This is a genomic window from Streptomyces sp. NPDC079141 (assembly GCF_040686775.1).
In the GTDB taxonomy this organism is placed as follows: domain Bacteria; phylum Actinomycetota; class Actinomycetes; order Streptomycetales; family Streptomycetaceae; genus Streptomyces.
The window spans coordinates 57,123-150,229 of the sequence record NZ_JBFBLP010000023.1 but is presented as its reverse complement, the minus strand read 5'-3'; the positions used below and the strand labels follow the sequence as shown (position 1 = coordinate 150,229).

Below are 93,107 nucleotides of genomic sequence, written 5' to 3'. Positions count from 1 at the left end.
GTCTCCTTCGTTCCCTGCGCCCGCCCCGCCCCGCCCGCCGCGGCGGCCCCGCCCGGGCGGGGGCCGCCGCCGGCTGCCGTAGGGGCTCAGGCGGTCTGCCGCCTCAGGGTGGCCGCGCCGAGCACCAGGGACAGCAGCAGGGCGGCGCTGATGACGGAGACCTGGGCGACCAGGTCGGCGCCGATGCCGGTGTGCCGGCTGAGCTCGGTCATCGCGTCCACGGCGTACGACAGCGGCAGCACGTCGGAGAGGTAATCCAGGAAGCTCGCCATCTGATCGCGGGGGGTGAACAGACCGCACAGCAGCACCTGGGGCAGCACCACCGCCGGCATGAACTGCACCGCCTGGAACTCCGTCCGGGCGAACGCGCTGACCAGGAGCCCCAGGGCGGTGCCCAGGAGCGCGTCCAGGGCCGCGACGAGGAAGAGCATCCACAGCGGACCGGTGATGTCCAGGCCCAGCCAGGACAGGGACACCGCCACCGCGAGGGCCACCTGGACCAGGCAGACCAGGCTGAAGGCGAGGGCGTAGCCGAGGAGCAGGTCGAGCTTGGCGGTGGGCAGGGTCAGCAGCCGCTCCAGCGTGCCGCTGGTGCGCTCCCGGAGCGTACTGACCGAGGTGATCAGGAACATCACCAGGAAGGGCAGCAGCCCGAGCAGGGCGGGGGCCACCGCGTCGAAGGCCGCCTCCTCGTCGAAGACGAAGCGCAGGAGGACCATCAGCAGGGTGGGGACCACGAGTGCCATGGCCAGGGTCCTGCGGTCGTGGCGCAACTGGGCGAGGACGCGGCGGGCGGTGGCGAGGGCGATGACGGGATTCATGACGCGATCTGCTCCGTGGTGTGTCCGGCGGGGGGATTCCGCGCCTCGTGCTCGCGGATGACACTGAGGAAGGCCTGTTCGAGGTCCTGGGTGCCGGTTCGCGCCCGCAGGGAGTCCGGGCTCTCCTGGGCCAGCAGGACACCGTCGCGCATGAGCAGCAGTTCGTGGCAGCGGGCGGCCTCGTCCATGACATGGCTGGAGACCAGGAGCGCGGTCCCCCGGGCGGCGATCTCCGCGAAGGCGTCCCACAACTCCAGGCGGAGCACCGGGTCCAGGCCCACGGTCGGCTCGTCCAGGACGAGCAGCTTCGGCTCGCCCAGGAGGGCCACGGCCAGACTGGCGCGGGAGCGCTGCCCGCCGGAGAGGGAGGCGACGATCTGGTGCCGGTGGTCGCTCAGGCGCAGGGTGTCCAGGACACGGTCGGCGTCGGCGGGCGAGGCCCCGATCACCGAGGCGAAGTAGCGGATGTTCTCCAGGACCGTCAGGTCCAGGTAGACGGAGGGAGTCTGCGGGCAGTAGCCGATGGACCGGCGCAGGCTCCGGTGCCCGGCGGGGCGGCCGAGCACCGTCACGGTTCCGTCGGTCAGGCGCTGCAGGCCCATCACGGAGCGGAGCAGGGTGGTCTTCCCGCAGCCGCTGGGGCCGAGCAGTCCGGTGACGCTTCCTTCGGGGACGGCACAGTCGATCCCACGGAGGATTTCCCTTCCTCCGCGTCGGACGACGAGGCCGGATACGCGTACTGCCATGGGCGTCAAGTCCTCGGTGAGTGGTGGCAGGCAGACGGGTCTGAGCGGTGAGGGGTGGGGCGAGACGGGACGCTCACAATCCGATCTGCCAGGGTCGCCCCGCCCGCTCGAAGCCCACTCGATGGGGCAGGGGTGGTCGGACCCGTCCGGCGGCGGGTCCAGCGGACTGCAACCTTCGGGTGAGCCGGTCTCGACCGGGCTCTCCCGGCCCGGCCGGCAGCCCGGACGACGGAGGAGAGACGGACGCTATGCCCCCGCCGTGCGGCCGGGCCGCAGTGAGGCGGCCCTGAGCGGTGGCCGAGTCGGCCTCAAGGCGGTGTTCCTACGGTGTGCCGAAACGGATGCCGAGGCCACATGCCGGGACCACTGAGGAGAGATCTGATGCCCCCTGCCACCACGCCGAAACCGATGACGGCGCCGCAGTACGACGTGGCCATTCTCGGGTCCGGCCTTGCTGGTACGACACTGGCCGCCTGTCTCGCCAACAACGGTGCGAAAGTCCTCGTCCTCGACGCGGGCACGCACCCCCGCTTCGCCATCGGCGAGTCGACCATTCCGTACACCTCGATGATGATGCGGCTGGTCAGCGAGCGGTACCGGGTTCCCGAGATCAAGTGGCTGACGACCTTCGAGGCGGTTCAGTCGAAGATCTCGACCAACTGCGGTGTGAAGCGCAACTTCGGCTTCCTCTACCACCGCGAGGGCGCCAAGCAGAACCCCGTCGAGACCAGCATGTTCCCCATCCCGAAGATCACGCACACCGAGAACCACTTCTTCCGCCAGGACACCGACTCCTGGATGCTGAACGTCGCCATCAAGTACGGCGCGGAGGTCCGTCAGCAGACGAAGATCGTCGATGTCGACATCGACGACAACGGCGTCACGGTGATCCCGGACAAGGGCGACCCGGTGCGCGTGAAGTTCATCGTGGACGCGAGCGGCCACCGTTCGCCGCTGGCCCAGAAGTTCGGCCTGCGCGAGGAGCCCAGCCGGCTGCGCCACCACTCGCGCTCGCTGTTCACGCACATGATCAACGTGAAGCCGTACGAGGACACGGTCCCGAAGGGCACGCACCAGAACCCGAGCCCCTGGAGCGAGGGAACCCTCCACCACCTCTTCGAGGGCGGCTGGATGTGGGTCATCCCCTTCGACAACCACCCCCTGCACACCAGCCCGCTGTGCAGCGTCGGCCTCAACCTCGACCCGCGCATCCACCCCCAGCCGGACTGCTCCCCCGAGGAGGAGTTCCGCCGCTTCATCGCCAAGTACCCGGACATCGCCCCGCAGTTCGAGGGCGCGGTCTCCACCCGGGACTGGGTGCGCACCGGTCGCCTCCAGTACTCCTCCAAGCAGACGGTCGGCTACCGCTGGTGCCTGACCTCGCACGCCGCCGGCTTCGTGGACGCGCTCTTCTCGCGCGGTCTGTCCAACACCATGGAGATCATCCACGCCCTCGGCTGGCGCCTGCTGGACGCCATCAAGGAGGACGACTTCTCCGAGGAGCGGTTCTCCTACGTCCAGGAGCTGGAGCAGGGTCTGCTCGACTTCAACGACGACCTGGTGGCCAACGCCTACACGTCGTTCGGCAGCTGGTTCCTGTGGAACGCGTGGTTCCGGGTGTGGTCGCTCGGCCAGATCCTCGCCACGTTCGAGATCAACCGCGCCTACGCCACCTTCCTGGACGACCGGGACCCGGCCGGCCTCGAACGCCTGGAGCGCCAGGCCCCCGACGGCGCGATCCCCGACTACGCCCCCGTCCGCCAGCTGCTGAAGAACGTCAGCACCCTGGTGCAGGAGGTCCAGAAGGGGGAGACCGACCCGCGCAAGGCCTCGGACGAGATCCTCGCGCAGCTGCGCGCGGCCGACTTCGTGCCCCCCGCCTTCGGTCTCGCCGAGCCCGACAACCACTGGACCGACGCCACGACCGTCAAGGTCCTTCAGACGCTCCAGTGGGCGAAGAAGGACGCTCCGGACGAGATCGGCGATCTCGTCTACGAAGGTCTCACCCTCTTCCTGCGCAAGCGGTTCGACAAGGAGGAGTTCAAGGTCACCGAGGAGCTCAAGCACATGGCCGCCTACTGGCCTGTGATCGGCAAGGTGATCAAGCACCGCAACGCAAGCGCGAGCTGATGTCCACCGACACGGGGAGTGAGATGAAGCAGCAGTCGAGCGAAAAGTACGACGTCGTCATACTCGGCACGGGCTTAGCCGGGTCCGTCCTCGGCGCGATACTGGCCAAGGCCGGAAACAAGGTTCTGCTCCTGGACGCCGGGTCCCATCCGCGCTTCGCGATCGGTGAGTCGACGGTCGGTTACACGCTGGTCCACCTGAGGATGCTCGCCCACCGTTACGGCGTACCGGAGATCGGGCACCTCGGCAGCCTGGAGGAGTGCAACCAGTACATCAGCACCTCCTCGGGCCTGAAGCGGCACTTCGGTTTCATGATCCACCGTGACGGCGAGGAGCCGGACCCGCGGGAGATCAACCAGTTCCGGCTGCCGAAGGTCCTGCACCTGGCGAGTCACTACTTCCGCCAGGACATCGACCAGTACCTGTTCCATGTGGCGCTGAAGTACGGCTGCACCGCGCTGCAGAACTACCGCGTCGAGAAGGTCGACTTCGACGACGACGGCGTCACGGTCATCGGTGAGGACGGCACCACCCACCGCGCCCGCTTCGTCGTCGACGGAAGTGGCTTCCGTTCTCCGCTCGCGGACCAGCTGGGCCTGCGGGACGAGCCGTGCCGGCTCAAGCACCACGCCCGCTCGATCTTCACCCACATGATCAACGTCGACCGGGTCGACGACCATGTCCGCATGGGCCCCGACGACGTGCCCCCGCGGCCGTGGCACGAGGGCACCATGCACCACATGTTCGACCGCGGATGGTTCTGGATCATCCCGTTCGACAACCACCCGAAGAGCACCAACCCGCTGTGCAGCGTCGGCCTCCAGCTCGACCCGCGTCGCTACCCGAAGCCCGGCGACATGACGCCGGAGCAGGAGTTCTGGCACCACGTCGACCGCTTCCCGCTGGTCAAGCGGCAGCTGGCCCGGGCGAAGAGTGTGCGTCCGTGGGTGGGCACCGACCGGCTGCAGTACTCGTCGAAGCAGGTCGTCGGTGAGCGCTGGGTCCTGCTGCCGCACGCGGCCGGCTTCGTCGACCCGCTGTTCTCGCGCGGCCTGTCCAACACCGCCGAGATCCTCAACGTCCTGGCCTGGCGCCTGATCCGGGCGCTGAAGCAGGACAACTTCGACCCGGCGCAGTTCGAGTACGTCGAGAAGCTGGAGCAGAACCTGCTCTACTTCAACGACCGCCTGGTCAACTCCGCGTTCATCAGCTTCTCCGACTACGACCTCTGGAACGCGGTCTTCCGGATCTGGAGCTACGGCTCCCTGCCCGGCGCCTTCCGGGTCATCCACGAGGACCTCAAGGCGCGGAGGCAGAACGACCCGAGTATCTGGCGGGCACTGGAGGACGTGCCGAGCCCCGGCCTGTGGTGGCCGGACAAGCCGGAGTACCGGCAGATCTTCGACGAGATGGCCGACTACTGCGAGGCCGTCGACGCAGGGGAAATGGACTCCCAGGACGCGGCAGACCGGCTGTTCGACAAGATGCGCAAGGCCGACTGGATCCCGCCGTCCCTGGAGATTGCACAGCGCGACGTCAGGTTCATCAACCCGAACCCGCAGCGGCTGCGCAAGATGCTGCTCTGGTCCCGCACCAAGTCGCCCGCGGACATGCGGCCGTACATGGTCGGGACCTCGGTCGAGGCGATCAAGCACTTCGTGAAGGGCAAGCGAATCTTCTGAGCGCCTCCTGCGGGCCCGTCCGCGGTCGGCGGGACATCACGTCCCGCCGGCCGTTCGCTCGTTGAGCGGGCCGCGCGATCTAGGAAGAACATGCCGGAGATCCGTCGAGGAGACCGGTAATCCGTAAGGAGAATGGGATGACGTCCCAATCGTCCACGTCGCTGGCTGGGGAATCCCGGACTTCCGGTCCGGGAGAAATACACGACGTGGCCATATTGGGGTCCGGCATAGCCGGCTCCATGCTCGCCGCCATCCTGGCCCGTAACGGCGTCAAGGTTCTGCTCCTGGACGCCTCGGCCCACCCTCGCTTCGCCATCGGTGAGTCGACCATCCCGTACACGCTCGTCTGCCTGCGCACGCTCTCCGAGCGCTATGACGTGCCCGAGATCAAGACGCTGGCCACCTTCACCAACACGACCAAGCTGCTCGGCCCCAAGTTCGGGGTCAAGAAGCACTTCGGGTTCCTGCTGCACCACGAGGGGGAGCCCCAGGATCCGCGCGAGACCAACCAGTTCGGCACCCCGGGTCTGCTGCACGAGGCAAGCCACCTGTACCGGCAGGACACCGACCAGTACATGTTCCATGTCGCCCTGAAGTACGGCGCCGTGGCCCGGCAGAACTTCAAGGTCGCCGACGTCGACTTCGACGACGCGGGCGTCACCCTGAGCACCGCCGCGGGCGAGCAGTACCGCGCCCGGTACGTCGTCGACGCGAGCGGCTACCGCTCCCCGCTCGCGGAGAAGTTCAACCTGCGGGAGGACCCCTGCAGGTTCAAGCACCACTCCCGGTCCATCTGGAACCACATGGCCGGAGTGCGGCCCACCGACGACCTGTGGAACCGCGGCCCCGAGGACACCCCGCCCGCCCCCTGGTACCAGGGCACCGTGCACCACCTCTTCGAGCGCGGCTGGTTCTGGGTGATCGGCTTCGACAACCACGAGTGGTCGCGCAACCCGCTGTGCAGCGTGGGTCTCACCCTCGACCCGCGCAAGTACCCCAAGTCCGCGGACCTGACCCCGGAGGAGGAGTTCCACCACTACGCCGCGCGCTTCCCCGACATCGCCCGCCAGTACGAGGGCGCGCGCGCCGTCCGTCCCTGGGTCTCCACCGACCGCCTCCAGTACTCCTCCCGGCAGACCGCCGGCGACCGCTGGTTCCTGCTCTCGCACGCCGCCGGCTTCATCGACCCGCTCTACTCCCGCGGCCTGTCGAACACCGCCGAGGCCATCAACAGCCTGTCGTGGCGGCTGCTGGACGCGGTCAAGGACGGCGACTTCTCCGGCGAGCGCTTCGAGTACGTCGACCGCATGCAGCAGGGGCTCTTCGACTACAACGACTCGCTCGTCAACGCCTCCTTCATCTCCTTCAGCGATTACGACCTGTGGACGGCCGTCTACCGGATCTGGTCCTGGGGCGCCAACGCCGGCACCTACCGGCTGTCCGAAGGCCTGTTCAAGTACTTCAAGGACGGCCGCGACCAGCACTTCAAGGACCTGGAGAAGGCCCCCTACCTCGGCCTGTACTGGCCGGACCACGAGGGGTTCAAGGGCCTGTACGACTCCATGGTCGAGGAGTGCCTCAACTACGAGGCCGGCAAGGTCACCGCGCGCGAGGCGGCCGACACCGTCTACGCCCAGTTGGAGAGCGCGAACTTCGTGCCCAAGCACTTCGGGTTCGCCGAGCGCGACCTGCGCTTCATGATCCCCAACGCCAAGGTGATGGCGAAGACCGCGCGCTGGCTGCACACCGAGGCCGACCCCGTCGTCAAGCGGATGATGCGGGGCAATGCCAAGGAGGCCGTCAAGGCCAAGCTCAAGGGCCGGCGCATCTTCTGACGCCCACCCGGCCGGCGCTCACCCTTGGCACCCCGAGCGTGAGCGCCGCCCGGTGGCCCGGGCCTGTCGTGCCGCTCACCCGGCGCACGACGCAGGCGGCGACCAGCCGCCCCCGAGGCCACCGGGCTCCGATCGACAGCACGTTTCCCCTCGTGAACAACCCCGGAGCCGACCGGCTCCGGGCCGGCCGGCTGTCGGGTCCCGCACCGCGTCGGGGCTCCGCCGGGACATGAGGGACCGGAAGGAACCGTGAACCGAGGGGAGTCGACTCCATGAAGACCAAGCGTCCCAGCACGACCGCCGACCGCGCCGCCCCGCCCGCCGACCACCGGGAGAAGTACGACGTCGCCGTCCTCGGCGGCACCCTGGCGGGCGGCCTGCTCGCCGCCGTCCTGGCCCGTCAGGGCGTACGGGTGCTGGTCGTCCCGGGCGCCGAGGACCGCACCGAGCCGTCCGGCGAGACCACCGTCCCGTACACGGCCGAGGTCTTCCTGCTGCTCGCCAAACGCTTCGACATCCCGGAGATCGCCGCCTTCGGCCTCTTCCCGGACCTGCCCGCGGACATCCGCCGGGACAGCGGCATCAAGAAGAGCCTCGGCTTCCTCTACCACCGGCCCGGGATGCCGCAGAGCCCCGCCGAGAGCATCCAGTTCAACGTCCCCGGCGAGCACGCCGAATGGCACCTGGAGCGGCGCACCGTCGACGACTACACCCTGCGCCTGGCGCACCGCTACGGCGCCGCGGTCCTGCCGCACGGGGTGCACGCGACCGACGCCTGGACCGAGGACGACGGCGCTCGGGTGGAGACCACCGACGGTCATGTCTGGCGGGCCCGCTACCTCGTGGACGTCAGCGGACCGGGCTCCTTCCTGGTGGCGAAGAACGGCGGCGACGACCCCGAGCCCCGGCTCGGGCTGCGCTCCCGCGTGCTGTCCACCCACATGACGGGCGTGGCGCGGTTCGAGGAGGTCCGTGACACCGCGGACTACCCGCGCGCCACCGACTGGTCCCTGGGCACCGTGCACCACCTGTTCGACGGCGGCTGGATCCAGCTGGTCCGGTTCGACAACCACGCCGACGGCGCCAACCCCGCCACCGGCGTCACCCTCAGCCTCGACCCGGGCCGCTGGGAGGACCTCCCGGACGATCCCGACAAGGCCTTCCGGGCCGTGGTCGAGCAGTACCCCGACCTGGAGCGGCAGTTCGCCTCGGCCACCGCGGTCCGCCCGTGGACGAGCACCGCGCTGTGGCAGCGGACCGCCTCCAACACCTACGGGGAGCGCTGGTTCGCGCTGGAGCGCACCGCGGCCCGCAACGACCTGTTCCTCTCCCGTGACGTCACCATGGCCACGGAACTGGTGCACGCCCTCGCCACCGCGCTGATCCCGGCCGTGCGCCGCGACGACTTCGCCACCGCGCCGTTCGCCCGCATCGCCGCCTTCCAGGACGAACTCGGCGCCTTCAACGACCGCTGGCTGCGCTGCGCGCGCATCGCCGGCCGGGACTTCCAGCTCTACAACTCCTTCTCCCGCGTCTGGCTCCTCTGGCAGATCCTCGCCGACCTCTCGCTCAAGCGGGCCCGGCTGGACTGCGAGTCGAGCGCGGGGGGCCGGGACTGGACGCCCGTCGAACGGTTCGAACTCGGCGGCATCTGGTTCCACGCTCCCGAAGGGCTTCGGGGGCTCATCGACCGCGCTCTGACCACCGTCGAGCGGGTCGACACCGGCGAGGTCTCCGCGTCATCGGCCGCGGACGCCATCTTCGCCGACCTGCGCAGGGAGAAGTTCGTACCGCCGCTGTACGCGTTCGGCGATCCCGACGCCAGGGTCTACCACTTCACCCTTCCCAAGCGACTGAAGATGTTGTGGTGGGTCAAGACCGCCGCCCCGGCGGACTTCCGCCGGCTGCTCACACGCGACAACGTCACCTCGGTCACCTCGGCCGCCTCGCGTTGAGGCTGCACCCTCCACCGGAACAACCCGATAGAAGAGGTCCATTGTCGTGGACACCAACACTGAAGCCTTTGACGTCATCATCGCCGGGGCGGGACCCACGGGGCTGATGCTCGCAGGTGAACTTGCCCTCGCCGGCGTGCGCTGCCGGGTGGTCGAGCGTCGCGAGCACCGCACCCGGGAGTCCAGGGCGCTCGGACTGCACGGACGCACCATGGAGGTCCTGCACATGCGCGGGGTCGCCCAGGAGGTGCTGCAGCGCGCCAACCCCGTGCCCCGGGTGCGGGTCTCGCTCGGCAACTCGCTGTTCGACATGGGCAAGCTGGCCTCGGAGTACGGGCAGCTCACCATCATCCCGCAGGGGCAGACCGAGGAGATCCTGGAGAAGCGCGCCCTGAACCTCGGGGCGGCCGTGGAACGGGGCGTCACCCTCGTCGGCTGCCGGCAGGAGGGCGCCATCGTCCACTGCACGATGGAGAAGGACGGGCGCACCTGGGAGGAGAGTGCCCCCTGGCTGGTCGGCTGCGACGGCTCGCGCAGCCAGGTGCGGGAGTCCATGGGCGCGGACTTCACCGGCGCCACCTACCCGTACACGATCATCGTCGCCGATGTGAAGCTCGGCATCCCGCTCGACGACCAGCTGCTCATCCGGGTCGGCCGCGCCGGGCTCGTCGTGGCGACCGACTTCGGCAACGGCTGGTACCGCATGGGCGTCATCGACCGGGACAAGCCCTGGTCGGACGCGCCGGTCACGCTCGTCGAGGTCGAGCAGACCCTCAAGAAGCTGTTCGGCCGGGACATGCGGCCCAGCGAACCGCTGTGGACCTCCCGCTTCCGCATCCAGGAACGGCAGGCGGAGTTCTACCGCAAGGGGCGCATGATCATCGCCGGTGACGCGGCGCACGTGCACTCGCCGCTCGGCGGGCAGGGCCTCAACCTCGGCATCCAGGACGCCATGAACCTCGGCTGGAAGCTGGCGGCCGTGGTCACCGGGCGGGCCCCCGACGACATGCTCGACACCTACGCGGCGGAGCGGCGCCCCGTCTCCCAGGGCGTCATCAAGGTGACGGACATCGCCACCCGCATGATGACCTCCGACCGGCTGCCGGCGCGGGCCGCCCGCAAGGCCGTGATCTCCGTGGCCAGCCGGATCCCCAGGACCCACCAGACGGCCGTCGGGCACCTGTCGGGCATCGCCACGCGCTACAAGGCGATGGCCGCGGCCGTCGGCGCGACGTCCCTGGTCGGCACCCGCGTCCCCGACCTCACGATCGCCACCCCCGGACAGCCCGCGCAGAGCCTCTTCGAAGCGCTGCGCCTCGGCAACTTCATCCTCATCGACTCCGGCAAGGGCGCGCCGCTGCTGCCGGGCATCCCGGAGACGGACGGCAGGCTGGTCCGCCTCACCGGCCGCATCCTGGCCGACGCCGGCCCCTGGCAGACCCCCGAGACGATCCTGGTCCGCCCGGACGGCTACTGCGCCTGGGCGGGGCCGCGTGACCGGGCCCGCGTGGAGCTTCCGGCGGCGCTGCTGCGGTGGGTGCGCATCTGACCCAGGCCCGCTCCACCAAGTGCCGCCGCCCTTCGGGGAGGCGGCACTTGCATGTCCCGCGGGCCGTCGTGCCGCTGGGGCGGCACCCGCTGCCAAAGAAGGACGGCACCCCCGCAGCGCCGGGCTGCGCAACTCCGTACGGCGCGCGGACAGACGGCGCAACTCGGCGCACGCAAAGCCCGTCGCCGCCCCGGCAGAAGAACCGGGGCGGCGACGGGCTGGGAAGGGAAGGTCAGGCTGCCTACGGCAGCAGCCGTGCGTAAGACCCCCGCCAGTACGTCAGCGGGAAGCGGTCGTCGGCCGAACCGCCCCCGACCACCCGCCCGATGAGCAGCGTGTGGTCGCCGGCCTCGACCGCGTCGTGCAGCTCGCACTCCGCGTGGCCGACCGTGACCTGGAGCAGCGGCGTACCGGTGGCCGGGCCCGGCGTCCAGCGGACCCGCTCGAACTTGTCCGTCGAGCCGGAGGCGAACAGCTGGGAAGCCGTCTGCCCCTGGGAGCCGAGGATGTTGACCGAGAACGCGGCCCGGTCGAGCACGGCCTGCAGCGTGCCGCTGCGGTTGCTGACGCTCGCCAGCAGCAGCGGCGGGTCCACGGAGACACTGCACACCGCGGAGCAGGTCAGCCCGCGGGGCTCGTCCTCCTTGTCGAGCGTGGTCACGATGGAGACCCCGCTCGCCAGGGAGGCCATGACGGTACGGAACAGCTGGATGTCGACGGACTGGGCCATCGTGGGCATGGCAGTGGTCATCACAGCTCACCTTCCTCGACGGCCGTGACGAGCGCGGCACGGTGGAGCTTGCCGTTCGGCGTCCTCGGCAGATCCTCGGCGATGTGCAACCGGTCGATGTTCATATACGTGGGCAACCTTTCCGCACAACGGCGTTTGATGGCGAGCAGGGACGGCCGCTGCCCCGGCGACGGGACGACGACTGCGTGCAGTTGGGACGTGAGGCCGGTGCCGATCACCAGAACCGTCACCTCGGCGACGGATTCGAGGGTGCCGATGGCCGCCTCGATCTCGCCCAGCTCGATTCGGTTGCCGCGCACCTTCACCATGTGGTCGCGGCGTCCGACGTACTCCAGGTTCCCGTCGTCGCCCAGGCGGGCGATGTCGCCCGTGCGGTACGGGCCCTCCTGCGGCCCGCGCCCCCAGTAGCCGAGCATCACCGTCGGACCGCTGACGACCACTTCGCCCTCGCCGCCCTCGGGCCCGTCGAGCGTGATGGTGTCCCCGGAGCAGGCCGTGCCGATCGGCAGCGGGGTCTCCCGCTCCAGGTCGGCCTCGGTGACCTCGTAGGAGGTGCAGACGTTGGTCTCGGTCGGGCCGTACCAGTTCAGCAGCCGCACCCCGGGCCAGCTCTTGCGCAGCTCCTGGACGTGGTGGATGGCGAACGGCTCGCCGGCGAAGAGACAGACCCGCAGCGCGGACGGGGGAGGCCCGTCCAGCAGGCCGCCCTCGCGCATCATCAGGCTGATCGCCGACGGCACCGAGTACCAGACCGTGATCAGCCGCTGCCGCATGAACTCGGCCAACTGCAGCGGGGCGTAGGCGAGTTCCTCGGGCACCAGGTGCACCGAGGCGCCGGAGGCGAAGGCGCCGTACAGGTCGAAGACGGACAGGTCGAAGTTGAACGGCGCGTGGTTCGACAGCCGGTCGGAGACGGTGAGCTGGAGCTCCTCGACCGCCCAGTCCACGAAAGCCAGCGCGTTGCGGTGGCTGATCATCACGCCCTTGGGCTCACCGGTGGAGCCCGAGGTGTAGAGGATGTACGCCGGGTCGTCCGGACCGTTCACGAAGTGCTGCGGACGCGCGCCCTCCTCGGCCCGCCCGATCAGCTCGTCGAAGCCGGCCAGCGGCGCCGCGTCCCACTCCGCCGCCCGGGCCCGCTCCACGCCGCCCGCGTCCGCGACGACCAGCGCCGGCGCGCAGCCGGCGACGATCCGCGCCACCCGGGCGGGCGGGTTGGAGCCGGTGACCGGCACGTAGATGGCGCCGATGCGCAGGGCGGCCTGCATCACGGCGATGGCGTCGACGCTCTTGTGGCTCCAGATGATCACGCGGTCGCCGGGGCGCACCCCGCTCGCCAGCAGGGCCGCGGCGGCCCGGTCCGCGCGCCGGTCCAGCGTGCGGTAGTCGACGGGGCCCTTCTCGCCGTGCACGGCCACCGCGTACGGGTGCCGCCGGGCGGAGTCGTACAGCAGGCGGTGCAGGCTGACGTTGGTGCTCATAGTCCCAGCTCCCTGGAGATGATGTCGCGCTGGATGTCCGATGTGCCGGAGAAGATGACGGAGGGCACCGCGTCCCTGAGGGCCGCCTCGATGCCCACGTCGCGCTGGTAGCCCCGGCCGCCGAAGAGCCGTACCGCGTCCATCGCCGTGGAGATCACGCCCTCGGAGACGGCGAGCTTGGACAGGGCGATCCACAGGGTGGCCGGGCCGCCCCGGTCCATCTCCCAGCAGGCGCGGTAGAGCAGCAGCCGGGCGCTCTCGGTGCGCAGCTTCATGTCCGCGATCCGGTGCGAGACGGCCTGGAAGCGGGAGATCCGGCGCCCGGACTGCTTGCGGGTGCGGGCCTGTTCGACGGCCCGGTCCAGGAGATGGTCGGCCAGCCCCAGGAAACCGGCGAACAGACAGGCCCGCTCCCAGCCCATCGAGTGCTGGAAGATGAACCCGCCCTGGCCCTCCTCGCCGAGGACCTGCTCGTCGGGGACGAAGCAGTTCTCGAAGGTGATCCGGCCGGCCGGGACGTGCGACATGCCCATCTTCTCGAAGGGCTCACCGATCGTCAGACCGGGGGCGGAACGTTCCACCACGAAGCCGGTGACGCCCAGATAGCCCGCCTTCGGGTCCGTGGTCGCGTACGTGGTGAACACGTCGGCGGCCGGACCGTTGGTGACGAAGCTCTTCTCGCCGTTCAGGATCCAGCCGCCCTCGGTGCGCTCCGCGACCGTGGTCAGCCGCGAGACGTCCGAGCCGGCCTCGTCCTCCGTCATGGCGTTGCCGGCGATCAGCTCGCCCGTGCACATCCCCGGCAGAATCCGGGACTTCAGGCTCGGGCTCGCGAAGTCCACGATCGGCATCGCGCAGGCGAACAGGTGCGCGGAGGCGCCGAAGACCAGCCCGGTGCGGTCGCAGCCCCGGCCGAGGGCCTCCACCTGGCGTGCGGTGTCCAGGGCGCCGAGCCCGCCGCCGCCGTACTCGGCGGGCACGGACAGACCCAGCAGGCCGAGCTTGCCCAGCTGCGTCCAGTCACTCCGGTCGTAGTAGCCGGCCGCGACACCGGAGGGGAAGACCTCGCGTACGGCGGCCAGGGTCCGGTCGTATGCCTGCCGCTGTTCCTCGGTCCAGGCGAAGTCCATGGTGCGTGCCTGCCTTTCGGTCATTTTGGGTGGGTGAGCGCGGAGTCGGGCAGGACCACGGGACGGGTCTTCCTCAGCTCCTGCTGGGCGCGCTCGTTCGACTGGGCCAGCAGGGCGGACAGCAGCGGCGCCGCCATCGCGGTGGTCACCAGGGCCATGACGACCATGGCGCTGAACAACTCGATACTGAGCAGCCCCAGTTGCAGGCCGACGTTGAGGATCACCAGCTCGGTCAGACCGCGGGTGTTCATCAGCAGACCGAGGGTGGTGGCGTCCCGCCAGCTCATGCCGGTCAGCTTGGCCGGGATCGCCACGCCGCCCAGCTTGCCGAGGCAGGCGACCGCGATGACGGCCAGCATCACCAGGAGGCCGTTGGCGGTGATCGCGGTGAGGTCGACGGACAGGCCGGTCACCACGAAGAACAACGGCAGCAGCAGCCGGCCGGCCTGCTCGATGGGGCCGAACGCCGCCTGCATCACCTTGCGGTCACGCGGCATGACCAGGCCGAAGAAGAACGCGCCGAAGATGGCGTGGATGCCGATCTCGGAGGTCAGCCAGGCCGAGCCGAAGGCGCCGCACGCGGCCACCACCATGACGTACGGGATGCCCGACTCCGGCATCCGGTCGCTGAGTTTGCGCAGCAGCGGCTTGACGATCCACAGCATCCCGGCGACGTAGACCAGCGACCACAGGAGCATCGTGAGGAACGCGCCGGTCCCGGTGGCCGTCACCAGCGCCACGACCAGGGCGAGCATGCACCAGGCCAGGACGTCGTCGGCCGCGGCCAGCGCCAGCGAGAGCGCCCCGGGCCGGCTGAACTGGAGTCCCTGGTCGGCGACGATGCGGGCCAGCACCGGGAAGGCCGTGATCGACATGGCCACGCCGAGGTAGAGGGTGAACTCGAACATCCCCGTCTCTTTGCCGTCCACCGTGCCGTAGGTGCCGTAGATCAGCGCGGCGAGGCCCATGCCCAGGGCCAGGGGGCAGGCGATGGAGCTCAGCCAGATGAGGCCCGTGGAACGGCGGCGCCCGCTGAAGCTCGTACTGTCGAACTCCCAGCCGACGACGAACATGAAGAGGATGAGCCCGATCTGGGCCGCCGTCCCCAGATGAGCCCGTGCCTCGGCCGGAAAGAAGCGATCTGGCAGATCGCCCGGCAGTAGACCGAGCAGACTCGGGCCCAGACAGATACCCGCGGTGATCTCACCGACGACTGCGGGCTGGCGGATTCGGCGGGCACCGATCGCGAAAGCGACACCCGTCAGCAGCGTCAGGGCGACGCCGCCGATCACTGCTGTGGTCAGCCACTCGGAGTGTGCGGCAGGGGAGCTCACTCGATCTCCTTACGAACAGGTGGGACGGGAGCGATTCAGCGGCTCCACGTGTCGCTGCCGGCGAGGACGGCCGCGAGGTCGCCCTTGCCGTTCTGCTCGATGGCGGCGTCCAGCTGGTCCGCCATCGTCGTGTCGTAGACCGGCCGTTCGACGTCCCGGAAGACACCGATCGGTGTGTGGTGCAGCGTCTGCGGATCGGCCAGGCGGGAGAGCGCGAAGGCGTTCAGGGGGGAGGCGGAGCGTGCGTCGTGGACGAGGATCCGGCCCTCGTTCCGGTCGGTCACGTCCACGACCTCCAACTCGCCGGTGTCCGCGTTGCGTACGACGCCCTTGGCACCGTCGGCCCCGAAGCGGATCGGCTGCCCGTGCTCCAGGCGGATCACCGACTCCTGGGCCTGCTGCTTGTCCTTGAGGACCTCGAAGGCGCCGTCGTTGAAGATGTTGCAGTTCTGGTAGATCTCCACCAGCGCGGTACCGGGGTGGGCGGAGGCCTGGCGGAGCACCTCGGTGAGGTGCTTGCGGTCGGAGTCGACGGTGCGGGCCACGAACGAGGCCTCCGCGCCGATCGCCAGCGACACCGGGTTGAAGGGCGCGTCCAGCGAGCCCATCGGCGTCGACTTGGTGATCTTGCCGGTCTCCGAGGTCGGGCTGTACTGGCCCTTGGTCAGACCGTAGATCCGGTTGTTGAACAGCAGGATCTTGAGGTTGACGTTGCGGCGCAGGGCGTGGATCAGATGGTTGCCGCCGATGGAGAGCGCGTCGCCGTCACCGGTCACCACCCACACGCTCAGGTCCCGCCGGGTGACCGCGAGACCGGTGGCGATCGCCGGCGCCCGGCCGTGAATGGAGTGCATCCCGTACGTGTTCATGTAGTACGGGAACCGGGAGGAGCAGCCGATCCCGGAGATGAACACGATGTTCTCCCGGGCGATACCGAGTTCGGGCATGAAGCCCTGCACGGCGGCGAGGATCGCGTAGTCACCACAGCCCGGGCACCAGCGCACCTCCTGGTCGGACTTGAAGTCACGGGCGAGCAGGTCAGCCGGCATGGATCTCCTCCTGCAGAGCGGTGGCGAGTTGCTCGGCCTTGAACGGCATTCCGCTCACCTGGGTGTGGCTGTGTACGTCGACGAGATAGCGGGCGCGCAGCAGGGTCGCGAGCTGACCGAGGTTCATCTCGGGCACCACGACCCGCTCGTAGCGGCCGAGGACCTCGCCGAGGTTGCGCGGGAACGGGCTGACATGACGCAGATGCGCCTGCGCGATCCGCTCCCCGGCGGTGCGCAGCCGGCGCACGGCCGCCGTGATCGGCCCGTACGTCGAACCCCAGCCCAGCACCAGCGTGTTCGCGCCGTGCGGGTCGTCGACCTCCAGATCCGGCACCCAGACCCCGTCGATCTTCCGCTGCCGGGTGCGGACCATGAAGTCGTGGTTGGCCGGGTCGTAGGAGATGTTGCCCGTGCCGTCCTGCTTCTCGATGCCGCCGATCCGGTGCTCCAGGCCCGGCGTGCCCGGGATCGCCCACGGGCGGGCCAGGGTCAGCGGATCCCGCTTGTACGGCCAGAAGACCTCGGTGCCGTCCTCCAGGGTGTGGTTCGGGCCGTCGGCGAAGTGCACGCGCAGATCGGGGAGTTCGTGCAGCTCCGGGATCCGCCACGGCTCGGCGCCGTTGGCCAGGTAGCCGTCGCTGAGCAGATACACCGGGGTGCGGTAGGTCAGCGCGATCCGCACCGCCTCCAGCGCCGCGTCGAAGCAGTCGGCGGGCGTGGCCGGGGCCACGATCGGCACCGGGGCCTCGCCGTTGCGGCCGTACATCGTCTGCAGCAGGTCCGCCTGCTCCGTCTTCGTCGGCAGGCCGGTCGACGGTCCGCCGCGCTGGATGTCGATGATGACCATCGGCAGTTCGAGCGCCACGGCCAGGCCGATCGTCTCGCCCTTCAGGGCCATGCCGGGCCCCGAGTTCGAGGTCACCGCCAGCGACCCGCCGAACGCCGCGCCGAGCGCCGCACCGGCCGCGGCGATCTCGTCCTCCGCCTGGAAGGTCCGCACACCGAAGTTCTTGTGCCGGGACAGCTCGTGCAGGATGTCCGAGGCCGGAGTGATCGGGTACGAGCCCAGGAACAGCGGCAGGTCCGCCTGTTGCGCGGCGGCGAGCAGGCCGTAGGACAGGGCGAGGTTCCCGGAGATGTTGCGGTAGGTGCCGGAGGCGAAGGCATCGGCCGCCGGAGCGATCTCGTAGGTGACGGCGAAGTCCTCCGTCGTCTCCCCGAAGTTCCAACCCGCCCGGAACGCGGCGATGTTGGCCGCCGCGATCTCCGGCTTCTTCGCGAACTTCGACCTCAGGAACCTCTCCGTGCCCTCGGTGGGCCGGTGGTACATCCACGACAGCAGACCGAGCGCGAACATGTTCTTCGCCCGTTCGGCCTCCTTGCGGGACAGCCCGAACTCCTTGAGCGCCTCGACGGTCAGGCTGGTCAGCGGCACCGGATGGACGCGGTAGCCCTGAAGCGAGTCGTCGTCCAGCGGTGAGCTGTCGTAACCGGCCTTCGTCAGTGCACGGGCGACGAACTCGTCGCTGTTGACCAGGAGTTCGCCACCGGAACGCAGATCCGGCAGGTTCGTCCTCAACGCCGCCGGATTCATCGCCACCAGCACGTCCACGGCGTCGCCGGGCGTGAGGATGTCGTGGTCCGCGAAATGGAGCTGGAAGGAGGAGACGCCGCCCAGCGTGCCGGCGGGTGCGCGGATCTCGGCGGGGAAGTTCGGCAGCGTCGACAAGTCATTGCCGAACGACGCCGTCTCCGACGTGAACCGGTCACCCGTCAACTGCATGCCGTCTCCGGAATCGCCCGCGAAACGGATGACCACCCGGGACAGGCGCTCGGTCCGCGAAGGGGCGTCCGAGACCGCCGGTGGACGGGTGCTGGGGTGAGGAGCTGCAGTCACCGAGCCTCGACCTCTCTCTCGTGGGTGCCCACGGCGGTTGCAGTTTGGGTACGTCTCCTTGAGAGGTGGTCAAGAAGCGGTGGCCCCGGCACCAGTTGTGTCCAACTGGTCTCGGCCAACACCCGTCCGCCCCGGTCAGGGCCCCGCTCGCTCCACCGCCCCTTGAGCGAGCGCGCCGACCATCCCCCCCATGACCCGACGCGCAGTGATCACAGGTCTGGGCGTGGTGGCCCCCGGCGGTATCGGCACCAAGGACTACTGGGCGCTGCTCACCGGCGGCCGGGCCGCGACCCGCCCCATCACCTTCTTCGACGCCTCCTCCTACCGCTCCCGCGTGGCCGCGGAGGCCGACTTCGACCCGGCCGCATCCGGCCTCGGCGTACGCGAGATCCACCGCATGGACCGCTCGGCGCAGTTCGCCGTGGTCAGCGCCTGGGAGGCCATCGCCGACAGCGGGCTGGCGCTCGGCGGCCTCGATCCGCTGCGCACCGGCGTGAGCATCGGCAGCGCGGTCGGCGCCGCCACCAGCCTGGACGCCGCCTACCCGCTGCTCAGCGACGAGGGACGGGACTGGCAGACCGACACGACCTACGCCGTCCCGCAGCTGTACGACTACATGGTGCCCAGCGCCCTGGCCCGCGAGGTCGCCTGGACCGTCGCCGCGCAGGGACCGGTAGCCCTCGTCTCCACCGGCTGCACCTCGGGCCTGGACGCCCTCGGCCACGCGGCCGGGATCATCGCCGAAGGCGCCGCCGACGTGATGCTCGCGGGCGCCGCCGAGGCGCCCGTCTGCGCCATCACCGCGGCCTCCTTCGACGCCATCAAGGCCACCACCCCGCACGAGGGCGACCCTGAGCAGGCCTGCCGCCCCTTCGACAGGACCCGCGACGGGTTCGTGCTCGGCGAGGGCGGCGCGATCCTCGTGGTCGAGGAGAAGGAACACGCCCGCCGCCGCGGCGCCCACGTCTACGCCGAGATCGCCGGCTTCGCCACCCGCGGCAACGCCTACCACATGACCGGACTGCGCCCCGACGGCACCGAACTCGCCCAGGCCGTCACCGCCGCCCTGGACGAGGCCCGGCTGCCCGCCGACGCCGTCGACTACGTCAACGCCCACGGCTCCGGGACCCGGCAGAACGACGTCCACGAGACCAGCGCCCTGAAGAAGAGCCTCGGCAGCCATGCCTACGACGTGCCGGTCAGCTCCATCAAGTCGATGATCGGCCACTCCCTCGGGGCCATCGGCTCCCTGGAGGCCGCCGCCTGCGCCCTCGCCCTGGAGCACGGGGCGATCCCGCCGACCGCCAACCTCCACCACCCGGACCCGGAATGCGACCTGGACTACGTACCGCTGACCGCACGGGCACAGCCCTTGAACACGGTGCTCAGCGTGGGCAGCGGCTTCGGCGGCCTGCAGAGCGCCCTCGTCCTGAGGAAGCCGCAGTGAGCACCCGGACCCAGAAGGCGCACGTGAGCCCCGAGACCGCCGCCGCTCCCCGGGCCGGGCTGCGCGCGGCCGTCACCGGCCTCGGCGTCGTCGCCCCCAACGGCGTAGGCACCCGCGCCTGGTGGCAGGCCACCCTGCGCGGGGTCAGCGCCCTGCGCCCGGCCCGCGACGCGCCCCTGAACCGCACGCCGGTCGCCGGCGAGATCACCGGCTTCGTCGCCGAACAGCACGTACCCGGCCAACTGCTGCCGCAGACCGCCCGGTTCACCCGGCTGGCGCTCGCCGCCGCGGCCGAGGCACTCCAGGACGCGGCCGTCGACCCGGCCGCGCTGCCGCACTACGGAGCCGGCGTCTTCACCGCCAGCTCGGCCGGCGGCTACGAGTTCGGGCAGCACGAGATGAGCAACCTCTGGCGCACCGGCAGCGACAGCGTCAGCGCCTACCAGTCCTTCGCCTGGTTCTACGCCGCCTGCACCGGCCAGGTCTCCATCCGGCACGGACTGCGCGGCGCGGGCGGCACCCTGGTCACCGAGCAGTGCGGGGGACTCGACGCGGTGGGCCAGGCCCGGCGCCAACTCGGCGACGGCGCCGGGGTGTTCCTCGCCGGCGGCGCCGACGCCGGACTGTGCCCGCTCGGCTGGGCCGGACACCTCGCCACCGGACGGGTCAGCCCGCACAGCCACCCGGCCCGCGCCTACCTCCCCTTCCACCGCGAGGCCTCCGGCTATGTGCCCGGCGAGGGCGCCGCCTACCTGGTCGTGGAGGAACGCGCGGCGGCCGAGGAGCGCGGCGCAGAGATCCTCGGCGAGATCGCCGGATACGCGGCGGCCTTCGACCCGCCCACCGGCCCGGGCAACCTCGGCCACACGGCCCGCCTCGCCCTCGCCGACGCCGGACTCGGCCCCGACGACGTCGACGCAGTCTTCGCCGACGCCTACGGCGTGCCCGAACTGGACGAGGCCGAGGCGCACGTGATCGGCGAGCTCTTCGGCCCCTACGGCGTCCCCGTCGCCGTGCCCAAGACGATGACCGGGCGGATCGGCGCCGGTGGCTCCGCCCTCGATGTGGCGGCGGCGCTGCTGGCCCTGCGTGACGGCGTCCTGCCGCCCGCGGTGCATGTGGACCGCCCCCGGGACGGCTGGCACCTGGACCTCGTCACGGGCGCCCCGCGACCGGTGTCGCTGCGTGCGGTGCTGGTGCTGGCGCGGGGGCATGGTGGGTTCAATTCGGCTGCGGTGGTGGTGAAATGACGGTCTTCGGCGACGGCGGGCGCCGGGATGGGGTCGTGGGCGCCCCGCGTGCCGTGCTGATGCCGGTGCGTGGACATGGTGGATTCAACTCGGCTGCGGTGGTGGTGACATGACGATTCCCAAGGCTGTGCCCGGCGCCTGGGCGGGCGCACTGGGCGGCGGCGGACCCGAGGTCGTCGACCGGGCGGCTCTCGTCACCGGCGCGACCAGCGGCATCGGACGTGCGGTGGCCGAGCAACTCGGCCGCGAGGGTTACCGGTTGTTCGTCTGCGCCCGCAGTGCGGACGCCGTGGCCGAGACCGTCGACGCGCTGCGCGCGCAGGGCGTGAAGGCGGACGGCATGGCCGCCGACGTACGCGACCCCGAGGCGGCGCGCGAACTCGTCGCGGCCGCCGTCGCCTGCCACGGCCGGCTCGACGTCCTCGTCAACAACGCCGGCCGCAGCGGCGGTGGTGTCACCGCCGACATCGCCGACGAACTCTGGCTCGACATCATCGAGACCAACCTCAACAGCGTCTTCCGGATCAGCCGCGAGATGCTGCGCCAGGGCGGCGCACTCGACCGGGGCTGGGGGCGGATCGTCAACATCGCCTCCACCGCCGGGAAACAGGGCGTCGTCCTCGGTGCCCCCTACTCCGCCTCCAAACACGGCGTGGTCGGCTTCACCAAGGCGCTGGGCCTGGAACTCGCCGCGACCGGTGTCACCGTCAACGCGGTCTGCCCCGGATACGTCGAGACGCCGATGGCCGAACGGGTCCGGCAGGGCTATGCCGCGGCCTGGGACACCACCACCGACGACGTGCTCGAACGCTTCAACGCCAAGATTCCGCTGGGCCGTTACACCACCCCGGAGGAGGTGGCCGGGCTCGTCGGGCACCTCGTCGGGGACAGCGCCGCCGCCATCACCGCGCAGGCCATCAACGTCTGCGGCGGACTGGGCAGTTACTGACCACGTCACGCACAGGAGACAGGACCGGCATGCCACTCACCGTCCACACCACCCGGATCGCAGCGTCCGCCGACGCCGTCCATGCGCTCGTCGCGGACGTCACCGTCTGGCCGCTGATGTTCGAGCCGAACATCCACACCGAGTACGTCGAGGGCGCGACCCGCAGCGAGGGCCGCGAGCGCATCCGGATCTGGGCGTTCGCCGGGCAGGAGATCCGCACCTGGACCTCCGAGCGGGTCCTCGACCCGCACGCCCGCACCATCAGCTTCCGGCAGGACGAGCCCGCGCCGCCGCTGACCTCGATGAGCGGGCGCTGGCTGGCCAAGGACATGGGCGACGGGCAGACCCTCCTCGAACTCCACCACGACTTCGAGACCGAGTCCGACGAACACTTCGTGCTGCACGCCCTCCACCAGAACAGCCCCGCCGAGCTGGCCGGCGTCCGCATCGCGGCCGAACGCCCGAGGACGCCCTACACCTTCGAGGACAGCCTGCGCATCGTCGCGCCCCCGGCCGCGGTCTACGACTTCCTCTACGAGGCCGACCGCTGGCCGGAGCGACTGCCGCACGTGGCCGCGCTGGACCTCACCGAGTCCGTCCCGGGCGTTCAGCGGATGGTGATGGACACGCAGGGGCCCGACGGGACTCTGCACCGCAGCGAGTCGGTCCGCATCTGCCGCCCCGACGCCGGCAGCATCGTCTACAAACAGATCCGCACCCCCACGGTCCTGGTCGCCCACACCGGCGCCTGGACCCTCCGCCAACTCGAAGACGGCACCACCCTCGCCACCTCCCGCCACAACGTCCTCCTGGCCGACCAAACAGCCCGAGAGGCCGTACGAGAGGCCCTGGGCCGCAACAGCAGGGCGACACTACGCCGGGCTAAGGAGCATGCGGAGGGGGCGCAGTAGGGGGCTCCGACCCCGACGCGGCCTGCGGGCACGCGCGCCGCCTGGGGCGGCACGGGTGGGCGCAGGCGGCACCCCGTAAGCGCCGGGCTGCGCGACCCACCCCCGGCCCGCAACAACCGACGGCACCCCGCAAACGCAGGGCACCGCAACCCCCGTCACCGCAGATGCGTCCCCCCATCCACCAACAGCACTTCCCCCGTCACCCACCGAGCCCGCACCAGCCCGACCACCGCCTCGGCCACATCCTCCGGCGCCCCCACCCTCCGCAGCGGCGACTGCTCCCGCATCCACTGCCGAGCACCCTCGAACCCACCCGCGGCCGTCCACTCGGTCTCCGTCAGCCCGGGCGCCACCGCGTTCACCCGCACCTTGGGCCCGGACACCGCCGCCAGCAACCGCGTCATGTGATTGATGGCCGCCTTGCTCACGGCGTAGGGAATGGAACTCCCCGCCGGCCGCACGCCCGCCACGGACGAGACGTTCACCACGCACCCGCCCCCGCGCCCGCCCCCACCCGCAGCCCGCAGATGCGGCATCGCGGCCACACACATCTGCCACGTCCCGACGACGTTCACATCGAGGATCTCCCGCCACACCTCGGCACTCGCCCCCGCGAGATCCTGGTGCGGCACGACCCGCGTCACACCGGCGGAGTTGACGAGCACATCCAGCCGCCCGTAGCGCTCGACGACGGCCGCGACCAGCCCCTCCGCCTCCTCGGCCACGGAGATGTCGCCCGCGACGTACACCGCGTCCGGCAGCGACGCCGCCAGCTCCTCGCCCGCCTCCTTGCTGCGTACGGAGTTGACCGCGACCCGCATCCCCTCGGCCGCGAGCCGACGCGCCACCGCCGCCCCGATCCCGGACGTGGACCCGGTGACCAGGGCGACCGGCGCGTCGTCCCCGAGCGCCGCGCGCTCAGTCATTGCGCACCGACCGGTGCCGCACCAGCCAGGCGTCCCCGTGGGCCTCCAGCACGTCCTCGGCGACGGTGCTCGAATGGAACGACGGCACCCCGTCCCCACCGGTCGACAGCGCCAGGGCGTAGTAGCGCGTGTGCAGCACGCCGATCTCGGCCCCCTCGAACACATCCAGCATGCCCAGCCAGTGCCGCCGGACGCGCCCCTGCGCGGCCAGTGCACCCACGCGGCGCCGGGCGGCCTCGACCAGCACCGCGCGCCCCTTCAACGGCTCGGGCAGCGACGGCTCCTCGAAGACGGCGTCCTCGGTGAACGTGTCCGCCCACTCCTCGACCGCCCCGTCGTCGAGCATCCGCATCTGACGGGCGTAGAACTGACTGATCCGGCCGTGCACTTCCCCCGACGTGTACGTCATGGGACCCCTTCCTCTCTCTCCTCCGCGAGGAGTCCTCCGAGGTCGGCCCGCATGGTCCGTCGGATTGCTGGAGCGCTGCTCGACCCCGGCCTGAGCAGCCCCGCCCACGCTCGGCAGGCGTGTCCCGTCCCGCGTACCGCCCCTGAGCCCAGCTCCACCGGCGCTTTAGTCCCCGGTCGCACTCTGTCGGCCACGCGTTCCGAGAACGGGCTGAACAAGCCGCTTGACGACCTGTGAGGAGCGTCAATGGACCGCACTACCCCTCCACTCCGGGAACGGACGGCCGAACTTCACGAACTGCGTGAGTCGGTGCGCCGCGGTCCCTCGGAGCGGGCGACCCAGGCGCAGCACGCCAAGGGAAAACTGACCGCACGCGAGCGGATCGACCGCCTCTTCGACAAGGGCACTTTCACCGAGACCGAGGGCCTGCGCCGGCACCGCGCGAGCGGCTTCGGCCTGGAGGCCCGCCGCCCGCACACCGACGGCGTGATCACCGGCTGGGGCAAGGTGTACGGCCGTACCGTCTTCGTCTACGCCCATGACTTCCGCATCTTCGGCGGGGCGCTCGGCGAGGCGCATGCCCAGAAGATCCACAAGCTGATGGACCTCGCGACGGCAGCCGGAGCCCCGGTCGTCGGCCTGTGCGACGGCGCCGGCGCCCGTATCCAGGAGGGCGTCACCGCGCTCGCCGGCTACGGCGGCATCTTCGCCCGCAACGTCCGCAACTCCGGGGTCATCCCGCAGATCAGCGTCATCATGGGTCCCTGCGCGGGAGGCGCCGCCTACTCGCCCGCGCTCACGGACTTCGTCTTCATGGTGCGGGGCACCTCGCAGATGTTCATCACCGGCCCGGACGTCGTCCAGGCGGTGACCGGCGAGGAGATCACCATGGACGGGCTCGGCGGCGCCGACCCGCACTCCACCGCCTCCGGCGTGGCCCACGCGGCCTTCGACGACGAGGAGGAGTGCCTGGAGAACGTCCGCTTCCTGCTTTCCCTGCTGCCCGCCAACAACCGTGAACTCCCGCCGTCGGTCGAGGAGTCGGACCCCGTCGACCGGCGCACCGAGGCGCTGCTGGACATGGTTCCGGCCGACCCCCGCGCCTCCTACGACGTCCGGGACGTGATCGAGGAGATCGTCGACGACGGCTTCCTCTTCGAGGTCCACGAGAACTGGGCGCGCAACGTGGTCTGCACCCTGGTCCGGATGGGCGGCGAGGTCACCGGCATCGTCGCCAACCAGCCGATGGTGCAGGCCGGTTCGCTGGACATTGCCGCCTCCGAGAAGGCCGCGCGGTTCGTGCGGTTCTGCGACTCCTTCAACATCCCGCTGGTCACCCTCGTCGACGTCCCCGGGTTCCTGCCCGGTGTCGACCAGGAGCACGGCGGCATCATCCGGCACGGCGCGAAGCTGCTGTACGCGTACTGCGACGCGACCGTCCCCCGGGTGCAGGTCATCATGCGCAAGGCCTACGGCGGCGCGTACATCGTCATGGACTCCCGCTCCATCGGCTGTGACGTGTCCTTCGCCTGGCCGGTCAACGAGATCGCGGTGATGGGCGCCGAGGGCGCGGCCAACGTGGTCTTCCGGCGCGAGATCGCCGCGTCGGACGATCCGAAGGCCACGCGCGAGCAGCTGGTGAAGGAGTACCGCTCCGAGTTGATGCACCCCTACTACGCGGCCGAGCGCGGCCTCGTCGACGATGTGATCGACCCGGCGGAGACCCGCATCCGGCTGATCGACGCCCTGCGCACCCTGCGCCGCAAGCACGCCGAGCGGCCGTCCCGCAAGCACGGGAACCAGCCCCAATGAGCGCGGCGGAGGAGACGGCGCACACCGTGAAGGTGCTCCGGGGCGAGCCCACGGCCGAGGAGCTCTCGGCCGTGCTGACGGTCCTGCTGGCGCTCGCGGGACGTCGTACGGAGGCCACGGTGGAGCCCCTGCCCGTACCGCCGCCGGCCGTGGCCTGGACGCAGCACGGGGGCGGTGGCACCGGCTGGGCGGCGCCCGGATACCCGTACTGGGCGGCGGTTTCATGACCTCGTTCGCGGGGTTGCGGACCGAGCTGACCGAGGTCGCCGACGGGGTGTACGCCCACCTCCAGCCCGACGGCGGATGGTGTCTGAGCAACGCGGGTGTGGTGGCCGGGCCGGACGGCCTGCTCCTGGTCGACACGGCCGCGACGGCCGCCCGGGCCGCGGCCCTGCGGGAGGCCGTCCAGGGGCTGGGGCGGGGCCCGGTGCGGCTGCTCGTCAACACGCACCACCACGGTGACCACACCCACGGGAACGGCACGTTCGAGGGCGCCACCGTCGTCGCCCACCGCCGTACCCGGGCCGAGATGGCGCGCAACGGCCTGGCCCTCACCGGCGTCTGGCCGGACGTGTCCTGGGGAGAGCTGTCCGTCAGGCTCCCCGACATCACCTTCGACGGCGAGCTCAGGCTGCACCAGGGCGACCGCGAGGTGCAGCTGCTCCACTTCGGGCCCGCCCACACGACCGACGACGTGGTGGCCTGGCTGCCGGCCGAGCGGGTGCTGTTCGCCGGGGACATCGCGATGGCGGGCAGCTCTCCCTTCGTCCTGATGGGCTCGGTCTCCGGCTCCCTGGAGGTGCTGGCCCGGCTGCGGGCGCTGCGCCCGCGCACGGTGGTCTGCGGTCACGGTCCCGTCCGTGGACCGGAGGTCCTGGACGAGACGGAGGAGTACCTGCGCTGGATCCAGCGCGTGGCCACGGAAGGGCGCGCGCAGCACCTCACTCCGCTGGTCGCCGCCAAGGAGGCGGGCCGGGGCACCTTCGGCCACCTCACCGAGTTCGAACGCGTCGTCGGAAACCTGCACCGGGCGTACGCGGAACTCGACGAACGCGAGGCCATCGCCTCCGGCCGGACGGTGGACGTGGCAGAGGCGTTCGGCGAAATGATCAAGTACAACGACGGCAGGCTCCCCACCTGCCACGCGTAACGCTGCGCCGGACGGGGGCGGTTCCTGTCCGGCCCGCGCTGTGGTTGCCGCCGCAGCGCTCTCGCCCCCGCACCCCCGGCGGGGCGCTCAGTGCTCGTCCGGCCCCGGCAGCAGCGCGGACATCGCCTCGCGCTCGGCGGGGCCCATGACCTTCCCGAGGGACTCCGTGACCGTCCGGGCGAGCGGCTCGGAGGCCTCCGCGAGCAGGCCGCGGGCCTTGTCGGTGAGCGCGACCACGACGCCGCGCCTGTCGCCGCAGACCGACTGGCGGGTGACGAGCCCGGCGTGCTGGAGGCAGGCGATCTGGTAGGTGAGCCGGGTCTTGGGGCGGCCCAGGAGCTCAGCGATCCGGGTCATGCGCAGGCCCTCCCGGGGCTGCTCGGCCAGCAGGCACAGGACCAGGAACTCGTCGTGGGAGACATCGAGGAGGTCCTTGACGACGGTCCGCAGCCGCTGCTCCACGGCCGCCGTCGCGGCCAGCATCAGCATCCAGGAGCGCAGCTCGGCCGGCAGCAGTCCGTCACCCCGGGCGGAAGGGCATCCGGGCTGGTCGGTGAGGTGCTCCTGCTGTTCGGCCATGGAGGCGAGTGTACCTGTTGTCCATTTTTGAACCAGGGTGTTGTTCAATTTTGGATAGTCGGCTAGCGTGGGTCATCCAAATTTGGAGTACCAACTTCGGTTCGCCGACCCGACAGGAGAACGATCATGACCGTCGCCTTGGAGACCGGCCTGTGGCAGCTCGACGCCACCGCCACCACCGTCGCCGTCCAGCACCGCACGATGTGGGGCCTGGTGAATGTGAAGGGCGCCTTCGGTGCGGTGTCCGGCCAGGGCGAGGTGCGGCCCGACGGCAGCGCCGTCGGCACCGTCACCCTGGACGCCGCCTCCCTGGACACCCGTAACGCCAAACGCGACAAGCACCTGCGGTCCGCCGACTTCTTCGACGTCGGGAACCACCCCGAGATCACCTTCGCGGTGCGCGGCGCCGAACTCCGCTCCGACGACGCCGTCCACGTCGAGGGGCAGCTCACCGTCCGCGGCATCAGCCGGCCCCAGTCCGTCACCGCGCGCCTTGTCGGCCGCGACGCCGCCGGGCTCACCCTGAAGACCGAATTCAGCGTGGACCGCGACCAGTTCGGCATGGGCTGGAACCAGCTCGGGATGATCCGCGGCCTGACGACGGTCACCGCCACACTCCGCTTCACCCGCCAGAACGGCTGACGAACCCACCCCCAGTGCCGGGCTGCGCACCCTCCCCGCGGCCCCGGAACGGCGCGGCGCCCCGTGTCGGTGTTGGGCCGGACGGGTGACTTGGCGTAAGAATTGGCTGGTGCAGGCATTGAAGGCGAGTCAGTTCGGGGGGAGCCGGTGAACCGTTACGACGTCACCGATGAACAGTGGGAAGGGCTCGCCCAGGTCGTACCCCTGCGCGGCCGGGACGCCTGGCCGTCGGCGGTGGACCACCGCTCGCTCCCCGAGGCGGCGACGGAGCCGCGCCGCCGCTTCGTCGTCCTGCGGGTCAATGTGTTCGGCGACGCCCGTGAGGTCGCCGAGACCCTGATGGCCGGCATCCCCGTCCTGCTCGACCTGACCGGCGCGGAGACAGAGGTGGCCAAGCGCGTCCTCGACTTCAGCACGGGCGTCGTCTTCGGCCTGTCGAGCGGCATGCACCGCGTCGACCGGAACGTCTTCCTGCTGACCCCGCACGGCACCGAGGTGAGCGGGATCATGGAGAGCGCGGGAGTCCCCGGGTCCTGAGAGCGGGGCGGCCGACCGGTTCCGCGGTCCCTCGATCGTAGGAAGGCACCGGCGACGGAACGGTTCGCCGCACGGCCGGAGCCCTACGGTCCGGATATGACCGCGCCCTCCGCGTCCCCCACGCCCCGCGCAGCGCCGGCCTTAACGACGCCGGCAGAGCCCGCGGCGCCGAACCGGCCCTGTCTCACCGAACTACGGCTGTCCGCCTTCGCCGGGCACCGCCGCGCCGGGTTCCCGCTCGGACCGCTCACCCTGTTCGCCGGCCCCAGCGGCTGCGGCAAGACGAGCGCGCTGCGGGCCTACGAGGCACTCGCCCGGCTCGGCGGTGGCGCCGCGCTCGGCGAGGTCTTCCCCGACCCGGTGTCCTGCGTCCCGGAGCGGGCCCGGCCCGACGCGCAACGCCGCCGGGGCTTCCGGATCGGCTGTACGGCCGACGGACCCGAGGGGCCGGTCCGGCTCGACGTCGCCGTACAGGTCGAGCCGGAACTGCGCATCGCGGGGGAGCGGTTGACGGCGGACGGGCTGACCCTGCTGGAGACCGCCCTGCGGGACCCCGGTCGGCGCACCGTGCAGGCCGCCTGGCACACCGCCGGGTCCGCCCCCGTCACCCGCGCCCCGCTGCCCGACGACCGGCTCGGCACCGCGCTGCTGCCCCTGCGCGTGGCCGGCAAGACCGACGGGCAGCGCCGCGTCCTCGCCGCCGCCGAGCAGATGGTGGTGGCCCTGCGCTCGGTGTTCGCCTGCGATCCGCGGCCCGACTGGATGCGCGTCCCCGTGCCGACCGGCTCGGGACGGCTGCTCGGCGGCTGCGACAACCTCGCCGACGTGCTGTGGCGCACCCGGTCCGAATGCGTACGGCGCCATCAGCAGCTCGTCGTGGCGGTGCGCGCCGGATGCGCGGGACCCGTCGAGGACGTGTTCGCCGAGCCCCTCACCGACGGCACGGTCCGGGCCGTGCTCGACCGGGGCGGCGGGACCCGCACCGAGTTCGGCCGGCTCGGCGACGGCGAACTCCGGTATCTCGCGCTCACCCTGGTGCTGCTCACCGGACCCGGGGTGCTGGAGGTCGACGCGGCCGGCGAAGTGCCCCCCGCCATGCAGACGCTCACCGTCCTGGCCGACGGTCTCGACCGCTCGCTGGACCCCGGACAGCGCGTCGAACTGCTGCGGCTCGCGGCCCGGATGTGCGACCGCGGCCACATCCGACTCGTCGGTGCCGTGAGCGACGGGTCCTGGGCCGGCCGGGTGCCCGGCGCCACGGTGGTACACCTGAACCCGTGACCGAACCTCTCGACGTGGCAAAGCTCCAGCGCCGGCTGGCCGAGTTCGCCGCCGCCCGCAACTGGCAGCCGTACCACACCCCCAAGAACCTCGTCGCCGCGCTCAGTGTGGAGGCCTCCGAACTCGTCGAGATCTTCCAGTGGTTGACGCCCGAGGAGTCGGCGCGCGTCATGGCCGACCCGGACACCGCGCACCGCGTCACGGACGAGGTCGCCGACGTGCTCGCCTACCTGCTCCAGCTGTGCGAGGTCCTCGACATCGACCTCCTGGCGGCGCTGGACGCGAAGATCGACCGGAACGAACGGCGGTTCCCGGCGCCGTAGTCGGGGGCATCCACGGGAGCGACTCGATCCGCTTTCACTCTCCGCATTCGTTCAGCCGCCCGAAACCGATTTGTTGTCCGCAGATTTCCGTCTTCCTCTGGCTTTTCGTCCCACACGCCCTCACTCTGGGTAGTGGACAACGGAGTTCGGGTGGACGCGCCGTGGGCGTGTCGGACAGACCGGGGGCAGCGCATGGACGCGGTGCGGCTCATCGTGACGAGCAGACGCGCCCTGGCGGGGAGCGGCGAACCGCCGGAGGTCATGACGGAGGTCTGGCAGGCACAGGCCCTGGCCCAGGCGATCGGCAGCCGTCTCGCGGTCTTCGGCCCACCCGAACTGCGCGGCGAGGCACTGGGCCTGACCGAGCTGGCGGGCCGCGGCTGCGGGGTGCTGGACACCCCCGCCCTCGACACCGCGGACCTGCGCGCGGCCCAGCTCACCGAACTGGGCGACGCCCGCCAGGCCTTGATGTACCTCGGCGGCCTCCTCGGCGAGGTCGGCATAGCCCTCGTCGGCCTGGCGAGCTCGGCGGTCGACGAGGGCACCTACTGGCAGTGCATGGAGGCGATCGACGCGGCCGACGAGTCACGCGACCGCGTCCTGGAAATGCTGCGCAGACTGGCCGACCGGGACCGGGACCAGCTGTTACAGGAGGAACGGGAGGCGGGGTAGGGAGTGTGCGGCCCAGGGCCTCTCCGACGCACCGGGCCTCAGGGCCCCCTGTCGGACCGGGCCTCAGGCCCTCTCGGTCGGATCGGGCCTCCCCGCCCCCGAACCCCCCGCGGACTGCAGATCCGCGTCCAACGCAGACAGGTCCGCGTTCAGTGCCGCCATCAGCTCCTCCATCTGCTGCAGCAGCCCCTTCGGGCGGCCGGCGGCGCCCTCGGCACCACCGGCCCCGCCCTGCTGCGGCACGGATTCTTCGGACATGACGGCCTCCTCGGCCCCCGGCCCCAGCAGAGGCCGGCGCGGGTGTCGCCCCGGCGACAAGCAGCCGGCGCGGGCGCCGGGCGGTCCGGCTCCGCCCGAGCCAACGATCATCACCGGACCGGGTCACTGGCGTGTAACCGCCCCGGGTACGCCGTTGCCGGATTTTCACCCGACCGGGGCGCAGTGGGGCCGGAGGGACCGGTGGGGTTGACCATGACCCGACCGTGCAGGATGGACGTATGGATCTTCGCATCTTCACCGAGCCCCAGCAGGGGGCCACCTACGACACCTTGCTCACCGTGGCGAAGGCCACCGAGGATCTCGGCTTCGACGCCTTCTTCCGCTCCGACCACTACCTCAGCATGGGCTCCGCGGACGGCCTGCCCGGCCCCACCGACGCCTGGATCACCCTCGCCGGACTCGCCCGCGAGACCAAGCGCATCCGCCTCGGCACCCTGATGACCGCCGGCACCTTCCGGCTCCCCGGCGTGCTCGCCATCCAGGTCGCGCAGGTCGACCGGATGTCCGGCGGCCGCGTCGAACTCGGCCTGGGCGCGGGCTGGTTCGAGGAGGAGCACAAGGCCTACGGCATCCCCTTCCCGAAGGAGAAGTTCGCCCGCCTGGAAGAACAGCTGGCGATCGTCACGGGCCTGTGGGCGACGGATGTCGGCAAGACCTTCGACTTCCACGGCACCTACTACGACCTCACCGACTCGCCCGCGCTGCCCAAGCCCGCGCAGGCGAAGATCCCGGTGCTGATCGGCGGCCACGGCCCGACCCGTACGCCCCGGCTGGCCGCGCAGTACGCCGACGAGTTCAACATGCCGTTCGCCTCGGTCGAGGACAGCGACCGGCAGTTCGGCCGGGTGCGCGCCGCCGCCGAGGCGGCCGGCCGCAAGGCGGACGACATCACGTACTCCAACGCCCTCGTCGTCTGCGTCGGCAAGGACGACCAGGAGGTCGCCCGCCGCGCCGCCGCGATCGGCCGCGAGGTCGAGGAACTCAAGGCCAACGGCCTGGCCGGCTCCCCGGCCGAGGTCGTCGACAAGATCGGCCGGTACGCCGGGATCGGCGCGGGCCGCATCTACCTCCAGCTCCTCGACCTGTCCGACCTGGACCACCTGGAGCTGATCTCCGCCCAGGTGCAGTCGCAGCTGTCGTAGCACTCCGGCGGGCCGTGCCGTGCGGCACGGCCCGCCCCCGGCAGGGAAAAAAATCCCGGATGCTGCCGATGACCGGTCTGTACGGTGTGCATATCCGCAGTTCAGACCACAACTTCGAGGACACCCACCGTGTTCCTGACCATCACCACCACCGGCACTCCGGAACGCCCCGCGACCGACCTCGGCTACCTGCTCCACAAGCATCCCGAGAAATCGCAGGCGTTCTCCACGTCCTACGGCAAGGCGCACGTCCTCTACCCCGAGGCGGACGCCCAACGCTGTACGGCGGCGCTGCTGCTGGAGGTCGATGCGGTGGCACTGGTCCGGCGCGGCAAGGGCAAGGGCCGCGGCGGCGCCCCCGACGCGGCGCTCGCGCAGTACGTCAACGACCGCCCCTACGCCGCCTCCTCGCTGCTCGCCGTGGCACTGAGCAGTGTGTTCTCCAGCGCGATGAAGGGCACCTGCACGGCGAAGCCGGACCTGCCGGCACAGCCGCGTCCGCTGCGCATCGAGATCCCGGCGCTGCCCGCGCGCGGCGGCCCCGAGCTCGTCCGGCGCCTCTTCGAGCCGCTCGGCTGGGCGGTGACCGTCGCACCGGTCCCGCTGGACACCGAGTTCCCGGAGTGGGGCGACTCGCGCTATGTCGGGCTGGTTCTGGAGTCCGAGGCGCTGACCCTCGCCGAGGCGCTGCGCCACCTGTACGTCCTGCTGCCGGTCCTCGACGACGCCAAGCACTACTGGGTCGCCTCCGACGAGGTCGACAAGCTGCTGCGCGTCGGTGAGGGCTGGCTGCCGGTGCACCCCGAGCAGAAGCTGATCACCAGCCGCTATCTGTCCCGCCGCTGGTCGCTGACCCGGCAGGCGATGGAGCGGCTGGAGCTGGTGCGGCTGGCCGAGGCCGACGACAGCGAGGTCGAGGACATCGACAACGCCGTCGAGGCCGAGTCCGAGGAGGAGGAGCGGCCCACGCCGCTCGCCGTGCAGCGCCGGGACGCGATTCTCGCCGTGCTCCGGGAGACCGGCGCCGCCCGCGTCCTCGACCTCGGCTGCGGCCAGGGCCAGTTGGTGCAGGCCCTGCTCAAGGACCCGGCCTTCACCGAGATCGTCGGCGTCGACGTGTCCGTGCGCGCGCTCACCATCGCCGGGCGCCGGCTGAAGCTGGACCGGATGGGGGAGCGGCAGGCGTCCCGGGTGAAGCTCGTCCAGGGTTCCCTCGCCTACACCGACAAGCGGCTGGGGGGCTACGACGCCGCCGTGCTGAGCGAGGTGATCGAGCACCTCGACCTGCCCCGGCTGCCCGCCCTGGAGTACGCGGTGTTCGGCTCCGCCCGCCCGAGGACCGTCCTCGTGACCACCCCGAACGTCGAGTACAACGTCCGCTGGGAGTCCCTCCCGGCCGGACACGTCCGGCACGGCGACCACCGCTTCGAGTGGACCCGCGCGGAGTTCCGCGCCTGGGCGGACGCCGTGGCCGAACGGCACGGCTACGGCGTGGAGTTCGTCCCCGTCGGACTCGACGACCCCGAGGTCGGCCCGCCCACCCAGATGGCCGTCTTCAAGCGCGCGGACAACGACAAGCGCGCCGACCACGACAAGAAGGAGGAGAAGGCCGCATGACCGAGACCAAGGGGCGCACCCTGCCCGTCACCGACCTTTCCCTCGTCGTGCTCGTCGGCGCCTCCGGCTCCGGCAAGTCGACCTTCGCGCGCCGGCACTTCAAGCCGACCGAGGTGATCTCCTCCGACTTCTGCCGCGGCCTGGTCTCGGACGACGAGAACGACCAGAGCGCGAGCCGGGACGCCTTCGACGTCCTGCACTACATCGCGGGCAAGCGGCTCGCGGCCGGCCGTCGTACCGTCGTCGACGCCACCAACGTGCAGCAGGACTCCCGGTGGCAGCTGATCGAGCTGGCGAAGAAGTACGACGTACTGCCGATCGCCATCGTGCTGGACGTGCCGGAGGAGGTGTGCGCCGAGCGCAACGCGGCCCGCACCGACCGGGCCGACATGCCGAGGCGGGTCATCCAGCGCCACACCCGCGAACTCAGGCGCTCCCTGCGCCGCTTGGAGCGCGAGGGCTTCCGCAAGGTGCACGTCCTGCGCGGCGTCGAGGAGATCGAGAACGCCACCGTCGTCACCGAGAAGCGGTTCAACGACCTCACCCACCTCACCGGCCCCTTCGACATCGTCGGCGACATCCATGGCTGCGCCGCCGAACTGGAGTCCCTGCTCGGCAAGCTGGGCTACGTCGACGGCGTGCACCCGGAGGGCCGTACCGCCGTCTTCGTCGGCGACCTCGTCGACCGCGGCCCGGACAGCCCCGGCGTGCTGCGCCGTGTGATGTCGATGGTGAAGTCGGGCAACGCGCTGTGCGTGCCCGGCAACCACGAGAACAAGTACGGCCGTTACCTGAAGGGCCGCAAGGTCCAGCAGACGCACGGACTCGCCGAGACCGTCGAGCAGATGGCGGGCGAGAGCGAGGAGTTCCACGCGGAGGTACGGGAGTTCATCGCCGGGCTCGTCAGCCACTACGTCCTCGACGGCGGGCGGCTGGTGGTGTGCCACGCCGGACTGCCGGAGAAGTACCACGGCCGCACCTCCGGCCGGGTCCGCTCGCACGCGCTGTACGGCGACACCACCGGGGAGACCGACGAGTTCGGCCTGCCGGTGCGCTACCCGTGGGCGGAGGACTACCGGGGCCGGGCGGCCGTGGTGTACGGCCACACTCCGGTGCCGGAGGCCACCTGGCTGAACAACACCATCTGCCTGGACACCGGCGCCGTCTTCGGCGGCAAGCTCACGGCGCTGCGCTGGCCGGAGCGCGAGCTGGTCGACGTACCGGCCGAGCGGGTCTGGTACGAGCCGACGAAGCCGCTGCGCAGCGAGGCGCCGGGCGGTCAGGACGGGCGGCCGCTGGACCTGGCGGACGTGCACGGGCGCCGGGTGGTCGAGACGCGGCACGCGGGTCGTGTCACGGTGCGCGAGGAGAACGCCGCCGCGGCCCTGGAGGTCATGAGCCGGTTCGCCGTGGACCCGCGGCTGCTGCCGTACCTCCCGCCGACGATGGCCCCGACGGCGACCTCGCACGTCGAGGGCTATCTGGAGCACCCGGCCGAGGCGTTCGCGCAGTACGAGGAGGACGGCGTCGCCCGGGTCGTGTGCGAGGAGAAGCACATGGGCTCGCGGGCGGTGGCGCTGGTGTGCCGCGACGCGGAGACGGCGAGCAGGCGTTTCGGTGTCGAAGGGCCGACGGGCTCGCTCTACACCCGTACCGGGCGCCCCTTCTTCGCCGACGAGTCGGTGACGGAGGCGATCCTCGACCGGCTGCGGACGGCGGTGGGCGAGGCCGGTCTGTGGGCCGAACTCGACACGGACTGGCTGCTGTTGGACGCCGAGCTGTTGCCCTGGTCGCTGAAGGCGTCGGGTCTGCTGCGCTCGCAGTACGCGGCCGTGGGCGCCGCGTCCGGGGCGGTGTTCCCAGGTGCGCTGGCCGCGCTGGAGGGTGCGGCGGCGCGCGGCGTCGAGGTGTCGGACCTGCTGGCGCGCCAGCGGGGGCGGGCGTCGGACGCGGCCGCGTTCACCGAGGCGTACCGACGCTACTGCTGGACCACCGACGGCCTGGACGGCGTACGCCTGGCACCGTTCCAGATCCTCGCGGTGCAGGGCCGCAGCCTCGCCGACCTGCCGCACGACGAGCAGCTCGCCCTGCTCGACCGGCTGGTGGAGCACGACGGCAGCGGCCTGCTGCAGACGACCAGGCGGCTGTACGTCGACACCGCCGATCCCGAGTCGGTCCAGGCCGGTGTCGACTGGTGGCTGGAGATGACGGGCCGCGGCGGCGAGGGCATGGTCGTCAAGCCGCTGGGCGCGCTGGTGCGCACTGAGCAGGGCCGCCTGGTGCAGCCCGGCATCAAGTGCCGCGGCCGCGAGTACCTGCGGATCATCTACGGCCCGGAGTACACGCGCCCGGACAACCTCGCCCGGCTGCGGCAGCGCTTCCTGAACCACAAGCGCTCCCTCGCGATCCGCGAGTACGCGCTCGGCCTGGAGGCGCTGGACCGGCTGGCCGAGAGCCAGCCGCTGTGGCGGGTGCACGAGGCGGTGTTCGGGGTGCTGGCCCTGGAGTCGGAGCCGGTGGACCCGCGGCTGTGACGGGACCGGTGGACCCGCGGCTGTGACGCCGCCGTACTCCTCGGGCGTGACATCCTTCGGATGATCAAGCCCGAGGAGTACACACTGTGCGGATCTACATCAGCGCCGACATGGAAGGCATCACCGGCCTCGTCGACCGCGACGACGTCCAGCCCGGCGGGCGGGACTACGAGCGGGGCCGGCTGATGATGGCCGAGGACGTCAACGCGGCCGTGCGGGGCGCGGTCGCGGCCGGGGCCACGGACGTCCTCGTCAACGACGCGCACGGCCCGATGCGCAACCTGCTGCCGGAGGCCCTGCACCCGGCGGCCCGGCTCGTGCGCGGCAAGCCGAAGCAGATGGGCATGCTCGAAGGGCTCACCGGGGAGTACGACGCGATGGTCTGCGTCGGCTACCACTCCCGGGCCGGGGCCCTCGGTGTGCTGAGCCACAGCTTCATGGGGCACGAGATCGAGGACATCTGGCTGGACGGCCGGCCGGTGGGCGAGATCGGCCTCGCCCACGCCACGGCCGCGGCGATCGGTGTCCCCCTGGTGGCTCTCACCGGTGACGACGCGGCCTGCGCGGAGACCTCCGCGTGGGACGACACGGTCCGCACCGTCCCCGTGAAGTTCGCCCGCGACCGCTTCACGGCCGAACTGCGGCCCACCGAGGAGGCCCGCGGGGCGATCGAGGAGACCGTCGCCGCCGCGCTGAGCACGCCGCCCGCACGGCCCGCCGCCCCGGCGAGCCCCGCCACACTGGTGGTCCGCTGGCAGTCGGCGTCGGTGCCCGCGACGCTCACGGGCATCCCCGGGGTCACCGCGACGGACAGCAGGACCGTCGAGGCGAGCGGCGAACTCCCCGCCCTCTACCGGCTGTTCGGCGTATGGATGCGGGTGGCGTCCTCCCTCACCAACCAGCCCCCGTACTGCTGAGCCGCTCACCCCACCAGCCGCAGCCGCTCCCCGCACACCCCCAGACGCACCGTCTGCCCCCAGGTCAGCTCCACCGCGTCGCTCTCCACTCCGTCCCCGAAGGCGATCAGCCGTTCGGACTCCACGGTGACCGTCAGCCGGTCCTGCCGCGCAAGCTCCCCGGCGACCAGCTTCGTGCCGGTCGCCGGGGAGGGCCACGCCTCGCGCACGAACCACAGGAGCCGTTCCTCGGTGGGCCCGGGCAGCCGCTGGGACGCGCCCCGCTCCTGCCAGAGCGAGCGGAGCCAGCCCGTGGCCCCCGTCCCGGTGCCCACCAGCACCCCGGACGAGGCCTGGGCCTCGGCGACACCCCCGTCGCCGTCGAGGCCCAGGCGGTACCTGGCCGTCCGGTGTCCGGCCGCGCCCAGGTAGATCTCGTTCAGCGCGACGAGGCGCTGGGTGTCGTCGGCGACGGCCTCGACCATCGTCAACGAGTCCGCACGGGCCGTCGTGGCGGACGGCAGCAGCCGCGCCGCGTCCGCGGGCCGGTGCCGTACGAGGACGCCCGGGTTGCGGCCGGGATCGGTGTCGATGCCGATCACCGGCTGCCCCGCGAGGTACTTGGCGACGTTGGCCACCAGACCGTCCTGCCCGACGACGACCACCACGTCCTCCGGCGCGAACAGGAAGCGGTCCAAGTCGGCCCGCTCCACCCGGGCCTGACGCCAGGTCAGGGGAACGGCCGAGGCCACCTCCGCCAGGGCGCGACGCGTCCCGCGGTGCCGCTCGGCGACCTCCTCGATGTCCCGTCCGCGCGAGGTGAGGAAGAAGGCGGCCTGGCCGTGGGTGCCGTGGTGGGCCACCAACTCCTCGTACTCCGTGGTCCGGTGGACGAGGACGGCCCGTGGCGCGAGGCTCACGGCTGCTCCTGGTTGCCCAGCCTGGCCAGCAGCCCGGTGAGGACGTCGGGGGAGACCGTGATGTTCTCGATCCTCGGCAGGTTCTCCGCCAGCCGCGTCCCGGTGAGGGCGTGCAGCGTCGCGACGTCCACCTCGGAGTGCACCCGCAGCCAGGCCGCCTGGGCCTGCGCCCTGGCCTCGCCCACCTCCCGCGCGCCCTCGGCCTCGGCCCGGGCCAGCCGTACGGAACGCGCCGCCTCTGCCTCGGCCCGCACCGCGTCGGCGGCCGCCTGCTCCTCGGCCTCCCGGCGCGCGTTCGTGCCCCGTTGCTCCACCAACTGCTCCTCGCGGCGGGCGAGTTCGATCCGGCTGGCCAGTTCGTTCTCGGCGATCGCCCGCTCCCGCTCGACGGCCACGGCCCGCCGCTCGTACGTGGCCCGGTCGGCCTCCTGCTGGATCTGCTCGCGCGCGGGGGTGCGCAGCGCCCGCTCCACGTCCGGCTCCGGCCGCAGCGCCATGACCCGTACGGCCACCACCTCGATGCCGGTCGCGGGCAGCCGCGGCTCCGCGCCGAGGCCCGCCGCGATCCGCTCCCGTACCGCCGCCACCCCGTCGACCAGCGCCGACGACAGTGACGTACGGGCCAGGACGTCCAGCGCGTGCTGCTGGGCCGTCTCGGTCAGCAGGGTGCCCAGCTGCTCCAGCGGCGCCCCGCGCCATGCCCCGGTGTCCGGGTCGATGGAGAAGTCCAGGCGGGCCGCGGCGACGGCCGGGTCGCCGATCCGGTAGGTGACCGTCGCCTGCACCGCCACGTCCTGGAAGTCGGACGTCCGCGCATGGAAGGTCATCGCCAACTCCCGGTCGTCGACCGGAACTTCGGAGAGGGCGGCGGTCAGCGCGCGGAACCAGAAGCTCAGGCCGGGACCGTCGTGCAGGAGCTTTCCGCCGCGGTGGTGCCGGATGTGCGCCGTCGGCGTGCCGCGCAGATGGCGCCAGCCCAGGCGCCGGGTGATGTCGGCCATGTGTGCTTCCCCTCCGCGATTTTCGTCAGCACGACGATAATCGCCCCACCCGTTTATCGTCAAGGGGACGAGAACGAGAAGGGTCAAGCAGGGGGTGAACAGGGGCGTCGATGGTCAGGATGGAGGCATGGGATTCCATGTCGACTCCGAGGCCGGGCGGCTGCGCCGCGTCATCCTGCACCGGCCGGATCTTGAGCTCAAAAGGCTCACCCCCAGCAACAAGGACGCCCTGCTCTTCGACGATGTGCTCTGGGTGCGCCGGGCGCGCGCCGAGCACGACGGGTTCGCCGACGTCCTGCGCGACCGAGGGGTCACCGTCCACCTCTTCGGCGACCTGCTCACCGAGGCCCTGGCGATCCCGGCGGCCCGCACCCTCGTCCTGGACCGGGTCTTCGACGAGAAGGAGTACGGGGTCCTCGCCACCGACCACCTCCGTGCCGCGTTCGAGGGCCTGGCCGCCGCCGAACTGGCCGAGGCGCTCGTCGGCGGCATGACCAAGCGCGAGTTCCTCGACGCGCACCCGGAGCCCGTCTCGGTGCGCTTCCACTGCATGGACCTCGACGACTTCCTGCTCGCGCCCCTGCCCAACCATCTCTTCACCCGCGACACCTCCGCCTGGATCTACGACGGCGTCTCCGTCAACGCCATGCGCTGGCCCGCCCGGCAGCGCGAGACCGTGCACTTCGAGGCGATCTACCGGCACCATCCGCTGTTCCGTGACGAAACGTTCCACGTCTGGTCCGAGGGGCAGGCCGACTACCCGTCCACCATCGAGGGCGGGGACGTCCTGGTGATCGGCAACGGCGCCGTCCTCATCGGTATGAGCGAGCGAACCACCCCGCAGGCCGTCGAGATGCTCGCGCACAAGCTGTTCGCCGCGGGTTCCGCGCAGACGATCGTGGCCCTCGACATGCCCAAGCGGCGCGCCTTCATGCACCTCGACACCGTGATGACGATGGTCGACGGCGACACCTTCACCCAGTACGCCGGTCTCGGCATGCTCCGCTCGTACACCATCGAGCCGGGCGTCGCCGACAAGGAGCTGAAGGTCACCGACCACCCGCCGGAGCACATGCACCGCGCGATCGCCGCCGCCCTCGGGCTGAACGAGATCCGGGTCCTGACCGCGACCCAGGACGTGCATGCGGCCGAGCGCGAGCAGTGGGACGACGGCTGCAACGTCCTCGCCGTCGAGCCGGGCGTCGTCGTCGCCTACGAGCGCAATTCCACCACCAACACCCACCTGCGCAAACAGGGCATCGAGGTGATCGAGATCCCGGGCAGCGAGCTGGGCCGGGGCAGGGGCGGGCCGCGGTGCATGAGCTGCCCGGTCGAGCGGGGTGCCGTATAGCGTCCGTATAGAAATGCAAGAAGTCGTATAGACTTCCAGTGTTACGTGTCCCCGCATGTCCTGGAGCGCCTCATGGCGACTGTCCCCACCGCCCTCGCCGGCCGCCACTTCCTCAAGGAGCTGGACTTCACCGAGGGGGAGTTCCGCGGCCTGGTCGAGCTGGCCGCGGAGCTGAAGGCGGCCAAGAAGGCCGGGACCGAGACCCAGTATCTGCGGGGCCGGAACATCGCGCTCATCTTCGAGAAGACCTCGACCCGTACGCGCTGCGCCTTCGAGGTCGCCGCCGCCGACCAGGGCGCCTCGACGACGTATCTCGACCCCTCCGCCTCACAGATCGGGCACAAGGAGTCCGTGAAGGACACCGCCCGCGTCCTCGGGCGGATGTTCGACGCCATCGAGTACCGCGGGGACAGCCAGGCGGGGGTCGAGGAGCTGGCCGCGTACGCCGGTGTGCCCGTCTACAACGGGCTCACCGACGACTGGCACCCCACCCAGATGCTCGCCGACGTGCTCACCATGACCGAGCACACCGCGAGGCCCCTGAACGAGATCGCCTTCGCCTACCTCGGCGACGCCCGCTTCAACATGGGCAACTCCTACCTGGTCACCGGCGCCCTGCTCGGCATGGACGTACGGATCGTCGCCCCCAAGGCCTACTGGCCCGCCGAGGAGATCGTCGGCCGCGCCCGGGACCTCGCCGAGGCCAGCGGCGCCCGGATCACCCTCACCGAGACCGTCGAGGAGGGCGTCCTCGGCGCCGACTTCGTCGCCACCGACGTCTGGGTCTCCATGGGCGAGCCCAAGGAGGTCTGGGACGAACGGATCAAGGCCCTCGCCCCGTACGCCGTGACGATGGACGTGCTGCGCGCCACCGGCAACCCGGACGTGAAGTTCCTGCACTGCCTGCCCGCATTCCACGACCTGGGCACCAAGGTCGGCCGCGAGATCCACGAAACCCACGGCCTGGACTCCCTCGAAGTGACCGACGAGGTCTTCGAGTCCGCCCACTCGGTCGTCTTCGACGAGGCCGAGAACCGGATGCACACCATCAAGGCCATCCTGGTAGCCACCCTGGCCTGACCAGGCCTTATGCTGTCCGGCGGCCCGGAGCCACCCCTTCCGCGGCCGCCGACCGCGACCATCCGTCGCAATCATGAGAAACGAGCACCACCCGCATGCCCCGCATCAAACCGCCCGCCCTGCTGATCGCCGAATCCGGCGCCGACCGCGAGGGCCACGGCCTCAAGCGGACCATGGGCCTGTTCCAGCTGATCTGCTTCGGCGTCGGCGCCATCGTCGGCACCGGCATCTTCGTCGGCCTGTCCGACTCGGTCGCCCAGGCCGGCCCGGCCGTCGTCGTCTCCTTCCTGCTCGCCGCGATCACCTGCGTCCTCACCGCGTTCGCCTTCGCCGAGCTGGGCGGCGCGATCCCGGTTTCCGGCTCCTCGTACTCCTTCGCCTACGCGGGCCTCGGCGAGCGCATCGCCTTCCTGGTCGGCTGGTGCCTGCTCCTGGAGTACGGCGTGTCCGTCTCCGCCGTCGCGGTCGGCTGGAGCCAGTACGTCAACGAACTGCTCGACAGCGTCATCGGCCTGCAGCTGCCGGACGCCCTGTCCGCCGGCCCCGCCGACGGCGGAGCGGTCAACCTCCCCGCCGTGATCGTCATCGCCATGGCCGCCGTACTCCTCGTCCGGGGTGTGCGCGAGAGCGCCCGCGCCACGGCCGCGATGGCGGTGCTCAAGCTCGCGATCCTCGTAGCCTTCTGCGCGATCGGCTTCACCGCCTTCAAGGACGGCAACCTCACGCCCTTCTCCCCGGCCGGCCTCGGAGGCATCGGCGCGGGCACCACGGCCGCCTTCTTCTCCTACATCGGCTTCGACGCGATCACCACGGCCGGCGAGGAGGCGAAGAACCCGCGCCGGGACATCCCGGTCGCCATCCTCGTCTGCATCGGCCTGGTCACGCTGCTGTACTGCGCGGTCGCGCTCGCCGCGATCGGCGCCATCGGCGGCGACGAGGTCGGCGGCCGCCCCGCCGCGCTGTCGTACGTCGTCAACGAGGTCACCGGTTCCTCCGTCGGCGGCGCGATCATCGCCTTCGGTGCCGTCGTCGCCATCGCCTCGGTGGTCCTCGCGGTGATGTACGGCCAGACCCGCATCCTGCTGTCGATGTCCCGCGACGGCCTCATCCCGCCCGTCTTCGAGAAGGTCTCCCCGCGCACCTCGACCCCGGTGGCCGGCACTCTGATCGTCGCGATCGTCTTCGCACTGCCGGCCGCGTTCGCGTCCCTGGACTCCGTGGTCAACCTGTGCACCATCGGCACGCTCGCCGTCATGGCCGTGGTCAACATCGCCGTGATCGCCCTGCGCCGCCGCGAGCCCGCCCTGCCCCGCACCTTCCGGGTGCCGCTCTACCCCGTCGTCCCCCTGCTCGGTGTCGGCTTCTGTCTGTACCTGATGTACGAGACGGGCTGGACGACCTGGCTCCAGTTCGCGGTGTTCCTCGCAGTGGGACTCGCCCTCTACGCGGGCTACGGCCGCCGGAACTCCCGGCTGGGGAACGCGACCGTCACACCCGACGCCACTGAGCGGGAACCGCAGGCAGTCTGAACCACACCGCCTTGCCGGACTCGGTGGGGCGGTGACCGCAGGACGAGCTCAGGGCGCGGATCAGCAACAGGCCGCGCCCATGCTCCTGCCAGGGGTCGGGCTCACCGACGCACGGCTGGGTGAGATTGCCCGGCGGCTGCGGGTCCGGGTCGTGCACCTCGACCTGGCAGCCGCTCGGCAGCAGCTCCACGACCAGCTCTATGGGCCCCTCGCCCGCCGCGTGCTCCACGGCGTTCGCGACGAGCTCCGCCGTCAGCAGCTCGGCGGTGTCGCTGTCGGCGGTGTGCTCCAGGTCGGCCAGTGCCGTGCGGACCAGAGCGCGCGCCACCGGCACGGCCGCGACGGTGTGCGGCAGCGCGATGCGCCAGGAAGCGGAGGGGGAGGAGCGTTCTAGCACGGCGGGTCCGTTCATGAGCAGGCTGTCCTGCTTTCAACCTTATGAATGGTACGGCGCCGCCCGGCAGAGGCGTCCGACGGGCACCGTACGGGACCTTCGGCCCCGCTATCGGGCGGCTTACCCGGATGAACGGCGGGCCTCGCACGTCTGATCCCGCCGTTACGCGGGTGTCGACGAGCCGTGACGGATGTGACGGGACAGGGTCACGTCTCCTCGCTCTATTGCGCCATCCTGACGACAGTCACGAATGAGTGATAGCGTCGAAGGGTAGAGCCCAGTGAGGCAGTGCCGCCCGCCGCCCGCCCGAGGAGGCCGCACGTCATGAGTCCCTTCACCGGCTCCGCCGCCCGCACCCCCCGCTGGCAGCACCTGCGGCTGGACCTCACCGACGGCGTCGCCACCGTCACCCTCGCCCGCCCCGAGAAACTCAACGCCCTCACCTTCGGCGCCTACGCCGACCTGCGCGACCTGCTCGCCGAGCTGTCCCGGGAACGGGCGGTACGCGCCCTGGTGCTGGCCGGCGAGGGCCGCGGCTTCTGCTCCGGCGGCGACGTCGACGAGATCATCGGCGCGACCCTGTCCATGGACACCGCCCAGCTCCTGGACTTCAACCGGATGACCGGACAGGTCGTACGGGCGGTACGGGAGTGCCCGTTCCCCGTGATCGCGGCGGTGCACGGGGTGGCGGCGGGCGCCGGCGCGGTCCTGGCGCTTGCGGCGGACTTCCGGGTCGCCGACCCGAGCGCCCGCTTCGCCTTCCTCTTCACCCGCGTCGGCCTCTCCGGCGGCGACATGGGCGCGGCCTACCTGCTGCCGCGCGTGGTCGGCCTCGGCCACGCGACCCGCCTCCTCATGCTGGGCGAGCCGGTGCGCGCCCCCGAGGCCGAGCGGATCGGCCTGATCAGCGAACTCACGGACGAGGGCCGAGTCGACGAGGCGGCGGCCACCCTCGCTCGCCGCCTGGCCGAGGGCCCGGCCCTGGCGTACGCCCAGACGAAGGCGCTGCTGACGGCGGAACTGGACATGCCGCTGGCGGCGGCGGTGGAGATGGACGCGGCGACACAGGCACTGCTGATGAACGGCGAGGACTACGCGGAGTTCCACGCGGCCTTCACGGAGAAGCGCCCGCCGAAGTGGCAGGGGAGGTAGGGATGCCTTCGACGCGGAGCCTGCGAGTCGCGATCGTCGGCGGCGGCCCCGGTGGCCTGTACGCAGCCGCGTTGCTGAAACGCCTGGACCCGCACCGCGAGGTAACCGTCTGGGAACGCAACGCCCCCGACGACACCTTCGGCTTCGGAGTCGTTCTCTCCGACGAAACCCTCGGCGGCATCGAACACGCCGACCCGCAGGTCTACACCCAGCTCCAGCACCACTTCATCCGCTGGGACGACATCGACATCGTCCACCGCAACACCCGCCACACCTCCGGAGGACACGGTTTCGCCGCCCTCGGCAGAAAGCGCCTCCTGGAGATCCTCCACAACCGCTGCCGCGACCTCGGCGTAGAACTCCGCTTCCGCTCCGAGGCCCCCTATCCGGCCTGGCTGTCCGAGACCCACGACCTCGTCATAGCCGCCGACGGTGTGCACAGCACCACCCGCGAGGCCTACGCCCATGTGTTCCGCCCCCATGTGGCCAGCCACCACTGCCGTTACATCTGGCTCGCTGCCGACTTCGCCTTCGACGCCTTCCGTTTCGAGATCGCCGAGACCGAACACGGCGTGATGCAACTGCACGGCTATCCCTATGCGCCCGGCGCGTCCACCGTGATCGTCGAGATGCGCGAGGAGGTGTGGCGGGCGGCCGGGTTCGACGAGCTCGACGAGAGGGAGTCGATCGACCGCTGCGCCAAGATCTTCGCGGACGCGCTCGGCGGCCGCCCCCTGCGCTCCAACAACTCGGCGTGGACCACCTTCCGTACGGTCGTCAACGAGCGCTGGTCGCACGGCAATGTCGTCCTCCTCGGCGACGCCGCCCACACCGCCCACTTCTCCATCGGCTCCGGCACCAAGCTCGCCGTCGAGGACGCGCTGGCCCTCGCGGCCTGCCTGGAGGAACAGCCCGATGTGGCGGCTGCGTTGAGTGCGTACGAGGAGGAACGCAAGCCGGTCGTGGCGTCGACGCAGCGTGCCGCGCGCGCCAGCCTGGAGTGGTTCGAGAACCTCGGTCTCTACCTCGACCAGCCCTCCCGCCAGTTCGCCTTCAACCTGCTCACCCGCAGCCGCCGGGTCACCCACGACAATCTGCGGCTGCGCGACGCGCGCTTCACCGAGTCCGTGGAGCGCGAGTTCGGCTGCCCGGCCGGAACGCCGCCGATGTTCACCCCGTTCCGGCTGCGCGGACTGACCCTGCGCAACCGGATCGTCGTGTCCCCGATGGACATGTACTCGGCGGTCGACGGACTGCCCGGCGACTTCCATCTCGTCCACCTCGGCGCCCGCGCGCTCGGCGGCGCCGGACTGGTGATGACGGAGATGGTGTGCGTCAGTGAGGAGGGGCGGATCACGCCCGGCTGCACCGGCCTGTACAACGGTCGGCAGGCCGAGGCCTGGCGGCGGATCACCGAGTTCGTGCACGCACAGGCGCCCGGCACCGCGATCGGCGTCCAGCTCGGCCACAGCGGCCGCAAGGGCTCGACAAAGCTGATGTGGGAGGGCATGGACGAGCCGCTCCCGGACGGCAACTGGCCGCTCGTGGCCGCGTCCCCGATCCCGTACAAGCCCGGCAGCCAGACCCCGCGCGAGCTGTCCCGCGCCCAACTCACCGACATCCGCGAGCAGTTCACGGCGGCCGCGTGGCGGGCGGCGAGGGTGGGGTTCGATCTGCTGGAACTGCACTGCGCGCACGGCTACTTGCTCTCCGGTTTCCTCTCCCCGCTGACGAACCGTCGCACGGACGCGTACGGCGGCTCGCTGGAGAAGCGGCTCCGGTTCCCGCTGGAGGTCTTCGACGCCGTCCGTGGCGTATGGCCCGAGGAGCGGCCCATGACCGTCCGTATCTCCGCCACCGACTGGGCCGAGGCCGGCACGAGCGCCGAGGACGCCGTGGAGATCGCCCGCGCGTTCGCCGCGCACGGAGCGGACGCGATCGACGTCTCCACCGGCCAGGTGGTCGCCGACGAGGAACCGGAGTTCGGCCGCTCGTACCAGACGCCGTACGCCGACCGTATCCGCAACACGACCGGCATCCCCGTGATCGCGGTCGGCGCGATCTCGTCCTGGGACGACGTCAACTCCCTGATCCTGGCGGGCCGCACCGACCTGTGCGCGCTGGCCCGCCCACACCTCTACGACCCCCACTGGACCCTGCACGCAGCGGCCGAACAGTCCTACACGGGCCCGGCCGCCCCCTGGCCACCCCCCTACCTGGCAGGCAACCGCCGCCCCCAAACGGGCCGCACGGACGCCCCCAAGCCGAGGCTCAGGCCTCCGGCCGTCCAGCCGCCAAACCTGCGGCCCGGTGGGGCTTGATCGCGCAGTTCCCCGCGCCCCTTCGGGGCGCTGATCCTTACAGCTCGACCATCCCCGCCGTAAGCGTCGCCCCGTCCGCCGGGTCGATCAGGATGAACGCCCCGGTGCGCCGGGACACCGCATAGTCGTCCAGGGCCAGCGGCTCTGCCGTACGCAGTGCAACGCGCCCCAGATCATTGGCGGCCAGCGACTCCGCTCCGCCGAGATCCTTCACGATCGCCTTCACGGTCCGGGTGGTATGCCGCACCAGAACCCGGTCGCCGACCCTGAGCGGCCGGTCGGCCAGATGGCACACCGCCGCCCGCACCTCCTGCGTGAGCGCCGGCACATCGACGCCCGCCGTGATCATGTCGCCACGAGAGACGTCCCGCTGGTCGGCCAGCCGCACGCTGATCGACTGCGGCGCGTACGCCGCCTCGGCGGGCACCCCGAGCACCTGGATCCCGGTGATCTCGGAGGTCTCACCCGACGGATGCACCGTGACCCGGTCCCCGACCCGCAACGCCCCGGACACCAACTGGCCGGCGTAGTGCCGCACTTCGCCGTCACGGATGACGTACTGCACGGGAAAGCGGGCAGGCGCGTCCGCGGCCTCGGCGCCGACCGGGACACTCTCCAGGAACTCCAGCAGCGCAGGCCCCCGGTACCAGTCCATGTGCGCCGACCGGTCCACGACGTTGTCACCGACGAGCGCCGACACCGGAATCGGCGTGAACCCGGGCAGCCCCAGCTCCGCGGCATGCCCCGCGAAGTCCTCGACGATGCGGTCGAACTCCTTCTCCTCGTACCCGACGAGGTCCATCTTGTTGACGGCGAGGACCACATGCGGGACACGGAGCAGCGCGGCCACCGCGGCGTGCCGGCGGGTCTGCTCGACGACACCGTTGCGGGCGTCGATCAGAATGATCGCGAGCTCGGCCGTGGACGCGCCGGTGACCATGTTCCGGGTGTACTGCACATGCCCGGGGGTGTCGGCGAGGATGAACCGCCTGCGCGGGGTGGCGAAGTAGCGGTAGGCCACGTCGATGGTGATGCCCTGCTCGCGCTCGGCGCGCAGACCGTCCGTCAGCAGGGCCAGATCGGGAGCCTCCTGGCCGCGGCTCAAGGAGGCACGCTCCACGGCCTCCAACTGGTCGGCCAGCACCGACTTGGAGTCGTGCAGCAGCCGGCCGACGAGGGTGGACTTGCCGTCGTCGACGGACCCGGCCGTCGCGAACCGCAGCGTGTCGATGGTCGTGCTCATGGTTAGAAGTACCCCTCGCGCTTGCGGTCTTCCATCGCGGCCTCGGACAGCTTGTCGTCCGCGCGGGTCGCACCCCGCTCGGTCAGCCGGGACGCGGCGATCTCGGCGATCACCTTCTCGATGGTGTCGGCATCGGAATCCACCGCACCGGTGCAGGACATGTCGCCGACCGTGCGATAGCGGACCTGCCGCTTCTCGACGACCTCCGACGCCCGGGGCCCGCCCCACTCGCCCGCGGTCAGCCACATGCCGCCGCGCTGGAAGACCTCGCGGTGATGGGCGTAGTAGATCTGCGGCAGTTCGATGTCCTCGCGGGCGATGTACTGCCAGACGTCCAGCTCGGTCCAGTTGGACAGCGGGAAGACGCGGACGTGCTCGCCGGGCGCGTGGCGGCCGTTGTACAGGTTCCACAGCTCGGGGCGCTGGCGGCGCGGGTCCCACTGGGAGAACTCGTCGCGCAGCGAGAACACCCGCTCCTTGGCGCGCGCCTTCTCCTCGTCCCGTCGGCCACCCCCGAACACCGCGTCGAACCGCTCGCCCTGGATCTTCTCCGTCAGCGGCACCGTCTGCAGCGGGTTACGCGTCCCGTCCGGGCGTTCGCGCAGCACACCGCGGTCTATGTAGTCCTGTACGGAGGCCACATGGAGGCGGAGCCCATGTGCGGCCACCACACGGTCGCGGTAGTCGAGCACCTCGGGGAAGTTGTGCCCGGTGTCCACGTGCAGCAGCGAGAAGGGGATCGCCGCCGGGGCGAACGCCTTCAGCGCCAGATGCAGCATGACGATGGAGTCCTTGCCGCCGGAGAACAGGATCACCGGCCGCTCGAACTCGCCCGCCACCTCGCGGAAGATATGGACCGCCTCGGACTCCAGCGAGTCCAGGTGGGAGAGACCGACCCCGCTCACACCAGCCCCCGCTCCGCCAGCAGCGCGTACACCGCGTCCGCCGACTCCGCCGGGCTCTGCTCCTGCGTCGGCAGCACCAGCGCCGGGTCCACCGGCGGCTCGTACGGGTCGTCGACCCCGGTCAGCCCGGACAGCTCGCCCGCGGCCTGCTTGGCGTACAGCCCCTTCACATCGCGTACGGAGCACACGTCGACCGGAGTGGCCACGTGCACCTCGATGTACGGCGTCCCGCTCTTGTCGTGCCGCGCCCGGACCGCCTCGCGGCTGTCGGCGTACGGCGCGATCACGGGGACGACGGAGAGCACGCCGTTGCGCGCGAGTACCTCGGAGACGAGGCCGATGCGCTGGACGTTGGTGTTGCGGTCCTCCTTGGAGAAGCCGAGGCCGGCGGAGAGGAAGCGGCGTATCTCGTCGCCGTCGAGAACCTCCACACGATGTCCCTCGGCCTTGAGCCGGTCCCCGAGCAGGCGGGCGATCGTCGTCTTGCCCGCGCTCGGCAGCCCGGTGAGCCAGATCGTGGCTCCCTGAGCCCTTGCCGTCGTGGTCATGCGCAACAGTCCTCTGTTTTCTTGCCTGGCATGCAACTCGGTGCACGCTAGGTTAGAAATCTGAGAAGAGGGACGGAAGAGGCTGAGGGTTCTCTGAGTGACAGAAGTTGTGAATGAAGTCACACCCTCCGTTTAGATTCCGGCGAAAACGCCCCCCGCGTCCCTGAGCCGCTCGTGCAGCCCCCGGAACACCGCGGCCGACCGCACGCCCGGCCAGTCCGCGGGCAGCAGCCGGGTGGGCAGGCCCGGATCGACGTAGGGCAGATGGCGCCAGGAGTCCAGGGCGAGGAGATAGTCCCGGTATGCCTCCTCGGGCGGGGTGTCCACCCGGCGCTCCCAGGTGTGCAGCACGCGCGCGTGCCGGTCCAGGAACGCCTCGTGCTCCTTGGCGATCGCCGCCAGGTCCCACCAGCGGGCCACGGCCTCGACGGTCGGCGCGAAGCCGAGGTGCTCGCCGCGGAAGAAGTCGACGTACGCCTCAAGGCGCAGCCGCTGAAGGGTGTGCCGGGTCTCCTCGTAGAGCCGTGCGGGCGCGATCCACACCCCGGGGGCGGCCGTGCCGAAGCCGAGGCCGGCCAGCCGGGAGCGCAGCACATGCCGCTTCTGCCGCTCCGACTCCGGCACCGAGAACACCGCGAGCACCCAGCCCTCGTCCTCGGGGGGCGTGGTGGCGTAGATGCGCCGGTCGCCGTCGTCCAGCAACTGGCGGGCGTCGGGGGAGAGTTCGTAGCCGGCCGCGCCCTCGGCGGTGCGGGCCGGCACGAGCAGTCCGCGCCGTTTGAGCCGGGACACCGACGAACGCACGGAGGGCGCGTCCACCCCGACCGCGGCCAGCAGTCGGATCAGCTCGGCGACGGGCACCGGGCCGGGCACGAAGCGGCCGTAGGCGCCGTAGAGCGTGACGATGAGAGACCGTGGTGCATGCTGGTCGGACACATTGATCATCTTAGGTCGTCTGCATCACTGCTGGTCACCTTCGGTGTGGCCGTCCGAACGCAGCTTGAAGCGCTGGAGCTTGCCGGTCGCCGTGCGCGGCAGGGCGTCCAGGAAGACGATCTCGCGCGGGCACTTGTACGGCGCGAGCTCGGCCTTGACGAAGGCGCGCAGCGCCTCCGCGTCCCGCCGCGCACCCTGGCTGATCACCGCATACGCCACCACGACCTGCCCGCGCCCCTCGTCCGGCCGCCCCACCACCGCCGCCTCCACCACGTCCGGGTGGCGCAGCAGCGCGTCCTCGACCTCGGGGCCCGCGATGTTGTACCCGGCGGAGATGATCATGTCGTCCGCGCGGGCGACATAGCGGAAGTAGCCGTCACTCTCTCGGACGTAGGTGTCGCCGGTGATGTTCCAGCCGTCGCGCACGTACTCCCGCTGTCGTGGATCGGCGAGATAGCGGCAGCCGACCGGTCCGCGCACGGCGAGCAGCCCCGGCTCCCCGTCGGGCCTGTCCCGGCCGTCGGCGTCGATCACGCGCGCCTGCCAGCCGGGCACCGGGACGCCCGTGGTGCCGGGCCGGATGTGCTCGTCGGCGGCGGAGATGAAGATGTGCAGCAGTTCGGTGGCGCCGATGCCGTTGATGACCCGCAGTCCGGTCCGCTCGTGCCAGGTCCGCCAGGTGGCGGCGGGCAGGTTCTCGCCGGCCGAGACACAGCGGCGCAGCGAGGAGATGTCGTGCCCGTCCAGCTCGTCGAGCATGGCGCGGTAGGCGGTCGGCGCGGTGAACAGCACCGTCACCCGGTGCTCGGCGATCGCCGGCAACAGCTGCTTGGGACCGGCCTGTTCGAGCAGCAGGGCGCTTGCCCCGGCGCGCAGCGGGAAGACGACGAGACCGCCGAGCCCGAAGGTGAAGCCGAGCGGCGGGCTGCCCGCGAAGACATCGCCCATATGTGGTTGCAGCACATGCCTGGAGAAGGTGTCCGCTATCGCCAACACATCCCGGTGGAAGTGCATACAGCCCTTGGGCCGTCCGGTGGTGCCGGAGGTGAAGGCGATCAGCGCCACGTCGTCCCCCGCGGTGTCCACGGCGGTGTACGGGGTGCTCGGCGCCGGGCGCTTCAGCAGGTCGTCGGGGCCGTCCCCGCCGTACGTGGTGATCCGCAGCCCCGGTACCTCCGCCTTCGCGAGGTCGTCGACGGCCCGGATGTCGCACAGTGCGTGCCGCACCTCGGCGATCTCGCACATCGTGCGCAGTTCGTGCGGGCGTTGCTGGGCCAGCACGGTGACGGCGACCGCGCCCGCCTTCAGCACCGCCAGCCAGCAGGCGGCCAGCCACGGTGTGGTGGGGCCGCGCAGCAGCACCCGGTTGCCCGGGACGACCCCGAGGTCGTCGGTGAGCAGATGCGCGAGCCGGTCGACCCGGGCGCGCAGGTCGCCGTAGGTCCAGGGGGTGCCGGTGGCGGTGCGGAACGCCGGGCGGTCGTCGGAGGGGCCGAGGAGCAGCTCGGCGGCGCAGTTCAGCCGTTCGGGGTAGCGCAGTTCCGGCAGGTCGAAGTCGAGCCGCGGCCATTGGTCCGCGGGCGGGAGATGGTCGCGCGCGAAGGTGTCGACGTGGGCGGAGCGGGTGAGGCCGTCCATGGCGGGTCGCCCCCTTGTCGTGGTGGGACAGGGTCCGCGCATCGAGCGTATCGCGTTGGTGACGACAGTCAACGGTACGCGATACCGTCAGGGGGAGTCGCCCCTTCGGCCGCCACGAGAGAGGACCGGCAATGCCCGCATTCTCACTCGAACCGGAACAAATCGCCTGGTGTGCCGAACTGCGCACACTCGCCGCCGACCGGCTGCGCCCGCTCGCCGAGAAGGGCGAGCCCGGACACGTCAACCGCCCGCTCGTCGCCGAACTCGGCCGGCTCGGGCTGCTCTCCCGGCTCTTCACCTCCGGCGCCCTCGACCTGTGTCTGATGCGGGAGTCCCTGGCCTACGCCTGCACGGAGGCGGAGACCGCGCTCGCCCTCCAGGGGCTGGGCGCCCACCCGGTGCACTCCCACGGCACCCCGGCCCAGCGGGAACGCTGGCTGCCACGGGTGAGCGAGGGCACGGCCGTCGCCGCCTTCGCACTCAGCGAGCCGGGCGCGGGCTCGGACGCGGCGGCGCTGTCCCTGGCCGCCCAACCCGACGGCCCTGGCTGGCGGCTCACGGGTGCGAAGAGCTGGATCTCCAACGCCCCCGAGGCCGATGTCTACACGGTCTTCGCCCGGACGACGCCGGGTGCGGGTGCCCGGGGCGTGACCGCCTTCCTCGTCCCCGCCGACCGCCCGGGCCTGACCGGCACGGCCCTCGACATGCTCTCCCCGCACCCCATCGGCAGCCTCGCCTTCGACGCCGTACCCGTGACGGCCGACGACGTCCTCGGCGAGGTGGACCGGGGCTTCCGCGTCGCGATGGGCACGCTCAACCTCTTCCGCCCCAGCGTCGGCGCCTTCGCGGTCGGCATGGCCCAGGCGGCCCTGGACGCGACGCTCGCCCACACGGCCCAACGGGACGCCTTCGGCGGCAAGTTGAGAGACCTGCAGACGGTCGCCCACCAGGTCGCCGAGCTGGCGCTGCGCACGGAGTCGGCCCGCCTGATGGTGTACGCGGCGGCCACGGCGTACGACGCGGGCGCCCCGGACGTGCCCCGCCGCGCGGCCATGGCGAAGCTGCTGGCCACCGAGACCGCGCAGTACGTGGTCGACACCGCCGTCCAGTTGCACGGCGCCCGCGCCCTGTGCCGCGGCCATCTGCTGGAGCACCTGTACCGCGAGGTCCGCGCCCCGCGCATCTACGAAGGGGCCAGCGAGGTCCAACGCGGCATCATCGCCAAGGAGTTGTACACCGAGCTGGAGGGCCGGGCATGAGCACGGAGCGGATCGACCCGGCGGAGCTGTCCCCGGCGACGGGCTTCTCCCATGCGGTCGTCGCGACGGGAACACGGGTCGTCTTCCTCGCGGGCCAGACCGCACTGGACGGCGACGGGAAGGTCGTCGGGGACACGCTGCCCGAGCAGTTCGAGAAGGCGCTGACGAACCTGTTGACGGCACTGAGGGCGGCCGGCGGGACACCGGGCGACCTGGCACGGGTCACGGTGTACGCGACGAGCGTCGCGGCGTACCGCGAGCACGCGGCGGAACTGGGCCGGATCTGGCGGAGTTTGGCGGGGCGGGAGTACCCGGCGATGGCGGTGGTGGAGATCGTACGACTGTGGGACGAGCGGGCGATGGTGGAACTGGACGGCTTCGCGGTGCTGCCCTGACCCGGCCGCGGACTCGCCCCCGAAGGGGTGATGATCACGCCCCCGCGCGCTGCCGCCCGGTACCAGTGGAGACCCCTACTCCGCTCACCCGGGAGGTACCACCATGTCCGTACGCACCGCCCTCGGTGTCGCCGCAGGCGCCGCACTCCTGCTGGCCGCCGTGCCCTCGGCCGCCGCCGACCCCTACGAGACCGTGACCGTCGACCCGACCGGCACCGTCGCCGCCGACGGCACCGTCACCCTCTCCGGCACCTACCGCTGCACCGACGCCACCGGCCCGGCGTTCGTCAGCTCCTCCGTCGGCCAGAACTCGCCCACGGTCCACCACGGCATCGGCGGCACCCGCGCTGTGTGCGACGGCGCCGAGCACCACTGGGAGAACACCGGCAAGCCGTCCACGCCCATGGAGCCCGGCGCGGCCCACGTCGAGGCCACCGTGATGGAACTCGACGACACGAGCGGCCTGCCGCTGCCGCGCTTCCACGCGGGGCAGCAGCAGGACGTCACCCTCGCCGAGGGCTGACCGCCTCACCCGCCCACGTGGACGTAGGCGGCCCACCGCAGCGGATCCCCGGGCGCCGCCGCCCGCAACTCACGCACCGCGTGATGCAGCGCCTCGCCCGCCGGCAGGTCGGCCGCCTTCTCACCGGCCAGCCGCCCGTACACGGCCGTGGCCACCCCCGGCGCGGCGGCGTCGCCGATCGGCCACAGGGTCGCGATGACGTGCCGGAAACCGATCAGCTGCATGGCCGAGGCCACACTCAGCGACTCGTCGGACAGCTGCACCCCGCCGGTGGCCGTCTCACAGGCGGACAGGTAGGCCATCCGGGCATACGGATGGGAGTACCGGGACAGTTCGGTCATGGTCAGCGGCGCGTCGTGCAGATACAGCCTCCCCCGGGAGGGTGCGTCCGGGTCCTGGCCACCGTGACAGCACAGATGGACGTCGCGGTGCCGGGACAGTTCGGCGAGGACCCTCTCCCGGGTGGCCTGCGCGCCCTTGAGCGTGGTGCAGGCGCCGGGGAAGAAGCCCTCGACCCGGGCGACCTCCTCCTCGGTGCCGGGCAGCGGCGCCTCGCGGGGCAGATACGGCGTGCGCGGCAGGCCCACCACCAACGCCCCCTCCGGCCCGCCGTCCGCCTGCGGGGCCCTCGCCCGCGCCACCGACCGGAGGGTGGGCGCGTACGAGGACACCACCAGGTCGAGCACGGCCGGGGCGTCCGGTGCCCCGGGGCCCGCGGCGTGCACCGGCATGGTGGTGAGCGGGCCGGTCGGACACCACCACACCCGGGGCCAGTCGGCGCCCGGCTCGGGCGGCCCGGTGTGCCCCAGGGCCGACAGCACCGGGCCGGCGGCGGTCTCCCACAGCCAGACCAGGGACTGGGTGAGCGTCTTGCGCGCCCGGTCCCGCTCCCGGGGATGCAGCCGGCGCGGACGCAGCAGACGCCCCAAGGCCTCCAGGTAGGCGGCGGACGCGGCGTAGGCGTCCTCCGCGGTCAGGTCGGGCAGCGGCACGGTGGACACCCCCGTCCGGCGCACCACCAGCGCGTCGCAGCGCAGTTGGGCGACGTTCAGGACGACGACCGTGCCGTCCCCCGCGGCCGGCAGCAGATCCCGGGCGCGCGGCGGGAGCAGGAAGCCCTCGAAGCCCCGGCAGGCCCGGATCTCCGCGAGCAGCCGGTCCCAGGCGCCCGCCGTGCCCTGTTGCCGGGTCACGCGGTCACGCCGAGCGTGTCCCGGGTCGCGGCGTGACCACACCACCGAGGGCACCCCGTCCGGGCCGGCCGGTACGGCGTCGGCCTCCGGGACCGGGCCCTGCCAGGCGGTGCGCAGCGCCTCAAGCCGCGCGGCGAGGTCCGGCCGGGCGGAGCGCAGGTCGTCGAACTCGGTCCAGGTCTCCAGCAGTTGCGCCCACAGCACGGAGCGGCCCTGCTCCAGCAGCTCCAGGCCCCGCTCCGGCGCCCCGGACTCGACGGCCCAGGCCGCCGCCTCGCAGGCCAGGCCCAGCTGCTCGGCGAGATGGCGTTCCTGGGCGGGCCGGTCCAGTCCCCGCCACGCCACCAGGGGCAGCAGGGTGACGGCTTCGGTGAAGGCCGTCAGCGCCTCCCGGGTGCGCCGGGCGGCGTCCTTAGCGGACTCCGTGGCCCGGGCGGCCAGGGCCGCCGTGCCCGCGTGCGACGCCCAGGAGGTGGCCGCCACCAGCCGGTGCGGCGGCGGCCCCGACGCCGTCCGCGCGGCGTCGCGCCAGTGGGCGAGTGCCGCGTCGAGGTCGGTCCGGTCGCCGGTGAGCTCGGCGCGGTCGACGTGGGCGGTGCCCAGGTTGGTCAGTGCCACACAGCGGGCGGGGTGGTCCGCGGGGAACGCGCCGGCGGCGAGCTCCAGTTGCCCGATGGTCTCGGAGAGGGTCGCGGGGTCGCGGGTGTGCTGGAAACCGGCGAGCAGCGTCACCGCGAGGTCGGACCGCAGCGTGGGGCCCATCTCGTCGTCCGTGATGCCCCGCGCGAGGGTGTCGCGTGCGAGCCGTACCGCCTCCGTGAGGTCGGCGGTGTCGCCGCGCGCCTCGAAGCGCTGCGTCAGACAGGTCGCCAGGACGGTCCTGCGCCGCGCGCCGTCGAAGTCGCCGGGGGCAGTCGTCTCGACCGCCGCCCGGGCCAGGTCCACGGCCTCGTCCAGCTCCTCGGCGCGCCCGGTGACCCGGGCGTGGTGTGTCAGGGACCCGGCGAGATTGGCCAGGGCCTGCGCCCGCCGGGGAGCGTCGGCCGGGATCAGGTCCAGTGCACCGCGCTCCAGGGCTGTCGCGTCGTCCAGGTCGGCGATGTCCCCGGACCGTGCGAAGCGCTCCCTGAGGCGCAGCGCGAGGGACGACATCATCCGGCTGCGGTCCAGGTGGCCGGGGGGACGCCGGCGCACCGCCTCCTGCCCGAGCACGATGGCCTCGTTGAGGGCGTCCAGGTCGCCGGTGAGCCGGTAGACCTGGGCCAGCGCGGAGGCGAGCTGAGCCTGCCTGACGGGCAGGCTGTCGTGGCCGGCCGGTGTGCCGTCGAGCGCCGCGCGGGACAGCCGCAGCCCTTCCTCCAGCAGCGGGCCGGGATCGTCGACGTGCTGGGCCAGGGTCGTCAACTGGGAGCCGCAGGACGCCGACAGCGCCATCGGGTCGGGTCCCGAGGACGGGATGTGGTCGGCGACGTCGCGCAGGATCAGCAGCGCCTCCTCCAGATCCGCCCGCGAGGAGGTGGACGTGTAACGGTCCTCCAGCAGTCCGGCGAAGGTGATCCTGGCCTGCTGGACCCGGTGCGGCAGATGGCGCGCCAGCGCGGGCAGCGTCTCGCGGACCAGCCGGACCGCCTCCTCCAGGTCGGCCGGGTCGCCGAGCAGTTGGTGGCGGCGGGAGTGGGCAAGGGCCAGGTTGTGGCTGTGCATCGCGTGGCTGCCGGTGCCGGGCACCGACGCGGCGACGGACGCACGGCCACGCTCGATGGCTTCGGCGAGATCGTCCGGGGAGCCCGTGCGCTCGTACCGGGTGCTGAGCACCGTCGCCAGGTGGTCCAGCAGATCGGCGTGTTCCGGCTCGGCGTCCAGCGCGGCGAGGCCGGTGGCGGCCGCGTCGTCGAGATCCCCGAGCGCACCCGTCAGCAGATGCCGCATCAGCAGCGCGCTGGACAGGTCCTTGTACGGCGCGTCGGGCCGTCCCCGCGTCTCGCAGAGCTGCACGGCCCGCTGAAGGTGGACGACGGCCTCGTCCAGCGGGCGGCGGTCGCCGGTCTCCTGGTGCTGGGTGACCAGGACTGATCCCAGATGCCCCAGCATGGCGGGGTGGCGCGGGTTGTCCTCGGGGGTGAGGGTCAGCGCCGTCCGGTGCAGGGCCACCGCCTCGGCGACCAGGTCCGCCGGCGCGGTACGGGCGTCGGGCGGGGGCGGCGGAACCGGCGGCAGCCGGACCGCGGTCAGCAGGGTGACAGCCACGTTCACCAGGGTGAGCGGTCGCTGGGGATGCTCCTCCGGGAGGCTCCGGACCGCCTCCCTGCGTTTGTCGAGCGCGGCGGCGAGGTCCGCCGCGTCCCGGGTGATCTCGTAGCGTTCGGTGAGCGCCCCGCCCAGATTGGTGAGCACACCGCCCCGCAGGACCGAGTCCCCGGGAAGCGTGTCCAAGGCGGCACGGAAGGCCGACACGGCCTCGTCCACGTCCGCCGCGTCGGCCGAGGGGCCCGCGTTGTACCGGGCCTGGAGGGCGAGCCCGAGGTTGGTGAGGTGCTCCCCCCGGTCCGTGGGGGAGCTGTCCGGTCCCACGGCGGCCAGCGCCGCGCGGTGCCCCGCCACGGCACGGTCGATGTCCTCGGGCCGATGGTCCCGCTGGAAGCGCCTCATCAGCATGCCGCTCAACCGGGCCAGGAGGTCCGGATGCCGTTCGTCGTCGTCGGGGATCCGCGAGACGGCCTCTTCCAGCAGACCGATCAACTCGTCGAGCAGCGCGAGCGCTCCGTGGTCCTCCATGAGGACGAGCAGCGCCCCCGCCAGCCCGTTCAGTACCGAGTCCCGCGTCTCCTCGTCGTGTTCGCCGAGCAGCGACCGGCCGGTGCGCACGGCCAGTTCCAGGGCCCGCCGGTCCCCGGTCGCGTGGCCGTAGCGTCCCGCCAGGAACAGGGTGTCGATCCGGGCGAGGACGGCGTCCTCCGCGTCCGAGGGACCGGTGTCGGCGTCGGCGTCGGGCCGGTCCAGGCGGGCCAGCGGCCGCAGCGCCGGGGGCACCGCCTCCGGCAGGGAGCGCGCCCCCTCGGCGAAGCACTCCACGGCCGCCACCAGGTCGTCCGTGAGCCGTGTGTCGAGCCGGTGGCGCGCGAGGTGGTACATCCCGAGCGTGAGGACGGCGGCGACCGGATCGGACGCGCCACCGGTGTCCAGCAGTTCACGCAGCTGCCGTGCCTCGTCCTGCGCCGCGGGTCCGGTCAGTTCCAGGTGGTCCCCGGGGTTCTCGGCCCAGTCCCGGAACCGCCTGATCAGAGGCTCCGGTTCGGCGTCGCCCGCGGCCCGGTCGTGCCCGATCCGACGCAGCCGGCTCCGGAAGACCGAGCGCTCCGCCAGTGTGCGCGGCGGCGTGGCACCGACCGCGCGCAGCGTTTCCTCGGCCTCCTCGCGCAGCGCGGGATCGTCGGTCTCCTCATGCAGCCGGCGCAGCGTGTGCACCAACATGCCTACGGCGTGCGGATGTTCGGGATGGCCGGGCGGCAGTCCGGAAACCGGGGCGCGCAGCGCCGCGAGGGCCTGCCGGGCGGTCTCCGGATCGGGCGCCGTACGGTGCAGCGCGGCCAGGCACATGCCCAGGTTGGCCAGCACCATCAGGCGTCGCGGGTGGTCGGCCGGCATCCCCTGGACCGCCTGTTCCAGCAGCTCCCTCGCCTCGTCGAGGGGCGCCGACCCGCCGGAGACGTCGTGCCGCACGCGCAGCGCGTTCCCCAGGTTGCTGCGCAGCCTGGGCAGTTCGGGCGAGTCCGGTGGTTCCGCGGCCAGCGCCTCGCGGTGCAGGGCGATGGACTCGTCGAGCGTCTCGGGGTTCTGGGTCAGGCCGAGGACGGCGTCCAGGGCGGCGGCCAGGGTGGAGGCGACCGGCCCCCGGATCCGCGGATCCGTCCCGGGCAACTCCAGGGCCTCGCGCAGCAGTCCGACGGCCTCGTCCAGCGACTCGTGGTCGCCGTACAGATGGTGACGGAGTGTCAGGGCGTTCCCGAGGTGGTTGAGGTACCTCATCCGCACGGTGGGATCCGGCTCCGGACCTGTCACGAGCGCGCGCAGTACGGCGATCGCGGCCGCCAGGGGCTCCGCGTCGCCCGTGGCGAGGTGGTCGGAGACCAGTAGCTGCGCGAGGTCCTCCCGCCGCAGGTCGCGGTCGGGGGAGTCGGCGGGAGCGGCCTCGACGGCCTCGCGCAGCACGTCCTCCGCCTCCCGCAACGGACCCGTGTCCGCGGCGAGTTCCGCGAGCCGACGCAGCGTCCGGGCCAGATCGTCCAGCACCTGGAGCAGCCGGGGATCGCCCTTGGCCAGCCGCCGGGCCTCCTGGCGCAGCACCGCCGCCCGGTCGCGCAGCGAGTCCAGGTCTCCGCCGCGCTCGTGCCGGCGCTGCATGAGCGCGGCGCGGGCCGCGGAGATACGGGCCCGCTGCGACCTTGCCGTGGGGTGGCCCGTGTCCAGGTACTCCAGCAGGGTGACGGCCTCGTCCAGGGCCGCGTCGTCGCCCGTCGCCTCGTTCCGCGCGGCCAGGGCCATGGCCAGCGCGAACAGCGCGGTCACGTTCTCGGGGGACTCCTCGGGCAGTAGTGCGGCGGCCCGGCGCAGCACCTCCGCGGCCTCGGCGGCGTCGCCCGCGTCGCGGGTCACCGCGAACCGCTGGGTCAGCGCGCTGCCCAGGTTGACCAGCGCCCGGCCGTGGGCGAGGGCGCCACCGCTGCCGGCGAGGCGCGCTGCCACCCGGCGCAGCACCTGCACGGCCTCGTCGAGGTCGTCCCGTCGCCCGGGCCCGGAGCCCAGCAGCAGGGCGGAGCCCAGGTTCATCTCCGCGGTGTCGTACTCGGGGTGGTCCGGCGGCACCTCCGCCAGGAGCCGGCGCAGCAGCCTCGCCGCCTCGTCCGCCGCGCCCCGGTCCTGCGTGCGCTCGGCCTGGACGAGCAACTCGTAGGCCCGCGCGGCCCAGGCCCCGGGATCGTTGCTCTCCGCCGCGCGCGAACCTGCGGCGGCCCGCGCCAGGTGCTCGCGCACCGGCTCCGGAACCTTGTCGGGCAGCACCCGGTACACCGGCTCCAACAGGGTGAGGGCACGGGCGAGTTCCGGGGCGTCCTCGCCCTGCGGCAGCACCAGATAGCGGCACCAGTGCCACCAGCCGAGGGTGTGTACGGCCTCGATGTCGGCGGTGAAGTCCGTCACCGTCGCCGCCAGCGCGGCGGCCTCGCTCTCCGCCTGCGGTTCGAGCACCGCTCGGCTGTCACTCGTGGCCAGACATCGCTCGATGCGCTCGCGCAGGCTGCTCAGACTCCGGGCACGCACCATGGCCGCCCCCCGCTTCCCCCTGGTCCTTGTGGAACCGGCCACCGACCGTGGGCGGTGCCCGGCCGGAGGTTCATACCCTTTGGGGCGAGAATGACGCTTCTGATCACGGTGTGCCGTTTTCACCCGGGCCGGATCACGGCTGCCAGGCCGTCAGCAGGCTTTCACCGGCTCCACGGAGACGGCGTCGCGCAACCGGACGGTGGTCCGTACACCGTTGTGCTCCAGCGTCATGCTGCCCGCTCCGGTCCGCACGACCTTGCCGCACACCGTCCCGCCCGGCTGCCGCACCCGCAGCAGCGCCGCGTCCTTCTCGGGGCCGTACCAGGTGACCCCGACCGCGCCGGTGAGCAGCACCAGACAGACCAGGGACAGGGCGATCCCGGCGCGCAGGGAGCGGGCGGAGCGCAGCGCCTCGCCGTGAGCGGCGACCGCGGCCGGTTCCGCGGCCCGCATGACGACGATGTTCGGGCGTCCGTGCGCGGCCCGCAGCACGGCGAACGCCGCCGCCGTACCCACGGCCAGGGCCAGCAGGAGCAGGACGCCCACGGCACGGGCCCAGGCGGGAGTCAGCTGTCCGATGTCGCTGCGCCCGCGGATGAGGCTGAACCCGACGAGCGCGGTGATCAGTCCGGCCAGACCGTTGCGCCATGCGGTGGCCGACTCGCGGACCCGGACCAGTTCGTCCGCCAGCAGGCTCCGGCGTTCCCGCTCCCGCAGGAGGTCGCGGCGCGTGGCGGCGCCGCCCGCTCGCAGGCGCGGCCCCCCGGGGTCAGACAAGGCGCAGCATCCAGTAGGCGCCGCATCCGGTGCGGTCGGGAGGGCGGCCGGTGAACTCCTCGGCGGACATGCAGTACACGAGGACCTCGTCCCCGTCGTCGTCGGAGCCGACGTCGCGGACCAGCTCCTCGGCGACGGGAAACTCGAAGACCTGCCCGCACCGAGGACACGGACCCGTGAGCACGGTCATCCCGGCGAACCGCTCCACCGTGAACAGCCGCGCGGCCTGCTCACCGAACCGCGGATCGGTGACCTCCTCGTACGTGGACGCCCGCCCCACCGTCATGGCAGCCCCCTTCGCCCTGCCGGAAGTCTCCCTCCGCGCAGCACCATTGAACCGCCCTCCCGCCGGCACCGGGGCCGATTCGGGAGGGCGGCACCGCGCTCGGGTGCGGCGGGGTTCGTCCGGAGGCGGGGTCAGATGTCCCGGAAGATCTCGATCTGCGCCCCGATCGAGTTCAGCCGCTCGGCCAGGTCCTCGTACCCCCGGTTGATGACGTACACGTTGCGCAGCACGGACGTGCCCTCCGCCGCCATCATCGCCAGTAGGACGACGACGGCGGGGCGCAGGGCCGGCGGGCACATCATCTCGGCGGCGCGCCAGCGGGTGGGGCCCTCGACCAGGACGCGGTGGGGGTCCAGCAGCTGGAGCCTGCCGCCGAGGCGGTTGAGGTCGGTGAGGTAGATCGCCCGGTTGTCGTACACCCAGTCGTGAATCAGCGTCTTGCCCTGGGCGACCGCCGCAATGGCCGCGAAGAACGGGACGTTGTCGATGTTCAGGCCGGGGAACGGCATCGGGTGGATCTTGTCGATCGGCGCCTCCAGCTTGGAGGGGCGGACCGTGAGGTCGACCAGGCGGGTGCGGCCGTTGTCGGCGAAGTACTCGGGCGTGCGGTCGTGGTCGAGGCCCATCTCCTCCAGGACCGCCAGCTCGATCTCCAGGAACTCGATCGGCACCCGGCGCACCGTCAGCTCCGACTCCGTCACCACGGCGGCGGCCAGCAGGCTCATCGCCTCGACCGGGTCCTCGGAGGGGGAGTAGTCCACGTCGACGTCGATGTTCGGCACGCCGTGCACGGTGAGCGTGGTGGTGCCGATGCCCTCGACCTTGACCCCGAGTGCCTCCAGGAAGAAGCACAGGTCCTGGACCATGTAGTTGGAGGAGGCGTTGCGGATCGTCGTCACGCCGTCATGCCGTGCCGCGGCCAGCAGCGCGTTCTCGGTGACCGTGTCCCCGCGCTCGGTCAGCACGATCGGGCGGTCGGGGGAGAGGGCGCGGTCCACCTGGGCGTGGTAGAGCCCCTCGGTTGCCGCGATGTCCAGACCGAACCGGCGCAGCGCGATCATGTGCGGCTCGATGGTGCGCGTGCCGAGGTCGCAGCCGCCGGCGTAGGGCAGCTTGAAGCTGTCCATGCGGTGCAACAGCGGGCCGAGGAACATGATGATGGACCGGGTGCGCACGGCCGCCTCGGCGTCGATGGCGCCCATGTCCAGCTCGGCCGGGGGTACCAGCTCCAGGTCGACGCCGTCGTTGATCCAGCGGGTGCGCACACCGATGGACTGGAGGACCTCCAGCAGACGGTAGACCTCCTCGATGCGGGCGACCCGGCGCAGCACCGTGCGCCCCTTGTTGAGCAGCGAGGCGCACAGCAGGGCGACACACGCGTTCTTGCTCGTCTTCACGTCGATCGCGCCGGACAGCCGACGACCGCCCACCACTCGCAGATGCATCGGGCCCGCATAGCCCAGAGAGACGATTTCGCTGTCCAGGGCTTCACCGATTCGAGCGATCATCTCAAGGCTGATGTTCTGGTTGCCGCGCTCGATGCGGTTGACGGCGCTCTGGCTGGTACCGAGCGCCTCGGCGAGCTGTGTCTGTGTCCAGCCCCGGTGCTGCCGGGCGTCACGGATGAGCTTGCCGATGCGTACGAGGTAGTCGTCTGCCATGAGGTTGAGGCTATCTCAGATATGAGATGGCGCCTCCCGGGGGGTCCGTTCGGGTGACGGACCGTCAACGGCGCCTGGCGGTACGGGTACGACGCCACCCGAAAGGTCCGGGCAAATCCATCGATGTCGTACGACGTCCGGTGCTGCTGTGGGTGCGCCGGGGGCCGTGCCTGCCACCGGTGGTGATGGACCAGGAGCGACGGTTGATGTTCAGCCGTACGCCGGGCAGGATGCGGAAACTCTTGCGAAATGTGAGGGGCATGGAAGCCTCCCGTCGGGGTTTCGTGGACGCACCCTTCGGCTACCCCGAGTTGGCGAACTGATGGCATGCCGGCCGGCCGCCCGCGTGGCGGTGGAAATCGCCTGGGTCCATGGTCGAGGGAGGACATCACAGGGGGACCGGGCATGACCATCCCGGCCCCATGTACTAGAGTTATCTCGACATCGAGATATCTGCCGAGGTGCACCGCAGCCGTGCGGCATCACCGGTCCGGCGGTAAGGCCTACCTAACTTAGCCTTACCTTAGCGGATCGGCCAAGATGGCGTGGCGGCAGGATCGTGGTGGTACGCGCACATCAATGAAGGAGACTGTCGTGTCGGCGAACAGCTTCGACGCCCGCAGCACGCTGCAGGTGGGCGACGAGTCGTACGAGATCTTCCGGTTGGACAAGGTCGAGGGCTCCGCGCGCCTTCCCTACAGCCTGAAGGTGCTGCTGGAGAACCTCCTCCGCACCGAGGACGGCGCGAACATCACCGCCGACCACATCCGTGCCCTCGGCGGCTGGGACTCGCAGGCCCAGCCGTCGCAGGAGATCCAGTTCACGCCGGCCCGCGTGATCATGCAGGACTTCACCGGCGTCCCCTGTGTCGTCGACCTCGCCACCATGCGTGAGGCCGTGAAGGCCCTCGGCGGCGACCCGGCGAAGGTCAACCCGCTCTCCCCGGCCGAGATGGTCATCGACCACTCCGTCATCGCCGACAAGTTCGGCACCCACGACGCCTTCCAGCAGAACGTGGAGCTGGAGTACGGCCGCAACAAGGAGCGCTACCAGTTCCTGCGCTGGGGCCAGACCGCCTTCGACGACTTCAAGGTCGTCCCCCCGGGCACCGGCATCGTCCACCAGGTCAACATCGAGCACCTGGCCCGCACCGTCATGGTCCGTAACGGCCAGGCCTACCCCGACACCCTCGTCGGCACCGACTCGCACACCACCATGGTCAACGGCCTCGGTGTGCTGGGCTGGGGCGTCGGCGGCATCGAGGCCGAGGCCGCGATGCTCGGCCAGCCGGTCTCGATGCTCATCCCGCGCGTGGTCGGCTTCAAGCTGACCGGTGAGCTCAAGCCCGGCACCACCGCCACCGACCTGGTGCTGACCATCACCGAGATGCTCCGCAAGCACGGCGTCGTGGGCAAGTTCGTCGAGTTCTACGGCGAGGGCGTCGCCGCCACCTCGCTCGCGAACCGCGCCACCATCGGCAACATGTCGCCGGAGTTCGGCTCCACCGCCGCGATCTTCCCGATCGACGGCGAGACCCTGAACTACCTCAAGCTCACCGGCCGCTCCGAGCAGCAGGTCGCGCTCGTCGAGACGTACGCCAAGGAGCAGGGCCTCTGGCTGGACCCGAAGGCCGAGCCCGACTTCTCCGAGAAGCTGGAGCTGGACCTGTCGACGGTCGTCCCGTCGATCGCCGGCCCGAAGCGCCCGCAGGACCGCATCGTCCTCGCCAACGCCGCCCAGCAGTTCGCCCAGGACGTCCGCAACTACGTGGACACCGCGGACGAGGCGGGCGTCGAGTCCTTCCCGGCCTCCGACGCCCCGGCCGCCTCCAACGGCGTACCGACCCGTCTCACCACGGTCACCGCCCCCGACGGCTCGACGTACGAGATCGACCACGGTGCCGTGACGGTCGCCGCCATCACCTCCTGCACCAACACCTCCAACCCGTACGTCATGGTCGCCGCCGCGCTCGTCGCGAAGAAGGCCGTGGAGAAGGGCCTGACCCGCAAGCCGTGGGTCAAGACCACCCTCGCCCCGGGTTCGAAGGTCGTCACCGACTACTTCGACAAGGCGGGCCTGACCCCGTACCTCGACAAGGTCGGCTTCAACCTGGTCGGTTACGGCTGCACCACCTGCATCGGCAACTCCGGCCCGCTGCCGGAGGAGGTCTCCAAGGCCGTCAACGACCACGACCTCGCGGTGACCTCGGTCCTCTCCGGCAACCGGAACTTCGAGGGCCGTATCAACCCCGACGTCAAGATGAACTACCTGGCCTCCCCGCCGCTGGTCGTCGCGTACGCCCTCGCGGGCTCCATGAAGGTGGACATCACCAAGGACGCCCTCGGCACGGACCAGGAAGGCAAGCCGGTCTACCTGGCCGACATCTGGCCGACCGAGGCCGAGGTCAACGACGTCGTCGCCAACGCCATCGGCGAGGACATGTTCTCCAAGTCCTACCAGGACGTCTTCGCGGGCGACGCCCAGTGGCAGGCCCTGTCGATCCCGACCGGCAACACCTTCGAGTGGGACGCCGAGTCGACCTACGTCCGCAAGCCCCCGTACTTCGAGGGCATGGAGATGGAGCCGAAGCCGGTCGCCGACATCTCCGGCGCGCGCGTCCTGGCCAAGCTGGGCGACTCGGTCACCACCGACCACATCTCCCCGGCCGGTGCGATCAAGGCCGACACCCCGGCCGGCAAGTACCTCACCGAGCACGGTGTGGAGCGTCGTGACTTCAACTCCTACGGCTCCCGCCGAGGCAACCACGAGGTCATGATCCGCGGCACGTTCGCCAACATCCGTCTGCGCAACCAGATCGCGCCGGGGACGGAAGGCGGTTACACCCGCGACTTCACCCAGGCCGACGCGCCGGTGTCGTTCATCTACGACGCCTCGCAGAACTACCAGGCCGCCGGCATCCCGCTGGTCATCCTGGGCGGCAAGGAGTACGGCTCCGGCTCGTCCCGCGACTGGGCGGCCAAGGGCACCGCGCTCCTCGGCGTCAAGGCCGTCATCACCGAGTCGTACGAGCGCATCCACCGCTCGAACCTCATCGGCATGGGCGTCCTGCCGCTGCAGTTCCCGGCCGGCCAGAACGCCGACTCCCTCGGCCTGACCGGCGAGGAGACCTTCTCGATCTCGGGCGTCACCGAGCTCAACGAGGGCACGACCCCGTCGACGGTCAAGGTCACCACCGACACCGGTGTGGAGTTCGACGCGGTCGTCCGCATCGACACCCCCGGTGAGGCGGACTACTACCGCAACGGCGGCATCATGCAGTACGTGCTGCGCAACCTGATCCGCAAGTAAGCGGTACGGCACGGCAGCAGAGGGCCGCATCCCCGGGAACGGGGGTGCGGCCCTCGCCGTTCTCCGCCCGGGACATCGCCGGAACTCAGGTTGAACACAGGGTTCCCCCAGCCGACCGGGACAGGATCGGTACATGTCCGCCACCGCCGGGTACCGAACCGGCCGCGCCCGCGTCATCGTCGTCGACGAACCCGCTCTCACCGAAGTGCTCCGCGTCGCCGTCACCGAGGCGGGCCGGCGGCCGTGTACGGCGCTGGACGGACGGAGTGCGCTGAACGCCGCCCGTGGCCGCGCGCCGCGGGCCGTGGTGTTCGACGGGACGTCGCCCGGCCTGGACGGCCCGGGGGTGCCGCGCCGGCCGCACCCGATGTGCCACGGGAACCCGCGGCTGACGGTGCTGACGCTCGCCGCCCCCGACGGGGTGGAGGCGGGCGCCGACGACTGCGTGACCAAGCCCTTCTCCTTGGAGGGGGCCGTGCCGCGGCTGCGCCGACCGCAGCGCCGCACCGGGGCCGAGCACGGCAGCGGCGACGACTCCGGCCCGCGGCGGCCGCACTCCGTCCACGTCCTGGGCGACCTGGTCCTGACCGACCCGCGCCAGGTGCTGAGCAGGGCCCGAATCCTCGACCACGTGTGGAGCAGCGCCTTCGACGGCGACGGCAACCTCGTCGAGGTCTGCGTCTCCGGCCTGCGCCGCAAGCTCGACAGGGGTCGGGCGCCGGTGATCCACACCGTGCGCGGACTCGGGTGCGCCATCGGAGCCGCGGAGGACGGGAGATGAGCGCCCGGCGACGCATCCGCTCCTTGCGCACCCGGCTGCTGGTGTTCGTCGGCGTCACCCTCGTCGCCGTGTGCGCCGCGATGGCGCTCACCACGGCCGTCGTCCAACGCGCCTATCTGATGGGCGACCTCGACGGCCGCGTCACCGACGCCGCCGCGCGCAGCCTCGGCGGGGCCGCGCTGGACCCGGGGGACGAGGACGACCTGGGCTTCCTCGACGAGAACGGCCACCCCGCCGGCCTGCTCGCGGCCCGCCTCGACGACAACGGCACGATCCTCTCCGCCGGGGTCGTCAGCCAGGACGCCGCCCCACGAATCCTCACCGCCGAGCAGACCGCAGCCCTCGCGGACCTCGCGACGGACGGCTCGAAGCACACCCGGACCGTTCCCGGCCTCGGCACCTACCGGGTCACCGCGGTCGAGAGCGGCGGGATCCGGGTCCTCACCGGGCTGCCCATGGACGACGTCCGGCACATGATCGGCGTACTGGCCGCGGTCGAAACGGCCGTCGCGGCCGCCGGGCTCACCGTCGCCGGCTGCGTCTGCGCCGTGGTGATACGACGGCAACTGCGCCCCCTCGGCCGGGTCGCCGCCACCGCCGCCGAGGTCTCCCGCGCACCGCTCGGCCACGGCGAGGTCACCGCCCTCACCCGGGTGCCCGAACGGGACACCGACCCCGGCAGCGAGGCCGGCCAGGTCGGCGCCGCGCTCAACCGGATGATCGACCACGCGGAGTCCTCCCTCGCCGAACGCCGGCGCACCGAGGAACGCATGCGGCGATTCCTGGCCGACGCGAGCCATGAACTCCGTACGCCCCTCGCCTCGATCGCCGGATACGCCGAGCTGATGAACCGCGGTAACGGCCGGATCGAACCGGTGCTGGCCTGGCGCCGGGTCTCGGCCGAGTCGGCACGGATGACCGGCCTGGTGGAGGATCTGCTGTTGCTGGCCCGGCTGGACGAGGGCCGCCCCTTGCAGTCCACCGAGGTGGACCTGGCGGCGCTGGTCGCCGAGGCGGTGTGGGACGCGCGGGCGGCGGGCGACGACCACGACTGGCAGCTCGAACTCCGCCTGGACGCACCGGCGTCGGTGACCGGCGACGAGGCCCGGCTGCACCAGGTGGTCGCCAACCTGCTGACCAACGCGCGGATGCACACGCCCGCCGGCACCCGGGTGGTGGCGAGCGTCGAGTCCACCGACTCCCGCCGCGTGATCCGCGTCCGCGACGACGGCCCCGGCATCCCGCCCACCCTTCTGCCCACCGTCTTCGAACGCTTCACCCGAGCCGACACGTCCCGCTCCCGCGCGGACGCCAACTCGGGTGGCGCGGGGCTGGGGTTGGCCATCGTGGCGGCGATCACGACGGCTCACGGGGGCCGCATCCAGGTGGAAAGCGCCCCGGGGCGTACCGAGTTCACGATCGAGCTGCCGGCGGTGGGCGAGGCGAGCGGGGTGGTTACGGGGCGCCCCAGACCGGCGTCGGTATAAGGGGTCAGGGCCAGAAACCCGCCGCAGCATCGGCCCGAGCCCCCTACCCTGACCGGGTGACCCCGCCGCCCTCCACCGATCTCCTCCGCCGTGCGCTGGCCGCCGACACGGACCCGCCCCTGCACCCACTCCCCGAGCAAGTGGTACGGCTGCTGCGGGAGTTGGATGCACCGCCGCGCCTCGCGGCCCATCTGCGGGCGGTCCACGACGTGGCGCACCAGCTCGTCGACTGGATGGCGCGGCGGCACCCGGCGACCCGGTTCGACCGGGACGCCGTACTCTTCGGCGCCGCCACGCACGACATCGGCAAGGCGACGCACGTCGCCGAACTCTCCGGCCCGGGCTCCGCGCACGAGGAGGCCGGCCGCCGCCTGCTGCTGGCCCATGGCGTCGACGCGGGACTCGCCCGCTTCGCCGCCACCCACGCGAGCTGGACCCTGCCGGACATCGGGATCGAGGATCTGCTGGTCAGCGTGGCCGACAAGGCCTGGAAGGGCAAACGCGTCCCGGCCCTGGAGGACCTGCTGGTCCGCAGGCTGGCGGAGGCGAGTGGGCGGACGGTGTGGGAGGAGTTCCTCGAACTCGACGACCTGCTGACCGCGGTGGGGGAGGACGCGGAGGCCCGGCTGGCCTTCCAGGCCTCGTGTCCGGTGTGATCAGAAGCCGATGAGCGCGTCGAGGTCGATCTCGACGGGGAACGGCAGCTCGGTGACGAGCTTGTCGTGGTGCACCGGGTGCGACGGTGCGGGGAAGTACGCGAGGGTGTCCGCGTTCAGCCAGTACTCGTGGACCGCGAGCCTTTGGTCCCGGTCCAGTTCGACGCGCCAGTAGTAGGGGACCTTGTGCGCGGCGAAGAGGGCGACGCATGCGCCAGACGTTTACAACTGCCCCCCACGGCGCTAACTTCCGGTCAGGTGGGGTGGGAGCGCTCCCATACGGGCGGACCGGAACCCGCTCGCGGAGCCGCTCCCACCCCCGTCACCCCACACACGGATCCGCACGGCCCGTGCCTCAAGGAACGGACTAGTCTGTCATGATCCTGACAAAAACAGAATCGGCATCGGCGGGACCACGCCGATTAACGCCCCCCACCCGCACCAGAGCCCTCTTCCTCGTCCTGGTCTCCCTGCTCGCCACGATCCCGGCGCTCAGCCTGGTCATGACGACCGGCGGCGAGGCGGAGGCGCACGGTACCCCCATGAAGCCCGCCAGCCGCACCTTCCTGTGCTGGCAGGACGGGCTGACCGACACCGGTGAGATCAAGCCGGTCAACCCGGCCTGCAAGAACGCGCAGGCGGTCAGCGGCACCACGCCCTTCTACAACTGGTTCTCGGTGCTCCGCTCGGACGGCGCCGGCCGCACCCGCGGCTTCGTGCCGGACGGCGAGCTGTGCAGCGGCGGGAACACGAACTTCACCGGCTTCAACGCGCCCCGCGACGACTGGCCGCTCACCCACCTCACCTCGGGCGCGACCGTCGACTTCTCCTACAACGCCTGGGCCGCGCACCCGGGTTGGTTCTACGTCTACATCACCAAGGACGGCTTCGACCCGACCCGGACCCTCACCTGGAACGACATGGAGGAGCAGCCCTTCCTCTCCGTCGACCACCCGCCGCTGAACGGCAGTCCGGGCACGGTCGAGGCCAACTACTCCTGGAGCGGGCAGCTTCCGGCGAACAAGTCGGGCCGCCACATCATCTACATGGTCTGGCAGCGCTCGGACAGTGCGGAGACCTTCTACTCCTGCTCCGACATCGTCTTCGACGGCGGCAACGGCGAGGTGACGGGCATTCACGACCCGGGCGACCCGAACGAGCCCGTGCCGGGCACCTGCACCGCCACCCGGAGGACGACCGGCAGCTGGAACGGCGGCTACCAGTCCGAGGTGACCGTCACCAACTCCGGTGATGTCCCGATGCTCGGCTGGATGGTCGACTGGACGCTCCCGGCCGGTCAGAAGGTCGACAGCCTCTGGAACGGCACCGCGACCTACACCGGCCAGGACGTGATGGTCCACAACGCGAACTGGAACGGCTCCCTGAGTCCGGGGCAGAGCACGACGTTCGGCTACGTAGTCTCCGGCTCCGGCGGTGACAGCGCGACGACCCTGCCCTGCCGGGTCGGCTGATCCCGAGCCCCTCTTGAAGCGGACCCGGTGGACGCGAGAGCCGTGGCGTCCACCGGGTCCGTCAGGGGACAGGTTGAGGGGGGTGATGGCCTGTCCCGGGATGGACAACGTTGCAAGAACGGGGGGTCGGACAACGTTGTCGAGTGGTCTGGACAACACTCTACCGTGTCAACCCCCAACTCTCCCAATCGAGTTGGGAGTCCGGCCGGGCGAGCGGCGTTTACGCAGGTGCCGGGCCCGTCCTCAGCAGCTCGTGCAGCCAGGTCAGTTGGCGACGCACATGCATCGCGTCGCCGCCCTCGTGCCCGTTGAACGGATACGCGTGGATCTCCGTGCGCGTTTCGGTGCTCGTCAGCTCGCCGTAACGGTTGAAGGCGGCGTACGCCCCGCTCGGCGGGCAGACCGTGTCGCGCAGGCCCACCCCGAAATGGGCCGGGGCATGCGCACGCCGGGCGAAGGAGATCCCCTCCATGTGCGCGAGCGTGTGGTACGCGGCCCGCTCGGCGCCCCGGTGCACCGACAGATACGCGGTGATCTCGCCGTAGGGCGCGGCGTCGGTGAGGTCGAGGGCGCGCCGGATGCCGCACAGGAAGGGGGCGGTCACCAGGGCCGCCGCGAGGTCGGGGACGAGTCCCGCGACGGCGAGGGCGAGCCCGCCGCCCTGGCTGTTGCCGGCGGCCGTCACCCGTGCGGTGTCCACGCCCGGCAGCGCGCGCACCGCGGCGACCGCGCGCACCGCGTCCGTGATCAGGCGGCGGTAGTGGTGGTCGTGCGGGGAGAGCAGGCCGCGTACGGCGGGGCCCGGGCCGCCCGGCGCGCTCGCGTGCGGGTCGGGGGTGTCGCCGCCGCAGCCGTACTGGTCGCCCTGGCCGCGGTTGTCCATCAGCAGATGGGCGTATCCGGCGTTCACCCAGGTCAGCCGCTCGTGCGGAAGGCCGCGGCCCCGGCCGTACCCGGCGAACTCGACTACGGCGGGCAGTGGTTCGGGGACTCCGGCCGGTCGGCTGAACCAGGCGCGCACCGGGTCGCCGGCGAAGCCCCGGAAGGTCACGTCCCAGGTCTCGGTGAGCCGCAGTCCGGTGTCCACCGGATGTGCCGACACCAACACCTCGTACTGCGCGGCCTCTTTGAGGGTCGCTTGCCAGAACTCCTCGAAGTCCGGGGGTTCCTGGAGGTCCGGTCGGTAGCTCGTCAGCTCGGTGGGCGGCAGGTCGAACGCGGGCACGGGCACCTCGCAGGAGTCGGTCCTTGTATGGAAACTTGCGGAGATCAAAGTGCCGGACCTTCGTCTTCTACCCCGCCGATGAGGCACTTCAACTCCGTACCTGGGCATCAACTCCTCGCTGTTACACCCATTGACAGCGCTTTCTAACTGCCTCTAAGTTGCCGCGGAGTTACCGGTAAGAGCTCGAAAGTTTCGGTTCAGCGTCGTCCGAGAGGACCGAGCATGAGCACCTCCACCAAGTCGGCCTCCCCGCCCGGCGTCCAGGACCCGCCCGGGTCCGTCTCATCTCCGCCAGCCGCCGCGCGCGGCGGCTGGCGGAGGACGCTGCGCCGCGACTGGCAGCTGTACTCGCTGGCCGTGCTGCCGCTGCTGTTCTTCCTGGTGTTCCGCTATCTGCCGATGATCGGCAATGTGATCGCGTTCCGCCGCTTCGAGCCGGGCGGCTCGATCTTCGGCGAACACTGGGTGGGCCTGCGCTATGTCGAGATGTTCCTCAGCGATCCCACCTTCTGGCAGGTGTTCCGGAACACGCTGTGGCTCGGCGGGCTCACGCTCGTCTTCTGCTTCCCGATCCCGATCGTGCTGGCGCTGCTGCTGAACGAGGTGCGCCGGCGCTCCCTGAAGCGGTTCGTGCAGTCGGTGTCGTATCTGCCGCACTTCCTGTCGATCGTGATCGTCGCGGGCATCACCCTGCAGATGCTCGCCACCGACGGCCCGGTCAACCATGTACTGGGCTGGTTCGGCCACGACGAGATCCGCTTCATCCAGGAACCCGAGTGGTTCCGCACGATCTACGTCGGCTCCGAGATCTGGCAGACCGCCGGCTGGGGCACGATCCTCTACCTCGCCGCGCTCACCACCATCGACGAGGACCTGTACGAGGCCGCCCGCATCGACGGCGCCGGCCGCTGGAAGCAGACCTGGCACGTCACCCTGCCGGGCATCCGCCCGACGATGATCACGCTGCTCATCCTGAACGTCGGCACTTTCCTGGCCGTCGGCTTCGAGAAGGTCCTGCTGCTGTACAACCCGCTGACCTACCAGACCTCCGACGTGATCTCCACGTACGTCTACCGCACCGGCGTGGAGTCCAACAGCTTCAGCTACGCCGCCGCCATCGGCCTGTTCGAGGCGATCATCGGCCTGGTGCTGATCACGTCCGCCAACACGCTCTCGCGCCGCACAGTGGGGACCAGCCTGTGGTGAAGCCGAGCCGTTCGTACCGGGTCTTCCAGGGCGTCAACGGGGTGATCCTCACCCTCGTCGTGGTCGTGACCCTGTACCCCTTCCTCAATATCGTCGCGAGGTCCTTCAGCGGGGAGCGCCAGATCCGGGCCGGTGAAGTGACCCTGTGGCCCAAGGGGTTCAACCTCACCACGTACGAGATCGTGTTCAAGGACTCAATGTTCTGGCGGAACTACGGCAACACCGTCCTCTACACGGTCGTCGCGACCGCCGTCGCCATGGTGCTGACGACCTGTTACGCCTACGTCCTGTCGAAGAAGCACCTCAAGGGGCGCGGCCTCCTCGTCGGCGTCGCGGTGTTCACCATGTTCTTCACCGGCGGTCTGATCCCCAACTACGTCCTGATCACCAGCCTCGGCCTGAAGAACAGCATCTGGGCGATCGCCCTGCCCAACGCGATCAGCGTCTTCAACCTCCTGGTGATGAAGGCCTTCTTCGAGAGCCTGCCCGGTGAGCTGGAGGAGGCCGCACAGATCGACGGCCTGAGCACCTACGGCACCCTGCTGCGGATCGTGCTGCCGCTGTCCAAGGCGGTCGTGGCGACGATGGTGCTCTTCTACTCGGTGTCCTTCTGGAACTCCTGGTTCAGCGCGTTCCTCTACATGGACTCCTCGGATCTGATGCCGGTCACCGTCTATCTGCGCAATCTCATCCAGGGCGCCACCGGCGGCTCCAGTGCCGGTGCCGACACCGAGCAGCTCAGCCAGGTCGGGGCGAACATCCAGGCGGTCACCATCGTGCTCACCGCGCTGCCGATCCTCTGCGTGTACCCGTTCGTCCAGCGCTACTTCGTATCGGGCGTGATGCTCGGCGCGGTCAAGGGCTGACAGCACGTCAATTCCCTTACGGAACAAAGGAGTGTCCGTGAAGAACGCAGGAGAGCTGTCAAGACGTCAGATCCTCGCCGCCGCCGGTTTCATCGGCCTCGCGACCCTCACCGGCTGCGGCAGCGGCGACGACGGCGGGGACTCCAAGGACCTGTCCAAGAAGCGACACGGCGCGATGAAGGACTACCGCTCCGGACAGCAGTTCAAGGCCACCAAGCCGCTGTCCTTCTCGCTCCTGCACAACAACAACCCGACCTATCCGACGAAGAAGGACTGGATGTTCTGGGAGGAGGTCGCCAAGCGCACCGGCATCACCCTGAAGCCGGTCGACGTGCCGCTCGTGGACTACGAGAAGAAGCGCAGCGTCCTCATCGGCGCGGGCGACGCACCCTTCCTGATCCCCAAGACGTACCACCCCTCCGAGGTCGCGTTCGTGTCCTCCGGCGCGATCCTCCCGGTCAGCGAGTACGTGCACCTGATGCCCAACTACCGGGACAAGGTGAAGAAGTGGCAGCTCGAACCCGAGCTGGACTCCATACGCCAGTCCGACGGCAAGTACTACCTGCTGCCCGGCCTGCACGAGAGGGTCAAGTCCGGCTACTCCCTGTCCTTCCGCACGGACGTCCTCGACAAGCACGGGCTTGCCCTGCCCACCACCTGGGACGAGGTGTACGACGTCCTGAAGGCGCTCAGGTCCGAGTACCCCGACAAATACCCGTTGACCGACCGCTGGAGCACCAACACCCCGTTCCCGTGCGGCGCGTTGTTCAGCTATCTCGGCCAGGCGTACGGGGTCAAGGCGGGCTGGACGTACGACAACATCAGCTTCGACACCGGGGCGAAGAAGTTCGTCTTCACCGCCGCGACCGACAGCTACCGCCAGATGGTCGAGTTCATGCGGAAGCTCGTCGCCGACAAGCTGCTGGACCCGGAGAGCTTCACCCAGCAGGACGACCAGGCGGTGCAGAAGCTGCTGGCCGAGAAGTCCTTCGCGATCAGCGCCAACCCGCAGGAGCTGGTGCAGAACTACCGCTACAACCTGGAGAAGCAGGTCAAGGGCGCGAAGATCGAGATGGTGCCGGTGCCGCTCGGCCCGGCCGGCCCGGTGGTGCTCGGCGGCGCCCGGCTGGAGAACGGCGTCATGATCTCCAGCAAGGCCCTCAAGAGCGACACCTTCGTGGCGATGATGCAGTTCGTGGACTGGCTCTGGTACTCCGACGAGGGCCAGAAGCTGTGCAAGTGGGGTGTCGACGGCGTCACCTACACCGCTTCCGGCGACACGTACAAGCTCCAGCCCGGCATCAGCCTCATGGGCTCCGACCCCGACGCGCCCAAGGACCTCCAGAAGGACTACGGCTTCTTCAACGGCGTCTTCACCTACGGCGGCAGCTGGGCCTTGGTCTCCTCCAACTTCAGCCCGGACGAGCAGAAGTTCCAGGACGCCATGGCCCAGCGCGAGCAACTGCCCATCGATCCCGCCCACCCGCTGCAGTCCGTGGAGCAGGAACAGGCGACCCTCTGGGACACCCCGCTGAAGGACCACGCCATCCAGAACACCCTCAAGTTCGTCCTCGGCAAACGATCGCTGTCCGAATGGGACGACTACGTCACCGAGTTGGAGTCCAAGAACATGCAGCAGCTGGTCGACCTGCACAACAAGGCACACGAGCGCTTCCAGCAGGAGAACGGATGATCCGCGTCCCCGGCGAGCCCGTCGGCCGGTTCTCCGACGCCTGGCGGGCCTGCGTCGGCACCGGCCGCGTCGAACTCGCCCTCCGCCGCGACTACCAGGACTCGCTCGCTCTGATCCAGCGCGAGATCGGCTTCAGGTACATCCGCGGACACGGTCTGCTGAGCGACGGCATGGGCGTCCACCGCCCCTACGAGTGGCAGGGCAGCCGGCGCGTCCAGCACTCCTTCACCTACGTCGACCAGGTCATCGACGCCTATCTCGACCTCGGCATCCGGCCCTTCCTCGAACTCGGCTTCATGCCCGGCGGGTTGGCGTCGGGGGAGCAGACGGTGTTCTGGTGGCGGGGCAACGTCACGCCCCCGCGCTCGCACCACGAATGGGCGGACCTGGTCCGCGCGACCCTCCGTCACCTCGTCGACCGCTACGGCCTCGACGAGGTCCGCACCTGGCCGATCGAGGTGTGGAACGAGCCCAACCTGGCCGACTTCTGGGAGAAGGCGGACGAAGCGGCCTATCACCGGCTGTACGAGGTGACGGCGCGCGCGGTGAAGGAGGTGGACGCCGAGCTCCAGGTCGGCGGCCCGGCCATCTCGCCCGGTGCCGACGAATGGCTGGACCGCTTCGCCGAGTTCACCGAACGACACGACGTCCCCGTCGACTTCGTCTCGAAGCATGCCTACACCTCGGGCCCCGCCCAGCATGTGCCGTTCGGGTCGTACCAGACCCTCGCGCCCGCCCTGGGGCTCCTGGACCAGTTCGCCACACCCCGGGAGCGCCTGAAGGGCACTGCGTTGGCCGAACTCCCGGTCCACATCACCGAGTTCAACTCCTCCTACTGCCCCGACAACCCCATCCACGACACCGCCTTCAACGCCGCCTACCTGGCCCCCGTCCTCGCGGGAGGCGGCGACCACGTCGACTCCTTCTCGTACTGGACGTTCAGCGACATGTTCGAGGAGGCCGGCGTCCCGACCTCGCTCTTCCACGGCGGCTTCGGGCTCCTCACCCACCGGCAGGTCAGAAAGCCGACGTATCACCTGTACGCCTTCTTGGCCCGGATGGGGTCCGAGCTGCTCGCCCGGGGGGACGACCACCTGGTGACCCGCCATGCCGACGGCCGCGTCACCGTCCTCGCCTGGGCGCCCGACGACCCCAGCGGCGAGACGCCCGGACCCGAGCGACACCGCCTGCGCCTCGACCTCCCCCTGCGTGCGGCGGAGGCGTTCGTACGCCGGTCCACCGTCGACGAGGAGCACGGCAACGCCCGCACCGCCTGGCAGCGGATGGGCGGCCCCCGCTCGCCCGACCGGCACCGGCTCGACATCCTGCACGAGGCCGCCGAGCCCGCACGCCGGCACCTGCGGCTGCCGGTGGAGGACGGCCGGGTGGACCTGGACCTCACGCTGGCCCGCCACGAGGTGACGCTCGTCGAGGTCAGCCCGGTCCAGGACGAGACACCGGCGTGGGCGGACGAGGGGCGGCTGCTCGGCAGGGACCCCCGATGAGCGCACCCTCCGTGACTTTCGGCGCGGGCCCTCTCTCCCGCGCCGCCGCCCTGATCCACACCCTCGTCACGGTCGAGGCACTGCTGCTCGCGGCCTCCGCGCCGGGCCTGGTGGGGCTGCTCGTGCTGAGCCCGGACCCCTCGAACCTTCCCCTCGCCGCCGTATGCCTCCTCCCACTGGGCCCCGCCCTCTCCGCCGCCGTCTACGCCCTGCACCACCGTGACCGCGACCTCACCGACCTCCACCCGGCCCGCGCCTACTGGCGCGGCTGGCGGCTCAACTCCCTTGCGGTGCTGAGGCTTTGGGCGCCGCTGCTCGGCTGGCTGACGGTCATCGCCTTCACCCTCACCCACTTCTCCGCCACCGGCCTGCCCGGCTGGTGGGCGGTGCTGCTCGGGACCGTGGGCGCCGGCTCCCTCCTGTGGGGCGCGCATGCGCTCCTGCTCACCTCCCTCTTCGCCTTCCGCACCCGCGACACGGCGCGCCTCGCCGCGTACTTCCTGTTCCGGCACGGCCGCGCCACCCTCGCCGCCGCCTCCCTGCTCGTCCTGGCCGGCGGTCTGACCGTCCTGCTGACCGAGGCCCTGCCCGCGCTGCTCGCCGCCCCGCTGCTGCTCTCCCTGCTGCACGCCGGCCGCCCGGTGATCGCCGAGACACAGGAGGACTTCACCGCATGAGCGACAAGATCAGGTACGGCGGTGACTACAACCCCGAGCAGTGGCCGGAGTCCGTCCGGGACGACGACCACCGCCTGTTCGGCCAGGCCCGCATCGACACCCTCACCGTCGGCGTCTTCTCCTGGTCGCTCACCCAACCCGCCGAGGACACCTACGACTTCACCGTCCTCGACCGCATCCTCGACCGTGCGGCCGCGGAGGGCCGCCGGGTCTGCCTCGCCACCGGCACCGCCGCCGTCCCGCCCTGGCTTGCCAGGAAGTACCCCGAGGTGGGCCGCACCGACTTCGAGGGGCGCCGTCACCGCTACGGCCAGCGCCACAACTTCTGCCCGAGCTCACCGGCGTACCGGCGACTCGCGACAGCGATGGCGGGCAGACTCGCCGAACGCTACGCCGAACACCCCGCGTTGCTCGCCTGGCACATCAACAACGAATACGGCGGCACCTGTTACTGCGGCCTGTGCGCCGACGCGTTCCGGGACTGGCTACGGGACAAGTACGTCACCCTCGACGCCCTCAACGACGCCTGGTGCACCACCTTCTGGTCCCACCGCTACTCCGACTTCGCCGAGATCGAACCCCCGAACGCCCTCACCGAGCACTGGCGCGGCCCCGACCACACGGCCTTCCAGGGCACCACCCTGGACTACTTCCGCTTCACCACCGACGCACTGCTCGGCTGCTTCACGGCGGAGAAGGAGGCGATACGGCGGTACGACGCGGACACGCCCGTCACCACCAACTTCATGGGCATGTTCCGCCCCCTCGACTACCACCGCTGGGCACCCCACCTCGACTTCGCGTCCTGGGACAGCTATCCGCCCCTCGACGCCCCGCCCACCTGGCCCGCCCTCGCCCACGACCTGATGCGCGGCCTGAAGGACGGCGCCCCCTTCTGGCTGATGGAGCAGACCCCGTCCACCACCGCCTGCCGCGACGTCAACCCGCTGCGCCGGCCAGGTGAGTTACGCCTCGCCACCTTCCAGGCCGTCGCCCACGGCGCCGACGCCGCCCTCTACTTCCAGATGCGTGCCTCGCGCGGCGCCTGCGAGAAGTACCACGGCGCGGTCATCGGCCACGCGGGCCGCGACGACACCCGCGTCTTCCGTGAAGTGACGGAAATCGGCGCGGAGTTGGAGCTGCTGGGCGGCGCGACCCTGGGGGCCCGCACCCCCGCGCGGACCGCACTGCTCTTCGACTGGGACAGCTGGTGGGCCCTGGAGATCTCCGACGGCCCCTCCCGGCTGGTGAAGTACCAGGAGGTGGTCCACGCCTACTACCGGGCAGCCCGCGAGGCCGGCGCCGACATGGACGTGGTCCCGCAGACCGCCGACCTCACCCCGTACGACGTGGTCCTCGCGCCGGTCCTGCACATGGTCAAGGGCGACCTCGCCGAACGGCTCGAAGCCGTCGCCGCGCGCGGCGGCACCGTCCTGACGACCTTCCTCTCCGGCCGTGTCGACGAGCACGACCGTGCCTTCCTCACCGACGTCCCCGGCCCACTCGCCCCCCTCATGGGCGTCCGCGTCGACGAATGGGACGCCCGGCAGGAGGAGTTCGCCCAGTACATACCGGAGTTGGACACGGAGGCCCGCCTCGTCTTCGAGATCGTGCTGCCAAGGGGCGCCGAGCCGGTCGCCACCTACGGCAACGACTTCTACGCCGGCACTCCCGCCGTCACCCGGCACACGTACGGCGCCGGCGAGGCCTGGTACGTCGCGACCGCCCTCGACCGGCCCGGCGTCGACCGGGTCATCCGCCGGATCCTCGACCGCCACGACCTGCTCGGCCCGTACGCCGACCTCCCGGCCGTGGAGACCGCGACCCGCGTCGCGCCCGACGGCACCCGCCTGCTGTTCCTCCTCAACCACGCACCCGAACCCGCCCGCCTGACGGCCCCGGCCACCGCCACCGACCTGCTGACCGGCAAGCGGTTCCAGGCAAAGGACCCGCTCGTCCTCGACCCGCGAGGCGTGGCCGTCCTGCGCTTCGAGTAGCGGTCAGCCGATGGTGACGACACGTGCCCAGGACGGCGGAGTGTCAGGTACATAGTCCGGGTCGTTCTCGTTCACGGCGCGGACCGGACGCGGGAAGAGGCCGACGACCGTACGGCAGGGCGGCTGCGCGGAGGGCCAGGGTGTCTGGCCGTCCGTCAGGGCGACGACCACGTCCGGACGGGGGCGGGAGCGAAGCGCCCGGGCGAAACCCGAGCGCAGATCGGTCCCTCCGCCGCCGATCAGTTCGAGGCCCTCGGCGCGGCAGAGCGGGACGGCGACTCCGGCCGCCGCGTCGCAGGAGATCACCGAGACCAGGTCGCGCCGCCCGCCCACGGCCCGTGAGATCGCCGCCACCTCCAGCAGCGCGCTGCCCAGCTCGGCGTCGCTCACCGACCCGGAGGTGTCGATCACGACGCAGACCCGGGGCGGGGTGCGGCGCAGGCTCGGCAGCACCACCCCCGGGACACTGGCCGAGCGCCGTGACGGACGCCGGTAGGTGTGGTTCTCGCCCACCCCCGGCGCACCGGCCGCGGACCGCACCGCCGCCCCCAGCAACTGCCGCCACGGCTGCGGCGGATGGAAGGCCTCGTCCGCCCATCGGCGCCACCCCTCCGGAGCGTCGCCGGGCCGGCCCTTGATTCCCTCGGCGACCCGGAAGCGCACCGCGTCCCGCTGCTGCCTGCTCAGCCCGTTCGCCCCGTCGGGACCCAGCTCCCACGGCCGCTCCTGCCCGTCGGCACCGCTGCCGCAGTCCAGCCAGGCCAGGTCGGCGGCGAGCCCGGACAGCGACGCCGTCCGCAGGTACTCCTCCATCAGCAGCCCGTCGGACAGCCGCAGCATCGACGGGTGCAGCACTCCGACGGGCCGGGGCAGTCCGTCGCCGTAGATGTCGTCGTTGATCTCGAAGTCCGCGGCGATGTTCCGCCGCAGCCTTTCGCCCGGCCCGTGCTTCTCGTGCTCCCGCGCATACCGCTCGCCCCGCCCGTGGTGGTCCCGCAGCAGATGGGAGACCTCGTGCACCCAGACGCCCGCCAGCTCCTCCACCGGGGTGCGCGCCACGAAACCGGGGGAGACGTAGCAGCGCCAGTGCGCGTCGACCGCCATGGTCGGCACCGACCGGTCCTCCACCACGTGCAGTGCGAAGAGCGCGACGGCGAGATAGGGGCGGACCTTGACCGCGTGCAGCCGGGCGGCCAGCAACTTCTCCATGTCCAGGGGGAGTTCGGCGCTGTGGCCTGCCTCGGCCGACGGCGGCGTCAACGTATTGCGCACCGGACGCGGCGGCGGAGGCGGGGACATGGGGCGCGGCACCGGCCGCCGCACGGCCCCCGTCATCCGCGTACCTGCTGGGCTCGCGCGGCCCCGGCCGCCACCCGTTCCACCGACCGGTCCGCGCGGTCGGCGAGACCGACCACCGCGGCCAGCCGCTCCACCGCCTGCGGCACCTCCCAGCCGTCCTGGCGCAGTGCGGCCAGCGCCTTGGCGGGGGCGACCAGCAGATCGGGGGCGCCGGTCTCCAGGGCCCGGACCAGGACCGCCCATCCGGCCTCCCACCGCTCCCGTTCCGGCCGTGCTCCGACCGCGGCCACCACCGCCTCCAGTGCGGCCTGACGCAGGTCGCCGCGCTCCGGCAGCTCGGCCGAGGCCGGATCGGCCAGCAGTGTCTCGGGGTCGGGCAGGTCCATCCGGTCGAGATGGGCGAGGAGTTCGAGCCCAGGACCGTCTCCGACAGCGCCCCGCACGAGCAGCGCCAGTACCTCCCGGGAGACGGAGGCCGCCGTGCCGAAGGCCAGCAGGGTCAGCGCGGTCTCCCAGCTCCGGGGTGAGGGCCAGGCTCCGCCGCGCCGTGTCTCGGTGCTCGGCAGCCGGTGGATCAGTGTCGGCCGGGCGGTCAGGAAGTCGCAGACCGCGCGCCGGGCGTAGGCAACCGCCTCCGGCAGCAGCTCCGGCCGCAGCCGGGGCAGTTCGGCCCGGGGCCAGACACCACCCAGCCCCCGCACCACCACGTCGCGGTCGTGCACCCAGTACAGGTGCACGAACCGGTTGGCCAGCGGCGGGCTCAGTTCCCACCCGTCCGCCGCCGAGGCACGCGGATTGGCGGCGGCCACGATCCTTACCCCCGGCGGCAGTTGGAGAGCACCGACCTTCCGCTCCAGCACCACCCGGAGCAGCGCGGCCTGCACGGCCGGGGTGGCGGTGGAGAGTTCGTCGAGGAAGAGCAGCCCCCGCCCCGCCCGGACGAGCTCCACGGCCCACTGCGGCGGCGCCATCGGCACGCCCTGCACCGCGGGGTCGTCGCCCACGATGGGCAGCCCGGAGAAGTCGGTCGGCTCGTGGACGCTGGCGATCACGGTCGTCAGCGGCAGGTCGAGGGAGGCGGCGAGCTGTGTCAGGGCCGCGGTCTTGCCGATGCCCGGCTCGCCCCAGAGCAGCACGGGCAGGTCGGCCGCGACGGCCAGGGTGAGCGCTTCGAGCTGCTCGTCGGGGCGCGGCTCGGTGGTGGTCGCCCGAAGGAGCGTCAGGAGGCTGTTGGCGACGGCGAGTTGGCGGTCGGTGGCGGGCAGCAGGGTGCTGGAAGTCATGGGCATCACCAGAGGGGGAGAGGGGGACGGGTCGGCCCGTCCCGGAAGTCGTGGGAGAGTGGGCGGAAGAGCCCGGTCAGCAGGCCAGACGCGGCCGGACCCAGCTGTTCCGCTTGCGGAGCATGTCGTGCGGAGTTCGGCGGTCCAGCCGGGGACGGTGATTCGGCTCCGGCCCGCCCGTGGCGGCCTCGTCCAGTGCCGTACCGGCGGCGGGATGTACGGCGACCAGCCCCGAGCGGAAGAGCCCGTGATCGATACGGCGGGCCGCGGCCGACTCCAGTTCCTCCCGGAGCGGCCCGTCGCGCAGGACCGCACCGGGACCGAGCAGCCCTTCGACGACGGCCAGCGCCCCGGCGACATCACCGTGGCCGAGCCGCTCCCGGACCGCGGGCAGGGCCTCCGGGCTGCGGTGCACCGCGTCGATCGCCCGCAGGCAGGGCAGGGCCGGCCCACCGAGCGCCACCAGCAGTTCCTCCCGGCGCAGTTGAGCCGGGTCGTGATCGACCGCTGTCAGCACCCCGTCCCGCAGGGCGATCCGATGGACCTCGCCCTGGCACTCCACCCGGTGCGGGTCGCTCGGCTCAACGGCGGGTCCTACGGCGGCGGAGGCGGACGTCGGCACCGAGCCTGACGCCGTCAACGCGGCGGCGACGAGCGGATGCAGCCGGTCGGCCGTGAGCAACCCGGCCCGCAGCAGCTCCAGATCCGGAAGGACCCTGACCGCCGCCTCCGGCAGCACCGGAAGCGCCGCGACCTCCTGCGGCGGCAGCGCCTCCCGCAGCGGCCGGAACGTCGGGGCGTGGCTGTCGTCCGGGGCGACGAGTTCGAGCACGGCACGGCTGCGCGCGCCGAGTCGCACCGTGAAGGCCCCGCGTGGGCGGCCCTCGGCCCGCAACAGCAGTTCCGCCTCGGCGGCCCAATGTCCCTCCGGCAGGGCCGGCGCACCGCAGCGCCGCGCCAGTTCACCGCTCCGCCGGGCGTCCCAGAGGTGCCGGTGCAGGTCGAGCCGGAACCGCCGTTCGGGATGCGGGTGCGGATGGTGTCCGGGCGGGCTGTGCCCGGACTCCTCCCACAGGGACAGCGCCATGCGCTGACCGGCGTCCGCCCAGGCAGGAGGTGTCCGCACGACCAGTTGGAGGGGAGCGGCGCCCGAACCCCGGTAGCGGGCCAGGCAGAGAGTGAGGCCGGGCCGCAGCCGCCCGTCGGGGGCGACCCGCGGCATGTGCCAGCGGAGCAGATCCGGCGCCAGCCGACGCAGATCCGCACGGAGGCGGGTGAGGACATCAGTGCCGTGGCGACTGCGCACGGCGCGCAGATCGAGATCGACGTCGACCCGGGCAGCGGCGCAGGCGCCGGCCCAGTCACCGACCGCACGTCGTGCGGCCGCGGTCTCGATCATGGACGGTGGCACGGCGTACTCGCGCACGCGCTGCCACATCAACAGGCGGGTCGGAATCTCGTTCGCGAAAAGGTGTGCCATCAGCAATCACCTTGAGCGAGCGAGTCCCCCAATCTGTACGAGGAGAAGTTCATCATCGTGGGCATCATAAGCACCACGATCGCGATCTGTCAGTTCCCGGCCTCAGTTGATGTGCCGCCCCCGCTCGTCCGGGACCCCCGACTTCCGGAAGAAGTAGCTGTTGACCTGATCGCGCCACTCCCGGGCACTGCGGAGCTGCTCCTCGAACAGCTCGCTCACGCGCGCGTGACGCGCCGGGTCCACCAGGCCGGCCAGCGACGCCCACACGTCCCGAGCCGCCTCTGCCTCCTCCACACCCTCGAAGTGCGTGTCGTAGATATGTTGGATCACCGTCTTCCCGCTCTTCAGCATGTGGCCGTATGACACATGGTGAAAGAACAGGAGCAGCTCGTCCGGGCAGGAGTCAGGCGACTCGTACACCGAGGCCCACTCCTTGCCGTACTGCCCGGCGTACCCCGTGCCGCTCGCCACGCTCCGGTCGACCCCCACCCCGTCCCGGTCGGCGAAGTGATAGGTCCCCCACGGGCTGTACTCGTACCCGTCCACGCTCGGCCCGTAGTGGTGCCCCGGCTGCACCATGAACCCCACCCCGAGCGGTGCGGTGTACTTCTCGTACGTCCGCCACGAGTCGTCCAGCACCGAGTGCAGTCCCGCGCGCAGCACCGCCGAGGGCTCCGGCCCGAAGGTGAGCCCGATCCACTCGTCGAGCACCGCGCCCGGATCCGCGCCCGGATCCCAGGCAAGCCGCCCGAAGGTGTACAGATTGGCCTGGGCGAGAGGATGCCCGGTCCAGTACGGGTCGTCACCGACGTTGGACACGGCCACCAGCCCGCCGTGCGCCAACTCCCCGACGGGCGCCCCCTGTTCGACCGGGAACCGCAGCACCTCGCTCCACATCGGCCCCAGCCAGCACACATGCCGCTGCTGTCCGGTGTACTCCTGCGTCGCCTGCACCTCCACCGCGAGCCGGGTGCGCGGCATCGCCCCGATCAGCGGTGACACCGGCTCGCGCGGCTGGAAGTCCATCGGCCCGTGCTTCACCTGAAGGACGGCGTTGTCGGCGAACTCCCCGTCCAGCGGTACGAAATGGTCGTACGCGGCCCGCGCCCGGTCCGTCGTCCGGTCCCGCCAGTCCTGGCGGTGGTTGTAGACGAAGGCCCGCCAGTGCACGGTGCCGCCGTGCGGCCGCAGCGCCGCCGCCAGCATGTTCGCGCCGTCCGCATGACTGCGTCCGTAGGCGAAGGGCCCCGGCTGCCCCTCCGAGTCGGCCTTCACCACGTAGCCGCCGAAGTCGGGGATCGCCGCGTACACCCGTGCGGTCGCCTCCGCCCACCACGCACGCACCCGCTCGTCCAGCGGATCGGCCGTGGGCAGCCCGCCGAGCACGACCGGAGCGGCGAAGCTCACCGAGAGGTGCGTCCGGATGCCGTACGGCCGCAACTCGGCGGCGATGTCCGCGACTTCACCGATCCGGTCGGTGAGCAGGCGGGCCTCGGTCGCGTGCACGTTCACGTTGTTCACGGCCACGGCGTTGATCCCGCAGGCCGCCAGCAGCCTGCCGTACGCCCGCACCCGCGCCGGCTCGCCGCGCGCCCGCCCGTCCCGCCAGAACAGCGAGCCACCGGCGTACCCGCGCTCCACCTGCCCCATCACCGGGTGCACGGCCACGTTGTCCCAGTGGTCCACCATCCGCAGCGCCACCGCGGGCCGGTGCACCTGCCGTGCCGTCGCCCCCTGGAAGGCGTCCTCGCCGAGCCGTACGACATGGAACAGCCCGTACAGCAGCCCGCGCCCACCGGACGCGGTGACCGTCGTCCGCCCGTCCTCGCGGGCGTACGTGAAGCCCTGGTCGTCGCTGTCGCCGCTCAGTTCGAGCACGAGCTCGCTGGCGGCCGCGGTGTCACCGCGCTCCACCCGGCCACCGAAGTCACCGCAGGCCGCGGCCAGTTCGGCGTGCACGGTGTCCACGAGCGGCCCGGCCCCGCGGACCAGCGAGGAACGGCTGCCGACCGCCCGGAAGGCGGCGCGTGGCAGCCACGCCGGATCGGTACCGTTCGTCACTAGGCGACCGCCGCGCCGGTACCGCGCGCCGCGGTGATCAGGTCGGAGCGCTCCACATCGTCGTAGACCGAGATGTCGACATAGGCGCCCTCGGGGATGTCGAGGTCGGCGACCTTGAGGTCCACGGTCTCGGTGGTGCCAGGCGGCTGGTAGGTGCCGACGTAGTGGTAGTCGCCCGCGTAGGTGTACGAGACGGAGACGACGAAGGTGTCCCCGTCGTTCCGGGTGTCGTAGACCCAGAGCTTCTCGTCGTAGGGGTGGAACTCCACCTTGCCGACGAACCAGCCGTCGTCGCTGAGCTCCATCTTGACGGCCAGGCCGCCGGGGTCGTTCGAGAAGTAGGTGCCGTCGAACGGATCGGTCAGATTGCCGCCGCTGCACGGGCAGTTGTCGGTGTCGTAGTAGTACTTGCCCACGCTGGGATTGGGGCTGTACGCCTGCGCCGGTGCGGCCGTGCCGAGCAGGGCACCGGCGACCAGCGCGGACCCCGTGAGCCACCCCATGAGACGTCTGATGATGCTCATCCGTGCGTCGTCCCCCTCCCGTGACCGGGCCGCGGGAATGCGCCCGCGGCCCGGCCATTGTGGAACAGAGGTCACTCCCGGGGTATATGGCGATGTCCGGGAATGGTGGGATCAGGCCAGCAACTCCACCTCCGCCAGCGAGGATTCACCGTCGAGGACGAGGCGGTAGTGCCGGTAGCTCCCCGGATCCTCGATGCCGAAGGCCCGCGTCTGCCGGTCCCAGCGGAAGGGTTCCTCCGAGCGCCGGTCCAGGTCCGTCCACTCGGTGCCGTCGGCCGAGCCCTGGAGCACCCAGCCGGTGGGCGCCTCGGCGCGGCCCGACGAGGTCAGCGTGTACTGGACGACATCGGCGCCCTGGGGCACCGGCAGGTCCACCGAGGTCACCTTCGCGTCCGTCGCGGACGTGTTGTCGAACAGCGCACCCTCACCCTTCACGACGTCCGCGCGCGGGGTCGGTACCTTGTCGTCCTGGGTGATCGACACGGGCGCCGCGTTCTTGCCCGTGCCCCAGGACGAGGGCCGCGGGCCCATGTCGAACTCCAGGACCCCGCCCTTCGCCAGCAGCGAGTGCGGCAGCGAAGTCGACGTCCAGGTACGCCCGTTGACCTTCAGGCCTTGCACATAGACATTGCGGGCGCTGTTCTTCGGCGCCCTGACGACCAGGTCCTCGCCGTTCTCCAGATGCACCGTCGCCTTGGTGAACAGCGGCGACCCGACGGCGTACTCACCACTGCCCATCACCAGCGGATAGAAGCCGAGCGCGGAGAACAGGAACCAGGCCGACTGCTCGCCGTTGTCCTCGTCGCCGTGGTAGCCCTGGCCGATCTCGCTGCCGGTGTAGAGGCGGGAGAGCACCTCGCGGACGTTCTTCTGCGCCTTCCAGGGCTGCCCGGCCGCGTCGTACATGTAGATCGCGTGGTGGGCGACCTGGTTGGAGTGCCCGTACATGCCCATCCGTACGTCCCGCGCCTCCGTCATCTCGTGGATGACGCCGCCGTAGGAGCCGACGAAGTCGGGGGAGGCGGTCTCCGGGGTGGAGAAGTACCCGTCGAGCTTGTCGGCGAGCTTGCTCCGGCCGCCGTAGAGGTTGGCGAGACCGCGCGAGTCCTGGGGGGCGGTGAAGGCGTAGCCCCAGCCGTTGGTCTCGGTGTAGTCGTAACCCCACACACGCGGGTCGTACTTGGCCGACTCGACCCGCCAGTCACCCTTGGCGCTGCGGCCCTGGAAGAAACCGGCCTCGGAGTCGAACAGATTCACATAGTCCTGGGCCCGGTTCAGGAAGTACTCCGACTCCTCCTGGTAGCGCTTCTCGCCGGTCTTCCGGTACAGCTCCTGGCCCATCCGCGCGATGCCGTAGTCGTTGAGGTAGCCCTCCAGCGCCCACGACAGACCCTCGTGGGTGTCGGTGCTGGTGTAGCCGAGGAACGGCGAGGTCGCCATGCCCTTGCGGCCCACGCCCGAGGACGGCGGCACGACGGTGGCGTTCTTCACGGCCGCGTCGTACGCCGCCTTGGCGTCGAAGTCGACGCCCTTGACGTACGCGTCGGCGAAGGCGACGTCCGAGGAGGTGCCGGTCATCAGGTCCGCGTACCCCGGCGAGGACCAGCGCGAGGTCCAGCCGCCGTCCTTGTACTGCTGCACGAACCCGTCGACCATCTCACCCGCCTGAGTGGGCGTCAGCAGTGAGTACGCCGGCCAGGTCGTCCGATAGGTGTCCCAGAAGCCGTTGTTGACGTACACCTTGCCGTCCACGATCTTCGCGCCGGTGTGCGTCGGGGTGTCCGGATTCGGCATCGGCGAGAACGGCGAGGCGTACTGGTACTTCGAACCGACCTTCTCGAAGCCGGAGTTGGGGTACAGGTACAGCCGGTAGAGGCTGGAGTACAGCGTGGTCAGCTGGTCCGGCGTCGCGCCCTCGACCTCCACCTTGCCGAGGATGCGGTCCCACTGCCGCTGGGCGCGGTTCTTGACGCCGTCGAAGGACGTGCCCTCCGGGATCTCCTGGCGCAGGTTGGCCTTCGCCTGGTCCACGCTGATCAGCGAGGTCGCGATCCGCAGCGTGACGGCGCGGTCGTCACCGGCGTCGAACCGCAGATACCCCTTGACCCCGCTGGACGTGCCCTCCGTCACCGGCGCGTCGAACTCGCCGTACACGAAGAGCCGGGTCGCTCCGGTCGACAGCCCGGACTTCACGTCGGAGTAGCCGGTGAAGCTGCTTCCGGAGGGGTCGAGCGTCAGCCCGGCCTGGTCGGTCACGTTGTCGAAGAGCACACTGGCGTCGTCGCCGGGGTAGGTGAAGCGCAGCACGGCCGCGTGGTCGGTCGGCGTCATCTCCGCCTTCAGCCCGTTCTCGAACCGCACGCCGTAGTAGTACGGCCGCGCGGTCTCGTTCTCGTGCCGGAAGGCCAGCTCGCGGGCCTCACGCCCGGTCTCCGGGGTGCCGGCCGCGGCGGACGGCATCACCTGGAAGGTCTGCCGGTCGCCCATCCAGGGGCTCGGCTCATGGCTCGCGCTGAACGCCTGGATCGTCGGCAGGTTGTCCGCGTTGTTCGCCCGCGCATAGTCGTACAGCCAGCTCAGCGAGCCCGCGTTGGTCACCGGCGTCCAGAAGTTGAAGCCGTGCGGCACCGCGGTCGCGGGGAAGTTGTTGCCGCGCGAGAAGCCGCCGCTGGAGTTGGTGCCCCGGGTCGTCAGCGCGTAGTCCGACAGATGCGCCTTCGGCGGCTCCTGCGGTACGGCCTTCAGGGCGATGTCGTCGAGCCAGCCGCGGAACTTCGCCGGACCCTTGGGGGAGTCGTAGGCGACCAGGATCCGGTCCACCGTCCTGCCCGCCGCTACCGACCCGATCCGGGAGACGACGTTGTTCCACTGGTTGACGTAGAGGACCTTGGCGGCCCCCTGTCCCTGCGGGGTCAGCGCGAACCCGTGCTGGTCCGTCGCCTTCAGGTCGCTGAGGTGCGTACCGTCCGTGAAGGCCAGGTCCACCGAGACGTTCGTGGCGTCGTAGTCCAGGTCGCCGTCGGCCATCGACGGGAAGATCCGGTACGACAGCCGGGTGTCCCGCCCGACGGCCACGTTCACGTCGAAGACCTTGTTGTACGAGTACGCCCGCCCGTCCGCCGTGTGCCGGCCCGCGTAGCGCAGCGCCCGCTTGCCGGTGAAGCCCGCGGCCGCCTTCGCGGTCGGTGAGCCGCTCGGGCCGCGGTCGACCAGCGAGAGCATGTCCTGCGGCACGGGCCCCTCGCTCGCGCCCGTGGAGAACTGCACATCGGCGATCTGGAGGATGCCCCCGCCGTTGTTCTTCGTCACGTCCAGCCGGAAGTGCCCGAACTCGGCGGGCTCGGCGAGGTCGTAGGTCTTCGTCTGGAAGCGCTCGGCGAAGGATTCACCCGACCGGGTGTCCAGCGTCTTCCACTCCTTGCCGTCCGTGGAGCCCTTCAGGGTCCAGTCGACGGGGTCGCGCTCGTCGTGGTCATTGGCCGAAGTGAGGGCGTAGGTGGCGATTTTGACCGGTTCGTCCAGGTCGAACTCGACCCATCCCGTGGACTCGAAGGTCAGCCACTTGGTGCTCGGCTCGCCGTCGACGAGGTTCTCCTTCACCTCGCCGGCGCCGGTGTTCTCGCCGCTCGCCCGGACGTCCGTGACATGGTCGGTCACATTGCCCGGAATGCCGCTGCTGTACCCGCCGTCGACGCCCGAGGCCCGTTTGCTGCCGTCCGCCGCGGTGTCGACGGTGTTGAGCCAGTCCGGGGCGGGTTCGCCGGCCTCGAAGGAGGAGGCGAACCCGCGCTCCGCCGAGGGTGCCTCCGGAAGGGCGACGGCCACGCCCTGTGAGCCCACCGCCAAAGCGAAGGCGGTCGCCCAAGCGACCGCCGTGCCACGTCTGTGCCTCATCAGCAAGCACCCTCCCTGCGCTCTGGACAACGTTGTCAGCTTCGATGCGCAAGGAACAGTAGGTGCTCAAGTGGTGTGGTGTGTCAAGGGTGTTGACGGTGGTGTCGCAGGGTGGTCGCAGGGAAATTTCCGCCGGGGAACGCACAGCCCGCTCATATTTCCGAGAGGTCTCAACTCGGAAAAGACCGATGGCCAACCTTGCATTCGATCTTGCTCCGCTGGCGGGAAGTGGACTATACCTGTCGGCGATTCACGGTACTTCCTGCACGACCCTGCTTGACCTGACCGCGGTGCCGGGGAGGATCCGGTTCACCGCCTGAGTCCTGGAGAAGGCGAGGACTTGAGCATGGGATCCAGTTCCGAACCGAACAGCACAAGTGCGGGCACCAACCGCCGCGATCTGATCAAGCGGTCCGCCGCGCTCGGTCTGATCTCCGTACCCACGATGAGCTTCCTGTCCGCGTGCGCCAGTGGTGGGGGCGACGACTCCGACACCGACACCGAGGGCAAGACCTCCGCGAAGAACCCGTTCGGCGTCAAGGAGGGCAGCAAGCTCGACGTCGTCATCTTCAAGGGCGGCTACGGCGACGACTACGCCAAGGCGTGGGAGGCGTCCTTCGAGAAGGCGTGGGGGGTCACCTCCACCCACACCGGCACCCAGGAGATCACCGGCAAGCTCCAGCCGCGGTTCAACGCGGGGAACCCGCCGGACATCGTGGACAACTCGGGCGCCCAGAAGATCAAGATCGACGTCCTGTTCAAGAACGGCCAACTCCTCGACCTCGCCGAGGTCCTGGACGCGCCGAGCGTGGACGACCCCTCGAAGAAGGTCCGCGACACCGTCATCCCCGGCACGCTCGACCCGGGGCTGCAGAGCGGCAAGGTCGTCGCGCTCAACTACATCTACACGGTGTGGGGCCTGTGGTACTCCGGCAAGCTCTTCCAGGAGAAGGGCTGGGAGGCGCCCCAGACCTGGGACGACTTCCTCGCCATCTGCAAGGACGCCAAGGCCCAGGGCATCGGCGGCCTCGCCCACCAGGGCAAGTACCCGTACTACATCAACGTCGCCATCATGGACCTGATCGCCAAGACCGGCGGCCTGGAGGCCATGAAGGCGATCGACAACCTCGAACCCAACGCGTTCGAGGGCTCCGAGGCCGCGAAGGCCGCCATCGAGGCGGTCTACGAGGTGGTCGAGAAGGGCTACCTGCTGCCCGGCACGAACGGCCTGACGCACACCGAGTCGCAGACCCGGTGGAACCAGTACAAGGCCGCGTTCATCACGTCCGGCTCCTGGCTGGAGAACGAGCAGCTCAAGCAGACGCCCGAGGACTTCGACATGAAGTTCCTGCCGATGCCGCTGCTGCCGGACAGCGTGATGCCGTTCGAGGCGATCCGGGCCGGCTCCGGCGAGCCCTTCATCATTCCGGCCAAGGCCAAGAACCTGCCCGCGGCCAAGGAGTTCATGCGGATGATGCTTTCCAAGGAGTGGTCGACGTCCTTCGCCAAGGAGGCGAACTCGCTGACCATCCTGCAGGACGGCGT

The 93,107-nt window shown here is 71.1% G+C and carries 73 protein-coding genes (1 of these 73 only partly in view); 41 read left to right on the top strand and 32 right to left on the bottom strand.

Going from position 1 to position 93,107, the window contains the following annotated elements:
• Positions 1–86 precede the first annotated feature (86 nt).
• On the bottom strand, positions 87–821 hold the full coding sequence (locus tag AB0Q90_RS38680; RefSeq protein ID WP_363164018.1) for an ABC transporter permease: 735 nt from the start codon (positions 819–821) through the stop codon (positions 87–89).
• Positions 818–1,567, bottom strand: coding sequence for an ABC transporter ATP-binding protein (locus tag AB0Q90_RS38675; protein ID WP_363164017.1), 750 nt, complete (start codon positions 1,565–1,567; stop codon positions 818–820). The genes AB0Q90_RS38680 and AB0Q90_RS38675 overlap by 4 nt, the downstream gene beginning before the upstream one ends.
• Positions 1,568–1,948: 381 nt before the next feature.
• On the opposite strand from AB0Q90_RS38675, the gene AB0Q90_RS38670 reads away from it, so the two are divergent.
• The 5 genes from AB0Q90_RS38670 to AB0Q90_RS38650 all read left to right on the top strand — a co-directional run bounded on the left by AB0Q90_RS38670 (position 1,949) and on the right by AB0Q90_RS38650 (position 10,718).
• Entirely contained in the window at positions 1,949–3,697 is a 1,749-nt protein-coding gene (locus AB0Q90_RS38670; protein WP_363164016.1) for an NAD(P)/FAD-dependent oxidoreductase, read from the top strand.
• 23 nt (positions 3,698–3,720) lie between these two features.
• Positions 3,721–5,379: an NAD(P)/FAD-dependent oxidoreductase gene (locus AB0Q90_RS38665; protein WP_363164015.1), complete on the top strand. Its 1,659-nt coding sequence runs from the start codon at positions 3,721–3,723 to the stop codon at positions 5,377–5,379.
• A gap of 206 nt (positions 5,380–5,585) precedes the next feature.
• Positions 5,586–7,214, top strand: coding sequence for a tryptophan 7-halogenase (locus AB0Q90_RS38660; RefSeq protein WP_363164014.1), 1,629 nt, complete (start codon positions 5,586–5,588; stop codon positions 7,212–7,214).
• A 272-nt stretch (positions 7,215–7,486) separates the two neighbouring features.
• Positions 7,487–9,169, top strand: coding sequence for a hypothetical protein (locus AB0Q90_RS38655; RefSeq protein WP_363164013.1), 1,683 nt, complete (start codon positions 7,487–7,489; stop codon positions 9,167–9,169).
• Between the two features lie 46 nt (positions 9,170–9,215).
• Complete coding sequence (locus AB0Q90_RS38650) at positions 9,216–10,718, top strand: FAD-dependent monooxygenase (protein WP_363164012.1); 1,503 nt, start codon at positions 9,216–9,218, stop codon at positions 10,716–10,718.
• A 241-nt stretch (positions 10,719–10,959) separates the two neighbouring features.
• On the opposite strand, the gene AB0Q90_RS38645 is transcribed toward AB0Q90_RS38650, so the two are convergent.
• From AB0Q90_RS38645 to AB0Q90_RS38620, 6 genes are read right to left on the bottom strand one after another with little or no spacing between them, the layout of a single operon-like run.
• The gene (locus tag AB0Q90_RS38645; protein ID WP_363164011.1) at positions 10,960–11,469 is read right to left on the bottom strand and encodes a flavin reductase family protein; all 510 of its coding nucleotides are present in this window, start codon (positions 11,467–11,469) and stop codon (positions 10,960–10,962) included.
• On the bottom strand, positions 11,469–12,950 hold the full coding sequence (locus AB0Q90_RS38640; RefSeq protein WP_363164010.1) for an amino acid adenylation domain-containing protein: 1,482 nt from the start codon (positions 12,948–12,950) through the stop codon (positions 11,469–11,471). Before AB0Q90_RS38640 ends, AB0Q90_RS38645 begins: the two co-directional genes overlap by 1 nt.
• A complete protein-coding gene (locus tag AB0Q90_RS38635) occupies positions 12,947–14,080 on the bottom strand; it encodes an acyl-CoA dehydrogenase family protein (protein ID WP_363164023.1) in 1,134 nt (377 codons plus the stop codon). The genes AB0Q90_RS38640 and AB0Q90_RS38635 overlap by 4 nt, the downstream gene beginning before the upstream one ends.
• A gap of 20 nt (positions 14,081–14,100) precedes the next feature.
• Positions 14,101–15,414: a cation:proton antiporter gene (locus AB0Q90_RS38630; RefSeq protein WP_363164009.1), complete on the bottom strand. Its 1,314-nt coding sequence runs from the start codon at positions 15,412–15,414 to the stop codon at positions 14,101–14,103.
• Positions 15,415–15,449: 35 nt separating this feature from the next.
• Positions 15,450–16,463 carry a 2-oxoacid:ferredoxin oxidoreductase subunit beta gene (locus AB0Q90_RS38625; RefSeq protein ID WP_363164008.1) on the bottom strand — a complete coding sequence of 338 codons (1,014 nt, stop codon included), beginning with the start codon at positions 16,461–16,463 and terminating at the stop codon, positions 15,450–15,452.
• Positions 16,453–18,291: a 2-oxoacid:acceptor oxidoreductase subunit alpha gene (locus AB0Q90_RS38620; protein WP_363164022.1), complete on the bottom strand. Its 1,839-nt coding sequence runs from the start codon at positions 18,289–18,291 to the stop codon at positions 16,453–16,455. The genes AB0Q90_RS38625 and AB0Q90_RS38620 overlap by 11 nt, the downstream gene beginning before the upstream one ends.
• A gap of 259 nt (positions 18,292–18,550) precedes the next feature.
• On the opposite strand from AB0Q90_RS38620, the gene AB0Q90_RS38615 reads away from it, so the two are divergent.
• From AB0Q90_RS38615 to AB0Q90_RS38600, 4 genes are all read left to right on the top strand, one after another.
• Positions 18,551–19,807: a beta-ketoacyl-[acyl-carrier-protein] synthase family protein gene (locus AB0Q90_RS38615; protein ID WP_363164007.1), complete on the top strand. Its 1,257-nt coding sequence runs from the start codon at positions 18,551–18,553 to the stop codon at positions 19,805–19,807.
• Complete coding sequence (locus AB0Q90_RS38610; protein ID WP_363164006.1) at positions 19,804–21,057, top strand: beta-ketoacyl synthase N-terminal-like domain-containing protein; 1,254 nt, start codon at positions 19,804–19,806, stop codon at positions 21,055–21,057. Before AB0Q90_RS38615 ends, AB0Q90_RS38610 begins: the two co-directional genes overlap by 4 nt.
• A gap of 109 nt (positions 21,058–21,166) precedes the next feature.
• On the top strand, positions 21,167–22,006 hold the full coding sequence (locus tag AB0Q90_RS38605; RefSeq protein ID WP_363164005.1) for an SDR family NAD(P)-dependent oxidoreductase: 840 nt from the start codon (positions 21,167–21,169) through the stop codon (positions 22,004–22,006).
• A gap of 29 nt (positions 22,007–22,035) precedes the next feature.
• Positions 22,036–22,917, top strand: a complete 882-nt coding sequence (locus AB0Q90_RS38600) for an aromatase/cyclase (RefSeq protein WP_363164004.1) — start codon at positions 22,036–22,038, stop codon at positions 22,915–22,917.
• Positions 22,918–23,072: 155 nt separating this feature from the next.
• On the opposite strand, the gene AB0Q90_RS38595 is transcribed toward AB0Q90_RS38600, so the two are convergent.
• Together AB0Q90_RS38595 and AB0Q90_RS38590 are read right to left on the bottom strand one after the other, a co-directional pair.
• Positions 23,073–23,843 carry an SDR family oxidoreductase gene (locus AB0Q90_RS38595; RefSeq protein ID WP_363164003.1) on the bottom strand — a complete coding sequence of 257 codons (771 nt, stop codon included), beginning with the start codon at positions 23,841–23,843 and terminating at the stop codon, positions 23,073–23,075.
• Positions 23,836–24,252: a nuclear transport factor 2 family protein gene (locus AB0Q90_RS38590; protein ID WP_363164002.1), complete on the bottom strand. Its 417-nt coding sequence runs from the start codon at positions 24,250–24,252 to the stop codon at positions 23,836–23,838. The genes AB0Q90_RS38595 and AB0Q90_RS38590 overlap by 8 nt, the downstream gene beginning before the upstream one ends.
• A gap of 246 nt (positions 24,253–24,498) precedes the next feature.
• On the opposite strand from AB0Q90_RS38590, the gene AB0Q90_RS38585 reads away from it, so the two are divergent.
• From AB0Q90_RS38585 to AB0Q90_RS38575, 3 genes are read left to right on the top strand one after another with little or no spacing between them, the layout of a single operon-like run.
• Positions 24,499–26,064 carry an acyl-CoA carboxylase subunit beta gene (locus tag AB0Q90_RS38585; RefSeq protein ID WP_363164001.1) on the top strand — a complete coding sequence of 522 codons (1,566 nt, stop codon included), beginning with the start codon at positions 24,499–24,501 and terminating at the stop codon, positions 26,062–26,064.
• On the top strand, positions 26,061–26,291 hold the full coding sequence (locus AB0Q90_RS38580; protein ID WP_363164000.1) for an acyl-CoA carboxylase subunit epsilon: 231 nt from the start codon (positions 26,061–26,063) through the stop codon (positions 26,289–26,291). Before AB0Q90_RS38585 ends, AB0Q90_RS38580 begins: the two co-directional genes overlap by 4 nt.
• A complete protein-coding gene (locus AB0Q90_RS38575; RefSeq protein ID WP_363163999.1) occupies positions 26,288–27,214 on the top strand; it encodes an MBL fold metallo-hydrolase in 927 nt (308 codons plus the stop codon). The genes AB0Q90_RS38580 and AB0Q90_RS38575 overlap by 4 nt, the downstream gene beginning before the upstream one ends.
• An 87-nt stretch (positions 27,215–27,301) precedes the next feature.
• Here AB0Q90_RS38575 and AB0Q90_RS38570 read toward each other — a convergent pair whose 3' ends face one another.
• Positions 27,302–27,793, bottom strand: coding sequence for a MarR family transcriptional regulator (locus AB0Q90_RS38570; protein ID WP_363163998.1), 492 nt, complete (start codon positions 27,791–27,793; stop codon positions 27,302–27,304).
• Positions 27,794–27,919: 126 nt separating this feature from the next.
• On the opposite strand from AB0Q90_RS38570, the gene AB0Q90_RS38565 reads away from it, so the two are divergent.
• The 5 genes from AB0Q90_RS38565 (at position 27,920) to AB0Q90_RS38545 (ending at position 31,248) form a co-directional block, all read left to right on the top strand.
• A complete protein-coding gene (locus AB0Q90_RS38565) occupies positions 27,920–28,435 on the top strand; it encodes a YceI family protein (RefSeq protein ID WP_363163997.1) in 516 nt (171 codons plus the stop codon).
• A gap of 147 nt (positions 28,436–28,582) precedes the next feature.
• Entirely contained in the window at positions 28,583–28,972 is a 390-nt protein-coding gene (locus AB0Q90_RS38560) for a cell division protein SepF (RefSeq protein WP_363163996.1), read from the top strand.
• 96 nt (positions 28,973–29,068) lie between these two features.
• A complete protein-coding gene (locus AB0Q90_RS38555; protein WP_363163995.1) occupies positions 29,069–30,253 on the top strand; it encodes an ATP-binding protein in 1,185 nt (394 codons plus the stop codon).
• Positions 30,250–30,576, top strand: coding sequence for a nucleotide pyrophosphohydrolase (locus tag AB0Q90_RS38550; RefSeq protein ID WP_363163994.1), 327 nt, complete (start codon positions 30,250–30,252; stop codon positions 30,574–30,576). Before AB0Q90_RS38555 ends, AB0Q90_RS38550 begins: the two co-directional genes overlap by 4 nt.
• A 192-nt stretch (positions 30,577–30,768) precedes the next feature.
• A complete protein-coding gene (locus tag AB0Q90_RS38545; protein ID WP_363163993.1) occupies positions 30,769–31,248 on the top strand; it encodes a DUF6099 family protein in 480 nt (159 codons plus the stop codon).
• Positions 31,249–31,311: 63 nt separating this feature from the next.
• Here the strand turns inward: AB0Q90_RS38545 and AB0Q90_RS38540 are convergent, their stop codons facing one another.
• Positions 31,312–31,506, bottom strand: coding sequence for a hypothetical protein (locus tag AB0Q90_RS38540; protein WP_363163992.1), 195 nt, complete (start codon positions 31,504–31,506; stop codon positions 31,312–31,314).
• 239 nt (positions 31,507–31,745) lie between these two features.
• Here AB0Q90_RS38540 and AB0Q90_RS38535 point away from each other — a divergent pair, with 239 nt between their 5' ends.
• The 4 genes from AB0Q90_RS38535 (at position 31,746) to AB0Q90_RS38520 (ending at position 37,737) form a co-directional block, all read left to right on the top strand.
• Entirely contained in the window at positions 31,746–32,669 is a 924-nt protein-coding gene (locus tag AB0Q90_RS38535) for an LLM class F420-dependent oxidoreductase (protein WP_363163991.1), read from the top strand.
• 129 nt (positions 32,670–32,798) lie between these two features.
• Entirely contained in the window at positions 32,799–34,286 is a 1,488-nt protein-coding gene (locus AB0Q90_RS38530; protein ID WP_363163990.1) for a 3' terminal RNA ribose 2'-O-methyltransferase Hen1, read from the top strand.
• Positions 34,283–36,820: a polynucleotide kinase-phosphatase gene (locus AB0Q90_RS38525; RefSeq protein ID WP_363163989.1), complete on the top strand. Its 2,538-nt coding sequence runs from the start codon at positions 34,283–34,285 to the stop codon at positions 36,818–36,820. Before AB0Q90_RS38530 ends, AB0Q90_RS38525 begins: the two co-directional genes overlap by 4 nt.
• Positions 36,821–36,906: 86 nt before the next feature.
• Positions 36,907–37,737, top strand: a complete 831-nt coding sequence (locus AB0Q90_RS38520) for a M55 family metallopeptidase (RefSeq protein ID WP_363163988.1) — start codon at positions 36,907–36,909, stop codon at positions 37,735–37,737.
• Positions 37,738–37,742: 5 nt separating this feature from the next.
• Here the strand turns inward: AB0Q90_RS38520 and AB0Q90_RS38515 are convergent, their stop codons facing one another.
• Positions 37,743–38,636 (bottom strand): hypothetical protein, encoded by an 894-nt coding sequence (locus tag AB0Q90_RS38515; RefSeq protein ID WP_363163987.1) that lies wholly within the window; start codon positions 38,634–38,636, stop codon positions 37,743–37,745.
• Positions 38,633–39,637 carry an SPFH domain-containing protein gene (locus tag AB0Q90_RS38510; protein ID WP_363163986.1) on the bottom strand — a complete coding sequence of 335 codons (1,005 nt, stop codon included), beginning with the start codon at positions 39,635–39,637 and terminating at the stop codon, positions 38,633–38,635. Before AB0Q90_RS38510 ends, AB0Q90_RS38515 begins: the two co-directional genes overlap by 4 nt.
• A gap of 127 nt (positions 39,638–39,764) precedes the next feature.
• Here AB0Q90_RS38510 and AB0Q90_RS38505 point away from each other — a divergent pair, with 127 nt between their 5' ends.
• From AB0Q90_RS38505 to AB0Q90_RS38495, 3 genes are all read left to right on the top strand, one after another.
• Positions 39,765–40,988, top strand: coding sequence for an arginine deiminase (locus AB0Q90_RS38505; RefSeq protein WP_363163985.1), 1,224 nt, complete (start codon positions 39,765–39,767; stop codon positions 40,986–40,988).
• Positions 40,989–41,060: 72 nt separating this feature from the next.
• Positions 41,061–42,068, top strand: coding sequence for an ornithine carbamoyltransferase (gene argF / locus AB0Q90_RS38500; protein ID WP_363163984.1), 1,008 nt, complete (start codon positions 41,061–41,063; stop codon positions 42,066–42,068).
• A gap of 95 nt (positions 42,069–42,163) precedes the next feature.
• Positions 42,164–43,597, top strand: a complete 1,434-nt coding sequence (locus AB0Q90_RS38495) for an amino acid permease (protein ID WP_363163983.1) — start codon at positions 42,164–42,166, stop codon at positions 43,595–43,597.
• Here the strand turns inward: AB0Q90_RS38495 and AB0Q90_RS38490 are convergent.
• A complete protein-coding gene (locus AB0Q90_RS38490; RefSeq protein ID WP_363163982.1) occupies positions 43,557–44,009 on the bottom strand; it encodes an ATP-binding protein in 453 nt (150 codons plus the stop codon). The two genes, AB0Q90_RS38495 and AB0Q90_RS38490, sit on opposite strands and share 41 nt — an antisense overlap.
• A 306-nt stretch (positions 44,010–44,315) precedes the next feature.
• Between AB0Q90_RS38490 and AB0Q90_RS38485 the strand changes: the two genes are divergently transcribed.
• Both AB0Q90_RS38485 and AB0Q90_RS38480 read left to right on the top strand, forming a co-directional pair.
• Positions 44,316–45,143, top strand: coding sequence for an enoyl-CoA hydratase family protein (locus tag AB0Q90_RS38485; protein ID WP_363163981.1), 828 nt, complete (start codon positions 44,316–44,318; stop codon positions 45,141–45,143).
• 2 nt (positions 45,144–45,145) lie between these two features.
• Complete coding sequence (locus tag AB0Q90_RS38480) at positions 45,146–47,464, top strand: bifunctional salicylyl-CoA 5-hydroxylase/oxidoreductase (protein ID WP_363163980.1); 2,319 nt, start codon at positions 45,146–45,148, stop codon at positions 47,462–47,464.
• A gap of 37 nt (positions 47,465–47,501) precedes the next feature.
• On the opposite strand, the gene AB0Q90_RS38475 is transcribed toward AB0Q90_RS38480, so the two are convergent.
• The 5 genes from AB0Q90_RS38475 to AB0Q90_RS38455 all read right to left on the bottom strand — a co-directional run bounded on the left by AB0Q90_RS38475 (position 47,502) and on the right by AB0Q90_RS38455 (position 52,734).
• Positions 47,502–48,707, bottom strand: a complete 1,206-nt coding sequence (locus AB0Q90_RS38475) for a GTP-binding protein (protein WP_363163979.1) — start codon at positions 48,705–48,707, stop codon at positions 47,502–47,504.
• A gap of 2 nt (positions 48,708–48,709) precedes the next feature.
• The gene (gene cysD, locus AB0Q90_RS38470) at positions 48,710–49,612 is read right to left on the bottom strand and encodes a sulfate adenylyltransferase subunit CysD (RefSeq protein WP_363163978.1); all 903 of its coding nucleotides are present in this window, start codon (positions 49,610–49,612) and stop codon (positions 48,710–48,712) included.
• Positions 49,609–50,196, bottom strand: coding sequence for an adenylyl-sulfate kinase (gene cysC / locus AB0Q90_RS38465; RefSeq protein ID WP_363163977.1), 588 nt, complete (start codon positions 50,194–50,196; stop codon positions 49,609–49,611). The genes cysD and cysC overlap by 4 nt, the downstream gene beginning before the upstream one ends.
• Positions 50,197–50,292: 96 nt before the next feature.
• Positions 50,293–51,105, bottom strand: a complete 813-nt coding sequence (locus AB0Q90_RS38460; protein ID WP_363163976.1) for a PaaX family transcriptional regulator C-terminal domain-containing protein — start codon at positions 51,103–51,105, stop codon at positions 50,293–50,295.
• 15 nt (positions 51,106–51,120) lie between these two features.
• On the bottom strand, positions 51,121–52,734 hold the full coding sequence (locus AB0Q90_RS38455) for an AMP-binding protein (RefSeq protein ID WP_363163975.1): 1,614 nt from the start codon (positions 52,732–52,734) through the stop codon (positions 51,121–51,123).
• A gap of 131 nt (positions 52,735–52,865) precedes the next feature.
• Here AB0Q90_RS38455 and AB0Q90_RS38450 point away from each other — a divergent pair, with 131 nt between their 5' ends.
• The 3 genes from AB0Q90_RS38450 to AB0Q90_RS38440 all read left to right on the top strand — a co-directional run bounded on the left by AB0Q90_RS38450 (position 52,866) and on the right by AB0Q90_RS38440 (position 54,911).
• Entirely contained in the window at positions 52,866–53,993 is a 1,128-nt protein-coding gene (locus AB0Q90_RS38450) for an acyl-CoA dehydrogenase family protein (RefSeq protein ID WP_363163974.1), read from the top strand.
• Complete coding sequence (locus tag AB0Q90_RS38445; RefSeq protein ID WP_363163973.1) at positions 53,990–54,388, top strand: RidA family protein; 399 nt, start codon at positions 53,990–53,992, stop codon at positions 54,386–54,388. Before AB0Q90_RS38450 ends, AB0Q90_RS38445 begins: the two co-directional genes overlap by 4 nt.
• 103 nt (positions 54,389–54,491) lie before the next feature.
• Positions 54,492–54,911 carry a DUF6299 family protein gene (locus tag AB0Q90_RS38440; protein WP_363163972.1) on the top strand — a complete coding sequence of 140 codons (420 nt, stop codon included), beginning with the start codon at positions 54,492–54,494 and terminating at the stop codon, positions 54,909–54,911.
• 5 nt (positions 54,912–54,916) lie between these two features.
• Here the strand turns inward: AB0Q90_RS38440 and AB0Q90_RS38435 are convergent, their stop codons facing one another.
• The 5 genes from AB0Q90_RS38435 to AB0Q90_RS38415 all read right to left on the bottom strand — a co-directional run bounded on the left by AB0Q90_RS38435 (position 54,917) and on the right by AB0Q90_RS38415 (position 64,409).
• Positions 54,917–61,423 carry a CHAT domain-containing protein gene (locus AB0Q90_RS38435; protein WP_363163971.1) on the bottom strand — a complete coding sequence of 2,169 codons (6,507 nt, stop codon included), beginning with the start codon at positions 61,421–61,423 and terminating at the stop codon, positions 54,917–54,919.
• Between the two features lie 150 nt (positions 61,424–61,573).
• A complete protein-coding gene (locus tag AB0Q90_RS38430; protein ID WP_363163970.1) occupies positions 61,574–62,200 on the bottom strand; it encodes a hypothetical protein in 627 nt (208 codons plus the stop codon).
• Positions 62,193–62,486 (bottom strand): hypothetical protein, encoded by a 294-nt coding sequence (locus AB0Q90_RS38425; RefSeq protein WP_363163969.1) that lies wholly within the window; start codon positions 62,484–62,486, stop codon positions 62,193–62,195. The genes AB0Q90_RS38430 and AB0Q90_RS38425 overlap by 8 nt, the downstream gene beginning before the upstream one ends.
• A 131-nt stretch (positions 62,487–62,617) precedes the next feature.
• Complete coding sequence (locus tag AB0Q90_RS38420) at positions 62,618–64,147, bottom strand: UDP-N-acetylglucosamine 1-carboxyvinyltransferase (protein WP_363163968.1); 1,530 nt, start codon at positions 64,145–64,147, stop codon at positions 62,618–62,620.
• Between the two features lie 64 nt (positions 64,148–64,211).
• Positions 64,212–64,409 (bottom strand): DUF4236 domain-containing protein, encoded by a 198-nt coding sequence (locus AB0Q90_RS38415; protein WP_363163967.1) that lies wholly within the window; start codon positions 64,407–64,409, stop codon positions 64,212–64,214.
• A 332-nt stretch (positions 64,410–64,741) separates the two neighbouring features.
• Between AB0Q90_RS38415 and acnA the strand changes: the two genes are divergently transcribed.
• The 5 genes from acnA to AB0Q90_RS38390 all read left to right on the top strand — a co-directional run bounded on the left by acnA (position 64,742) and on the right by AB0Q90_RS38390 (position 71,852).
• Positions 64,742–67,456, top strand: coding sequence for an aconitate hydratase AcnA (acnA, locus tag AB0Q90_RS38410; RefSeq protein ID WP_363163966.1), 2,715 nt, complete (start codon positions 64,742–64,744; stop codon positions 67,454–67,456).
• A 133-nt stretch (positions 67,457–67,589) separates the two neighbouring features.
• Positions 67,590–68,237, top strand: a complete 648-nt coding sequence (locus AB0Q90_RS38405) for a response regulator transcription factor (protein WP_363163965.1) — start codon at positions 67,590–67,592, stop codon at positions 68,235–68,237.
• On the top strand, positions 68,234–69,724 hold the full coding sequence (locus AB0Q90_RS38400; protein WP_363163964.1) for an ATP-binding protein: 1,491 nt from the start codon (positions 68,234–68,236) through the stop codon (positions 69,722–69,724). The genes AB0Q90_RS38405 and AB0Q90_RS38400 overlap by 4 nt, the downstream gene beginning before the upstream one ends.
• A 56-nt stretch (positions 69,725–69,780) precedes the next feature.
• Positions 69,781–70,380 (top strand): HD domain-containing protein, encoded by a 600-nt coding sequence (locus AB0Q90_RS38395; RefSeq protein ID WP_363163963.1) that lies wholly within the window; start codon positions 69,781–69,783, stop codon positions 70,378–70,380.
• Positions 70,381–70,757: 377 nt separating this feature from the next.
• On the top strand, positions 70,758–71,852 hold the full coding sequence (locus tag AB0Q90_RS38390; protein ID WP_363163962.1) for a lytic polysaccharide monooxygenase: 1,095 nt from the start codon (positions 70,758–70,760) through the stop codon (positions 71,850–71,852).
• Between the two features lie 220 nt (positions 71,853–72,072).
• On the opposite strand, the gene AB0Q90_RS38385 is transcribed toward AB0Q90_RS38390, so the two are convergent.
• Positions 72,073–73,077, bottom strand: a complete 1,005-nt coding sequence (locus AB0Q90_RS38385) for an acetylxylan esterase (RefSeq protein ID WP_363163961.1) — start codon at positions 73,075–73,077, stop codon at positions 72,073–72,075.
• Between the two features lie 222 nt (positions 73,078–73,299).
• Between AB0Q90_RS38385 and AB0Q90_RS38380 the strand changes: the two genes are divergently transcribed.
• The 6 genes from AB0Q90_RS38380 to AB0Q90_RS38355 are packed head-to-tail and all read left to right on the top strand — an operon-like array spanning position 73,300 to position 81,021.
• The gene (locus AB0Q90_RS38380; protein ID WP_363163960.1) at positions 73,300–74,283 is read left to right on the top strand and encodes an ABC transporter permease subunit; all 984 of its coding nucleotides are present in this window, start codon (positions 73,300–73,302) and stop codon (positions 74,281–74,283) included.
• Positions 74,277–75,149: a carbohydrate ABC transporter permease gene (locus AB0Q90_RS38375; RefSeq protein WP_363163959.1), complete on the top strand. Its 873-nt coding sequence runs from the start codon at positions 74,277–74,279 to the stop codon at positions 75,147–75,149. The genes AB0Q90_RS38380 and AB0Q90_RS38375 overlap by 7 nt, the downstream gene beginning before the upstream one ends.
• A gap of 37 nt (positions 75,150–75,186) precedes the next feature.
• On the top strand, positions 75,187–76,842 hold the full coding sequence (locus AB0Q90_RS38370) for an extracellular solute-binding protein (RefSeq protein WP_363163958.1): 1,656 nt from the start codon (positions 75,187–75,189) through the stop codon (positions 76,840–76,842).
• Entirely contained in the window at positions 76,839–78,347 is a 1,509-nt protein-coding gene (locus AB0Q90_RS38365; RefSeq protein ID WP_363163957.1) for a xylan 1,4-beta-xylosidase, read from the top strand. Before AB0Q90_RS38370 ends, AB0Q90_RS38365 begins: the two co-directional genes overlap by 4 nt.
• A complete protein-coding gene (locus AB0Q90_RS38360) occupies positions 78,344–79,024 on the top strand; it encodes a hypothetical protein (protein ID WP_363163956.1) in 681 nt (226 codons plus the stop codon). The genes AB0Q90_RS38365 and AB0Q90_RS38360 overlap by 4 nt, the downstream gene beginning before the upstream one ends.
• Positions 79,021–81,021: a beta-galactosidase gene (locus AB0Q90_RS38355; RefSeq protein ID WP_363163955.1), complete on the top strand. Its 2,001-nt coding sequence runs from the start codon at positions 79,021–79,023 to the stop codon at positions 81,019–81,021. The genes AB0Q90_RS38360 and AB0Q90_RS38355 overlap by 4 nt, the downstream gene beginning before the upstream one ends.
• Positions 81,022–81,024: 3 nt before the next feature.
• On the opposite strand, the gene AB0Q90_RS38350 is transcribed toward AB0Q90_RS38355, so the two are convergent.
• From AB0Q90_RS38350 to AB0Q90_RS38325, 6 genes are all read right to left on the bottom strand, one after another.
• Positions 81,025–82,230, bottom strand: a complete 1,206-nt coding sequence (locus AB0Q90_RS38350; protein ID WP_363164021.1) for a VWA-like domain-containing protein — start codon at positions 82,228–82,230, stop codon at positions 81,025–81,027.
• A 122-nt stretch (positions 82,231–82,352) separates the two neighbouring features.
• Entirely contained in the window at positions 82,353–83,603 is a 1,251-nt protein-coding gene (locus AB0Q90_RS38345) for an AAA family ATPase (RefSeq protein ID WP_363163954.1), read from the bottom strand.
• 76 nt (positions 83,604–83,679) lie between these two features.
• Positions 83,680–85,083, bottom strand: coding sequence for a hypothetical protein (locus AB0Q90_RS38340; protein WP_363163953.1), 1,404 nt, complete (start codon positions 85,081–85,083; stop codon positions 83,680–83,682).
• Positions 85,084–85,185: 102 nt separating this feature from the next.
• Positions 85,186–87,144: an alpha-glucuronidase gene (locus AB0Q90_RS38335; RefSeq protein WP_363163952.1), complete on the bottom strand. Its 1,959-nt coding sequence runs from the start codon at positions 87,142–87,144 to the stop codon at positions 85,186–85,188.
• Complete coding sequence (locus AB0Q90_RS38330) at positions 87,144–87,668, bottom strand: hypothetical protein (protein WP_363163951.1); 525 nt, start codon at positions 87,666–87,668, stop codon at positions 87,144–87,146. Before AB0Q90_RS38330 ends, AB0Q90_RS38335 begins: the two co-directional genes overlap by 1 nt.
• Before the next feature lie 111 nt (positions 87,669–87,779).
• A complete protein-coding gene (locus AB0Q90_RS38325; protein ID WP_363163950.1) occupies positions 87,780–91,562 on the bottom strand; it encodes a GH92 family glycosyl hydrolase in 3,783 nt (1,260 codons plus the stop codon).
• Positions 91,563–91,908: 346 nt separating this feature from the next.
• On the opposite strand from AB0Q90_RS38325, the gene ngcE reads away from it, so the two are divergent.
• Positions 91,909–93,107, top strand: partial view of an N-acetylglucosamine/diacetylchitobiose ABC transporter substrate-binding protein gene (gene ngcE / locus AB0Q90_RS38320; RefSeq protein ID WP_363163949.1) — the 5' portion only. The gene runs 244 nt beyond the window's last position; 1,199 of the gene's 1,443 nt are visible here — the first part of the coding sequence; it begins with the start codon at positions 91,909–91,911; the stop codon falls past the right edge of the window.

Coding starts and splice junctions, on each gene's coding strand:
- argF (WP_363163984.1), top strand. CDS start 41,061: ATGGCGACTGTCCCCACCGCCCTCGCCGGCCGCCACTTCCTCAAGGAG.
- AB0Q90_RS38605 (WP_363164005.1), top strand. CDS start 21,167: ATGACGATTCCCAAGGCTGTGCCCGGCGCCTGGGCGGGCGCACTGGGC.
- AB0Q90_RS38510 (WP_363163986.1), bottom strand. CDS start 39,637: ATGGCCGACATCACCCGGCGCCTGGGCTGGCGCCATCTGCGCGGCACG.
- AB0Q90_RS38455 (WP_363163975.1), bottom strand. CDS start 52,734: ATGGACGGCCTCACCCGCTCCGCCCACGTCGACACCTTCGCGCGCGAC.
- AB0Q90_RS38405 (WP_363163965.1), top strand. CDS start 67,590: ATGTCCGCCACCGCCGGGTACCGAACCGGCCGCGCCCGCGTCATCGTC.
- AB0Q90_RS38585 (WP_363164001.1), top strand. CDS start 24,499: ATGGACCGCACTACCCCTCCACTCCGGGAACGGACGGCCGAACTTCAC.
- AB0Q90_RS38645 (WP_363164011.1), bottom strand. CDS start 11,469: ATGACCACTGCCATGCCCACGATGGCCCAGTCCGTCGACATCCAGCTG.
- AB0Q90_RS38350 (WP_363164021.1), bottom strand. CDS start 82,230: ATGGAGAAGTTGCTGGCCGCCCGGCTGCACGCGGTCAAGGTCCGCCCC.
- AB0Q90_RS38360 (WP_363163956.1), top strand. CDS start 78,344: ATGAGCGCACCCTCCGTGACTTTCGGCGCGGGCCCTCTCTCCCGCGCC.
- AB0Q90_RS38380 (WP_363163960.1), top strand. CDS start 73,300: ATGAGCACCTCCACCAAGTCGGCCTCCCCGCCCGGCGTCCAGGACCCG.
- AB0Q90_RS38480 (WP_363163980.1), top strand. CDS start 45,146: ATGCCTTCGACGCGGAGCCTGCGAGTCGCGATCGTCGGCGGCGGCCCC.
- AB0Q90_RS38670 (WP_363164016.1), top strand. CDS start 1,949: ATGCCCCCTGCCACCACGCCGAAACCGATGACGGCGCCGCAGTACGAC.
- AB0Q90_RS38590 (WP_363164002.1), bottom strand. CDS start 24,252: ATGACGTACACGTCGGGGGAAGTGCACGGCCGGATCAGTCAGTTCTAC.
- AB0Q90_RS38595 (WP_363164003.1), bottom strand. CDS start 23,843: ATGACTGAGCGCGCGGCGCTCGGGGACGACGCGCCGGTCGCCCTGGTC.
- AB0Q90_RS38325 (WP_363163950.1), bottom strand. CDS start 91,562: ATGAGGCACAGACGTGGCACGGCGGTCGCTTGGGCGACCGCCTTCGCT.
- AB0Q90_RS38665 (WP_363164015.1), top strand. CDS start 3,721: ATGAAGCAGCAGTCGAGCGAAAAGTACGACGTCGTCATACTCGGCACG.
- AB0Q90_RS38505 (WP_363163985.1), top strand. CDS start 39,765: ATGGGATTCCATGTCGACTCCGAGGCCGGGCGGCTGCGCCGCGTCATC.
- AB0Q90_RS38655 (WP_363164013.1), top strand. CDS start 7,487: ATGAAGACCAAGCGTCCCAGCACGACCGCCGACCGCGCCGCCCCGCCC.
- AB0Q90_RS38640 (WP_363164010.1), bottom strand. CDS start 12,950: ATGAGCACCAACGTCAGCCTGCACCGCCTGCTGTACGACTCCGCCCGG.
- AB0Q90_RS38495 (WP_363163983.1), top strand. CDS start 42,164: ATGCCCCGCATCAAACCGCCCGCCCTGCTGATCGCCGAATCCGGCGCC.
- AB0Q90_RS38675 (WP_363164017.1), bottom strand. CDS start 1,567: ATGGCAGTACGCGTATCCGGCCTCGTCGTCCGACGCGGAGGAAGGGAA.
- AB0Q90_RS38680 (WP_363164018.1), bottom strand. CDS start 821: ATGAATCCCGTCATCGCCCTCGCCACCGCCCGCCGCGTCCTCGCCCAG.
- AB0Q90_RS38475 (WP_363163979.1), bottom strand. CDS start 48,707: ATGAGCACGACCATCGACACGCTGCGGTTCGCGACGGCCGGGTCCGTC.
- AB0Q90_RS38425 (WP_363163969.1), bottom strand. CDS start 62,486: ATGACGGTGGGGCGGGCGTCCACGTACGAGGAGGTCACCGATCCGCGG.
- AB0Q90_RS38435 (WP_363163971.1), bottom strand. CDS start 61,423: ATGGTGCGTGCCCGGAGTCTGAGCAGCCTGCGCGAGCGCATCGAGCGA.
- AB0Q90_RS38615 (WP_363164007.1), top strand. CDS start 18,551: ATGACCCGACGCGCAGTGATCACAGGTCTGGGCGTGGTGGCCCCCGGC.
- AB0Q90_RS38580 (WP_363164000.1), top strand. CDS start 26,061: ATGAGCGCGGCGGAGGAGACGGCGCACACCGTGAAGGTGCTCCGGGGC.
- AB0Q90_RS38565 (WP_363163997.1), top strand. CDS start 27,920: ATGACCGTCGCCTTGGAGACCGGCCTGTGGCAGCTCGACGCCACCGCC.
- AB0Q90_RS38355 (WP_363163955.1), top strand. CDS start 79,021: ATGAGCGACAAGATCAGGTACGGCGGTGACTACAACCCCGAGCAGTGG.
- AB0Q90_RS38625 (WP_363164008.1), bottom strand. CDS start 16,463: ATGCCGGCTGACCTGCTCGCCCGTGACTTCAAGTCCGACCAGGAGGTG.
- AB0Q90_RS38535 (WP_363163991.1), top strand. CDS start 31,746: ATGGATCTTCGCATCTTCACCGAGCCCCAGCAGGGGGCCACCTACGAC.
- AB0Q90_RS38525 (WP_363163989.1), top strand. CDS start 34,283: ATGACCGAGACCAAGGGGCGCACCCTGCCCGTCACCGACCTTTCCCTC.
- AB0Q90_RS38400 (WP_363163964.1), top strand. CDS start 68,234: ATGAGCGCCCGGCGACGCATCCGCTCCTTGCGCACCCGGCTGCTGGTG.
- AB0Q90_RS38420 (WP_363163968.1), bottom strand. CDS start 64,147: ATGGCAGACGACTACCTCGTACGCATCGGCAAGCTCATCCGTGACGCC.
- AB0Q90_RS38540 (WP_363163992.1), bottom strand. CDS start 31,506: ATGTCCGAAGAATCCGTGCCGCAGCAGGGCGGGGCCGGTGGTGCCGAG.
- AB0Q90_RS38635 (WP_363164023.1), bottom strand. CDS start 14,080: ATGGACTTCGCCTGGACCGAGGAACAGCGGCAGGCATACGACCGGACC.
- AB0Q90_RS38460 (WP_363163976.1), bottom strand. CDS start 51,105: ATGATCAATGTGTCCGACCAGCATGCACCACGGTCTCTCATCGTCACG.
- AB0Q90_RS38545 (WP_363163993.1), top strand. CDS start 30,769: ATGGACGCGGTGCGGCTCATCGTGACGAGCAGACGCGCCCTGGCGGGG.
- AB0Q90_RS38345 (WP_363163954.1), bottom strand. CDS start 83,603: ATGACTTCCAGCACCCTGCTGCCCGCCACCGACCGCCAACTCGCCGTC.
- AB0Q90_RS38390 (WP_363163962.1), top strand. CDS start 70,758: ATGATCCTGACAAAAACAGAATCGGCATCGGCGGGACCACGCCGATTA.
- AB0Q90_RS38340 (WP_363163953.1), bottom strand. CDS start 85,083: ATGGCACACCTTTTCGCGAACGAGATTCCGACCCGCCTGTTGATGTGG.
- AB0Q90_RS38365 (WP_363163957.1), top strand. CDS start 76,839: ATGATCCGCGTCCCCGGCGAGCCCGTCGGCCGGTTCTCCGACGCCTGG.
- AB0Q90_RS38415 (WP_363163967.1), bottom strand. CDS start 64,409: ATGCCCCTCACATTTCGCAAGAGTTTCCGCATCCTGCCCGGCGTACGG.
- AB0Q90_RS38575 (WP_363163999.1), top strand. CDS start 26,288: ATGACCTCGTTCGCGGGGTTGCGGACCGAGCTGACCGAGGTCGCCGAC.
- AB0Q90_RS38440 (WP_363163972.1), top strand. CDS start 54,492: ATGTCCGTACGCACCGCCCTCGGTGTCGCCGCAGGCGCCGCACTCCTG.
- AB0Q90_RS38490 (WP_363163982.1), bottom strand. CDS start 44,009: ATGAACGGACCCGCCGTGCTAGAACGCTCCTCCCCCTCCGCTTCCTGG.
- AB0Q90_RS38445 (WP_363163973.1), top strand. CDS start 53,990: ATGAGCACGGAGCGGATCGACCCGGCGGAGCTGTCCCCGGCGACGGGC.
- AB0Q90_RS38330 (WP_363163951.1), bottom strand. CDS start 87,668: ATGAGCATCATCAGACGTCTCATGGGGTGGCTCACGGGGTCCGCGCTG.
- AB0Q90_RS38570 (WP_363163998.1), bottom strand. CDS start 27,793: ATGGCCGAACAGCAGGAGCACCTCACCGACCAGCCCGGATGCCCTTCC.
- AB0Q90_RS38555 (WP_363163995.1), top strand. CDS start 29,069: ATGACCGCGCCCTCCGCGTCCCCCACGCCCCGCGCAGCGCCGGCCTTA.
- AB0Q90_RS38485 (WP_363163981.1), top strand. CDS start 44,316: ATGAGTCCCTTCACCGGCTCCGCCGCCCGCACCCCCCGCTGGCAGCAC.
- AB0Q90_RS38450 (WP_363163974.1), top strand. CDS start 52,866: ATGCCCGCATTCTCACTCGAACCGGAACAAATCGCCTGGTGTGCCGAA.
- AB0Q90_RS38600 (WP_363164004.1), top strand. CDS start 22,036: ATGCCACTCACCGTCCACACCACCCGGATCGCAGCGTCCGCCGACGCC.